Annotated in this window: 96 protein-coding genes, 1 tRNA gene and 1 pseudogene (2 of these 98 only partly in view); 53 read left to right on the top strand and 45 right to left on the bottom strand. The window is 68.2% G+C overall.

Features of this window, described 5'->3' with window-relative positions:
* The 3 genes in view from V4U86_RS07195 to argS are tightly spaced (at most 56 nt apart) and all read right to left on the bottom strand, a layout consistent with a single transcriptional unit that may run on beyond the window.
* Nucleotides 1-144: the start of a homoserine dehydrogenase gene (locus V4U86_RS07195; RefSeq protein WP_395310580.1), read on the bottom strand. It extends 1,179 nt beyond the left edge of the window; 144 of the gene's 1,323 nt are visible here — the first part of the coding sequence; the start codon lies at nt 142-144; its stop codon lies beyond the left edge, outside the window.
* A gap of 22 nt (nt 145-166) precedes the next feature.
* Nucleotides 167-1,501, bottom strand: a complete 1,335-nt coding sequence (lysA, locus tag V4U86_RS07190) for a diaminopimelate decarboxylase (RefSeq protein WP_395311949.1) — start codon at nt 1,499-1,501, stop codon at nt 167-169.
* Between the two features lie 56 nt (nt 1,502-1,557).
* Nucleotides 1,558-3,210 (bottom strand): arginine--tRNA ligase, encoded by a 1,653-nt coding sequence (gene argS, locus V4U86_RS07185; protein ID WP_395310579.1) that lies wholly within the window; start codon nt 3,208-3,210, stop codon nt 1,558-1,560.
* 103 nt (nt 3,211-3,313) lie between these two features.
* On the opposite strand from argS, the gene V4U86_RS07180 reads away from it, so the two are divergent.
* Nucleotides 3,314-3,386: transfer RNA gene (locus V4U86_RS07180), tRNA-Arg, on the top strand.
* 211 nt (nt 3,387-3,597) lie between these two features.
* On the opposite strand, the gene V4U86_RS07175 is transcribed toward V4U86_RS07180, so the two are convergent.
* The 4 genes from V4U86_RS07175 to V4U86_RS07160 form a co-directional block, all read right to left on the bottom strand.
* Entirely contained in the window at nt 3,598-4,584 is a 987-nt protein-coding gene (locus V4U86_RS07175; protein WP_395310578.1) for an SGNH hydrolase domain-containing protein, read from the bottom strand.
* A gap of 24 nt (nt 4,585-4,608) precedes the next feature.
* The gene (locus V4U86_RS07170) at nt 4,609-5,841 is read right to left on the bottom strand and encodes an acyltransferase family protein (RefSeq protein WP_395310577.1); all 1,233 of its coding nucleotides are present in this window, start codon (nt 5,839-5,841) and stop codon (nt 4,609-4,611) included.
* Nucleotides 5,842-5,968: 127 nt separating this feature from the next.
* Nucleotides 5,969-6,601 carry a GIY-YIG nuclease family protein gene (locus tag V4U86_RS07165; protein ID WP_395310576.1) on the bottom strand — a complete coding sequence of 211 codons (633 nt, stop codon included), beginning with the start codon at nt 6,599-6,601 and terminating at the stop codon, nt 5,969-5,971.
* Nucleotides 6,602-6,662: 61 nt separating this feature from the next.
* Nucleotides 6,663-10,844 (bottom strand): Ig-like domain-containing protein, encoded by a 4,182-nt coding sequence (locus V4U86_RS07160; RefSeq protein ID WP_395310575.1) that lies wholly within the window; start codon nt 10,842-10,844, stop codon nt 6,663-6,665.
* A gap of 534 nt (nt 10,845-11,378) precedes the next feature.
* Between V4U86_RS07160 and V4U86_RS07155 the strand changes: the two genes are divergently transcribed.
* Nucleotides 11,379-11,723 (top strand): hypothetical protein, encoded by a 345-nt coding sequence (locus tag V4U86_RS07155; protein ID WP_395310574.1) that lies wholly within the window; start codon nt 11,379-11,381, stop codon nt 11,721-11,723.
* Nucleotides 11,724-12,111: 388 nt separating this feature from the next.
* A complete protein-coding gene (locus tag V4U86_RS07150; RefSeq protein ID WP_395310573.1) occupies nt 12,112-15,243 on the top strand; it encodes a PQQ-dependent sugar dehydrogenase in 3,132 nt (1,043 codons plus the stop codon).
* Here V4U86_RS07150 and V4U86_RS07145 read toward each other — a convergent pair.
* Nucleotides 15,207-16,121 (bottom strand): LLM class flavin-dependent oxidoreductase, encoded by a 915-nt coding sequence (locus V4U86_RS07145; protein WP_395310572.1) that lies wholly within the window; start codon nt 16,119-16,121, stop codon nt 15,207-15,209. The two genes, V4U86_RS07150 and V4U86_RS07145, sit on opposite strands and share 37 nt — an antisense overlap.
* Before the next feature lie 127 nt (nt 16,122-16,248).
* On the opposite strand from V4U86_RS07145, the gene V4U86_RS07140 reads away from it, so the two are divergent.
* From V4U86_RS07140 to V4U86_RS07125, 4 genes are read left to right on the top strand one after another with little or no spacing between them, the layout of a single operon-like run.
* Nucleotides 16,249-17,562, top strand: a complete 1,314-nt coding sequence (locus V4U86_RS07140; protein ID WP_395310571.1) for a sensor histidine kinase — start codon at nt 16,249-16,251, stop codon at nt 17,560-17,562.
* Nucleotides 17,550-18,194: a response regulator transcription factor gene (locus V4U86_RS07135; RefSeq protein ID WP_395310570.1), complete on the top strand. Its 645-nt coding sequence runs from the start codon at nt 17,550-17,552 to the stop codon at nt 18,192-18,194. The genes V4U86_RS07140 and V4U86_RS07135 overlap by 13 nt, the downstream gene beginning before the upstream one ends.
* Before the next feature lie 43 nt (nt 18,195-18,237).
* On the top strand, nt 18,238-19,119 hold the full coding sequence (locus V4U86_RS07130; RefSeq protein ID WP_395310569.1) for a DUF4097 family beta strand repeat-containing protein: 882 nt from the start codon (nt 18,238-18,240) through the stop codon (nt 19,117-19,119).
* Nucleotides 19,120-19,138: 19 nt separating this feature from the next.
* On the top strand, nt 19,139-19,528 hold the full coding sequence (locus V4U86_RS07125) for a VOC family protein (RefSeq protein WP_395310568.1): 390 nt from the start codon (nt 19,139-19,141) through the stop codon (nt 19,526-19,528).
* Between the two features lie 20 nt (nt 19,529-19,548).
* Here the strand turns inward: V4U86_RS07125 and V4U86_RS07120 are convergent, their stop codons facing one another.
* The 4 genes from V4U86_RS07120 to V4U86_RS07105 are packed head-to-tail and all read right to left on the bottom strand — an operon-like array spanning nt 19,549 to nt 21,787.
* Complete coding sequence (locus tag V4U86_RS07120) at nt 19,549-20,025, bottom strand: Rrf2 family transcriptional regulator (protein ID WP_395310567.1); 477 nt, start codon at nt 20,023-20,025, stop codon at nt 19,549-19,551.
* Nucleotides 20,026-20,056: 31 nt separating this feature from the next.
* Nucleotides 20,057-20,728: a pyridoxamine 5'-phosphate oxidase family protein gene (locus V4U86_RS07115; RefSeq protein WP_395311948.1), complete on the bottom strand. Its 672-nt coding sequence runs from the start codon at nt 20,726-20,728 to the stop codon at nt 20,057-20,059.
* 2 nt (nt 20,729-20,730) lie between these two features.
* Nucleotides 20,731-21,159, bottom strand: a complete 429-nt coding sequence (locus tag V4U86_RS07110; RefSeq protein WP_395310566.1) for a nitroreductase family deazaflavin-dependent oxidoreductase — start codon at nt 21,157-21,159, stop codon at nt 20,731-20,733.
* A gap of 31 nt (nt 21,160-21,190) precedes the next feature.
* Nucleotides 21,191-21,787 carry a cysteine hydrolase family protein gene (locus V4U86_RS07105; protein ID WP_395310565.1) on the bottom strand — a complete coding sequence of 199 codons (597 nt, stop codon included), beginning with the start codon at nt 21,785-21,787 and terminating at the stop codon, nt 21,191-21,193.
* A gap of 80 nt (nt 21,788-21,867) precedes the next feature.
* On the opposite strand from V4U86_RS07105, the gene V4U86_RS07100 reads away from it, so the two are divergent.
* Nucleotides 21,868-22,329 (top strand): DinB family protein, encoded by a 462-nt coding sequence (locus tag V4U86_RS07100; protein WP_395310564.1) that lies wholly within the window; start codon nt 21,868-21,870, stop codon nt 22,327-22,329.
* An 11-nt stretch (nt 22,330-22,340) separates the two neighbouring features.
* On the opposite strand, the gene V4U86_RS07095 is transcribed toward V4U86_RS07100, so the two are convergent.
* The 4 genes from V4U86_RS07095 to V4U86_RS07080 form a co-directional block, all read right to left on the bottom strand.
* Nucleotides 22,341-23,075, bottom strand: coding sequence for a 3'(2'),5'-bisphosphate nucleotidase CysQ (locus V4U86_RS07095; RefSeq protein WP_395310563.1), 735 nt, complete (start codon nt 23,073-23,075; stop codon nt 22,341-22,343).
* Nucleotides 23,072-24,922: a sulfate adenylyltransferase subunit CysN gene (gene cysN, locus V4U86_RS07090; RefSeq protein WP_395310562.1), complete on the bottom strand. Its 1,851-nt coding sequence runs from the start codon at nt 24,920-24,922 to the stop codon at nt 23,072-23,074. Before cysN ends, V4U86_RS07095 begins: the two co-directional genes overlap by 4 nt.
* A 2-nt stretch (nt 24,923-24,924) precedes the next feature.
* Nucleotides 24,925-25,854 (bottom strand): sulfate adenylyltransferase subunit CysD, encoded by a 930-nt coding sequence (cysD, locus tag V4U86_RS07085; RefSeq protein ID WP_395310561.1) that lies wholly within the window; start codon nt 25,852-25,854, stop codon nt 24,925-24,927.
* A gap of 95 nt (nt 25,855-25,949) precedes the next feature.
* On the bottom strand, nt 25,950-27,278 hold the full coding sequence (locus tag V4U86_RS07080; RefSeq protein ID WP_395311947.1) for an MFS transporter: 1,329 nt from the start codon (nt 27,276-27,278) through the stop codon (nt 25,950-25,952).
* 234 nt (nt 27,279-27,512) lie between these two features.
* Between V4U86_RS07080 and V4U86_RS07075 the strand changes: the two genes are divergently transcribed.
* The 7 genes from V4U86_RS07075 (at nt 27,513) to V4U86_RS07045 (ending at nt 34,765) form a co-directional block, all read left to right on the top strand.
* Complete coding sequence (locus V4U86_RS07075; protein ID WP_395310560.1) at nt 27,513-28,235, top strand: IclR family transcriptional regulator; 723 nt, start codon at nt 27,513-27,515, stop codon at nt 28,233-28,235.
* A gap of 53 nt (nt 28,236-28,288) precedes the next feature.
* Nucleotides 28,289-29,311 carry a TauD/TfdA dioxygenase family protein gene (locus V4U86_RS07070; RefSeq protein WP_395311946.1) on the top strand — a complete coding sequence of 341 codons (1,023 nt, stop codon included), beginning with the start codon at nt 28,289-28,291 and terminating at the stop codon, nt 29,309-29,311.
* Nucleotides 29,312-29,404: 93 nt separating this feature from the next.
* Complete coding sequence (locus tag V4U86_RS07065) at nt 29,405-30,475, top strand: ABC transporter substrate-binding protein (RefSeq protein ID WP_395310559.1); 1,071 nt, start codon at nt 29,405-29,407, stop codon at nt 30,473-30,475.
* Complete coding sequence (locus V4U86_RS07060) at nt 30,472-31,311, top strand: ABC transporter ATP-binding protein (protein WP_395310558.1); 840 nt, start codon at nt 30,472-30,474, stop codon at nt 31,309-31,311. Before V4U86_RS07065 ends, V4U86_RS07060 begins: the two co-directional genes overlap by 4 nt.
* Nucleotides 31,304-32,158, top strand: coding sequence for an ABC transporter permease (locus V4U86_RS07055; RefSeq protein ID WP_395310557.1), 855 nt, complete (start codon nt 31,304-31,306; stop codon nt 32,156-32,158). The genes V4U86_RS07060 and V4U86_RS07055 overlap by 8 nt, the downstream gene beginning before the upstream one ends.
* Nucleotides 32,159-32,186: 28 nt before the next feature.
* Nucleotides 32,187-33,533: an LLM class flavin-dependent oxidoreductase gene (locus tag V4U86_RS07050; protein WP_395310556.1), complete on the top strand. Its 1,347-nt coding sequence runs from the start codon at nt 32,187-32,189 to the stop codon at nt 33,531-33,533.
* Nucleotides 33,530-34,765 carry an MFS transporter gene (locus V4U86_RS07045; protein WP_395310555.1) on the top strand — a complete coding sequence of 412 codons (1,236 nt, stop codon included), beginning with the start codon at nt 33,530-33,532 and terminating at the stop codon, nt 34,763-34,765. Before V4U86_RS07050 ends, V4U86_RS07045 begins: the two co-directional genes overlap by 4 nt.
* Here the strand turns inward: V4U86_RS07045 and V4U86_RS07040 are convergent.
* The 7 genes from V4U86_RS07040 to V4U86_RS07010 all read right to left on the bottom strand — a co-directional run bounded on the left by V4U86_RS07040 (nt 34,755) and on the right by V4U86_RS07010 (nt 42,966).
* Entirely contained in the window at nt 34,755-35,246 is a 492-nt protein-coding gene (locus V4U86_RS07040) for a beta-class carbonic anhydrase (RefSeq protein WP_395310554.1), read from the bottom strand. The genes V4U86_RS07045 and V4U86_RS07040 overlap by 11 nt on opposite strands.
* A gap of 99 nt (nt 35,247-35,345) precedes the next feature.
* Nucleotides 35,346-37,238 carry an ArnT family glycosyltransferase gene (locus tag V4U86_RS07035; RefSeq protein ID WP_395310553.1) on the bottom strand — a complete coding sequence of 631 codons (1,893 nt, stop codon included), beginning with the start codon at nt 37,236-37,238 and terminating at the stop codon, nt 35,346-35,348.
* A 28-nt stretch (nt 37,239-37,266) separates the two neighbouring features.
* On the bottom strand, nt 37,267-38,487 hold the full coding sequence (locus tag V4U86_RS07030) for a glycosyltransferase (protein WP_395310552.1): 1,221 nt from the start codon (nt 38,485-38,487) through the stop codon (nt 37,267-37,269).
* Between the two features lie 56 nt (nt 38,488-38,543).
* On the bottom strand, nt 38,544-40,391 hold the full coding sequence (locus tag V4U86_RS07025) for a glycosyltransferase family 39 protein (RefSeq protein ID WP_395310551.1): 1,848 nt from the start codon (nt 40,389-40,391) through the stop codon (nt 38,544-38,546).
* A gap of 23 nt (nt 40,392-40,414) precedes the next feature.
* Nucleotides 40,415-41,938, bottom strand: a complete 1,524-nt coding sequence (locus tag V4U86_RS07020; RefSeq protein ID WP_395310550.1) for a sensor histidine kinase — start codon at nt 41,936-41,938, stop codon at nt 40,415-40,417.
* Nucleotides 41,939-41,942: 4 nt separating this feature from the next.
* Nucleotides 41,943-42,647: a response regulator transcription factor gene (locus tag V4U86_RS07015; protein WP_395311945.1), complete on the bottom strand. Its 705-nt coding sequence runs from the start codon at nt 42,645-42,647 to the stop codon at nt 41,943-41,945.
* A 106-nt stretch (nt 42,648-42,753) separates the two neighbouring features.
* Nucleotides 42,754-42,966, bottom strand: a complete 213-nt coding sequence (locus V4U86_RS07010) for a hypothetical protein (RefSeq protein WP_395310549.1) — start codon at nt 42,964-42,966, stop codon at nt 42,754-42,756.
* A gap of 191 nt (nt 42,967-43,157) precedes the next feature.
* On the opposite strand from V4U86_RS07010, the gene V4U86_RS07005 reads away from it, so the two are divergent.
* The 4 genes from V4U86_RS07005 to V4U86_RS06990 are packed head-to-tail and all read left to right on the top strand — an operon-like array spanning nt 43,158 to nt 48,542.
* Complete coding sequence (locus V4U86_RS07005) at nt 43,158-44,135, top strand: ABC transporter permease (RefSeq protein WP_395310548.1); 978 nt, start codon at nt 43,158-43,160, stop codon at nt 44,133-44,135.
* Nucleotides 44,132-45,031: an ABC transporter permease gene (locus V4U86_RS07000; RefSeq protein WP_395310547.1), complete on the top strand. Its 900-nt coding sequence runs from the start codon at nt 44,132-44,134 to the stop codon at nt 45,029-45,031. Before V4U86_RS07005 ends, V4U86_RS07000 begins: the two co-directional genes overlap by 4 nt.
* A complete protein-coding gene (locus V4U86_RS06995; protein WP_395310546.1) occupies nt 45,028-46,863 on the top strand; it encodes a dipeptide ABC transporter ATP-binding protein in 1,836 nt (611 codons plus the stop codon). The genes V4U86_RS07000 and V4U86_RS06995 overlap by 4 nt, the downstream gene beginning before the upstream one ends.
* An 11-nt stretch (nt 46,864-46,874) precedes the next feature.
* Complete coding sequence (locus tag V4U86_RS06990) at nt 46,875-48,542, top strand: ABC transporter family substrate-binding protein (RefSeq protein ID WP_395310545.1); 1,668 nt, start codon at nt 46,875-46,877, stop codon at nt 48,540-48,542.
* Here V4U86_RS06990 and V4U86_RS06985 read toward each other — a convergent pair.
* On the bottom strand, nt 48,529-49,791 hold the full coding sequence (locus V4U86_RS06985; RefSeq protein WP_395310544.1) for an alpha/beta hydrolase: 1,263 nt from the start codon (nt 49,789-49,791) through the stop codon (nt 48,529-48,531). The genes V4U86_RS06990 and V4U86_RS06985 overlap by 14 nt on opposite strands.
* A 102-nt stretch (nt 49,792-49,893) precedes the next feature.
* Between V4U86_RS06985 and V4U86_RS06980 the strand changes: the two genes are divergently transcribed.
* Entirely contained in the window at nt 49,894-51,105 is a 1,212-nt protein-coding gene (locus V4U86_RS06980; RefSeq protein WP_395310543.1) for an acyl-CoA dehydrogenase family protein, read from the top strand.
* 79 nt (nt 51,106-51,184) lie between these two features.
* Complete coding sequence (locus V4U86_RS06975; RefSeq protein WP_395310542.1) at nt 51,185-52,543, top strand: LLM class flavin-dependent oxidoreductase; 1,359 nt, start codon at nt 51,185-51,187, stop codon at nt 52,541-52,543.
* Here the strand turns inward: V4U86_RS06975 and V4U86_RS06970 are convergent.
* A complete protein-coding gene (locus V4U86_RS06970; RefSeq protein ID WP_395310541.1) occupies nt 52,540-55,155 on the bottom strand; it encodes an AAA family ATPase in 2,616 nt (871 codons plus the stop codon). The genes V4U86_RS06975 and V4U86_RS06970 overlap by 4 nt on opposite strands.
* Nucleotides 55,152-56,321, bottom strand: a complete 1,170-nt coding sequence (locus V4U86_RS06965; protein WP_395310540.1) for a metallophosphoesterase family protein — start codon at nt 56,319-56,321, stop codon at nt 55,152-55,154. Before V4U86_RS06965 ends, V4U86_RS06970 begins: the two co-directional genes overlap by 4 nt.
* A 116-nt stretch (nt 56,322-56,437) precedes the next feature.
* On the opposite strand from V4U86_RS06965, the gene V4U86_RS06960 reads away from it, so the two are divergent.
* A complete protein-coding gene (locus V4U86_RS06960) occupies nt 56,438-56,938 on the top strand; it encodes a SixA phosphatase family protein (RefSeq protein WP_395311944.1) in 501 nt (166 codons plus the stop codon).
* 78 nt (nt 56,939-57,016) lie between these two features.
* Here V4U86_RS06960 and V4U86_RS06955 read toward each other — a convergent pair whose 3' ends face one another.
* The gene (locus V4U86_RS06955) at nt 57,017-57,580 is read right to left on the bottom strand and encodes a DUF3558 domain-containing protein (RefSeq protein WP_395311943.1); all 564 of its coding nucleotides are present in this window, start codon (nt 57,578-57,580) and stop codon (nt 57,017-57,019) included.
* Nucleotides 57,580-58,107 (bottom strand): DUF3558 domain-containing protein, encoded by a 528-nt coding sequence (locus V4U86_RS06950; protein ID WP_395311942.1) that lies wholly within the window; start codon nt 58,105-58,107, stop codon nt 57,580-57,582. The genes V4U86_RS06955 and V4U86_RS06950 overlap by 1 nt, the downstream gene beginning before the upstream one ends.
* A 182-nt stretch (nt 58,108-58,289) precedes the next feature.
* Here V4U86_RS06950 and V4U86_RS06945 point away from each other — a divergent pair, with 182 nt between their 5' ends.
* Genes V4U86_RS06945 through V4U86_RS06935 form a run of 3 tightly spaced genes read left to right on the top strand, consistent with a single transcriptional unit; the run spans nt 58,290 to nt 64,176 of the window.
* Complete coding sequence (locus V4U86_RS06945) at nt 58,290-60,014, top strand: ABC transporter ATP-binding protein (protein ID WP_395310539.1); 1,725 nt, start codon at nt 58,290-58,292, stop codon at nt 60,012-60,014.
* A gap of 17 nt (nt 60,015-60,031) precedes the next feature.
* Entirely contained in the window at nt 60,032-61,930 is a 1,899-nt protein-coding gene (locus V4U86_RS06940) for an ABC transporter ATP-binding protein (RefSeq protein ID WP_395311941.1), read from the top strand.
* A 59-nt stretch (nt 61,931-61,989) separates the two neighbouring features.
* A complete protein-coding gene (locus V4U86_RS06935; RefSeq protein WP_395310538.1) occupies nt 61,990-64,176 on the top strand; it encodes a molybdopterin-containing oxidoreductase family protein in 2,187 nt (728 codons plus the stop codon).
* On the opposite strand, the gene V4U86_RS06930 is transcribed toward V4U86_RS06935, so the two are convergent.
* Together V4U86_RS06930 and V4U86_RS06925 are read right to left on the bottom strand one after the other, a co-directional pair.
* A complete protein-coding gene (locus V4U86_RS06930; RefSeq protein ID WP_395311940.1) occupies nt 64,173-64,703 on the bottom strand; it encodes a hypothetical protein in 531 nt (176 codons plus the stop codon). The two genes, V4U86_RS06935 and V4U86_RS06930, sit on opposite strands and share 4 nt — an antisense overlap.
* A 63-nt stretch (nt 64,704-64,766) precedes the next feature.
* Nucleotides 64,767-64,970 carry a hypothetical protein gene (locus tag V4U86_RS06925; RefSeq protein WP_395310537.1) on the bottom strand — a complete coding sequence of 68 codons (204 nt, stop codon included), beginning with the start codon at nt 64,968-64,970 and terminating at the stop codon, nt 64,767-64,769.
* Nucleotides 64,971-65,037: 67 nt separating this feature from the next.
* Between V4U86_RS06925 and V4U86_RS06920 the strand changes: the two genes are divergently transcribed.
* Nucleotides 65,038-65,943 carry an AIM24 family protein gene (locus V4U86_RS06920; protein WP_395310536.1) on the top strand — a complete coding sequence of 302 codons (906 nt, stop codon included), beginning with the start codon at nt 65,038-65,040 and terminating at the stop codon, nt 65,941-65,943.
* Between the two features lie 3 nt (nt 65,944-65,946).
* On the opposite strand, the gene V4U86_RS06915 is transcribed toward V4U86_RS06920, so the two are convergent.
* Nucleotides 65,947-66,579: a DUF305 domain-containing protein gene (locus V4U86_RS06915; protein WP_395310535.1), complete on the bottom strand. Its 633-nt coding sequence runs from the start codon at nt 66,577-66,579 to the stop codon at nt 65,947-65,949.
* Nucleotides 66,580-66,641: 62 nt separating this feature from the next.
* On the opposite strand from V4U86_RS06915, the gene V4U86_RS06910 reads away from it, so the two are divergent.
* Nucleotides 66,642-66,851 carry a heavy-metal-associated domain-containing protein gene (locus tag V4U86_RS06910; RefSeq protein ID WP_395310534.1) on the top strand — a complete coding sequence of 70 codons (210 nt, stop codon included), beginning with the start codon at nt 66,642-66,644 and terminating at the stop codon, nt 66,849-66,851.
* Nucleotides 66,852-66,879: 28 nt separating this feature from the next.
* Nucleotides 66,880-69,147 carry a heavy metal translocating P-type ATPase gene (locus V4U86_RS06905; protein WP_395310533.1) on the top strand — a complete coding sequence of 756 codons (2,268 nt, stop codon included), beginning with the start codon at nt 66,880-66,882 and terminating at the stop codon, nt 69,145-69,147.
* Here V4U86_RS06905 and V4U86_RS06900 read toward each other — a convergent pair.
* Nucleotides 69,104-70,219 carry an adenylate/guanylate cyclase domain-containing protein gene (locus tag V4U86_RS06900; protein ID WP_395310532.1) on the bottom strand — a complete coding sequence of 372 codons (1,116 nt, stop codon included), beginning with the start codon at nt 70,217-70,219 and terminating at the stop codon, nt 69,104-69,106. The genes V4U86_RS06905 and V4U86_RS06900 overlap by 44 nt on opposite strands.
* Nucleotides 70,220-70,256: 37 nt before the next feature.
* Here V4U86_RS06900 and V4U86_RS06895 point away from each other — a divergent pair, with 37 nt between their 5' ends.
* The 3 genes from V4U86_RS06895 (at nt 70,257) to V4U86_RS06885 (ending at nt 71,817) form a co-directional block, all read left to right on the top strand.
* Nucleotides 70,257-70,748 carry a DNA-deoxyinosine glycosylase gene (locus tag V4U86_RS06895; protein ID WP_395310531.1) on the top strand — a complete coding sequence of 164 codons (492 nt, stop codon included), beginning with the start codon at nt 70,257-70,259 and terminating at the stop codon, nt 70,746-70,748.
* Nucleotides 70,749-70,918: 170 nt separating this feature from the next.
* Nucleotides 70,919-71,356, top strand: a complete 438-nt coding sequence (locus V4U86_RS06890; RefSeq protein ID WP_395311939.1) for an HIT family protein — start codon at nt 70,919-70,921, stop codon at nt 71,354-71,356.
* A gap of 5 nt (nt 71,357-71,361) precedes the next feature.
* A complete protein-coding gene (locus V4U86_RS06885; RefSeq protein WP_395310530.1) occupies nt 71,362-71,817 on the top strand; it encodes a nitroreductase family deazaflavin-dependent oxidoreductase in 456 nt (151 codons plus the stop codon).
* Here the strand turns inward: V4U86_RS06885 and V4U86_RS06880 are convergent.
* Both V4U86_RS06880 and V4U86_RS06875 read right to left on the bottom strand, forming a co-directional pair.
* A complete protein-coding gene (locus tag V4U86_RS06880; protein ID WP_395310529.1) occupies nt 71,814-72,866 on the bottom strand; it encodes an LLM class flavin-dependent oxidoreductase in 1,053 nt (350 codons plus the stop codon). The genes V4U86_RS06885 and V4U86_RS06880 overlap by 4 nt on opposite strands.
* A 68-nt stretch (nt 72,867-72,934) precedes the next feature.
* Nucleotides 72,935-73,786, bottom strand: coding sequence for a uracil-DNA glycosylase (locus V4U86_RS06875; protein ID WP_395310528.1), 852 nt, complete (start codon nt 73,784-73,786; stop codon nt 72,935-72,937).
* A 77-nt stretch (nt 73,787-73,863) separates the two neighbouring features.
* Here V4U86_RS06875 and V4U86_RS06870 point away from each other — a divergent pair, with 77 nt between their 5' ends.
* From V4U86_RS06870 to V4U86_RS06860, 3 genes are read left to right on the top strand one after another with little or no spacing between them, the layout of a single operon-like run.
* Nucleotides 73,864-75,087 (top strand): MFS transporter, encoded by a 1,224-nt coding sequence (locus tag V4U86_RS06870; RefSeq protein ID WP_395310527.1) that lies wholly within the window; start codon nt 73,864-73,866, stop codon nt 75,085-75,087.
* A gap of 50 nt (nt 75,088-75,137) precedes the next feature.
* Complete coding sequence (locus V4U86_RS06865; protein WP_395310526.1) at nt 75,138-77,723, top strand: LuxR C-terminal-related transcriptional regulator; 2,586 nt, start codon at nt 75,138-75,140, stop codon at nt 77,721-77,723.
* Between the two features lie 10 nt (nt 77,724-77,733).
* Entirely contained in the window at nt 77,734-79,098 is a 1,365-nt protein-coding gene (locus V4U86_RS06860) for an FAD-binding oxidoreductase (RefSeq protein WP_395310525.1), read from the top strand.
* On the opposite strand, the gene V4U86_RS06855 is transcribed toward V4U86_RS06860, so the two are convergent.
* The 3 genes from V4U86_RS06855 to V4U86_RS06845 are packed head-to-tail and all read right to left on the bottom strand — an operon-like array spanning nt 79,095 to nt 84,885.
* Complete coding sequence (locus V4U86_RS06855) at nt 79,095-80,522, bottom strand: aldehyde dehydrogenase family protein (RefSeq protein ID WP_395310524.1); 1,428 nt, start codon at nt 80,520-80,522, stop codon at nt 79,095-79,097. The two genes, V4U86_RS06860 and V4U86_RS06855, sit on opposite strands and share 4 nt — an antisense overlap.
* A 50-nt stretch (nt 80,523-80,572) precedes the next feature.
* Nucleotides 80,573-82,312 (bottom strand): ABC transporter ATP-binding protein, encoded by a 1,740-nt coding sequence (locus V4U86_RS06850; RefSeq protein ID WP_395310523.1) that lies wholly within the window; start codon nt 82,310-82,312, stop codon nt 80,573-80,575.
* The gene (locus V4U86_RS06845; protein ID WP_395310522.1) at nt 82,309-84,885 is read right to left on the bottom strand and encodes an ABC transporter ATP-binding protein/permease; all 2,577 of its coding nucleotides are present in this window, start codon (nt 84,883-84,885) and stop codon (nt 82,309-82,311) included. The genes V4U86_RS06850 and V4U86_RS06845 overlap by 4 nt, the downstream gene beginning before the upstream one ends.
* Before the next feature lie 184 nt (nt 84,886-85,069).
* On the opposite strand from V4U86_RS06845, the gene V4U86_RS06840 reads away from it, so the two are divergent.
* The 3 genes from V4U86_RS06840 to istB all read left to right on the top strand — a co-directional run bounded on the left by V4U86_RS06840 (nt 85,070) and on the right by istB (nt 88,373).
* Nucleotides 85,070-86,230 (top strand): hypothetical protein, encoded by a 1,161-nt coding sequence (locus V4U86_RS06840; RefSeq protein ID WP_395310521.1) that lies wholly within the window; start codon nt 85,070-85,072, stop codon nt 86,228-86,230.
* 125 nt (nt 86,231-86,355) lie between these two features.
* The gene (istA, locus tag V4U86_RS06835) at nt 86,356-87,588 is read left to right on the top strand and encodes an IS21 family transposase (RefSeq protein ID WP_395311938.1); all 1,233 of its coding nucleotides are present in this window, start codon (nt 86,356-86,358) and stop codon (nt 87,586-87,588) included.
* Nucleotides 87,589-87,590: 2 nt separating this feature from the next.
* Nucleotides 87,591-88,373 carry an IS21-like element helper ATPase IstB gene (gene istB / locus V4U86_RS06830; RefSeq protein ID WP_395307447.1) on the top strand — a complete coding sequence of 261 codons (783 nt, stop codon included), beginning with the start codon at nt 87,591-87,593 and terminating at the stop codon, nt 88,371-88,373.
* Between the two features lie 344 nt (nt 88,374-88,717).
* Here the strand turns inward: istB and V4U86_RS06825 are convergent, their stop codons facing one another.
* Complete coding sequence (locus tag V4U86_RS06825; protein ID WP_395310520.1) at nt 88,718-89,407, bottom strand: GntR family transcriptional regulator; 690 nt, start codon at nt 89,405-89,407, stop codon at nt 88,718-88,720.
* Nucleotides 89,400-90,356, bottom strand: coding sequence for a dihydrodipicolinate synthase family protein (locus V4U86_RS06820; protein ID WP_395310519.1), 957 nt, complete (start codon nt 90,354-90,356; stop codon nt 89,400-89,402). Before V4U86_RS06820 ends, V4U86_RS06825 begins: the two co-directional genes overlap by 8 nt.
* A 300-nt stretch (nt 90,357-90,656) precedes the next feature.
* On the opposite strand from V4U86_RS06820, the gene V4U86_RS06815 reads away from it, so the two are divergent.
* The 5 genes from V4U86_RS06815 (at nt 90,657) to V4U86_RS06795 (ending at nt 95,537) form a co-directional block, all read left to right on the top strand.
* Nucleotides 90,657-91,463 (top strand): amino acid ABC transporter ATP-binding protein, encoded by an 807-nt coding sequence (locus tag V4U86_RS06815; protein WP_395310518.1) that lies wholly within the window; start codon nt 90,657-90,659, stop codon nt 91,461-91,463.
* A gap of 93 nt (nt 91,464-91,556) precedes the next feature.
* A complete protein-coding gene (locus tag V4U86_RS06810; protein ID WP_395310517.1) occupies nt 91,557-91,775 on the top strand; it encodes a 2-hydroxymuconate tautomerase in 219 nt (72 codons plus the stop codon).
* A 5-nt stretch (nt 91,776-91,780) separates the two neighbouring features.
* Nucleotides 91,781-92,806, top strand: a complete 1,026-nt coding sequence (locus V4U86_RS06805; protein WP_395310516.1) for an Ldh family oxidoreductase — start codon at nt 91,781-91,783, stop codon at nt 92,804-92,806.
* The gene (locus tag V4U86_RS06800; RefSeq protein ID WP_395310515.1) at nt 92,803-94,098 is read left to right on the top strand and encodes an iron-containing alcohol dehydrogenase; all 1,296 of its coding nucleotides are present in this window, start codon (nt 92,803-92,805) and stop codon (nt 94,096-94,098) included. Before V4U86_RS06805 ends, V4U86_RS06800 begins: the two co-directional genes overlap by 4 nt.
* A complete protein-coding gene (locus tag V4U86_RS06795) occupies nt 94,095-95,537 on the top strand; it encodes an NAD-dependent succinate-semialdehyde dehydrogenase (RefSeq protein ID WP_395310514.1) in 1,443 nt (480 codons plus the stop codon). The genes V4U86_RS06800 and V4U86_RS06795 overlap by 4 nt, the downstream gene beginning before the upstream one ends.
* A 13-nt stretch (nt 95,538-95,550) precedes the next feature.
* Here V4U86_RS06795 and V4U86_RS06790 read toward each other — a convergent pair whose 3' ends face one another.
* Nucleotides 95,551-96,849 carry a PucR family transcriptional regulator gene (locus V4U86_RS06790; RefSeq protein WP_395310513.1) on the bottom strand — a complete coding sequence of 433 codons (1,299 nt, stop codon included), beginning with the start codon at nt 96,847-96,849 and terminating at the stop codon, nt 95,551-95,553.
* 175 nt (nt 96,850-97,024) lie between these two features.
* Here V4U86_RS06790 and V4U86_RS06785 point away from each other — a divergent pair, with 175 nt between their 5' ends.
* The 5 genes from V4U86_RS06785 to V4U86_RS06765 all read left to right on the top strand — a co-directional run bounded on the left by V4U86_RS06785 (nt 97,025) and on the right by V4U86_RS06765 (nt 102,508).
* Nucleotides 97,025-98,206 (top strand): mandelate racemase/muconate lactonizing enzyme family protein, encoded by a 1,182-nt coding sequence (locus tag V4U86_RS06785; RefSeq protein WP_395310512.1) that lies wholly within the window; start codon nt 97,025-97,027, stop codon nt 98,204-98,206.
* Nucleotides 98,207-98,448: 242 nt separating this feature from the next.
* Nucleotides 98,449-99,213 (top strand): substrate-binding periplasmic protein, encoded by a 765-nt coding sequence (locus V4U86_RS06780; protein WP_395310511.1) that lies wholly within the window; start codon nt 98,449-98,451, stop codon nt 99,211-99,213.
* 4 nt (nt 99,214-99,217) lie between these two features.
* Nucleotides 99,218-99,976, top strand: a complete 759-nt coding sequence (locus V4U86_RS06775) for an amino acid ABC transporter permease (RefSeq protein ID WP_395310510.1) — start codon at nt 99,218-99,220, stop codon at nt 99,974-99,976.
* Between the two features lie 19 nt (nt 99,977-99,995).
* Nucleotides 99,996-100,802: an amino acid ABC transporter ATP-binding protein gene (locus tag V4U86_RS06770; protein ID WP_395310509.1), complete on the top strand. Its 807-nt coding sequence runs from the start codon at nt 99,996-99,998 to the stop codon at nt 100,800-100,802.
* A 32-nt stretch (nt 100,803-100,834) separates the two neighbouring features.
* On the top strand, nt 100,835-102,508 hold the full coding sequence (locus V4U86_RS06765; protein ID WP_395310508.1) for a dihydroxy-acid dehydratase: 1,674 nt from the start codon (nt 100,835-100,837) through the stop codon (nt 102,506-102,508).
* A 234-nt stretch (nt 102,509-102,742) separates the two neighbouring features.
* Here the strand turns inward: V4U86_RS06765 and V4U86_RS06760 are convergent, their stop codons facing one another.
* From V4U86_RS06760 to V4U86_RS06745, 4 genes are all read right to left on the bottom strand, one after another.
* Nucleotides 102,743-104,320, bottom strand: coding sequence for an L-serine ammonia-lyase, iron-sulfur-dependent, subunit alpha (locus V4U86_RS06760; protein WP_395310507.1), 1,578 nt, complete (start codon nt 104,318-104,320; stop codon nt 102,743-102,745).
* A gap of 166 nt (nt 104,321-104,486) precedes the next feature.
* On the bottom strand, nt 104,487-105,695 hold the full coding sequence (locus V4U86_RS06755; RefSeq protein ID WP_395310506.1) for a PucR family transcriptional regulator: 1,209 nt from the start codon (nt 105,693-105,695) through the stop codon (nt 104,487-104,489).
* Between the two features lie 63 nt (nt 105,696-105,758).
* On the bottom strand, nt 105,759-107,462 hold the full coding sequence (locus V4U86_RS06750) for an ABC transporter permease subunit (RefSeq protein WP_395310505.1): 1,704 nt from the start codon (nt 107,460-107,462) through the stop codon (nt 105,759-105,761).
* 141 nt (nt 107,463-107,603) lie between these two features.
* Nucleotides 107,604-108,512, bottom strand: a complete 909-nt coding sequence (locus V4U86_RS06745; protein ID WP_395310504.1) for a LysR family transcriptional regulator — start codon at nt 108,510-108,512, stop codon at nt 107,604-107,606.
* 134 nt (nt 108,513-108,646) lie between these two features.
* Between V4U86_RS06745 and V4U86_RS06740 the strand changes: the two genes are divergently transcribed.
* The 6 genes from V4U86_RS06740 (at nt 108,647) to V4U86_RS06715 (ending at nt 115,189) form a co-directional block, all read left to right on the top strand.
* Nucleotides 108,647-109,882 (top strand): NAD(P)/FAD-dependent oxidoreductase, encoded by a 1,236-nt coding sequence (locus V4U86_RS06740; RefSeq protein WP_395310503.1) that lies wholly within the window; start codon nt 108,647-108,649, stop codon nt 109,880-109,882.
* Nucleotides 109,883-110,063: 181 nt separating this feature from the next.
* A complete protein-coding gene (locus tag V4U86_RS06735; protein ID WP_395310502.1) occupies nt 110,064-111,290 on the top strand; it encodes a cytochrome P450 in 1,227 nt (408 codons plus the stop codon).
* Nucleotides 111,287-111,859 (top strand): TetR/AcrR family transcriptional regulator, encoded by a 573-nt coding sequence (locus V4U86_RS06730; protein ID WP_395310501.1) that lies wholly within the window; start codon nt 111,287-111,289, stop codon nt 111,857-111,859. The genes V4U86_RS06735 and V4U86_RS06730 overlap by 4 nt, the downstream gene beginning before the upstream one ends.
* Before the next feature lie 317 nt (nt 111,860-112,176).
* Nucleotides 112,177-113,532 (top strand): IS256 family transposase, encoded by a 1,356-nt coding sequence (locus tag V4U86_RS06725; protein ID WP_395310500.1) that lies wholly within the window; start codon nt 112,177-112,179, stop codon nt 113,530-113,532.
* 49 nt (nt 113,533-113,581) lie between these two features.
* Nucleotides 113,582-114,211, top strand: a complete 630-nt coding sequence (locus V4U86_RS06720) for a DUF222 domain-containing protein (protein ID WP_395310499.1) — start codon at nt 113,582-113,584, stop codon at nt 114,209-114,211.
* Between the two features lie 12 nt (nt 114,212-114,223).
* Complete coding sequence (locus V4U86_RS06715) at nt 114,224-115,189, top strand: DUF222 domain-containing protein (RefSeq protein ID WP_395310498.1); 966 nt, start codon at nt 114,224-114,226, stop codon at nt 115,187-115,189.
* 17 nt (nt 115,190-115,206) lie between these two features.
* On the opposite strand, the pseudogene V4U86_RS06710 reads toward V4U86_RS06715, so the two are convergent.
* Nucleotides 115,207-115,343, bottom strand: a pseudogene (locus V4U86_RS06710) (universal stress protein); its annotated part runs 187 nt beyond the window's last position; the annotation flags it as partial.

Here is a 115,343-nt window from a genome sequence, read left to right as displayed (position 1 = left end):
GCGAACGCCGATCCCGCGCAGTTCCAGCGGGGCGCCGATGCGCGCCTCGAGGTCCGCGGCGCTCTCCTCGATGATCCGGACCACCTCGGTGCCGACGTTGCCCAGTCCGAGCACCGCCACGCCGATCGATTTCTGGTCTGTCATGCGCGAACCTCCTTCGACATCGTTACTGCCCAACTTCCAAGCTCAACAGGTCCTCGACCGTCTCACGGCGCAGGATCAGCCGCGCGGTTCCGTCCTTCACCGCGACGACCGCCGGGCGGCGCAGCATGTTGTACCGGCTCGACATCGAATAGCAGTACGCGCCGGTGGCGGCGACCGCCAGCAGGTCGCCCGGTCCGAGGTCGTCGGACACCCAGGTGTCTCGGACGATGATGTCGCCACTCTCGCAGTGCTTTCCGACGATGCGGGCCAGGACGGCGGACCCGTCGCTGACCCGGGACACCAGCCGGGCGTCGTACTCGGCGGCGTAGAGAGCCGGCCGGATGTTGTCGCTCATGCCGCCGTCCACGCTGACGTAACGCCGCTGCGCGGTGGGGCTGGTCGCCACGTCTTTGACGGTGCCGACCTCGTAGAGGGTGATGGTGCCCGGTCCGGCGATGGCGCGTCCCGGTTCCACCACCAGCGTCGGCGTGGGCAGCCCGACCGCGGCCGCCTCGTTCTCGACGATGGCCTTGAGTTTGTCGGCCAATTCCTTCATGGGCGGCGGATTGTCCTGCGGCAGATATGAGATGCCGAGGCCGCCGCCGAGATCGAGGATGTTCATCTGCGCGGTCTTCTCGACGCCGAACTCGGACACGACGTCACGCAGCAGGCCGAGCAGGCGACGCGCGGCGATCTCGAAGCCGGACACGTCGAAGATCTGTGAGCCGACATGGCAGTGCAGGCCCACCAGGCGCAGGTTCCGGGTGGCGAACACCCGGCGCACCGCCTCCATGGCGGCACCGCTGGCCAGGGACAGGCCGAACTTCTGGTCTTCATGCGCGGTCGAGATGAACTCGTGGGTGTGCGCCTCGACACCGGGGGTGACGCGCACCAGCACGTCCTGGACAACGCCCGCGGTTCCGGCGACGGCCTCCAGCCGCTCGATCTCGATCTCGGAGTCGACCACGATGTGCCCGACTCCGGCGTCGACCGACGTAGCCAGTTCTTCGACCGATTTGTTGTTGCCGTGCACGGTGATTCGCTCGGCCGGGAAGCCGGCGTGCAGGGCGACGGCCAGCTCACCGCCGGTCGCCACGTCCAGCGACAGACCCTCCTGATGCACCCAGCGGGCGATCTCACTGCACAGGAACGCCTTGGAGGCGTAGTGCACATGCTCGCCACCGCCGAACGCGTCGGCGATCTCGCGGCAACGCCCGCGGAAGTCGTCCTCGTCGATGACGAACAGCGGGGTGCCGAACTGCGCGGCCAGGTCGGCCACCGAAACTCCCGCGACCGACACCACGCCGTCCTGCCCGCGAACCAGATTGCGCGGCCAGACATTCGGGGCCAGCAGCATGATCTCGTCGGCGGTGCGCGGCTGGGCCGGCACCGTACCGACGGAGTGCTGGCCGCTCACATCCGCTCCGGAGCGCTGACACCGAGGATGGCCAGACCGTTGGCGATGACCTGCCGGGTGGCCTGGCACAGCGCCAGCCGGGCCCGGTTCAGGTCGCCGGCCTCTTCGTCGCCCTGCGGGAGCACCCGGCAGGAGTCGTAGAAGCGGTGGTAGTCGCCGGCCAGGTCTTCCAGGTAGCGGCACACCCGGTGCGGTTCGCGTAGCGTGGCAGCGGTTTTCAGGACCCGGCCGAACTCGCCGAGGTTACGGATCAGCGTCGCTTCCCGGTCATGGGTGAGCAGATCCAGGTGCGCGGTGTCCGCGGTCAACCCGAGTTCGGCGGCGTTACGCGCCAGCGCGGACAGCCGGGCGTGCGCGTACTGCACGTAGTACACCGGGTTCTCGTTGGACGCGCTCGCCCACAACCCGAGGTCGATGTCGATCGGGCTGTTCACCGAGGACCGGATCAGCACGTACCGGGCGGCGTCCACGCCGATCGCGTCCACCAGGTCGTCGAGGGTGATGACGGTGCCGGCCCGCTTGCTCATCCGGACCGGCTGCCCGTCGCGGACCAGGTTGACCAGCTGGCCGATCAGCACCTCGACGGTGGCCGGGTCGTCACCGAGGGCCGCCGCGGCGGCCTTGAGCCGGGCGATGTAGCCGTGGTGGTCGGCGCCGAGCATGTAGATGCACAGGTTGAACCCGCGCTCGCGCTTGTCCAGGTAGTAGGCGAGGTCACCGGCGATGTAGGCGGGGTTGCCGTCGCTCTTGATGACCACCCGGTCCTTGTCGTCACCGAAGTCGGTGGTGCGCAGCCAGGTCGCCCCGTCCTTCTCGTAGATGGCGCCGTTGTCGCGCAGTTTCGCGATGGCCTGGTCCACCCGGCCGGAGGTGTGCATCGAGTCTTCGTGGGTGTACACGTCGAAATCGGTGCCGAACTCGTGCAGCGATTCCTTGATGTGGGCGAACATCAGGTCTACGCCGATGGAGCGGAAGGTCTCCTGCTGTTCCTCGGCCGGCAGGCTCAGCGCGTCCGGGGCCTTCTCCAGGATGGCGGTGGCGATGTCGATGATGTAGGCACCGGCGTAGCCGTCCTCGGGGGCCGGCTCGCCCTTGGCCGCGGCGATCAGCGACCGGGCGAACCGGTCGATCTGGGCGCCGTGATCGTTGAAGTAGTACTCCCGGGTGACCGCCGCACCCTGGGTGCTCAGCAGCCGGCCCAGGGCGTCGCCCACGGCGGCCCAGCGGGTCCCGCCGATGTGGATCGGGCCGGTCGGGTTGGCCGACACGAACTCCAGGTTGATGTTCTGGGCGGCCAGATCGGCGGAATGGCCGTACCCGGCGCCGGCCGCGAGCACGTTGGCCACCACGACTCCCTGGGCCGACGCTTCGATGCGCAGGTTGACGAAACCGGGACCGGCGATCTCGGCGGCGGCGATCCCGTCGGCGTCGGCGAGCGCCGCGGCGAGCCAGCCGGCCAGTTCGCGCGGGTTGACCCCCACCTTCTTGCCGAGCTGCAGAGCCACGTTGGTGGCGTAATCGCCGTGCTCGGGGTTGCGCGGGCGTTCGACGGTGATCGTCTCGGGCAGCGCGCTGGTGTCGAGGCTGCGCTCGGCCAGGACCGTGGTGGCGGTGGCTTTGAGCAGGGCAGCCAGATCGGCAGGTGTCACGAGGGATCATCCTATGACGCGCGGTCCTCAGGTCCCGAATCCATTACCGGTTCGATGATGCGTTACGCTGTGCAAGCCCAACGGCGCAGCTTCATCTGATTGCGCCCCCGTAGCTCAGGGGATAGAGCGTCTGCCTCCGGAGCAGAAGGCCGCAGGTTCGATTCCTGCCGGGGGCACTCATCTTCTACCAGCGCAAACGCGCTCCCTTGTCTTTTCGCACTCTGTCGCCGCGTCCGTGCTGCGTCGTTTTCGACGTCACGGTCGCGATCGGACGCCCGGCACAGCCCTCCCGTAGATCTCGGCGTCGAGCCTTCGGCGCCGGGGCCGTCGGTCCCATGGTGACCGACGGCACTCCGGCAGCGCCCCTTTTCCCGGGTTCGGTAGCGGTCAGCGCAGCGCCGGCGCCATCATCTCCTCGATGGATCCCGACAGGTAGCGGGCGTACTCCGCGGTGAGGTGGTACCTGCCGGAGTAGACCAGTCGGTCGGCGATCACGGCCGGGCAGACCTCGGTGCAGAACAACGGGTCGACGTCGACGTAGGTCTGGCCGGTGAGTTCGGCCGCAGCCGACCAGCCCGTCTGGTCGGGCAGTGCCTCGGCGGCCGGTACCGCGCACCGGGTGAGATCGGCGGGATTGTCGGCCACGCACTCGGACGGGCTCTCGGACGGACGCGGAATGTTTCCGAGCAGGAAGGCCTGCGCTCCCTCGGGGAGTTCTCCGATCGTTGTCACCAGGGCGTCGCGCCACACCTGTGGGGTGGTGTCACGACCGGGCCCCTGATTCCCGCCGTCGAAAAACCCGGCCATCACCACGATCTCGGCCTTCTCCTGGCCGATGACCTCCATCCGCCAGTCCTGCCAGTCGTCACACTCGGTGTAGGCACGCTCGAGTTGCCACTGGTAGTAGGTCAGGGCCGCGGGACCGCAGTTGCTCTTCGTCAGGGCGAGGACCCGCCATCCGTTGCGCTGGCCGATCAGGTCGAGGGCTCCGTGCCACATCGACGCGGCAGAGTCCCCGATCAACACCATCGTCCGCTCGCCGGCGGGGTCACCGAGTGTGCACGGGCCGATGTCGTCGAGGCGGGTCTGCGCCAGCTCGGGTTCGCAGCCCTCGATCGACCACTGCTCGGCGTAGTCGCCGCTGGCCGCCAGCAACTCGTCGGGGGTGATGTTTGCCGGCAGATCCTTCAGTTCGGCCCCGGCCTGTACCGCCTTGCGCACCTCGGCTCGGGGCACCGCCGGTGCCGGTGCCGATTTGGACTCCGGAGCCGGAGCGGGAGTCGACGCGTCTGGCACCGCCTGACATCCCGTCACCATCAGCGCAGCGCACGTCACCGCGCCCGCAACGGCCTTGGCGGTCAACCGTATCGCCATTCAACGATCCTTTCCGACTTGCGCTCAGAACAATTGCTGGACAAGGGGAACCGGCAGCGCCCATCGGTAACGCTCGAACGCGGCGACGGCGAAGACCACGGCGATACTCGCCGGGACGATGGCCAGACTCAGCCAGGGACGCTGTGCCAGCGCGCGCGAGCGACGGATCGGGTTCTCGAATGCGTGATACATCACCGCCGCCCCCGCGAAGGTCGCGCCGATCAGCAACACCTGCACCGGCAGCGCCAGATCGGCGCCGATGCGCGCGGCGGTGATGGCGAAGACCGGCCAGTGCACGAGGTAGAGCGAATAGGAGATGTCGCCGGTGTAGACGAAGCCGCGGCTGCCCAGCACGGCCGCCGGACCCGTGTGCTGGGCGCCTATTCCGGCGGCCAGGATCGCCGCGGCACCGAGCACCGGGACGGCGGCCACCCATCCGGGAAAAGGGCTGGTGTCATCGAGGGCAATGACCGACCAGGCGATCGCCGCGACACCGGACCACCCGAGGACGGCGGCCGGCGTGGCCGAGATCCTGGTGACCAGCCAGGGTTGGGCCACGGCCAGCAGGGCGCCGATCGCCAGCTCCCACGCCCGGGTCAGCGGAGAATAGAAGGCCGCTGCCCCGTTGCCGGAGGTCAGCACGATCGAGTACGCGTAGCTCGCCGCCACGATCGCGGTCAGTAGGCCGAACAGCACCGGTCGCAGCGTGGCCCGACCCCTGCTCGCCGTGACGGCGATCGCCGCGATCACCAGCAGCGGCCACACCAGATAGAACTGCTCCTCCACCGCCAGTGACCAATAGTGTTGCAGCGGAGACGGATCCCCACCCAGCCGGGCGTAGTCGGTGCCGGTCGCGAGGAAGTGGAAGTTCGCGAGGAACAGCGACGCGGCCGTCGCGTCCGGAAGCACCCGGGCTCCCCGCAGGAAGTTGGTGAGTTCGAACGTCGCGATGACGGTGAGGGCGATCACCAGCGTGGCGGCGGGGACGATCCGCCGCGCGCGTTGGGCATAGAACTCGAGGAACCAGGCACCGCGGGACTGGGTGGGCTTCCGCAGGAGCATCAGGGTGATCACGTAACCGGAGATCACGAAGAAGACGTCGACCCCGACGAAACCGCCAGAGAAGCCGGGCATGCCGACGTGGTCGAGGATGACCACCAGTACCGCGACCGCCCGCAGGCCTTGGATATCGGCGCGCCGGTGTCCGCGCGAGGGGGCCGGCGGTCGACCGTGCACGGCCCCGACTGCAACCGCCACCAGCCCTGCCTTCGCTCATACCTGTGAACTACCTGTGCAGTCCCATCGCGGAAGCTAGCACGAAGGTTAGGCTAACCTCAATTCGCTGCTGAGGATTTGCTGAGAAGCGCGGTCGCGGCACTTCCGGCTAGGACCATTCCGCGAGCACCCGCAGTTTTCCGGCCTTCACGGCGGCGTCGCGGCGCCGCCGCTTGAGCTCGGCCGCGAACGGGTTGCGCTCATTGTCCTGAAAATTCAGCGGCAACAGCAGTGCCCTGATCAGCTTGGGTTCCAGATACCACGGCTCGGGGTGCTCCACCCAGGACACCGCCGCATTCTCGGCCATCCACCGGTTCAGCACGGCCTCACCACCGGCGAAGGTCTGTCGCTTGCCCGATCCCACCCGCCGCAGCGCGAAGCCCAGCTCCTCGCCCAGCAGGACGCCGAGGGTCTTGCGCAGCGTGGACCCGTCGGCGCTGGCATTGCCCGCACCGAAGTGATAGCGGATGCGTTTACGAAGATCCTGCGGGGCGCGCGGCTTGCCGTCCGCTCGCGGCGGGCCCGGGCAGACTCCCACGTACAGCAGCGTCCAGCCGTCCCGCACCTCGCAGCCCTCGACGTCGATCCCGCCGGGGATCTCCTTGAACCACCACCCGTAGGCGCCTGGCACCGCCGGCACCGGCCCCGGGTCGGCCAACACCTCGTCCCGCGTATACCGCTGAGCGGCAAGGAAATTGGCGACAGCATCGGCAGCGCGCTTCGCGGACATCGACTCAGCCATTGGTCCAGCGTAGTCCCACACCGGGCACCGCAGATGCCACGCGGCTACCCGATGCCTCCCATCACAGCGCGTCGACGCCCGCGTTGATCGCCTGGTTCTCCGCGATCACGGCGGTGATCACGCCGACCACCGGCTTGGGTGTCCAGTCCGGACGGAAGATTCCCATGGTGGCCTCGTGCGGCACCGGGTCGTCGTAGTCGGCCAGGGTGTGGATGAACGCCGGCCCGGCGAAATCCAGGTCACGCCACGCACGGAGAAAATCCCCCACATAGTCGGCCTGGGTGGCCTCACCGCCCTCGGACACCGGCTGCCCGTACTCGGTCGCCCAGATCTTCTTATTGCCGTCACCGTTGTCGACCATCACCGCGTACAGCTGCTGGGCCTGGACGAAGGGCACCCCCGCGCGGCCCTCCCCCGCCGAGAACGGCACCGAGTACATGTAGGGGTGGAAGGCCAGCGCATCGAAGTACCCGCCCGCCCCGGCGGCGTACATCTGGGACAGATAGGTCACCGGGTTGACCGCCGGACCACCCGGGACCTCCGCCACCGCGGCCACCGAGCCGCCGATGACGGTCGCGGTGGGGTCGGCCGCCTTGATCGCGGTGTAGGCGATCTTGAGCAGCGCGGTGTAGGCAGCCGCGTCGGGGGTGGGCGCCCAGAAGCCGTTGTAGTTCGGCTCGTTCCAGATCTCGTAGTCGGCCACCTTGCCCTGGTAGCGGGTCGCCACCGCCGAGACGAAGTCACCGAAGGCCACCAGATCGGCCGGTGCAGCCTTGTACTGGGGCTGTCCGGGCGTCGCCGCCCAGTCCGGTGTGGTGTTGATGGTGGCCAGCACCTTGATGCCGTGGGCGGCGGCGCTGTCGACCATCCGGTCCACCGCCGACCAGTCGAAGGTGTCGTCCTCGGGTTCGGCTCCGGCCCACGGCAACAGGATTCGGATGGTTCCGACGCCGGCCGCCTTCAGCAGGCCGAGTGCGGTGTCGGTGTCGGCCTGGGAGTAGAAGTACATCTGCTGGACGTTGACGGCCACCGTGGTCGCGCGCTGGTCGATCGCCGTGGTCGAGGGTGGCGTGATGGTGACATGCACGGTGGCCGTGGTGATTCCACCGAATCCGTCGGTGATGTCGACCACGAAGCTGTCGGTGTCTTCGCCCTGGCTGACCAGAGCGCGGTAGCGGGCATCCACATCGGGGATGTAGGTGAACTGCCCGTCGGCGCGCACCTTCACCGTTCCGTGGGCGGGGCCGGAGCCCAAGCTGTACGTCAGCGCATCGCCGTCGGCATCGTCGGCGGTCACGACACCGGTCACCGCGCCGAGAGCGCTGGTGCTACCGGTCACCGCGCCGGCACCGTTGGCCGGATCGACGTTCGTCGTCGGGTTCTTGAGGATGGTCAGCTTGATGGTCTTGGTGACCGTGCCGCCGAACCCGTCACTCACGGTGACACTGACGGTTTCGGACTTGGCCGCCGCGCTCGCACCACGCTTGGATGCGGCAGCTCGCGCCGCCGCCGTGGGCGTATAGGTGAACGATCCGTCCGGGTTGACGGTGAACGTGCCCTTGGTCGTCTTGCCGACCGTGTAGTTCAGCGGATCTCCATCGGCGTCGCCGGCATTTATCGCGCCGCCGATCACCCCCGAGCGGTCCTGCGGGGCGCCGATCGTGGGTGTGGCCCAGACCGGCTTGATGTTGGGCGCCCCGATCTTGACGTTGACGACCACCGGTACGACACCGCCGTGCCCGTCGTCGACGGTGATGGTGAAGGTGTCCGTCTTGTCCGAGTAGGTGGCGCCCGCCGCCTTCGCCGCAGCCAGCGCCGCCGCGGTCGGGGTGTAGGTGAATCCGCCGCCGGTGGATACCGAGACGCTGCCCTTCCCCGGGTCCGTCCAGCTGAAAGTCACCTTGTCCCGGTCACCGTCGCCGACCTTGACGGTGCCCTTGACGATCCCGGTGGTGCTGTTCGGGTTCCCGATCGTCGTGCCGACGGTCGGCACCTTGTTCGCGGGATCGATTGCGATGGTGATGGTTTGGGTGAACGTGCCGTAGCGGCCGTCGGAGACCACCACGGTGAAGGAGTCGGTGCTCACCGTCGCGGGTGCGCCGGTCTTGGCGGCCGCGTGCCGGGCTGCGGCGGTGGGTGTGTAGGTGTACGTCCCGTCGGCTTTGAGTACCAGCTTGCCCTTGGTGGGCTTGCCGGTGAGCTGATAGGTCAGTGGGTCGCCGTCGAAGTCGACGACTCCCACGGTGCCCGTCGTCGCGCCGGTCGCCGGATTCGTGACAGCGTAGGAAGGATCGTTGGAGAACGGCGACCGGTTGACCGGGACCAGCGAGAAGAAGTGCACCACACCGGATTCAAGGTCGGTGAAGAGCATCCGGGTGCCGTCCGGGCTGAGCACCATGCCGGTGGTCGGCCCCGACAACCCGTCGAAATCGGCCACGCCGAGCACAGTGGCGTCGCCGATGGCCAGCGCGGCGACGAGCCCCGTGCCGGTGGTGACCATCGCCGCGGAACTGTCCAGGGTGAGTACGATCCCGGTCAGCGCATGCCCGAGGTTCAGTGTGCTGGTGGTCTTCTTCGTGAGGTCGTGGACCGTCAGCCCGCCGCCCGCGTCGACGGCGTAGACCGTCTGCAATACCGAGCTGTACGCCAGGCCGGTCGGCGCGGCGGTCGTCGCCGTCAGAATCGTCGCCACCTTCGCGGTGGAGGAGAACCACGAGAGTTGGCCGCCCGCCGGTGTCGTACCCGCCACGAAGATCCGCTTGCCGTCCGCGCTCACCGCGAGGTGAGTCGGTGTCACGGCCGCGTCCAACCGCACGGTGCCCGCGGTCCTGTTGTTCGATGTGGTGATCTTGGTGACCGTGGCGCCCGTTCCGCTCGCGACGTAGAGGACGCTGCCGCCCGGATTGATGGCGATGGCAGTGGGATTGGCGACGGTGATGGTCGCCTTCTTGGCGCCGGTGACGGCGTCGACGACGGTGACGGTGTCGGTGGTGGAGCTGGACACGTAGAGCCGGGTGCCGTCCCGTTTGACCGCGATGCCGTCGGGTGCGCCACCCACCTCGAACGTGGCGAGGACGGTGTTGTTGACGGTGTCGTACACGGTGACGGTGCCGGCGGCACGATCGGTGATGTAGGCGCGGGTATTGGTGGCGGCGACCGCGCTCGGCTCGGTGAGATCGACGGCGGCGCCGGCGTAGAACGGCGACGGGCTGACCGGCATGTTGACCGCCACGCCGGTGACATTGACCCCGTCGGTCACCCGCAGAGTGATGGCGACGACGTCCTCGCCGGGTGTCGCCCACGCCGCGAACCGCTGCGCGGTGGTGGGCGTGTAGGTCAGCGTGGCGGTTTTGGCGTTGTAGGACAGCGTTCCCGGAACCGGGGTGGCCGGCGGCACCACCGAGACCGCGACCTTCTTGCCCTCCGGATCGGAGGCGATCAACTGACCGACCACGGTGCCGGTGGTGGCGTCCGGCCGGCCCCAGATCACCGTGGCCGACGGCGGCGCGTCCGTCACCGCCGCGGCGACGGTTCGGCTCACGGCGGCAGTTTGGATGGCGGCGGCGGGCTCCACGCCCACCTGCCGACGGGCCGCCGCGAGCAGGGCCCACGCCAACGGCGAGTCACCGGCGCCACCGGGCAGGATGCCCAGCACCGTGGACAACACCGGGCGCAGCGCGCTCCCGATCAGACTGCGGACCACCTGCACCGGGTTCGCGACGACCGGTTTCGCCGGTAGCACCGGGGGCGCGCCGGCGACCGACGGCGGCGTTGCGGTTATGTCCGCACCGACGGTCGCCGCACGTGTGGGTGCGCCCGGTTCGTGGAGGGTTACCCGCGCGAGCGGGGCCTGCTCGGCGGTTCGGGGCGACACCCTGTCCGGGCCCGCGGCACGGGCCTGGCCGCGCGCGAAGCCTTTTCTCTTCCTCGGTTTGGGCCCTGCGTCCTCGTCGCCGGCGGGGTTCGCCGCACCCGTGCGGGGGACGTCGAGAGCGGAGTCGGTGTCGCTGCGGGTTTGCGGATCGATGTCGTTCGGGCCGTCGGGCTCGACGCGCGGCGCCTCGGGTTCGGTGTCGGAGCCGGACGCGCCGGTCGTCTCGCGGTCCGGGGCAGCCGGGGCGGCGCTGGATTGTTCGGGCGACGCTAGGGCCACGCCCGCCGGCACGGTGACCACCGCGCCGATTCCGAGGGCGACGGCCAGCGCACCGACACGACCGACGTAGCCGCCATATGCCAATTGCATCTGCACTCCCGGTTGCCTGCGCGGCGCAGCAGCCCACAGACACCGGACGGGCCTGCGTATCCGCGCCGATAGCAGTTGCTGAGGAGCTTAGCTGTGCCTTTCCTGGACGATCGCTAATTTGCCAAAGTCGCGTCAATTTGCCGACTCGCGGCCACCCCGGCCGAACCTGGGCCGGTAGGCCGGCCGCTGCAGTGTCCAGCCCATGCCCGGTTCAGGCCTGCGGGCCCATCGACGACAGATTCTGCGTGCGCGTACCCGGCCTCGATGCGGCGCCCTCAGCCCGCGGTCGAGATGTACGCATACCGACCGTAGGCACAATCTCCCCGGATGGTTGCGAATTCTGCTGCCGCGCGGCCCTTTCCATACCCTCCACGCAGGGTCCATCGCACCGGGCACCGATGTTCCTGAACGTTGGTGAGCCGTCACCTGTGAGGTGGTTGGGAATCGCCGTCTCAGCGCGCGCCCGGGCACGGTGAGCCATTAGCGTTTTGAGCTATCCGGCCTGACGGGCCGCCTTCCGAAAGGGATGTCGCTATGAGCACGAAGAAGATCACCGCAGTCGGACTCGGATCCTTCGCGGTCGCTGCAGCGTTCATGGGGCTGAGCGGCGCGGTCGCCAACGCAGACATCGAGGAAGTAGCTCCCTCGCCCCAGGTCACCAGCCGGCAGGCGTTGCTGATCGACGACAATGCGTTGCGCGTGGCCGACTACGGACAGGCGCGCGGGCTCGGCGAATCGCGAGCAGGCGACATGGGCGAGGTCACCGCGCAGGGAGAGGTCCGCGACTCCACGAAAGCGATCGTCGGATCGAAGGCCGCACCGTTCAACCTGGAGTCCAACGGATCGTTCGTGTTCGATCCGCCCATCGGCGCCTGGTGACCGAATCGGCGGCCCAGCCCCCGCGACCCATTGGCGAATAACCTCGGATTTGCTTGATAACGCAAATACCTGATGCCCCGGTCCGCTCCGCACAATCCCATACATACGTACTGCACAGCCAGGTTCAGGGTCGGCGATCGCCGGCCCTGAACCGTATGCGATCACGCTCGTCCGCCACCCCGGTCGGCTTCTCCGCGCACGCGCCGCATCGGATTCACACAGGTAGATCCGCTATCCGCATTTAACATCGACGTCACTGGCCGTTCAACGCCGAGGTTGACGTCTTTGGCAATTCCGCTCGAACTAACTCACATGATCCGCCGCCGTCATGCAATATGTGATGCGACACCGGACCAGGGTGTCCGGCCGGACCAGGGGGATTTTTCGGGTGACTTCTCACAATTTCAGCGGTAGCTACACACTGTCCAGCAACTTCTCGACCGCGCGTCCCGCAGCCGGAACCGGCGGGCGTCATCGTCAGCAGAACACCCCCTACTCCCGGCACATCGGCCGCGTCGGGGCGTTGGCCCTCGCGCTCGGCGTCTTCGGCGCGGCCGCGACCAACACCGGCGTTGCATACGCGGACACCTCGGAGTCATCCACCAGCACCTCGTCTCCCGGCGAGGAATCCTCCGGCGGCACCCAGACCGGGACCACGTCGAACACGGACCCCGGCGCGTCGACCGCCGAAGCACCCGGGGGCGCCGGCCCATCTGTCGCCGACGGCGCGGACGTCGACAACGGGCCCGACCTCGACGACGAGGGCGAGGACACTCAGCTCGCCGGCCGCAACGATGACCTCGCCGACGAGGCCGAGGACGAAGAACTCCAGGCAGAACTGCCCGATGAACCGCTGCCCGACACCGCGCCGGTCGAGGAACTTCCGCTCGAAGGACCCACCGAGGAGTTGCCTCCCACCGGCGGCGAGACAGGGGCCCCGCCGGCCGAACCCGGGCCCGCGCCGGAGCCCACCGACAGCACACCCACCGGCGGCAACACCGCGCCCACCGACACCGACAATGCGCCGCAGATCCCGGACGCGGTGATCCCGGTTGGCAACGAGGTCGAGGACGCACCCGAGGCCGCGGCGCTCACCGAGGAGCTCGCCGATCCCGGCATCGGCTCCGCACGTACCGCGTCGGACGCCGGCGGAGAGGCCGCCGCCCTTCTCGCCGCGGCGACCGCCCCCGTCGGCGCCGCCACGTCCAACCCGATCGCCGGGCTGATCGCCCAGATCCCGACCCCCGGCGAAGTGGTCGCGGGCATCAAACGCTTTGTCACCCAATGCGCGTGCGCGCTGGTCAAGGGCGCCATCGATCTGCTCAGCAACTTCGCGCCGTCCAGCAGCCCGGCGCCGGGCGGACCGGCCAGCCCGCTCGACCAGATCGCCGGGTTGGCGGTGTTCGGATGGATCCGGCGGCAGATCAACTACGTGGCCGCGGCCTTCAACCGGACCCCGATCGGGCAGTTCGTGAACCAGATCGGCGCCAACGTGCGGGAGTGGATGGGTAACCTCAACAACTCCCCGTTCGGCCGCCAGCTCTCGGCGGGTGTGGCCGCGTTCCTGGCCGAATGCGAGGGCCGGGTCGCCCTGCCCTCCGAGTTCGACCGCACCACCGTGGTCTCGGGCCTGAACGAGCCCACCGACTTCGAACTGATCATGCACGACGGGGATTCCGATCACGTCCATCAGATCCTGTTCACCGAGAAGTCCGGCGCGATCAAGCTCTACGACACCCACAGCAAGCAGCTGACGACCCTGACCACGCTCGTCGTCCAGACCAGCGGCGGCGAGCGCGGTCTGATCGGCATCGAGGTCGACCCCAACTACTGGAATTCCGACCAGCCCGGCTACCAGAAGATCTACGTCGCCTACACCAACGCCGAGAACTTCGACCAACTGTCGAGCTTCACGTTCGACGGCAGCGCGCTGAGCAACGAGCAGAAGCTGGTGCAATCGACGCTGTCCGCCAACGACTTCCACCACGGCGGCGAGATCGAGTTCGACGTCACGGGCCAGTACATCCTGTGGGCCGTCGGCAACAACACCCGGCCGACCGAGAACTCCCAGGACCTCACCAACATCCACGGCAAGATCCTGCGCCTCAACCGCGACGGGACGGGCGCGGTGGACAACCCGTTCTACGTCGAGGGCGGTGACGAGAACACCAACCGGATCTACGCCTACGGGATGCGCAACCCGTTCCGCTTCGCGGTCGACCCCGACAACGGGGCGATCCTCTCCGGCGACGTCGGCGAGTACACCTGGGAGGAGCTCAACCTGGTCCGGCCGGGCGCCAACTACGGTTGGCCGGTGACCGAAGGTCCGCAGCCCGGAAGCGGATTCGCCGACCCGCTGTACGCCTACCGGCACACCCTGGCCACCAACACCGGCTCGATCACCGCGGTGATGGTGTACGACGACGGCAATCCGGTGGCCGGTCAGAAGAAGGTACTCATCGCGGACTACTCGCTGGGTTGGATCAAGGAGCTGACCTTCGACGACCAATACACCAGCCTGATCGGCGAACGCACCATCGACAGCGGCGCCGGCGCGGTGGTGAAGATGTCCCAGGGACCCAACGGGGAGATCTACCAGCTCAACATCTACCCCGGCACGCTGTCGATGATCACACCGTCGGACGGCAACCGCACCCCGGTGGCCGTGATCAAGGCTTCCTCGACCTCGGGGCCGGGCAACAGCCTGGAGGTGGACTTCGACGGCACCTTCTCCACCGACCCGGACAACGACACCCTGACCTACGCCTGGACCTTCGGCAACGGGCAGACCTCGACCGCCGCCAAGCCGGCGACCGTAACCTTCACCAACACCGGCAATTTCACGACGTACACGGTCTCGCTCACGGTGACCGACGAACTCGGCAAGCAGAGCACCGCCACCCAGCAGATCGTGGTCGGCAGCACACCACCGGCGGCCGATTTCGATGTGCCCGCCGGGCAGGATTGGAAGTACAACGCCGGCGACACGGTGTCCTTCCACGCCACCGGCACCGACCTCGAAGACGGGCCGGGCGGATCGGAGCTACCGGCCGGTGCGTTCTCGTGGACCGTCGAATTCCGGCACGCCGATCACAAGCATCCGTTCATCAACGAGATCACCGGACCCGATCTGTCGTTCACCGTTCCGGTCGACTACGACCAGCTCGCCAACACCTGGTATCGGGTCATCCTCACGGTGACCGACAGCAGCGGCCTGAAAACCGTTGTCACCAAGGACATCAACCCGAACCTGGTGACGCTGACCTTCGGCTCCAACGTCCCGGGTGCCAAGTACACGCTGGACGGTATCCCGCACACCGGTACCCACACCGAACAGGTGGTGGTCGGCGTCGAGCGCACCCTGGGCGCGATGTCCCCGCAGACCATCAACGGTCAGCAGTACGTCTTCGGCAGCTGGTCCAACGGTGAAGGCAGCACCCACGTGATCACCACCCCGGACACGGACGGGACCTACACCGTCAACTACCTGCCGGCACCGGCCCCGGCGGTCCTGGTCTGATCCAGTTCGCCGATCACCTCGGCGACGCGGCGCACCTGCTCGATGTCATCCGATGTCGGGATCAGGTGCACCTCGTCGGTGCCGATGTCCGCGAACCCGCGCAGCACCTGCAGGAGTTCGTCCTGGCTGCCCGACCAGCCCGTGGTGGGCGCGATGGCCTCCACGAACTCGGCCGGGATCCAGTTCATGTAGCGCAGCAGGTGGCGGCGAACCTGATCGCGGGCCGCTTCCGGCTCCCCGATCGCGAACCAGAACGACGTCGCCAGTAGCGGTTTCGGCTTCCCCGCCACCGCCCAGGCGTCACGGGCGACGTCGAAGAGGTCGTTCTGCTTGGACAGGTCGAGGTCCAGCGTGGTGCCGGCCAGTCCGGACGCCCAGCCGGCAGCGCTGCGCACCGTCTTCGGGCCGATGGTGCCGACCAGCAGCTCCGGACCGCCGTGCTGCACCGGCGGCGGCCCGACCGGCAGCACCGCCTCGGTGACCTTCTCCCCGGCCCATACCCGCTTCATCACCGCCACCCGCTCGGCCATGCCGCGCATGGTCTGGGTGGCCGGGTCGGCTCCGACCGCCCGATAGTCCTCGTGCCGGCCGCCGACACCCAGACCGACCGTCAGGCGACCGCCACTCAATAGGTCGCCGGTGGCCAGGCTTTTCGCCAGCGCCACCGGGTCGTGCAGCTGCGGCACCACCACGGTCGTCACCAACCGGACCCGGTCGGTCCAGGCCGCCAGCGCACCCAGCAGGGTCAGCGAGTCCGGGTTGTCGAACGCGACGCGTTCACCCCAGCACAGCGACGAGAACGGCCCGTCATCGATCACCTTCGCCCATGTCCGCAGCGTCCCGGCATCAAGATCCGGTTCCATGACCGGCATTGTCATCCCCACACGCACGTCGGCGATTCTGACATGTGCAGTCGGCGGTGAGCCGCGGAACGGGGGTTATCCCCCAGTCAGCCGGCGGGGAAACGCGGTGTCGCGCGGGCGCGGGAGTCCATAGGTTGGTGTCATGGTCGCAGTCATGTCCAGCCCGACAGCCCCCATCCCGGTCCCGGACCCCGCGCCGGACCGGTCCGCAGAGCGTCATATCGGTGTGGTGCCGACGGCGTCGATGATCGTCGGTGCCGCATTGGCCACGGTGTGGTTCTGGGTGCCGCTGGCCATCCTCGTCATCGGGGTCTCCTCGATTCCCTCGGTCATCGGGTTCCTGCTCGCCGCGGTGGTCTTCGTGTACCTGATGCGCGCCGTCGACCGGGTCGAACGGGTCCGCAGCGAGGCGGTCTTCGGTATGCAGATCCCGGTTCCGTCACGAAAACTATCCGGCTACACCGGGTTCCAGCGTTGGGCTCATCAGCTGTGGCTCGACATCAGTAGCGTGCGGTTCTGGAAGTCGGTGGCCCAGCACTACCTCCGGATGGTCTATGACCTGCTGGCCGGTGGGCTGGCGATGGCGCTGCTGGCGTTCGCATTCCTCGGCCCGGCCGCAGCCCTGGCGGTGCAGCGCAGCGATGACGACGCCGGGCTGCGCTTCCTGTCTCCCCCGCTGGCGTTCGTGCTGGCATTCGTGGCGCTGGTTGCCGCGGTGGCCATCCTCATCTTCGCTCCCGCGCTGGACGCCAGGATCGACCGCTGGCTGCTGACGGCCTCGCCGACGGCCGAGCTGCAACGCGAGGTCAGTGCCTTGTCGCAGGCGCGCGAGGGTGCCGTCTCCTCGGCCCAGACCGAGCGCCACCGCATCGAACGTGATCTGCACGACAGCGTGCAGCCGCGGCTGGTGTCGCTGGCCATGACGATCGGGCTGGCTCAGACCAAGCTGGACACCGATCCCGCGGCCGCGGCCACCCTGATCGCCGAGGCGCACGACGATGCCAAGGCCGCGCTGGCCGAGCTGCGCAACGTGGTCCGCGGCATCGCACCCACCATCCTGTCCGACCGGGGCCTGGACGCCGCGCTCTCGGCGGTGGTGCAGCGTACCGAAACCTCAGGGGTGCCAACCACTCTCGATGTCCACCTGCCGCAGCGCCTGCCCGACGAGGTGGAGGCGTGCGCATACTTCGTGGTCGCCGAGGCGCTGACCAACGTCGCCCGGCATGCCGAGGCCACCCAGGCGGTGGTGACGGTACGCGTCGACGAGGCGAGCGGCACCCTGCACGTGTCGGTCTTCGACGACGGCCGCGGCGGCGCGCAGATCGACACCGGCGAGGATTCCACCGGCCTGCGCGGGCTGGCTGAGCGGGTGCGCGCCGCCCGCGGCACCTTCGAAGTGTCCAGCCCGGCCACCGGCCCCACCATCGTCACGGCGGTGCTGCCATGCGCATCGTGATCGCCGAGGATTCGGCGCTGCTGCGGGCCGGCATCGAACGCATCCTGGCCGACGCCGGTCACGAGATCGTCGCCGGTGTGCCGGATGCGACCGAGTTGTTGCGAATCGTCAACGAACAGCATCCCGACCTCGCCATCCTCGACGTCCGGATGCCGCCCACCTTCACCGACGAAGGTATCCGGGCCGCGGCCCTGCTGCGGTCCCAGAACCCGGACTCGCCGGTGCTGGTGCTCTCCCATTACGTCGAGGAGCGCTACGCGGCCGATCTGATCGCCTCGGATACACGGGGTTTCGGATACCTGCTCAAGGACCGGGTCGCCGATGTGCCGGCCTTCCTGGACGCCGTGCGGGTGGTCGGGTCCGGTGGCACCGTGCTCGACCCGGAAGTCGTCTCCCAGATCCTGGTGCGTTCACGGCGCCGCGCGGCGCTGGACGCGCTGACACCGCGCGAGCAGGACGTGCTGCAGCTGATGGCCGAAGGCAAGACGAACTCGGCGATCGCTGCGGCGCTGCATATTTCGGTGGGTTCGGCGGAAAAGCACATCGCCTCCATCTTCACCAAGCTGGCACTGGCCCCCGATGACAGCGAGAACCGGCGGGTGCTCGCCGTCCTTCGGCACCTCGAATCCTGATGCCACCTCGAATCCTGATCAGCCGATCGCGAAAGGGCACCTCGTGACCACCAACACCACCCTCGCTCCGCCCGCTCCGGCACCGTTGTCCGCGGGCGGGCGCGGACCGCTGCGCGTCCTGCTGGTCATCGCGGCGACCACCGCCATCGCCATCGTCCTGGCGCTGCTGACCGCCGGCGCCGTCGGGCTCAGCGCGCTTCGCCTGGTGACCGACCGGCAGACGCTGCCCGCGACGATGCGATCGCTGACCGTGGACACCGCCGATTCCCCGTTGGCCGTACGCATCATCTCCGACCGCGAGGCCACCGAGCCCCGGGTGGATATCCGCACCGTGGCCTCCGAACGCGGCGACCGGCAGATCCTGACTGTCACCAACGACGCGAACGGCACCCTGCTGCGGGTCGACCCGCGGACCGGATTCCTGCCCTGGGGCGCGCCGGGCGAGGTCACCGTGACACTGCCCCCGGAGCTCGGACGCCAGCTCGGGGTCACAGTGCGCCAGAACGCCGGGTTGCTGCTCAGCGACGCCGACCTCGATCAGCTGACCGCCACCACCACCGACGGAGCGATCATCCTGCGCGGCACGGCGCGTCGAATGGAGGTGCGTGGGCAGAACGGGCACATCCAGTCCCGCGAACCGATCACGGTTGCCGAGTCGTTCAGCGCGGCGTTGGACAACGGCAGTGTCGACATCCGGTTCGCCGGCACCCCGCCGCGGCGGATCGACGCCGCCACCCAGAACGGGGACGTCGACATATCGCTGCCCCCGCCGGGCCCGTATCTGGTGCGGGCGCACACCGACAACGGCCGCGTCCGGGTCGGGGTGCCCGAGACCTCCGACCCGGGCCGTGCGGTCTCGGAGGTGACCGCGCGGGCCGAGAACGGGGAGGTCGCCGTCGTCACGGACCGATCGATGGGCCGCTGAGCGCAGTAGCGTGACCGCTATGGCCATCACCTTCAACCACACCATCGTGGCCGCCAGGGACCGATCCGAGTCGGCCACCTTCTTCACCGAACTGTTCGGCTTGCCCGCGGCGGCCGAGTTCGGGCCGTTCCTGGCGGTCACGCTCAATCACGGTGTCTCACTCGACTTCGCCCAGGCTCCCGACGGCGCCGACATCCACCCGCAGCATTACGCATTTCTGGTGTCCGAGGAGGAGTTCGACGCCATCTACGGCCGGATCCGCGCCGGCGGCCTTGCACACTGGGCCGATCCGCGGGGGCAGCGTCCCGGCGAGATCAATCACCACGACGGCGGCCGCGGCGTGTACTTCCAGGATCCGTCCGGGCACTACCTGGAGATCATCACCCGGCCCTACGGAAGCGGCGCCTGACCGGGCCGGCTCCGCGTCGATCAGGTGGTCCGGTGCCCCCGCGCGGTCTCCTGGCCCAGATAGTCACGGGCCAGCGTCACCACATGATCGGGCAGAGCTCCGGCGGCCACAGCGGCCAGGCTGGTCTCCTCCAGCACCGAGCGCATGCTGGCGCGCAGCGCCCGCCACACATCGGTCAGCGCCGCCGTCGGCCCGGAATAGGGCAGGTCGCCCAGACCGATGTCGCGGACACTGGCCAACGGCCCGTCGATACAGCGCAGCACGTCGGCAATGCTGATATCGGCGGCCGGGCGGGCGAGCTGATAGCCGCCGTCGCGGCCGCGGTGGCTGCGCACCAGACGGTCGGTGCGCAGGTCGGACAGGATGTCGACGAGGAACTGTGCCGGGATGCCCTGAGCCTTGGCCAGGTCATCGGTTTTCACCAGTTCCCCGTCGCCGACGGTGGCGAGTTGGACCATCGCGCGGACGGCGTACTCCGCCTTCGCCGACATCCGCATACCGCGAATTGTGCCATTGGCCCGCTGCGGTTCACCCGAGTGGCGGTGCCGCGTGCCGCAACGGGCCGGTCATGGCCTGCACCGATGCCGGCAGCGGGGTGTCCGGCGGGCAGTCCGGGGCCCGCCGCGGGGCGCCGTAGTGGACGCCGAGCGGAACCACCCCCGCCCAGGCGCCGTCGGCCACATCGGACTCGGGATCCTCGGGCCAGCCGGCACTGACCTTGAGCGACCAGTTCTCGGCGGTGATCGGCAGCCGCAGCACCAGGGTGGCCGCCAGCTCCCGCGCGGTGCTCGGCCTCAGCTCCGCCACCCGGCCGGGGATGAAGCGCTCGGTCAGCACGTCCAGATGGCGGCGCTTCTCCGCGCCGGGGACGGCGGTGAAGCTGCCGAACAGCGTCGCGCTGCGGTAGTGGAACGAGGACTCGAAACCACTGCGCGCCACCACCACCCCGTCCAGGGCAGTGACCGACACCGCGGCCTCGGCTCCGGCGGCCAGCGCCCGCATCCACGGTGAACCGGTGGAGCCGTGGATCACCAGATCGTCGGTGAGGCGGGCGAATCCGGTAGGGAAAGCGACCGGGTGCCCGTCGCGGACCAGCGCCACGGTGGCCAGCGGCGTGCTGTCGAGAAGATCGTCGAGGCCGTCGCGGGCAGTGTGCTGCTTCTCCCGCAGTCGGGTCACCCGGGTCGACGGTCGGTCGATGCTCACACGCGGCGCAGTGCCAGCACCGGGATCACCCGGCTGCCGGCGGCCTTCGTCTCGTACTCGGCGAAACCCGGGTAGCGCCGCGCCTGTTCGGCGTAGATGCGATCGCGTTCCGCACCGGTCACCTCGGTGACCTCGACGTCGTAGGTCTCGGTGCCGCGCTCGATCTGGGCTCGACCGGCCGCGGTCAGGTTGTGGTACCAGGCCGGATTGGTCGGAGCGCCGGCCTTGGAGGCGAATACGTAGATGGTGTCCGAGGTCTGTCCGTCGGGCAGATACATCATCGGCGTGATGTTCTGCTTGCCGGACTTGCGGCCCCGGTGGTGCACGAGCACCATCGGTGCGCCCTCGAAGTTGCCCCCGACCCTGCCCTCGTTGGCACGGAACTCGTCGATGATCTGGGTGTTGAAGTCGTCCTGCTCCCCCATGGCGATCTCCTGTCGATGTGTCGGCTGTCGGTCAGTCCGGGATCGCGGCGGCGTCGGGTGCCACGATGGCGAACAGATCGTTCAATGCGGCCAGGCTGGCCGCCTGCACGGCGGCGGCGGGAACGGTACTGCCGTCCGGGCCGGGCAGCGGCCGGGTCGCGGTCGCCGCGGCCACCACCGTCGGCGCATAGCCCAGGTTGAAGGCGCCGCGGGCGGTGGAGTTGATGCACATGTGCGTCATGAATCCCGCGACCACCAGATTGGACGCACCGACGGCCTTGAGCTTCTCGTCGAGGTCGGTCTGCACGAACGAGTTCGGGTACTGCTTGACGACCACGGGTTCGTCGCCGCGCGGCGCGACGGAGTCGACGATGGCGCCGACCTCGGCGGTGATGTCATACGGCGATCCGACCCCGCCGTTGTGCTGGATGTGGATGATCGGGATGCCCGCGGTGCGGGCCCGATCGAGCAGCGCGGCGGTCTCGTCGAGCGCGGCCTGCACACCCTCGAGTTCCATGACGCCGTAGGTGTAGGTGTTCTGGCAGTCGACGAGAACCAGGGCCGAATCCTTGAGCGAGGGCGGGGCCGAGGGCAGGTTTTCCAGGGTGCGCAGCGTGGGACGGCTCATGGGGCCAGCTTACGGACCGCGGGGTTGCCGGAACAGCAATCCGCGGGACCTGACGCCCCGGCGACGGCCAGACTGGCCGCATGGCCGACACCCCGCCACCGCGCACCGGAGCCAGTGAGTCCGAGACGCTGCGCGGCTTCCTGGACTACCTGCGCACCTCGATCGCGGCGAAGGTCGAGGGCGCTCCCGAGCCGCAGGTGCGCACCGCGATGGTGGCATCGGGCACCAACCTGCTCGGCCTGCTCAACCACGTGACCTTCGTGGAACGCTGGATCTTTCTCGGCGACAAGGTCTCCGACTGGCCGGCGACCTTCACCGCCGATCCCGCCGACGGCGTGGCCGAGGTCGTCGAGCGATACCGGGCCGTGGTGCGCCAGGCGAATGCGGTGCTGGATGGGTGCACCGACCTGGCCGCCCCGCTTCCGCGTAGAGCTGGGCCGAGTGTGCGCTGGGCACTGACCCACATGATCGAGGAGACCGGTCGGCACGCCGGGCACGCGGACATCCTGCGCGAGCTGATCGACGGTGCCACCGGGCGCTGAGCGCGGCCGAACTACTGCGCCGTGGTGACCGCGAGCACCGCGTCCGCCAGCTCCGGGCGGCACACGATCAGATCGGGCAGCGACACGTCGGACTGGTTGTACACCAGCGGTGAACCGTCGATGCGCGAGGTGAACAGTCCGGCCGCCCGGGCCACCGCCACCGGCGCCGCCGAATCCCATTCGTACTGACCGCCCGCGTGCACGTACACATCGGAGATGCCTTGCGCCACCGACGCGACTTTGGCTCCGGCCGAACCCATTTCGACCAGGGTGCCGCCGAGCGCATCGCGGACCGCGAGGGCCACCGCGGGCGGGCGGGTGCGTGACACCACCACACGCGGGGACGCCGGAGCCGCCGACGGGGCCGGCACCGCCGGAGTGGCCAGGGTGACGCCCTGGGCCGGCAGCGCGACCGCACCGGCGACCAGCTCGCCGCGTTCCCACAGGGCCACGTGTACCGCCCAGTCTTCGCGGCCGAGTTCGGAGAACTCCCGGGTACCGTCCAGCGGGTCGACGATCCACACCCGCTCGGCGGTCAGCCGGGCCCTGTCGTCGGCGCCCTCCTCGGAGAGCACCACGTCACCGGGCCGGTGTCGCGCCAGCGCCGCCATCAGGAAGTCGTGGGAACGCTTGTCCCCGGCGGCCTTCCGGTCGGCGGCATCGGCGTCGGCCAGTTCGGTGCGCACCCCGAGCAACAGCTCACCGGCCTCGGTGGCCAGCTGGGCGGCCAGCTCGTGGTCACTCATTCTCTGCTGCTCAACAGGTCGACCACCTGCTGCGCCAACTCGTCCGGCGACTGATCCGGCGTCAACCGCAGATCCGGGTTCTTCGGTCGCTGATAGGGACTGTCGATGCCGGTGAAGTGGGTGATCTCACCGCGGCGCGCCTTGGCGTAGAGGCCCTTGGGATCGCGCCGCTCGCAGTCCTCCAGCGGGGTGTCGCAGAACACCTCGAAGAAGTCGTAACCCTGCTCGGTGTGCACACTGCGGGCCAACGCCCGATGCGATTCCAGCGGGCTGATCGCCGGCACCAGCACGATCTGCCCGGAGTCGGCGAGCAGCGTCGCGATGTGCGCCAGCCGGCGCAGGTTCTCGGCGCGGTCGTCCATCGAGAAGCCCAGGTCGGCATTCAGGCCGTGGCGCAGGTTGTCCCCGTCGAGCACATAAGCCGGCCGGCCGGCGGCCAGCAGCTTCTGCTCGACAAGCATTGCCACCGAGGACTTTCCGGATCCGGACAGCCCGGTGAACCACACCGTGCAGCCCTTGGACAGCCGGTCCGCGGCGGTGACCAGGTTCTGGTGGCGCACCGCGTTGGGACTGGCGGCGCGACCGGCCGCCGGCGCGGTGTCGCGCACCATGCCCGCCGCCACGGTGCCGTTGGTGTCCGGATCGATCAGGATGAACGATCCGGTGGCCGGGTTGCGCGAATACTCGTCGAGCAGCAACGGCACCTGGGTGCGCAGCGTCACGCGCCCGAGTTCGTTGAGCTTCAACGCCGTTGCGCTCTTGTCCCGGTGCAGGGTGTTGACATCGAGGCGGTAGTCCAGCGCCGCCACCCGGGCCCGGGTGGTGCGGGTGGTGTGCTTGATGATGTAGTCCCGCCCGGGTTCCAGCGCCGCACCGTCGGCCATCCAGCACACGGTGGCGTCGAATTCCTGGGTGGCGTCGGGCTGGTTGTTGGGACGGGCGATCATGTCGCCGCGGGAGATGTCGATGTCGTCGGCCAGGCTGATCGAGACCGCCATCGAGGCGAACGCCTCATCGACGGGTCCCGACGGGCCGGCGATCTCGGTGATGCGGCTGGTCTTGCCGGCCGGCAGCACGACGACCTCGTCCCCGGGGCGCATGACGCCGCCGGCGATGGTGCCCGCGTAGCTGCGGTGATCGGCATGTTCGCGGGTCTGCGGCCGGATCACGTACTGCACCGGGAAGCGGACATCGACCAGGTTGCGGTCGCCGGCGACGTACACCTCTTCGAGGTGGTTGAGCAGAGCCGGACCCTCATACCAGGGCGCCACATCGGATTTCGTGACGACGTTGTCGCCGTTGAGCGCCGAGAGCGGGATGGTGGTGACGTCGTGGATGTCCAGGCGCGCGGCGAACTCGTGGAAGTCGTCGCGGATCTTGTTGAACCGCTGCTCATCCCAGTCGACGAGGTCCATCTTGTTGACGGCCAGCACGATGTGCTGGATGCCGAGCAGCGAGGCCAGGAAGGCGTGCCGGCGGGACTGCTCCAGCAGCCCGTGCCGAGCGTCGACCAGCACGATCACCAGCTGCGCGGTCGACGCACCGGTCACCATGTTGCGGGTGTACTGCACATGGCCGGGGGTGTCGGCGATGATGAATTTGCGCTTGGCCGTGGCGAAGTAGCGATAGGCCACGTCGATGGTGATGCCCTGCTCACGCTCGGCGCGCAGGCCATCGGTCACCAGAGCCAGGTCGGTGTAGTCGTTTCCGCGTTCCTTGGAGGTCCGCTCGACGGCGGCCAGCTGATCCTCCATGACGGCCTTGGAGTCGAACAGCAGTCGGCCGATCAGGGTCGACTTTCCGTCGTCGACGGAGCCGGCGGTGGCGATGCGAAGCAAAGTAGCCATGGTCAGAAGTAGCCTTCCCGCTTGCGGTCTTCCATGCCGGCCTCGGAGATCCGGTCGTCGGCGCGGGTCGCACCGCGCTCGGTCAAACGGGACACCGCGGTCTCGGCGATCACCTCGGCCACGGTGCCCGCCCGCGACTCCACGCAACCGGTGCAGGTCACGTCGCCGACGGTGCGGAACCGCACGGTCTTCTCGATGATCGGCTCGTCCTTGCGCGGCTGCAGGTACTTGTGCACCGCCAGCAGCATGCCGTCACGTTCGAACACCTGACGCTGGTGCGCGTAGTAGATGGACGGCAGCTTGATCTTCTCGGCGCCGATATAGGACCAGATGTCGAACTCGGTCCAGTTCGAGATGGGGAACGCCCGGATGTGTTCGCCCTTCTTGTGCCGGCCGTTGTACAGGTTCCACAGCTCGGGACGCTGGGCCTTGGGGTCCCACTGGCCGAACTCGTCACGGAAGCTGAACACTCGCTCCTTGGCCCGGGCCTTCTCCTCGTCGCGGCGCGCACCGCCGAAGGCGGCGTCGAACTTGTTCTCCCGGATGGCGCGCAGCAGCGTGAAGGTCTGCATCGGGTTGCGCGACGGGATGGTCTCGACCACGCGTCCGGCGTCGATGTCGTCCTGAACCTTGGCGACGACAAGCCGTACCCCGCTCTCGGCGACCAACTCGTCGCGCACCTGGAGGACCTCGTCGAAGTTGTGGCCGGTGTCGACGTGCATCACCGGGAACGGCAACCGGCCCGGCGCGAACGCCTTGACGGCCAGGTGCAGCATGACGATCGAGTCCTTGCCGCCGGAGAACAGCAGCACGGGCTTCTCGAACTCGGCGGCCACCTCGCGGATGATGTGGATTGCCTCGGCCTCCAGCGCACGCAGGTGGCTCAGCTCGTAACGGGCGGCGGCCGGATCGAGGTCGGCGGAGGCCGTCATCGCATCTCCATAAAGTTGGTAGATATGACCAGAATTGCAATCATGGTTGGGTATTTAACAGCCGTGGCCCCGTCACGTCAAGCATTCGGCGCAGGTCAGTTGCCCGTCACATGCGCCGCGGCGCGCCGTGGCAACCGGACCGATTCGATGAGCGTCACCGCCAGCAGCGCGCCGAGCACCAGGAACGTCACCGAGTACGACGCGAACTGGCTCACCAGCAGGGCAGCCACTGCGACCCCCAACCCGGCGGCAAGCTCCTGCACCGAGGCATTCAGGGTATTGGCGTGGGTGAGTTCGTCCCCCTCGACATCGGAGAACGCCAGGCTGTTGTAAGCGGTGAACCCGATCGAGCGCAACGCACCGCTGACGTACAGGATGACGCCGATGAGCACCACCGGCATCCCGGGCGCCACCAGCGCCAGCAGGCCGAAGCATGCCACCGAGGCGATGCCGTTGACCACCAGCACGGTGCGGATACCGAAACGGCGCATCAGCGGCGTGGTGGCGGGCTTGATGGTCAGGTTGCCCGCGAACAGCACGGCGACCATCAACCCGGCCCGCAACGGCGTCCAGCCGAACTCCAGCACGAACTTCAGCGGCAGCAGGAACGGCACCGCGGTGATCACCATCCGGTACAACGAACCGGCCGTCACCGTGATGCGCAACGTCCGCACCCGCAGCACCGGCAAGGTGATCAGCGGCGTCGCCGCCCGCAACAGGTGCCACACCGCCAGGCCCAGCAGCACCACCGCGCCCGTACCGCAGGCCGCCACGAGCAGCCAGTCGGTCCCGGTGACCCGGATGCTCTCCAGCGCGATCAACGCCGCGGCGATGCCGCCGCCGAGCAGCAGCATGCCCGGCCAGTCCAGCCGGCGCGTGGAGTCGACGGGACCGCCGCGAACCAGCTTCAGCGCCAATGCGAATCCGATGATGCCCAATGGGATGTTGACGGCGAAGATCCACCGCCAGCTGCCCACCGTCGCGATCGCCCCGCCGAGCACCGGCGCCAGCACCGGCGCCGTCAACGCCGGCCAGGTCAGCAGCGCGATGGCACGCACCAGATCGGATTTGGTGCTGCTCCGCAACACCGCGAGCCGCCCGACCGGAACCATCATCGCCCCGCCGATTCCCTGCGCCACCCGCATCGCCACCAGCATCGGCAGCGAGGTGCTCAGCGCACAGCCCACCGAGGCCAGCGTGAACACCACGATGGCGGCCAGAAACACCCGGCGCACCCCGAACCGGTCGGCCAGCCATCCGGTGGCCGGGATCAGCACGGCCACGGTCACCAGGTAGGCGGAGATGGCGACGTTCACGTCGACCGCGCCGACGCCGAACGAGGAGGCGATCAGCGGGATGGCCGGGGTGATGATCGTGGCGTCGAGGATCTCCATGAACATCGCGCCGGCCACCAGCAGGGCCATGCCCTGCGGGAAGGACGACGGAGTCCGGGGCGCGTGCACGGCAGAAATCTATCCGCAGTCCTGCGGCTTGCGCACATCCAGCGGCGGTGAGCGCCGGTAGATGTGCGCAAATCGCACCGGTACATCGCGGTCGAAGACGCTCGCCCGCTTGGACCATGACTGTGATCGAGGAGATTAAAATCGCCGGTCCCCGAACGGTTGCCAGTCCCGCGACGCGCTCACAGCATCGATGAGATGACGTTTCGTGCTACCGCACCGGCAGGTGAGCCGCCGCCCGGTCCCCAGGTCCTGCACCGGGCGATCGCCATCCTCACCGTCGTCGGCGAATCCGCGGATCAACTCACCCTGACCTCGATCGCCGCCCGCACCGGTCTGCCGCTGAGCACGGTCTACCGCCTCAGTCAGGGGCTGCTTCACGGCGGACTGCTGGAGCGTTCCGACGACGGTGAGCGCTATCGGGTGGGCAGCGGAATGGTCGCGCTGGCGGCACCGGCCCTGCACCGGCTCGACGTGCAAACCCTGGCCCCCCATCTGTATTCGCTGGCCACAGACATCGAGATCACCGCGAATCTGGGACTGCCCGAGGACGATGAGGTGGTCACCGTCTGCTCGGCCCGGCCGGCGCGCAGATTCTGCGGCAATCAGCTGCCGGGTATGCGGCAGCCGCTGTCCGACAGCGCCATGGGGATGGCGATGCTCGCGTTCACCCGTACGCCCGCGGCGGCCGGTCTGGAACGCGTACGCCGGCTCGGCTACGCCGACAGCAGCGGACCGCAGGGCACACAGGTCCGCGCCATCGCGGTACCGATCTTCGGGGGCGACGGCCAGGTGTGGGGCGCGCTCGGCGTTCAGGCCATGCGCCGCAGACTGACCGACGACCTGGTCCGTGACATCGTGCCGCGAATGAGACAGCGCGCCGACCGCATCGGTTCCCGGCCCGACAAAAGCTCACGCTGATCTTCTCTCACATCGTGAAAGCCGTGTTCCCGGTGCGGCTGGTGCTGCCGATCATGGACAGCACCAGCCCACAGCCAGCGAGGAAAGAGAACACGATGAGCATCGCCATCGAAACCGGCAACGTCGAAAAGCACAACGCAGCACCAGAGTTCGCGGCCGCGCCGCTGATCGCACCGGTGGCCGGCCAGATCGGGGCCGACGTCGCCGGCGTCGATCTGCGCCGGCCGCTGACCGCGCAGCAGGTGGCGGACATCCGGGCCGCGCTGCACCGCTTCAAGGTGCTGTTCTTCCACGACCAGCAGATCGGGCACGCCGAACAGATCGCGTTCACCTCCCGGTTCGGTGTGGTGACACCGTCGCATCCCTACGATGACGAAGCGCCCGAGGGCTTTCCGGAGATCCTGGCCGTCGACAGCCGCAAGTACGCCGAACGGTTCGGCAAGGTCAGGTACAGCTACGACAACAAGTGGCACACCGACGTCACCGCGCTGATCAACCCTCCCGCCGCCACCGTGCTGCGCGCCGACCTCGTGCCCGCGCAGGGCGGCGACACCCAGTGGACCAACCTGGCCGCCGCGTACCGCGCACTGCCCGAATCCCTGCAGCGCCTGGCCGACGGGCTGCGCGCCGAACACCGGTTCGGTGGGCGTCATCCGCAGTGGTCACACGACAGCAGCTACGCCCAGAAGACTCGGACGAACCCGATCGTCACCGAACATCCGGTGGTCCGGGTGCATCCCGTGACCGGGGAGCGATCCTTGTTCGTCACACCGGGTTTCACCTCCCGAATCGTCGGGCTCTCACCGTCGCAGAGCGACCGGCTGCTGGACCTGTTCTTCGAGGAGGTCACCAATCCGGCCCATACGGTCCGGTTGCGTTGGCGTCCGGGCACCATCGCGTTCTGGGACAACCGGGCCACCGCGCATCTGGCCCCCACCGATCTGGACGACCTCGAGACCACCCGCGTGCTGTACCGGACCACGCTGGAGGGCGATGTCCCGGTCGGCCCGGACGGGCAGCCGTCGACATCCATCGCGGGCAGTGAGTTCCGCGGTGCAGCCCTCAGCGGGAACTGACGTTCGCCCTTTGCATTCCGGGCGAGGGAAAGGGTTCAGCGCGCACACGCCCGCTGCCAGCATGGGATCCGGCCGAACTCAGGGGGACACAGAATGAGACACAGATCGACCAGAACACTCTTCGCCGCACTGGGCATGGTGCTGGCACTGTGCCTGGCGGCATGTGGTGGCTCCGATCGGGGTGCGCAGACCGCGGACGGCAAGACCGTGCTGCGCTACCAGGGCTGGACCGGGGAGGTCGAATTCCATGAACTGGCCGAGGCACTCGGCTACTACGACAAGGTCGAGCTGGAATGGGTGGGTGACACCACCAGCGGCCCGCAGGACATCCAGTCGGCGGCCACCGGCGAGATCGAGTTCGGATCGGCCTTCAACGGCGCGGTCGTGAAACTGAACGCGGCCGGGGCCGACATCACCTCGGTGCTCAGTTCCTACGGTGCCGACGACGAGGAGTTCACCGGCTATTACGTTCTGCAGGACAGCCCGATCCGATCCGCGCGAGATCTGATCAACAAGAAGGTCGGGATGAACACCCTCGGTGCCCACCACGAGTTCCTGACCCGGGAGTGGTTGGCCAAGGAGGGCCTGACCCCCGACGAGATCAAAACCGTCACGCTGACCGTGGTGCCGCCGGTGAACACCGAACAGGCGTTGCGGGAAGGGCAGATCGACGTCGCCGCGCTCAACGAGATCTACCGGGAGACGGCGCTGGAACGCGGCGGCATCCGGCCACTGTTCACCGACAAGGCCCTCTTCGGCGCCTTCAGCTACGGCACCTATGTGATGCGCAACGATTTCATCGCCGACAACCCGGAGGCCACAGCCGATTTCGTGCAGGGCACCGCGCGCGCCATCCGGTGGACCCAGGTGACCCCGCGGGACGAGGTGCTGGCCAAGTTCCGGGAGATCATCCACGCGCGCAAACGCAACGAGAACACCAAGTCCGTGGACTACTGGCGCAGTCCCGGCGTGCCGGTGGCGGGCGGGGTGATCGCCGACCGGGAGTTGCAGACCTGGATCGACTGGCTGGTCCGCAACGGTGAACTCGACGAAGGCCGACTGACGGCCGGCGATCTCTACACCAACGAGTTCAACCCGTACGCCAACGGGAGCTTCCCCGAGGGCAGCGGGCCGGACGGACAACCCCTGGCGGCGGCGAAATGACACCGAAGCTCAGCTTGCAGCAGGTGACCAAGGAGTTTCCGATCCGCGGTGAGGACACCGTGCTGACCGCGATCGAGGACATCACCATCGACCTGGCCGACGGCGAGTTCCTGGTACTGGTGGGCCCGAGCGGCTGCGGAAAATCCACGCTGCTGGACCTGTTGGGCGGGCTCACCACCCCGACCTCGGGCCAGATCCTGCTCGACGGCCGGCCCATCACCGGCCCGGGCCTGGACCGCGGCATCGTGTTCCAGCAGTATGCGTTGCTGCCCTGGCGTACCGCCCGCAAGAACATCGAATTCGGACTGGAGGCAAAGGGATTACCGGCCGCCGAGCGCCGGGAACGCGCCGAGCACTATCTGGAGCTGGTCGGCCTGCGCAGTTTCGCCGACCGCTACCCGCACGAACTGTCCGGAGGGATGAAGCAGCGGGTGGCGATCGCCCGCAGCCTGGCCTTCGATCCGGAGGTGTTGCTGATGGACGAGCCGTTCGCGGCGCTGGATGCCCAGACCCGGGAGTCGTTGCAGGACGAACTCTTACGCATATGGGAGGCCACCGGCAAGACGATCCTGTTCATCACGCACGGGATCGACGAGGCGATCTACCTCGGGCAGCGGGTGGCGGTGTTGACGTCGCGACCCGGACGGATCAAGAACGTCGTCGACGTCACCATCGACCGCAGCGTCGAGGACGTCCGTTCGGATGCCGGATTCCGGTCGCTACGGCATCACATCTGGACGTTGTTGCACCACGAGGTGGAACGCGCCCGCACCGAAGAACTCGAGGCACCCACCCCGAACAGCGCAGCAGCCGACAGTGAGGTCTCACATGTCTAGCACCGTCATCGCCCCGGTCGCACCGCCCACCCCGGCGTCACCGTCGCCGGCCGCCCCGCCGACCTCCCGCGGGCTCGGCAGCTCGGCCGGAGCACTGGCGTGGCGCCTCTTCAAACCGGCGGCCGCCATCCTGGCATTCCTGGCGGTGTGGGAGATCGCACCGCGAATCGGTCTGGTGGACAAGGTCTTCCTGCCACCGTTCAGCCAGGTCGCTGAGACGTTCGTCCGGCTCGTCGTCAACGGGCAACTCTGGGAACACGTGTCGGCGAGCCTGTCGCGGGCGCTGCTCGGGTTCGTCATTGCGGTGGCGGTGGCGATTCCGCTGGGCATCGCGATCGCCTGGTACCGCCCGGTCGCCGATTTCCTCAACCCCATCCTGGAGCTTTTCCGCAATACCGCCGCGCTGGCGTTGCTGCCGGTCTTCATCCTCATCCTGGGCATCGGGGAAACCTCCAAGGTGGCGCTGGTGGTGTACGCCTCGACCTTCCCGATCCTGCTGAACACCATCTCCGCGGTGCGGACCGTGGACCCGCTGCTGATCAGGTCGGCCCGCTCGCTGGGCCTGTCCCCCATCCGGCTGTTCCAGAAGGTGATCCTGCCCGCCTCGGTGCCGACCATCTTCACCGGTCTGCGGATGGCGGCCGCATCGTCGATCCTGGTGCTCATCGCCGCCGAGATGGTCGGCGCCAAGGCCGGACTGGGCTATCTGATCACCGCCTCACAGCTCAACTTCCAGATCCCGGAGATGTACGCCGGGATCGTCACCATCGCCCTCGTCGGGCTGGCGTTCAACGGTGTGCTGGTGGCGGTGGAGCGACGGCTGTCGCGCTGGCGGATCAACAACTAGCCGGCGCATCCCCAACGATAAGGACAGTATGTCAAAGCAGTTGCATCTCAACGCATTCCTGATGGGAGTCGGGCACCATGAGGCGGCCTGGCGTCATCCCCGCACCGACTCCCGCAATGTGCTGAGCGTGACCCATTTCCAGGAGTTGGGCCGCATCGCCGAACGCGGCAAGCTCGACTCGGTATTCTTCGCCGACGGTCTGGCGGTCGGGCCGCGCGTCAAGCACAACACCCAGGCCGTCTTCGAGCCGATCACCCTGCTGACCGCGATCGCGTCGGCGACCGAGCGCATCGGTCTGATCGCCACCGCCTCGACCGGTTATCACTCGCCGTACACGCTCACCCGCAGCTTCGCCTCGCTAGATCACATCAGTGGTGGGCGGGCCGGTTGGAACATCGTCACCTCGGCCGGCGCGGACGAGGCGGCCAACTTCGGGCTGGACGACATCCCCGATCACGCCGGACGGTACCGACGCGCAGCGGAATTCGTCGACGTCGCCACCGCCCTGTGGGACAGCTGGGATGACGACGCGATCGTGCTGGACCCGCAGACCGGGGTGTTCGCCGACCCGGACAAGGTGCACAGCATCGATCATGACGGCGCGCTGTTCCGGGTGAAGGGACCGCTGAACTCTCCGCGCTCGGCGCAGGGCCGACCGCTGCTGGTGCAGGCCGGATCATCGGAGAGCGGAAAGGACTTCGCCGCCCGGTACGCCGAGGCCATCTTCACCGCGCAACGCACGGTCGACGACGGTGTGGCGTTCTACCGGGACGTGAAGGCGCGTGCCGTCGCGTACGGCCGCAGCGCCGACGAGATCAAGATCCTGCCCGGCATCGTGCCCTACATCGGCCCCACCGAGCAGGCGGCCGCGGAGCTGGAACAGCAGTTCACCGACCTGATCTCCCCGGAGTACTCGCTGCGCCAGCTGTCGAGCATGCTCGGCGTCGACCTGACCGCGCACGCGCTGGACGCTCCGTTGCCGCCCCTGCCGCCGATCGAGCAGATCGAGGGCAACAAGAGCCGGTTCCAGTTGGTCAAGGAGCTTGCCGAGCAGGAGGCGCTGACCGTCCGGCAGCTGATCGCCAAACTGGGCGGTGGACGCGGGCACCGCACCTTCGCGGGCACCCCCGAACAGGTGGCCGACAATCTGCAGGAATGGTTCGAGGCCGGAGCCGCGGACGGCTTCAACGTGATGCCGCCGTATCTGCCGGGCGGGTTGGAGGACTTCGTCGAGCAGGTGGTGCCGATCCTGCAGCGGCGGGGACTGTTTCGCACCGAGTACCGCGGCAGCACCCTGCGTGAGCACTACGGTCTGCGCCGCCCGCCGAGCCGGTTCGCACCGGCCGGCCGGCACGCCGCCGAAACGAGCGCATGACCTCCGGGGCCGCGCTGCGCCCCTTTGTCAACACAGTCTTCGTCCCTTCGGCGATTTTCGGCGTGGGGCAGGGCGCGGGGATCCCGGTGGTGGCGCTGCTGGCCCGCGAACTCGGCGCGTCGGTGGGCGTGGCGGGGCTGATCGTCGCCTTCGTCGGCCTCGGATCGGTCCTGGGCGATCTGCCGGCCGGTCGGTTGGTGGCCCGGTTCGGAGAACGCCGGGCCATCATCGTGGGCTCGGCGATCGGCGCCGCGGGGGTGGCGCTGTCGGCGGCGGCGTGGACCCCCGCGGTGCTGGCGGTGGGCGCGACGCTGACCGGGTTGTCCACCGCCGTGTGGGGTCTGGCCCGGCAGAGCTATCTCGCCGAGGCCGCGCCGGTGCACATGCGGGCCAGGGCGATGGCCACGTTCGCGTTGATGTGGCGGCTGGGGATGTTGGTCGGCCCGTTCGTCGGGGCCGGTGCGATCCTGGTGATGGGGTTGCGCGGAGGGCTCGCCGTGCAGTGCGCCGCTGTCCTGCTGTCCGGTTGTCTGCTGGCCCGGGTGCCTGATCCGAGACGGCCCCCGGATGCCCCGGCCGGCGGGGTGTCCGTCGTCGCCGTCCTGCGGGGGCACCGGAACCTGTTGGCCACCTTGGGAACCGGCTCGCTGCTGATGGGCGCGGCCCGCGCCGGACGCGATGCCGCACTACCGCTGTGGGCCGACCACATCGGGCTCGCTGCGGCTGCGGTGTCCCTGGTGTACGGCATCGGCGCCGCGTTCGACCTGGCGTGTTCCTATCCGGCCGGGCAGTTGATGGACCGCTACGGCCGACGGGCACTGGCGGTGCCCTCGCTGCTGGTGATCGCCGCGTCGTTCTTCGCGCTGCCGTTCAGCCATTCGTTCTTCTCGATCGCCGTGGTGGCCGCCGTCATGGGGATCGGGAACGGACTGGGCAACGGCGTCATCATGACCTTGGGCGCCGACGTCGCCCCCGCCGCGACCCGGGCCGAATTCCTGGCCGCGTGGCGGCTCGCCCACGACACCGGAATGTTCCTCGGCCCGCTGTCCCTCGGCGCCGCGGCGGTGGCGGCTCCACTCGGTTTCGGGCTCGCCGGACTGGGCGTGATCGCGCTGACCGGGGCGGCGATGATGTGGCGCCATATCCCGCGCTACGTGCCCTGGCCCCCGGTGATTTGCGCACATTCACCGGCGGTGAGCGCCGGTGAATGTGCGCAAATCGCTAGGGAGTGACCTCGTTGAGCTTCCCGGTCGCGACGTCGAAGACGAAACCGCGCAGCGACTCGTGCTTGGTGACGAACGGGCTGGCCTCGATGCGGCGTAACGACTGCCGCACATCCTCTTCCAGATCCGGGAACGATTCGGCCGCCCACTGCGGTTTCAGTCCGGTCTCGTCCTGGATGGCGCGCTTGAACTCGTCGTCGGTGAAGGTCAACATGCCGCAGTCGGTGTGGTGGATCAGGATGATCTCCTTGGTGCCCAGCAGCCGTTGACTGATCGCCAACGAGCGGATCTCGTCGTCGGTGACGACACCGCCGGCGTTGCGGATGACGTGCGCCTCCCCGTCGCCGAGACCGAGGATTCGGTACACGTCGAGGCGGGCGTCCATACAGGCCACGACGGCGACGTGCTTGCTCGGCGGCAGCGGCAGCGGCCCGGTGAAGGTCTGCGCGTACACCTCATTATTGGCCAGGTACTGATCGGTGACAGACATAGGCGGCAGAGTAGGCCCAGCCGACCCCGTCGTCAGCCCTTCCGCGCGACCGGACGCAAACTCTCCCATGTCGAGGGCGAGTTCGCGTCCGCACGCGGGTCAGGAGGTGAGGTCGTAGACGACCGCACCACCGACCTCCCGCTTGGTGAAGTTCTGCTTCACCCATTCGGTGATCTGCGTGCCGGCGTCGTCGCCTTGCCGCCCGGGCGGGCCGAAGCGCTCCCCCGCGATGAAGTAGCGCACATCCCCGTCGGCCACGTACTGCTGGAACTGCTGCAGCGTCGGCGCGTTGTCCCCTCCGGAGAATCCGCCGATAGCCATGACCGGTTCCCCACTGTCGAGCTGCAGGTCTCCGGCCATCATCGATCCGACCGTCGCTGCAGCCCAACGGTTCTCGACACCGCTCAGCAATTCGGAAAGGGCAGCCCGATCCACGCGCGGTCCGCCCGGCCCGCCGGGCCCACCCGGCCTCGGCCCGAAGTCACGCTGGCCGGCCGGCCCCGACATCGCCATCGGTCCGCCGCTGGCGCCGTCGGCCACGGTCGCCACCGCCCAGGCTGCGCTGCCCCCGGCGCCGGCCAGCAGCGCGAAGGCCAGCACGACGGAGGCCGTTCGACCCTGCCGGTGCGCACCGAACAACAAGGCCACCGCGGCCGCCACCGTGACGGCCAACACCGTCCAGCGCAGGACCGGCCACCAGTCCGGGGCGCGCGACAGCAGGACGAATGCCCACCCACCAGAGGCGGCGACCATCACCGCCGACACCAGACGGGCCGCCGGCTGCTCCCGCTGCCGCCACAGTTGGGCACCCGAAATCCCGACCAGGGCAGCGGTCGCCGGTGCGATCGCCACCGTGTAGTACGGGTGGATGATGCCGTCCATGAAGCTGAACACCACCCCGGTGACCAGCAGCCAGCCACCCCACATCAACGCCGAGGCGCGCAGCATGTCGGTGCGCGCCGCACGCCGGGTCAGCCACAGCACCGCCGTCAACCCGATCAGCGCCGCCGGCAGTAGCCAGGATGCCTCGGCGCCCATCGACTGACCGAACAGCCGCCCGATACCGGGGTCGCCGCCGAAGAACAGGTTGGCCCCACCGCCGGGACCGCCCGGACCGTGCGGTGGGCCACCAACCGGACCAACACCGGGCCCACCGGTTTCGCCCTGTCCGATGATCCGATCGATCCCGTTGTAGCCGAACGCCAACTGCAACAAGCTGTTGTCGGTCGACCCACCGATATAGGGCCGCGCATCCGCCGGCCACAGGCCGACCAGCGCGATGTACCACCCCGCCGACAGCACTGCCGCCGTCGCCGCGACGGCCAGCGAACCGAGCCGCTTCCACAATGAGGTCGGTGCGGCAATCAGGAAGACCAGCCCGAAGGCGGGCAGCACCAGGAAGGCCTGCAGCATCTTGGTCAGGAACGCGAACCCGACCGCACACCCGGCCAGTGCCATCCACCGCGTTCCGCCCCGCTCGGTGGCACGCAGCGTGCAGTACCCCGCCACCACCAGCAGTAACACCAGCAGCGCGTCGGGATTGTTGTAACGGAACATCGATGCTGCGGCCGGGGTGATCGCCAGCGCCGCACCGGCCACCAGACCGGCACCCGGCCCGCTGTATCGTCGCACGGCGAAGTAGAGCACCGCGACCGCCGCCACGCCCATCAGCGCCTGGGGCAGCAACATGGTGAACTCGTTGAAACCGAACAACCTGCCGGACAACGCCATTGCCCACAGCGCTGCGGGCGGCTTGTCCACCGTGATGGCGTTGCCGGCGTCGAAGGACCCGAACAGCCAGGCCTTCCAGTCCTGGGTGCCGGCCTGCGCGGCGGCCGCGTAGTAGCTGTTGGCCCAACCCGCGGAGCCCAGGCCCCACAGGTAGAGCACGGCGGTTCCGGTCAACAACGCCAGCAGTCCCGGACGTTCCCAACGCCGCCGTGGCGCACTCGGCGCCGCACCGGTGGACAGTGTGTCGGCGGTCAAAGTCATGGCAATCCTTTGCGAAAGTAGCGGTGTCTCAGCGGGCAGGATGAAAAACCCAGCCGCGCAACAAGATGAAACGGACAGCGGTGGCCACCAGGTTCGCGATCACCAGCACCGTGGTCTCGATGGCCTGGCCGGGTTCATCGGATACGGCGTGCAAACCGGCCAGTGACCCGCTGGTGATGGCCAATGCGATGGCGAACACGAGCAACCCCTCGAAGTGGTGCCGGGCCACACCGCCGGCACCACGCACACCGAAAGTGAACCGCCGGTTGGCGGCGGTGTTGCCGACAGCGGTGATCAGCAGTGCCGCGAGATTGGCGAGTTGAGCTCCCAGCAGTCCGTGCAACGTGAGGAACAGCGCCAGGTAGGCCGCGGTGGACAGCACGCCGACCGTGGCGAACCGCACACCCTGGCGCAGCAACGAATTGGGGGCGGCAGACCGTCGTGAACCGAGCTGTGCGGCAATGGTATTGATCGGGATGGACCCGCCGGCGAAACCGCGGAGCAGCCGCCCGATGCCCAGCAGATCGGCCTTGGCGGTCGCGACGATGTCGACACGGCTGTCCGGGTCGTCGACCCAGTCCACCGGCACCTCGTGGATCCGCAGCCCGCTGCGCTCGGCGAGCACCAGCAGTTCGGTGTCGAAGAACCATCCGGTATCGGCCACATACGGCAGCAGCTCGCGCGCGACGTCGGAGCGGATCGCCTTGAATCCGCACTGCGCGTCCGAGAAGCGGGCATGCAAGGTGGATTTCAGGATGAGGTTGTAGCATCGCGAGATGAACTCCCGCTTCGCGCCCCGCACCACCCGGGAACTCTGATTCAGCCGGGTGCCGATCGCCAGGTCGGAATGCCCGGAGATCAGCGAGGCGAGCAGTGGTGCCAGAGCGGCCAGGTCGGTGGACAGGTCGACATCCATATATGCGAGCACCGGGGCGTCCGAGGCACTCCACACCGCGTGCAGAGCACGGCCCCGGCCCTTCTCCTCCAACCGCACCACGCGGACCTCGGCCAGTTCGGCGGCCAGCTCCGCGGCGATGCGCGGGGTGTCGTCGGTACTGGCATTGTCGGCAATGGTGATTCGCACCGCGAAGGTGAAACTCTCCTGCAGGTGCCGGTGCAGCCGGCGCACCGAGTTCTCCAGGGCGGCCTGCTCGTTGAATACCGGGACCACGATGTCGACCACCGGAGTGTCGGTGGCACGGGCGAGCAGGACGGCATTGGGGCGTGCTGCGAAGACGGTGTCGGCCATGTCTGCCATCGTCATGCGGCTGCGTGTGACACCCGTTGGTCCAACCTGTGTGCCGGCTATGAGTCGGTGAGGTCATAGACGACGGTGTCGGCGACCGTGCGGGAGGGGAACCGGCCCCGCACCCAGTCCGCGATGTCGATTGCATCCCGGCTACCGCCGTGATCGGCGCGCTGACCTGCCATGATCGGCGTTTCGATGAAGTAGTGGATACGGCCGGCGGTGACCCACTGCTGGAACTGCTCCAGGGTGGGGGCCGGGTCGGTGCCGTTGAATCCGCCCACCGCCATCACCGGCACGTCCGCGGACAGCTGATAGCCGGCCGCATTGTTGGACCCCACCACCGCCGCCGCCCAGGTGTACCGCTCGGCCCCGTCGACCAGCAGGGCGGTGAGCGCTGGGGCGGGCCGGGGCGCGTCCAGCAGGCCGCCCGCGGGCGGCCGCCCGTCCCCCGGCGGACGGATGCCCGGCGGTGGCCCACCCGGGCCCGCCCCATGGTGGGCCCCGAACGGTGGGCCGTGCCGGGCCGGCCCCGAGGTCGGGATGGCCCCGCTGTGCGGCGCCGCGACGGTCGCCACCGTGTAGGCGGCCGGTCCGGCCAGCGCACTCACCGTCGCGATCGTCACCGCGACCACCGCCGGTGCGCGCACCGCGATCAGTACCGCGCCGGCCACCCCCGCCGCTGCGATGACCCAGCGCAGCCACGGCAGCCAATCGGGTGCCCGGGCCAGCAGCACGACCGACAGCGCCGCCGTCACCACCACGACACCCGCCAACACAAGCGCACACCGCCGGTCGGCGCGGTTGCGCCACAACAACTCCGAACCGATACCGACACACGCTGCGATGGCCGGGGCCAGGGCCACCGTGTAGTAGCTGTGCACGATGCCGTTGGCGTAACTGAAGACCACGGCGGTCACCAGCAGCCATCCGGTCCACATGATCAGCGCCGTCCGTGCCGGATCGGTGCGCGGTCGCTGCCGGGTCAGCACGAGACCGGCGGCCGCGCAGATCATCGCCGCCGGCAGCAGCCAGCCGATCTCACCGCCCATACCGGCCCCGAACAGCCGGTCCCAGCCGACGTCGAAGTTCAGATTGCCCAGCCCGCCGGCCTGCGCGCCGGTCAGCCTGCTGACGCCGTTGTAGCCCAGCGCCAGCTCGATGATGCTGTTGTGTTGGGAGCCACCGATATACGGCCGCGCCGATGCGGGCCACAGCTCTACCAGCAGCAGATACCAGCCCGCGGAGGCCACCAACGCCGCGGTGGCACCGGCCAGCCGCAGCAGCCGGGTCCGCACCGAACCGGCCGCGCAGCACAGATACGCCGCCGCGAACGCCGGCAGGACCAGCAGTGCCTGCACCATCTTGGCCAGGAAGGCGAAACCGGACAGGACGCCGACGGCGATCAACCACCCCCGTGCGGCGTCGGGGGCACAGGCACGCTGAAGGCAGTAGGCCGCCGCAACCAGCAACAGGACCAACAGGGCATCGGGATTGTTGAACCGGAACATCAAGGCCGCCACCGGCGTCAGCGCGAGCACGGTACCGGCCAGCAATCCGGCCGCCGGACCGCACGCCCGCCGGACCGCGGCGTACAGCAGCGCCACCGCGGCCACCCCCATCAGCGCCTGCGGCACCAGGACCGTCCACGGGTTGAAGCCGAACACCCGCGCCGAGACGCCCATCACCCATAGCGCGGCCGGGGTCTTGTCGACGGTGATCGCGTTGGCCGGATCGCTGGAGCCGAACAGCAGCGCGGTCCAGTCCTGGCTGCCGGCCTGCACCGCAGCCGAATAGAAGCTGTTGGCCCACCCGTCGGCCGAAAGATTCCACAGGTACGCCGCGGCCGTCGCCACCAACAGCGCAGCCAGCGCACGACGTTCACCGGACGTCCGAACAGCACTCATTTCCGCGATTGTGACCGGCCGAGCTAGCCGACCGATGGGTCCACGCTGTGCGCCGGCTGTGACGCGGGCAGGGTGAGGACGAAGCGGGTATCGCCGGGCGCACTGTGTAATTCGATGGATCCGCCGTGCGCCTTGACCACCGCGGCGACGATGGCCAGCCCGAGACCGGTACTGCCGCCGCGACGCGACCGCGACGAGTCACCCCGGGCGAAGCGCTCGAAAACCTCGGGCTGCAAGGCCTCCGGGATGCCCGGTCCGTCATCGGACACGGTCAGCACCGCTTCGCCATTGTCGGCAACCGCGACGGAGGTGGTGACGGTGGTGCCGGGCGCGGTATGCACCCGGGCATTGGTGAGCAGATTGGTCAGCACCTGGTGCAGCCGCGCCTGATCGCCGGTGACAAGTACCGGGTCGTCGGGCAGTTCCAGCATCCACTCGTGGTCGGGTCCGGCGGCGTGCGCGTCACCGACGGCGTCGAGCACCACCCGGGCCAGGTCGACGGGAGTGCGTTCCAGCGGGCGGCCCTCGTCCAGGCGAGCCAGCAGCAGCATGTCCTCGACCAGCGCGGTGAGCCGCTGGGTCTCGGATTCGACCCGCCCGATCGCGTGCGCCACGTCATCGGGTAGTTGAGCCCGATTACGTTGGGCCAGTTCGGTGTAGCCGCGGATTGCGGCCAGCGGGGTCCGCAGCTCGTGACTGGCGTCGGAGACGAACTGGCGCACCCGTGTCTCGCTGGCGTGCCGGGCCGAGAGTGCCGCGGCGATGCGGTCCAGCATCCGGTTGAGTGCCGAGCTGAGCTGGCCGACCTCGGTGTTCGCCGCGGCCGGGTCGACCGGCACGATCGACGTCGGTAGCCGCACCTCACCCTTCTCCAGGTCGAGGTGGGCGACGTCCCTGGCGGCCGCGGAAAGCCTTGCCAGCGGGGCCAATTGGCGCCTGATGGTCCAGGCTCCGATGATGGCCGCCGCGATCAGTGCGACCGCGGCGATCACGCAGAACATCAGCAGAACCGACAGCAGGATGTCGTCGACGAAGGTGGTGGGCAGCCCGACGACGACGGTCTGGGCGCCGCGGGTGGCCGGACGTGCCACCACCCGGTAGCTGCCCAGCCCGTCGAGCTCGATGCTCGTCGGGGTGCGGGTCGGAGGCAGTTCGGCCAACTGCGCCGCCGCGGCGGAACCGATCTCGGCGGTCTCACCCTCGGCGGTGATGACGCCGGCATCGACGGCCCCGTCCCGCCGGATGACCGCGCCCACCGTGTGGACCTCCTGGCCGGGTGCGTTGAGGAACCCGGGTCCGGGACCCTGCTCCGGGTCGAACGGGAAACGCATCGGCATGCCGGGTGGCGGCGGCAGGTGCATCGGCGGCGGCCGTTCCCACATGACGACCGAGCGCCGGGCGGCGGCCAGCAGCTGGGAATCCAGCTGGTGCATCAGAAACCGCTGCAACGCGAACTCGGTGGCGACACCGATGGACACACAGACGAACGCGAGCAGGGCGACCTGGGTGATCAACAGCCGGGTGCGCAGCGACCAGGAGCGCGGCATGGGATCAGCGCGGCGCACGCAGGACGTAGCCGGCGCCACGCAGGGTGTGGATCATCGGTTCGCGCCCGTTGTCGATCTTCTTGCGCAGATACGACACGTACAGTTCGACGATGTTGGACCGGCCGCCGAAATCGTAGCTCCAGACCCGGTCCAGGATCTGGGCCTTGCTCAGCACCCGCTTGGCGTTGCGCATCATGAACCGCAGCAATTCGAACTCGGTGGCAGTCAGCGAAATCGGGTCGCCGCCTCGGGTCACCTCGTGACTGTCCTCGTCGAGGACGAGGTCACCCACCACGATCTGTGCGTCACTCGCATCGTGGGCCACCCCGGTGCGCCGCAGCAGTGCGCGCAGCCGCAGCACCACTTCTTCGATGCTGAAGGGTTTGGTCACGTAGTCATCGCCGCCCGCGGTGAGCCCGGCTATCCGGTCCTCCACCGAGTCCTTCGCGGTGAGCAGCAGCAGTGGCAGTCCGGGCTGGAGTTCCCGCAGCCGGCGCAGCACGTCGAGTCCGCTCATGTCCGGCAGCATCACGTCGAGCACCACCACGTCGGGCGGGTTGTCCCGGGCCAACTCGATGGCAGTGGCACCGTCACCGGCGGTCGCGATGTCCCATCCCTCATAGCGCAGCGCCATGGATACCAGTTCAGCCAGCACCGGCTCGTCGTCGACGACGAGAACGTGGATGGGTTTACCGTCGGCCCGGTGCATCACGGCACGCGCCGGGGCCTCCTGCGCGTTGACTGTCACCCCTTCATTATCGGCGCGCCGATAGGCACACCCTGTGCCGTTCCTGTGAGCCCGCTATGAGATGTTGCTACTCGCCCGAGTCAGCAGACTCCCCTTCGGTCGTGGTGGTCGTGGTCACCGGGGCCGGGGAGGTCGGCGAGTACGTCTCCGAGGGCAGCGTCGGCTCCGGCAGGGCAGGATCGGCAACCGCCGTGCTGTTGGCGACCGTCAGTCCGGCCATGCCCACAACGGCACCGACGCCCGCGCTGGCAAAAATCAGCTTCAGTTTGTTCGATGTCATGCCTGAGCGGTTACCCCCGGTGTCGGGCGCGAAACCTGCGCGCGGTAGATCACACGGCGATCACCGCTGCCTCGGCCGCGCTGCGGACCTGGGCTGACAGCCCTCCGGCACGCCGCTGGCCGGCACAAACGCGGCTAAGCTGGGTTGATCTCATACCCTGTCCGAATGCAGCCCCGCAGCGGATCGACCGGATGACCCGCTTCCTCGCGCGCCGGCTGCTCAACTATGTGATCCTGCTGGCCCTGGCATCGTTTCTGACGTTCACCCTGACGTCGCTGACCTTCTCGCCGCTGGACAGTCTGCAGGAGCGCAACCCGCGCCCGCCGCAGGCCGTGATCGAGGCCAAGGCCGCCGAACTGAGTCTCGACAAGCCGATCCCGGTGCGCTACGCGGACTGGGCGTCCGACGCGGTCCGCGGCGATTTCGGTACCACCGTCACCGGTCAGCCGGTCAGCGACGAACTGTGGCGGCGGATCGGGGTGAGCCTGCGGCTGGTGCTCATCGGCTCGGTCGTCGGCACCCTCATCGGCGTGGTGGTCGGCGCGTGGGGTGCGGTGCGCCAGTACCGGCTGTCCGACCGGACCATCACGCTGGCCGCACTGCTGATCATCAGCGCCCCCACCTTCGTGATCGCCAACCTGTTGATCCTTGGCGCATTGAAGGTGAACTCGATCCTCGGGATCCAGCTGTTCGAGTACACCGGGGAAACCTCCGCCGACGCCGTCGGCGGCTGGTGGAACCAGTTCGTCGACCGTGTGCAGCACCTGGTGCTGCCGACGTTCACCCTGGCGCTGACCGCGATCGCCGGGTTCAGTCGCTACCAGCGCAACGCGATGCTCGACGTGCTGGGCCAGGACTTCATCCGCACCGCCCGCGCGAAGGGCCTGACCCGGCGCCAGGCGCTGTTCAGACACGGCCTGCGCACCGCGCTGATCCCGATGGCCACCCTGTTCGCCTACAGCGTCGGCGGGTTGTTCACCGGCGCGGTGTTCGTGGAGAAGATCTTCGGCTGGCACGGCATGGGTGAGTGGGTGGTGCAGGGCATCACCACCCAGGACACCAACATCGTCGTGGCCATCACGGTCTTCACCGGTGTGACGATCCTGCTGGCCGGGCTGCTGTCCGACGTCATCTACGCCGCGCTGGATCCCCGGGTGCGTGTCTCGTGACCGATACCGAATACCAGTTCGTCTCGCGGCGTTCCCTGGTGCTGCGCCGGTTCCTGCGCAACCGGCCTGCGGTCGTGTCGGTGGCCCTGCTGGCGCTGCTGTTCGCGGCGGCCTGGGTGTTGCCGCCGCTGCTGCCCTACTCGCACACCGATCTGGACTACTACGCACTGCAACAACCACCCAGCACGCAACACTGGTTCGGCACCAACTCGATCGGCCAGGACCTGCTGGCCCAAATTCTGCGCGGCATGCAGAAATCCCTGCTGATCGGTGTCTGCGTCGCGTTCATCTCGACCGTCATCGCCGCCACCGTCGGCGCGGTGGCCGGCTACTTCGGCGGCTGGCGGGACCGCACGCTGATGTGGACCGTGGACCTGCTGCTGGTGGTACCCAGCTTCCTGCTCATCGCCATCGTCACCCCACGCACCCGCGAGTCCGGCAGCATCCTGTGGCTGATCCTGCTGCTCGCGGCGTTCAGCTGGATGATCAGCTCGCGCATCGTGCGGGGTATGACCATGAGCCTGCGGGAACGCGAATTCGTCGCCGCGGCAAGGTACATGGGGGTCTCCAACCGCCGGATCATCATCCGTCACATCGTGCCCAACGTGGCTTCCATCCTGATCATCGACACCGCGCTGAACGTCGGGATGGCCATCCTGGCCGAGACCGGGCTGAGCTTCCTCGGTTTCGGGGTGCAGCCCCCGGACGTGTCGCTGGGTACCTTGATCGCCGACGGCACCCGGTCGTTGACGACATTCCCCTGGGTGTTCCTGTTCCCCGCCGGAGTGCTGGTGTTGATCGTGTTGTGCGCCAACCTCATCGGCGACGGGCTCCGCGACGCACTGGACCCGGCGGCACGCCCCGGTCGGCGCCTGCCCCGGCGGGGTCGCTCATGACCCTGCTGGAGGTCCGCGATCTGCGGGTCGCATTCCCGACCGACACCGAGACCGTCGCCGCGGTACGCGGATTGAACTATCACGTGGACTCCGGCGAGGTCGTCGCCCTGGTCGGCGAGTCGGGCGCCGGTAAGTCCGCCGGCGCGATGGCCGTCGTCGGGCTGCTTCCCGAGTTCGCCGACGTCTCCGGCTCGGTGCGCCTGCAGGGCGACGAACTGATCGGGCTGCCGGACGCCCAGATGTCGCGGATCCGCGGCGCCCGGATCGGCACCGTCTTCCAGGACCCGATGTCGGCACTGACCCCGGTCTACACGGTCGGCGACCAGATCGCCGAAGCCATCCGGATCCACCACCCCGACGTCGGGGCCCGGGCGGCCCGCACCCGCGCCGTCGAACTGCTCGAACTCGTCGGGATCCGGCAGCCCGAGCAGCGCTCCCGCGCGTTCCCGCACGAACTGTCCGGTGGGGAGCGGCAACGTGTGGTCATCGCCATCGCCATCGCCAACGATCCGGATCTGCTGATCTGCGATGAGCCGACGACCGCGCTGGACGTGACCGTGCAGGCCCAGATCCTCGACGTGCTGCGCACCGCACGCGATGTCACCGGTGCCGGCGTGCTGATCATCACCCACGACCTCGGGGTGGTCGCCGAGTTCGCCGACCGCGCGTTGGTGATGTACGCCGGCCGCGCGGTCGAGACGGCGCCGGTCGCCGAGTTGTACCGCAACCGCCGGATGCCGTACACCGCAGGGCTGCTCGGCTCGGTACCCCGCCTCGACGCGCCGCGCGGCGAACGGCTGGTGCCCATCCCCGGAGCGCCCCCGTCGCTGGCGGCCCTGCCGCCGGGCTGCCCGTTCGCACCGCGCTGCCCGCTGGCGATCGACGCCTGCCGCGCCGCCGAACCGGAACTGCTCACCGTGCGGCCGCGCCACCAGGTTGCCTGCATCCGACACGATCAGGTCGACGGGCGCAGCGCCGCCGACATCTACGGCGTCCCGACCGCGCCGGCCGCCGAACCCGCCGGGGCCACGGGCGACGTGGTCCTTCGGGTGCGCGACCTCGCCAAGACCTACACCCTCACCAAGGGTATGGTGTTCCGCCGGCGCGTCGGTGAGGTTCGCGCGGTCGACGGGGTCAGCTTCGACCTGGAGCAGGGCCGCACCCTCGGCATCGTCGGCGAGTCCGGCTCGGGCAAGTCCACGACGCTGCACCAGATTCTGGACCTGAGCACACCTCAGGCGGGGAAGATCGAGGTCCTCGGCACCGATGTCGCGACCCTGGACCGTCGGGGCCGCCGGGCGCTGCGCGGCGACCTGCAGGTGGTCTTCCAGGACCCGGTCGCATCCCTGGATCCGCGCCTACCGGTGTTCGACGTGCTCGCCGAGCCGCTGCGCGCCAACGGGTTCGACAAAACCGCCACCAGCGACCGGGTCGCCGAACTGCTCGGCCTGGTCGGGTTGCGCCGCGAGGACGCCGGCCGCTATCCGGCGGAGTTCTCCGGTGGGCAGAAGCAGCGGATCGGCATCGCGCGGGCACTGGCGCTGCGGCCGAAGATCCTGGCCCTCGACGAACCGGTGTCGGCGCTGGACGTATCGATCCAGGCCGGGATCATCAACCTTCTGCTCGATCTACAGGAACATCTCGGGCTGTCCTATCTGTTCGTCTCCCATGACCTGTCGGTGGTGCGGCACCTGGCCCACCGGGTGGTGGTGATGCACAAGGGCAAGGTGGTCGAGCAGGGCGACAACGAGCAGGTGTTCGGCGCGCCCCGGCATGAGTACACCCGCGGACTGCTGTCCGCGGTCCCCCGCCACCGGCCCGAAGCCGGTTAGAGTCTGAGCGCATGAGTGCGATATCGCGTCTGCTCGCGGTGGGTGCAGCGGTGGCGCTGACCCTGACCGGTTGTTCCAGCCCGGATACCTCGATCCCCTCGGCCGGGGGTAATGCCGAGATCGGAGCGACCGCCGATATCAACCCGCAGGATCCGACCACGCTGCAGCAGGGCGGGAATCTGCGGCTCCCGCTGACCGGTTTCCCACCCAACTTCAACTACCTGCACGTCGACGGCAACCTCGGTGAACTGGGCCGGATGTTGCGCGCCACCCTGCCGCGCGCCTTCGTCATCAAGCCCGACGGCACGATGACGGTCAACAGCGACTACTTCACCAGCGTCGAACTCACCAGCACCGACCCGCAGATCGTCACGTACACGATCAACCCGAAGGCGGTGTGGTCGGACGGGTCGCCGGTCACCTGGGAGGACATGGCCGCCCAGATCAACGCGACCAGCGGCAAGGACAAGCGGTTCCTGTTCGCCTCCCCGAACGGCAGCGAACGCGTCGCCTCGGTCACCAAGGGTGTCGACGACCGGCAGGCCGTGATCACCTTCGACAAGCACTACGCGGACTGGCGCGGCATGTTCGCCGGTAACTCGATGCTGGCCCCGAAAGCGGTGACATCGGATCCCGAAGCGTTCAACAAGGGATTCCTCAACGGACCCTCGGTCTCGGCCGGCCCGTTCCAGATCACCACCGTGGACCGCGCCGCACAGCGAATCATCTTGACCCGCAACCCGAAATGGTGGGGCACACCGCCCCTGCTGGAGTCGATCACCTACACCGTGCTCGACGACGCCGCAGTGATCCCGGCGCTGCAGAACAATGCGCTGGACGCCGCCGCACCGACCACCCTCGACGAGCTGGAGATAGCCCGCCGCACCCCCGGCGTCACCATCCGCCGTGCACCGGCGCCGAACTGGAGTCATTTCACCTTCAACGGGGCACCGGGCTCACTGCTGGCCGACCCGGCCCTGCGCATTGCGATCGCCAAGGGCCTGGACCGGCAGACCATCGCCTCGGTGTCCCAGCGCGGGCTCACCGACAACCCGACCGCGCTGAACAACCACATCTTCCTGGCCGGCCAGGAGGGCTACCAGAACAACGGGATCGACTTCGATCCCGACGCGGCGGCCCGCGAGCTGGACGCCTTGGGGTGGACACTCAACGGCCAGTTCCGCGCCAAAGACGGCAGGCAACTCAAGCTCCGCCAGGTCTTCTACGACGGCGCGAGCACCCGCACCGTCGCCCAGATCGCGCAGAACCAGCTGGCCCAGATCGGGGTCAACCTGGAGCTGGTCCCGGCTCCCGGCGGGGCCCTGTTCCCCGACTACATCACCGTCGGCAACTTCGACATCGCCCAATTCGCCTTCGGCGGAGACGCATTCCCGCTGGGCAGCCTCACCCAGATCTATGCGTCGGGGGGCGAGAGCAACTTCGGCAAGATCGGCAGCCCGGAGATCGACGCCAAGATCGAGGAGACGCTGGCCGAGCTCGACCAGGCCAAGACGCGCGAGCTCGCCAACGAGCTGGACAAGATGATCTGGGCCGCGGGGCACAGCCTGACGCTGATCCAGGCCCCCGGCAACATGGCCGTGCGCAACACCCTGGCGAACTACGGTCCGTCCGGCATCGGCGATATCAACTACTCGACGATCGGCTTCATGAAACCCTGATCCGGGAGACGATCCGCGGTACCGCCGCGGGCAGCGTCGACTCGATGGCGGCAGCGGCGGTGATCGCCGTGATCGCTGCCCGCACAAGCGGGTTGACGGGCAGCCGGTCGAGTTCGGCACCCCGCGCGGCCAGGGTGTCCAGCAACCCGACGCGCAGCGCCCCGATGACCTCCAGTGCGGCCCGCTCCCGGGTGTCCAGCACGCTGTGACCGGCAGAGGGCAGCGTCACCAGGATGGCGCCCGGGATCAGGTCAACCACCTGCTTCGCGACCGCAGGCGGGGTGGTGAGATCCCGGCCGCCGGACAGCACCGCGGTGGGCCAGCCGAATCCGGGCATCTCGGCGACCAGGTCGAACGGCTCCCTCTCGAATTCCTCTGACGGATCGTGGATATCGCGCATCACCACCGACGGGTCCAGCGGTAGTCCGTCCGGCTCACCGGCGAAGTTGAGCTCGCGGAAGGCGATTCGCGACACCAGGTCGTCCTCGTGCCGGTAGGGGGCCTTGCGCAGGCCGATCCGCAGCGCCCTGCTCAGGCCCTCCCACAGCAGCGTCCGCCCGCGCAGCAGCAGCTCGAGCTGGCGGTCGAGCAAACGCGTGCCGCCGTACTCGTAGACCAGGCTGGCGACCTGGGCCGAGCCGTCGAGTCGCATACCCTCGTCGGCCAGCTTGCGCACCTTCAACGCCAGGTCCGGGGTTTGCTCGTCGGCCGCCTCGGTGCCGTCCCAGAGCAGCCCACGGATGGCCGTGCGCATCTCGTCGATGTCCCCAGCCGAAAGCACCGGGGAGTCCAGCACCATCCCCGCGACCCGGCCGGGATGGCGTACCCCGACCCCCGCGGCGATATAGGAGCCGTAGGAGCTGCCGTAGATGTGCGCGGTCTGCACACCGGCGTCGTCGAGCACCGCCGCGATGTCGTCGACCACCTGTTTCACGGTGATCGCCCCGGGCGGCAGGTCCGCGCCGTCATCGTCGTGCCGGGACAGCCCGACGCCCCGGTGCTCGACCATGATGACGTCGTAACCGGCCGCGGCCGCGTGCCGGCGGAAAGCCCGGTAGGGCGCCACCGAGGCGAGCCCGGGGCCGCCCGGGATGACCACCACCGGATGCGCCGATTTCCGGCCGACCCGCACGTAGTACAGGTCGAACATCTGGTCACCGCCACGGGTCACCGGCCGGCGGACGGGGCGTACGCCGGGCAGGGCAGCCAGTTTGTCGTGCGCCCGGCGACGTTTGGCGGACATGGTCATCACCGCTCATTGTGCCCCCCGCGCCGGGCCGCGGCACCAGCAGTTCGGCTTAGGTTCGCGGTGATCGCAAGCAGTGCGCCCAGCGGACTCCCGTCAGTAGAAATGGTCGACATGACCACCGTCGAGAACACACACCGAATCCTGCCCGGGTCACCCGAATGGAAGGATCTCCTGCGCACCATCGGATCTGGATCCAAAGATCGAGACCTCAACGACGAGAACCCCTTTGACCAGGTCGCCGCGCTCAAACGGGCCGGTTTCGGCACCCTGCGACTACCCGCCGAGTTCGGTGGCGCAGGACTGACTGTGCCGCAGCTGTTTTCCGCGGTGATCGATGTCGCCCAGGCCGATCCCATCGTCGCGCACATCTTCCGCGCACACTTCTGGTTCGTCGAAGAGCGGCTGCGCACACGCTCACACAAGTGGCTCGACCTGGTGGCCGACGGCAAGATCTTCGGCAACGCTTTCAGCGAGAAGGGCTCGGCAGCCGTCGGTAGCCTGGTGTTCAACACCCGGCTGCTGCCCAGCCCGAACGGGGGGTTCCGGCTGGACGGCGAGAAGTTCTACAGCACCGGCACACTGTTCTCCGACTACCTGACCACCACCGCGACCACCGACCACGACTCGGTGGCCACCGTGGTGGTGCCGGCCGACCGGGCCGGGGTGAAGATCATCGACGACTGGGACGGGTTCGGGCAGCGGCGTACCGGCACCGGGACCACCACCTTCACCAGCGTGGCGGTGGCCCCGGACGAGGTGCTCAGCGACAGCCCGTACGACGCCGACCCGGTCCCCACGGTCCAGTACGCCTCGCTACAGCTCTACATCCACGCGGTGGTGGCCGGTGTCCTGGCCAACGTGGTGGACGACGGCGTCGACCTGCTGCGCTCGCGGGAACGCAGCTTCAGCCACGCTCTGGCCGAGCGGCCGACCGACGACCCCCTGCTGCAGCGTCAGCTCGGTGAACTGGCATCGGTGGCCTACATCGCCCGCACCGCGGTGCTCGATGCCGCGGAGGCCATCGCCGCGGCCACCGACTCCGAGGTCGACGGCGTGCCGGATGCCGACCTGGCGGCCCAGGCGCAGTTGAAGGTGGCCAAGGTCAAGGTGCACCTCGACGACGTGGCACCGATCGCGGCGACCAGGCTGCTGGAACTCGGCGGGGCCAGCGCGTCCAGCCGGCAACGCAACCTGGACCGGCACTGGCGCAACATCCGCACCATCACGTTGCACAACCCGGTCGGCCTCAAGGCGCGGGTTATCGGACAGAACCTGCTCCACGGCACCCCCATCCCGGCGAACGCCTACTTCTGACCCTCCCTCACCTCGATTTGCGCACATCTACCGGCGCCCACCGCTGCTAGATGTGCGTAAATCGCTGAGAAAGGCCCACATGACGACCAAGCAACTACACCTCGGCGGCTTCCAGATCGCCTCCCAGGTCACCCACAGCCACGCCGCGTGGCGGCACCCGGGTAGCGACACCGACTTCACCAGCCCGGAGTACTACCACCGCATCGGGCGCATCCTGGAACGCGGCAAGTTCGACTTCGTGTTCTTCGCCGACCTGCTGGCCGCACCGGCCCAGTACGGCCGCGACATCACCGAACCGCTGCGCCGCGGCACGCAGGCCACCGCGACGCTGGACCCGTCCATCGTCGCGGCCAGCATCGGCGCGGTCACCACCAAGCTGGGCGTGGCGATCACCAAATCCGCGACCTATTTCCATCCCTACGAGCTGGCCCGCATCTTCGCCAGCCTGGACCACATCACCCGCGGCCGGGTGGCCTGGAACATCGTCACCTCGCTGACCGCCAGTGAGGCGCAGAACTTCGGCCAGGACAGCCATCTGGATCACGAGTTCCGCTACGAGCGGGCCGAGGAATTCGTGCGGACGGCGCTGGAACTGTGGTCGTCATGGGATCCGGACGCGCTGGTGGTCGACAAGGACAGCGGCGTGTTCGCCGACCCGGACAAGATCCGCCGGGTTGAGCACGACGGGAAGTTCTTCCGCACCCGCGGACCCCTGAACGTGCCGCGCTCACCGCAGGGCCGTCCGGTGCTGATCCAGGCCGGGTCCTCGAACACCGGGCGTGACTTCGCCGCGCGCTGGGCCGAGGCGATCTTCGAGATCGACCCGACCCCGGAGGGCCGGCGTGCCTACTACGACGACATCAAGTCGCGGGCAAGCAATTTCGGCCGGAACCCGGACAGCGTGCTGATCTTCCCGGCGTTCATCCCGTTCATCGGCGAGACGGAATCGATCGCCCGCGAGAAGCAGGCGTTCCACAATGAGCTGGCCGACCCGATCTCCGGGTTGATCACCTTGAGCGTGCACACCGACCACGACTTCTCCCAGTACGACCTGGACGCCCCGGTCGAGGACGTGCAGGTGACCGGCACCCAGGGCCTGTTCGACACGGCGCGACGGGTGGCGAACCGGGACAACCTGACGCTGCGCGACATCGGCAAGTGGTATGCCCAGGGTGTGCTGCTGCCGCAGTACGTGGGCACCGCCGCACAGGTGGCCGATCAGATCGAGGAGTCGTTCACCGCGGGCGAGGCCGACGGGTTCATGGTGTCGGCGGCCCAAAGCCCGGGCACCTTCAACGATTTCGTCGACTACGTGGTCCCCGAGCTGCAGCGGCGCGGCCTGTTCCGCACCGAGTACACCGGTGACACGCTGCGGGACCATCTCGGCCTCAGCGCCCTGCCCGCCGGTTCGGAGCAGATCGCCGAAGCGGTCGCCTAAGCGGTCAGCTCGATGAGCTGGGCCTCACCGATCCCGGCGTAGCGGTCCGGGCTGCAGGTCAGCACGATGACCTGACCGTCCCCGCCGACGGTGTCGAACACCGCGGACATCCGGGTCAGCCGGTCCGGGTCGGTGAAGCCCAGCGCATCGTCGATGACGACGGGCACAGTGTCCTCCCGAGCCACCAGCGATGCGCACGCCAGCCGCGCGACGATGCCGATCTGTTCCTTGGCCCCACCGGACAGCGATTCGTAGCCCACCGTGCGGCCGTCGAGGGTGCGGCTGCGGATGGTCAGATCGGTGTCGATGTCGACCTCGAAGTCGGCGCCGAACACGATGCGCCCCAACCGTTCGATCTCCCCGCGGAACGGGGCCACGTAGCGCGCCCGGGCGGTGTCGCGGTGCCGCAGCACCACCTCACGCAGTGTCTGCGCCGCGCGGGCGCGGCGCTGCACGCGCAGGTACTCCCCGTGCGCGTGCTCGCGTTCGGTGAGGGCGGTGTCGAGGGCACCCTTGCGGCCCTGGGTGCCGTAGAGCTTGAGGGTGGCCGACAGTTCGGTCAGCGTGGTGGCGGCGGCCTCGCGTTCGGCCAGCAGGGACTGCGCGGCGCGGGCAGCCGCGGCGAGTTCCGCGGCGACCGCGTCCGGGTGGGCGGCGGCCAATTCGGCGTCCAGGCGGGCGAGTTCGGCCGCGGCCCGGGTGGACCGCTCGGCCTCGGCCTCGGCCGCCACGCTCAGCGCATCATCGGCGACGGTGCGGCGTTCGGCGGCCAGCCGCTCGGTGGCGGTGTGCAGTTCGGCCTGGGCGGCGCCCAGCTTCTCCCGCAGCACGCCCGCGGCAACCGCCGCCTCGTTGCACGTCGTGACCGCCGCCGCGGCCAGGGCACGCTGGGCGTCGGCGTGTTGTACCGCCGAGCGGTGTGCCGTCCGGGCGGTCTCCAGCGTGGCGCGGGCAGCATCGGTGTCACCGTCGACATCTGCTTGTCCGACAGTCAATTCCGCGTGCCGGGCCTGCAGCTGACCGAGGCTTTCCTCACCGGCCAGCGCGCCGATGGTGGCCTGCCACCGCCCCTGTTCCGAACGCAGTTCCCGACGCCGGGCGTCCAGATCGCGGGCCTGCTCGACGGTTTGCACCCCGGCCCGGCGTAGGGCCTCGGCCGCAATGTCCTGGGCGGCGACGAGTTTGGCATGGGTGTCCAGCGCATCGGCTCCCGGAACCACCCGGGCCCGCAGCAGGCCGGGCAGTTCGATCTCGGTCGGGGCCCCGGCACTGCGCGACCAGCCCTGGCCGGCGGCGAGGGTGACGTCGTCGTCCCCGACGCGCAGTGTCATATCGGCCAGCGCGACGAGTTCGATGTGCGCAGAGGCGAGTTCGGCCTGATCCGCGGCTCGTTCGACGGCCCGGGCGGCGTTCTCGATCTCGCGCATCAGGGCATCGGTCATGGTGTTGCCGACCAGTTCGCGCTCCACCTTGGCGAGCTCGGCGGTGGCCGCCTCGAGCTTGTCGATCCGGACCGCGAGCCGGGCTGCCTCGTCGCGGGCGACCAGCGCGGCCAGCGTGGTGCGGGCCTCCTCCACCGCGACCGCGGCGACCTCGGCGGCGGTACGCGCCTGGTCGGCGGCCGCCTCCGCGGCGTCCACGGTCTGCCGGGCGGCGGCATGGGCCTGCGCGGACTCGGCCGCGACAGCGATCAGTTCGGCTGCGGACGTGGATCTTTCGTCGATCTCGGCACGCAGCCGGCGCCGCTCGTTGACCGCCGTGACCGACGCGGAGTGCGTCGCGGCGGCGGCCTCGGCCACCACCCGGGCGGTGTCGCGCTGCTGGGTCAGCTGCGCAACGGCCTCGGAGGCCTGCTGCGCGGCGGCCAGTCGGTCCCGCGCGGATTCGACCCGGGTGGCGGATTCGGCGAGCTCGGCGGTCAGGGTGGCGTGCCGGGCCACCGCCTGCTCCACCTCGGCGACCGCCTCGGTGGCGGTCTTGACCTGGGCCTCGGCGGCCTTGAGTCGGGTCCCGGCCGCCGCCCACTCCCCGGTGGGACGACCGGTCGGGGTGAAGTACTTCAGGTACTCGCACTCGATCCGGTCGACCAGCAGCGGATCGCAGTCCCCGGCGGCGTCGTCGGCGCCGTCACCGGCCGCGACGTCGAGCGCCCGCGACAACGCGTCGCACCCGGACAGGTCCACCGGTGAGGTGGCCGAGGCCTGCAGCACCCGCTGTGCCTCCCACAGCGCGGTGTCCATCGTCTCGGACAGCATGGCCTGCACCCGGTCGTGTGCCTCGTCCCCGGTGAGCTGCTCACGCTTGGGCTCGGTGATGGTCAGCGCCGTCTCGGCGCGCTTGTGGAAGCGCTTGCGGTACACGAAACGATAAGGGCCGGTGGAGATCTCGGCCAGCACCTCGGCGCCCACGTCGGCGTGGGTGGGCTTGACCGCCTTGACCTCTTTCTTGGTGGACCGGTCCTTGATGGTCAGCAGCAGATCCAGCGCCTCGATCATGGAGGACTTGCCGATCTCATTGGCGCCGCTGATCACCACGACCCCGCGCTCGGGGAATTCGATGTCGCGGTGGGCGACCCCGCGGTAGTTGGTGAGGACCAACCGGTGCAGTATCACGCGACGTTCCCTTCCAGTGCGCCACCGGACAGGCGCAGCAGCAGTGCCAGCGCAGACCGGGCATCCTCGGCTTCGGCACCGTCGGCGCGCGCGGAGGCCACCAGTTCGGCGACCGCTCCCGCGGCGAACCCGCCGATCGGGAGATCGTCGAATTCACCGTCGGCGGGCAGCACCACGATGTCGGAATGCCGCTCCCACAACCGGAGCGAGGCGAACACCCGGGCGTACCGGTCCAGGCACACGTCCAGCTTGGCCTTGTCGGTGACGGTCAGCGAACCGGTCAGCACCAACCGCACGACGGTGCATTCCTTGTCCGGCAGCTGGTCCAGGTTGACGTCGAGGCCGGCGATGTCGCGGTCGTCGTTCACATCGTGGCGCAGGGTCAGGAAGCGCCACCGCCCGACCCGGCGGGCGGACACCTGCACCGGATGCGCGGCATCCTGTTCGTCGATGTCGACGACCAGCACATGCCCGGGATCGGTTTCGATGTCGTCGTAGTTGGTCACCTCCGGCGCACCCGAGTACCACACCCGGCCGGTGTCCCCCACCTCGGTGCGGGAATGCTTGTCGCCCAAGGCGACATAGTGCACCGCACCCCGGTCGAGGGTGGCCTCCAACCCGGACAGCCGGATCAGGGAGGGCTTGCCCGGATCCGGGTCGAGGATGTCGACGCCGCCGTGCGCGACCAGGACGCGCACCGTGCCGTCGGCGGGCAGGTCTGCGGTGACCGCGGCCGCCAGGTCGGTGGTCGGCGACTTGGAACGCCATGGCGCGGCGACGATTTCCGCCCCGGGCCGCACCTCGAAGATGCCATCGGCGTCGAGCACGGTGACGTTGTCCGGGCATTCGTCGAGGAACAGCGTGCTGGTGTACACCGACCCCGCATCGAGCTGATCATGGTTGCCGGGCAGCAGGTACACCGGAACCCCGATGGCGCGGATGGCTTCCAGCGCCAGGCTCACCTCGCGCGGAGCCAGCTGGTTGTCCTCGAAGACATCACCGGCGACGACGACGAATTCGGCACCCACCTCCTCGGCCAGCGCACCCAGGCCGGAGACGGCCTCGCGGCGGGCCGCCGAGTAGCGCGACTGCGCCTCACCGCCACCGGTGCCGAGGAAGTGCCGGGTCATCCCGAGCTGCCAGTCGGCGGTATGCAGAAAGCGCATCTGCGCACTCCCTTCCGGATCGGTGATCATTAGCTCGGGGCGAGTTGCGATCGTTGTTCTGGGAGTCTAGGTCCGGTGTCCGACAAGTCCGGGGACGTGCCCCGGCATGGCCTAGCCTGATTGAGATGAGAACCCTTGTGCTGCTGCGGCACGCCAAATCCGACTACCCGGGCGGGGTCGCCGACCACGACCGCCCGCTCGCGGCGCGCGGTGTCCGCGAGGCCGGTCTCGCCGGCGACTGGTTGCGTGCAGAGCTGCCCGCCATCGACGCGGTGTTGTGCTCCACGGCCACCCGGACCCGGCAGACGCTGGAGCGCACCGGGATCGGGGCGCCGGTGAGTTTCGTCGACCGGATCTATGACGCCACCCCGGGCATCGTGCTGGCCGAGATCAACGCCGTCGCCGACGATGTGCAGACGCTACTGGTGATCGGGCACGAGCCGGTGATGTCCGGGCTGGCGCTCGCGCTGGCCGACGACAGCAGTGAGCCCGGAGCGGTGGCCGGGATCGAGTCGAAGTACCCGACCTCGGCGCTGGCGGTGCTGCGGGTGCCGGGATCGTGGGCCGAGCTCGAGTTGGGCGGCGCACGGCTCACCGAGTTCCACGTGCCGCGCTGACCCACGGCCGAGATCGACGCTTTCGCGGCCTCAGGTGCCGTCCGGACGCAGCAGCGTCGATCTCGCCGAGCGCAGGATCTAAGAGTTGGTGGCCAGCGTCAGTTCCATCAGCTTGATCGCCATCGCGCAGGCGTCGATACCGGGCGCCTGCGGGTTCACCCACCAGCCGACGACACCGCTGGCGTCGCTGGCCACCCCGCACGCGCCGTTGGCGGCCGGGTTCTTCATCACGATCGATTGCACACCGGCGACCCGGCGCTCCTCGATCGGGAACTTCATCGCCTCGGCGACGGTGCGCTCGTTGTCCAGGCTGCCCAGCTCGAACCAGAACCGGGTGATGTCGACCAGCCCGGACGGGTTGGCGGCCTGCCAGCGGCACACCGCGCCGACGAAGGTGCTCTGGATGTCCAGCGGGTCCGCCCCGACCGTCTCGGCCAGGATGTCCTCGGTGAGGACGTCGCATTCCTTGAGCAGGTTCGGGTAGGTCTTCTCCGAGTCGTTGTTGCGCGGCCCGGCGCTGCCGGAGCCCGCCTTGGCCGCCGTCCCGTCCACCGAACGCGAGCAGCCCACGCCGAGCACCATGGTCAGCGCCGCCAGCAGCGCGACCACCACGGTCAGCGGACGTTTCACGGCGCGGCCCATCATTTGGCGTTCACAATCGATTGGCGGGTCAGTTCCTTGGCGACTTCGCAGGCGTCCGGGTACGGCTTCTGGGCGAAGCTGACCGACCATTCGATGAAGTCGTCGTCGAACTGGATGCCGATCTCGCACAGGCTGGGGCCGAGCACCAGGTCCTCGCCGATCGCGATGAACCCGTCGTGGCCCTCGACGTTGATGTCCTCGACGCTGGCGCGGGACAGTTCCTCGGTCTTGCGTTCCCGCCCGATCGGGCTGCCGCGGAAGTGGGTGAACGAGAAGTGCGGGCCGACGATCCCGCCGCCGGCCAGCCACTGGCAGCCCACCGAGGTGCGCGCCGTGTTCACCAGCCCGACGACCTCGGTCAACTGCGAGACGGTCTGGTCACTGATACCGCCGCATTCCGGGAACACCGGGCCGTGCTGGGCCTCGGGTGCCGACTCGACGGTCGGGGGCACCGACGGGGTACTCGGGCTCTCGGAATCGGAGCAGGCCGCCACCACGGGAAGCACCGCAACGGCGGTCACCAGCATCTTCGCCGCACGACTGAGCCGGCCGTGGGCGCTGGCAGGGCCGCTTCTGGGAATCACGACATGCACTGTAGCCGCCACCCGCTGAGGAACCGCTGAATTACGGATTGACCTGCAATTTCGTGTCCCGGCCCGGCATCGTGGCCTACAGCTGCGCCGACAGGCCGGTGTGCGACAGTAGCCAGATGCTGCTCGCCCTGCTGCGCCGATACGTGCAGCCGTACCGCGGGCTGCTCGCCGTCGTCGCCACCCTCCAGGTGGTCAGCACGCTGGCATCGCTGTACCTGCCGACCGTCAACGCCGCGATCATCGACGAGGGCGTCGCGGTCGGCGACACCGCACGGATCGTGCACCTGGGCCTGGTGATGCTGGCCGTGACGGCGCTGCAGGTGGTGTGCGCCGTCGGCGCGGTGTTCTTCGGGTCCCGGGCCAGCATGGGGTTCGGCCGGGATCTGCGGTCGGCGATCTTCACCCGGGTGCTCGGCTTCTCCGCCGTGGAGACGGCCCGATTCGGCGCGCCGACCCTGTTGACCCGCACCACCAACGATGTCCAGCAGATCCAGTTGCTGGTGCAGATGACGGCCACCATGCTGATCACCGCGCCGATCATGGGCATCGGCGGTATCGCCATGGCCATCCACCAAGACGCCGGGTTGTCCTGGCTGCTGCTGGTCAGCGTGCCGATCCTGGCGCTGGCCAACTGGTGGCTGGTGTCGCGGCTGATGCCGATCTTCCGGACCATGCAGCGCGTCATCGACAACATCAACCGGGTGATGCGCGAACAGCTCGCCGGGATCCGGGTGGTGCGCGCGTTCGCCCGCGAGCCGCTGGAGCACGCCCGGTTCGAGGAGGCCAACCGGGCGCTGACCGACACCGCCCTGACCGCGGGCCGCTGGCAGGCGCTGATGCTGCCGGTCACCACGCTGGTGATCAACGTCTCCAGCGTCGCGCTGATCTGGTTCGGCGGGCAGCGCATCGACGCCGGGCAGATGCAGGTGGGGTCGCTGATCGCCTTCCTGGCGTATTTCATGCAGATCCTGATGGCGGTGCTGCTGGCCACCTTCCTGGTGGTGCTGCTGCCCCGCGCGTCCGCGTGCGCCGAGCGGATCACCGAGGTGCTGGGCACCGAGCCGGAGATCACCGCGCCGCCGGACCCGGTCGCGCTCGCCGGCGTCACCGGGCAGGTGCGCCTGGACGGCGCCACCTTCAGTTACCCGGGCGCCGACCGTGCGGTGGTACAGGAGGTGTCGCTGCACGCCCGGCCCGGCACCGTCACCGCGATCGTGGGCAGCACCGGTTCGGGCAAGTCCACGCTGCTGGCGCTGATCAGCAGGCTCTATGACGTCACCGGCGGTGCCGTCCGGCTCGACGGTCTGGACGTGCGCTCCTTCGACCCGGAAGATCTGTGGGCGGCAATCGGATTGGTGCCCCAGCGGGGGTATCTGTTCTCCGGGACCGTCGCCGACAATCTGCGGTACGGCAAGGCGACGGCCACCGAAGAGGAGATGTGGGACGCGCTGCGGGTGGCCGCCGCCGACGATTTCGTGCGCGCGCACCCGGACGGCCTGCAGATGCGTGTCGCCCAGGGCGGGATCAACTTCTCCGGTGGTCAGCGTCAGCGGCTGGCCATCGCCCGTGCGGTGGTCCGCAGGCCGGCGGTCTACCTGTTCGACGATGCCTTCTCGGCATTGGACGTGCGCACCGACGCCCGGGTCCGGGCCGCGCTGCTGGAGGTCTCGGCGCAGGCCACGGTGATCATCGTGTCGCAGCGGATCGCGACGGTGGCGCAGGCCGATCAGGTGATCGTGCTGGAGGACGGCCGGGTGGTCGGCGCGGGCACCCACGAATCGTTGCGCACGGACTGCCCTACCTATATCGAGTTCGTGGACTCCCAGTCGGTGAACGCGTGACGCGCCCGATCCGCGGCATGGCCGAACCGCCCAAGGCCCGGTCCCGCGATTTCAAGGGCTCGGCCATCCGACTGCTGAAAAGGCTGGCCCCGCAACGCAGGCTGACCGCGCTGGTGATCGCGCTGGCCATCGGCGGGATAGCGATCGGGGTGATCGGTCCGCGGATCCTCGGCCACGCCACCGATCTGCTGTTCAACGGCGTCATCGGGCGTGAGCTGCCGGCCGGGCTGACCAAGGAGCAGGCCATCGAAGCCGCCCGGGCCCGCGGCGACAGTACGTTCGCCGATCTGCTCTCCGGCATGAACGTGACACCCGGCCGAGGCGTCGACTTCACCGCCGTCGCGCACACACTGCTGCTGGCGCTGGGCCTGTATCTGATTGCCGCACTGCTGGTCTGGATGCAGGCCCGCATCCTCAACGTGGTGGTGCAGCGCACGATGGCCGCCATACGCACGGAGATCGAGCACAAGGTGCACCGCCTGCCGCTGTCCTACGTCGACGGCCGACAGCGCGGCGAACTGCTCAGCCGGGTCACCAACGATGTCGACAACGTGCAGTCCTCCCTGGCCATGACGATCAGCCAGCTGCTCACCTCGCTGCTGACGGTGGTGGCGGTGCTGGTCATGATGGTGACGATCTCGCCGCTGCTGACGCTGATCACCGTGGTGACGGTGCCGGCTTCGCTGCTGGCCACCCGGGCCATCGCCCGCCGTTCCCAGAAGCTGTTCGTCGCGCAGTGGACCAACACCGGGCGGCTCAATGCGCACATCGAGGAGACCTACAGCGGTTTCACCGTGGTGAAGACCTACGGGCACCGGGCGGCCGCGGTCGAGAAGTTCGACGAGTTGAACGGGGAGGTGTGCCGGGCCAGCCTGGGTGCGCAGTTCCTGTCCGGGCTGGTGTCCCCGGCCACCACGTTCATCGGCAATCTGAGTTACGTCGCCGTCGCGGTGGTCGGCGGCATCCAGGTCGCCACCGGGCAGATCACGCTGGGCAGCATCCAGGCCTTCATCCAGTACGTCCGCCAGTTCAATCAGCCGCTGACCCAGGTCGCGTCGATGTACAACTCGCTGCAGTCCGGGATCGCCAGCGCCGAACGCATTTTCGACCTGCTCGATGCACCCGAGGAATCCGGGGCACCGGATGCGCCGACGGCCCGGTCCACGGCGGCGGGCCGGGTGGCGTTCGAGCACGTGTCGTTCTCCTACCGGCCCGGCACCCCGGTGATCGAGGATCTGTCCCTGATCGCCGAACCCGGTGCCACGGTGGCCATCGTCGGGCCCACCGGCGCGGGCAAGACCACACTGGTCAACCTGCTGATGCGGTTCTACGACCTCGACGCCGGGCGGATCACGATCGACGGCGTCGACATCGCGACCATGCCGCGCCAGGCTCTGCGCGCCCGGATCGGGATGGTGCTGCAGGACACCTGGTTGTTCGGCGGCACCATCTACGACAACATCGCCTACGGCCGGCCCGATGCCACCGCCGAGGAGGTCCACGAGGCGGCCCGGACCGCGCACGTGGAACGGTTCGTGCAGACCCTGCCCGAGGGCTATCACACCCGGGTCGGCGACGACGGCGGCGCGATCAGCGCCGGTGAGAAACAGTTGATCACCATCGCCCGGGCGGTGCTGGCGCAGCCGCAGCTGCTGATCCTGGACGAGGCGACCAGTTCGGTGGACACCCGCACCGAACTGCTGATCCAGCAGGCGATGGCCGAATTACGGCGGGACAGGACCAGTTTCATCATCGCGCACCGGTTGTCCACCATCCGCGACGCCGATCAGATCCTGGTGATGGAGGCCGGGCGCATCGTGGAGCGGGGTACGCACGCCGAACTGCTGGCCCGGCACGGCGAGTACTGGTCCATGGCGGTCGGGGCGAGCGAAGCGACGGGGAACAGACCCGCCTGAGCACTCTGCTCATTCGCAATCGGCGGACAAGCACCGGACCGGCTGCGCAGTATGCAGATATGGCCGGGCCCGAATCCGTGACGACGGTGCACACCTTCTGCCGGTACTGCCTGGCCACCTGCGGTGTGGAGGTCACCGTCGAGGACAACCGGGTCCGCAAGATCGCCGCCGACAAGCGCAACCCGCACAGCCGGCACGACTTCTGCGCGAAGGGCCGCACCGCCGCGGAGGTGGTCGAGCACCCCCGCCGCATCCTGGCGCCGATGCGCCGCGTCGGCGACGGTTACGTCGAAGCCGACTGGTCGGAGGCATTGCGCGACATCGCCGACCGGATGAACGCACTGATCGACTCGGACGGCCCGGAGGCCGTCGGCGCCTATTACGGCAACCCGGCCGGGTACTCGTCGTCGAACCTCGTCTTCATGAACGGCTGGCTGGACGCGGTCGGCACGCACAACCGCTACGCCGTCGGCTCTGTCGACCAGAACGCGGTGCACGTGGTGGCCCAGGCGATGTACGGATCGCCGCTGATGGTGCCGGTCTCCGATATCGACGACTGCGATTTCTTCCTGCTGGTCGGTGCGAATCCCGCTGTCAGTGCCTGGAATTGGCTGGAATCTGCGCCGGGCGGGTGGCGTCGCGCACTGGAGCGGCAGCGCGGCGGCGCCCGGATCGTGGTGGTCGACCCGGTGCGCACCGAATCCGCCGACAGGGCCGATGTCCACCTCGCGGTGCGCCCGGGCCAGGACTGGGCGCTGCTGCTGGCCATGGTGAAGGTCATCCTGGACGCGGGCCTGCAGCACCGCGACTGCACCGAGTTGGCCACCGGCGCACCCGACCTCCGCGCCCTGGTGGCGGCGGCCGAGCTGACCGATCTGGCCGCCCGCGCCGATATCCCCAGGGACCAGATCGAGTGCGTGGCCCGTGATTTCGCCACCGCCCGGACGGGCATGGTGATCACCCGGACCGGCGTGTCGCTGCAGGAAGCGGGAACCGTCGCCGAATGGCTGGGCCATGTGCTCAACGTGATCACCGGCCGGATGGACCGGCCCGGCGGCCGGCGGTTCGAGCCCGGCTACGTCGATACGCTGCGCCTCGCCGGTCTGGCGCAGGCACCGCCACACCGCAGCCGGGTCGCCGGGCGCGAGATGGTGGCCGGTGCGCACGCGCTGGCCGAGCTGCCCGACGAGATCACCACACCCGGTCCCGGCCGGCTCCGGGCGCTGGTGATCAATTCCGGCAACCCGGTGATCGCCGGACCCGACGGCGCCCGGCTCGATGCGGCGCTGCAGCAGTTGGATCTGTTGGTGGCCATCGATTTCGTGCAGCGGGAGAGTCACCGCCACGCGGATTGGCTGCTGCCCGCGGTGCACTGGCTGGAGCGCGAGGATCTCCTGGCGTTCACCAGCGGCATGCACGACGAGCCGTTCGTCCAGTTCGGCGCCCGGGCGGTGGCCCCGCCGGCGCAGGCCCGCGAGGAGTGGCGGATCTTCGTCGACCTGGCGCTGGCCATGAAGCGCCCGCTGTTCGGCGCCCGCGGCCTGAACGGCTTCATCCGGGCCAGCCGCCGGGTCGCGGCGTGGTCGGGACGAGAAGGACTGTCGTTCAATCCGCGCTGGATCGACCGGCTGATGATCGCGACATCGCGGAAGGTCAACGGCCGCAGGCTGAGATGGCGGGATCTGCGGGACAATCCGCACGGTCTGGTGCTCGGCCCGCGCGAGTACGGACACTTCCGCGACGCATTGCGCACCCCGGACAAGCTGGTGGCCCTCGCCCCGCCGGAGTTCCTGACGCGGACCCGCGAACTACTGGCCGCGCCCGCCCCCGCCGGGCACAGCGCGGAATTCCCATTCCTGCTGGGCAACCGGCGCAACCGCCATGCCATGAACTCCTGGCTCAACGAGTTGCCCGGGTTGCACCCGGCGGGCAAGCGCAACGTCGTGTTCATCCACCCCGCGGATGCCGCCATGCTGGGCATCGAGGACGGCGAGCAGGTCCGGGTGCGCTCGGCGGTGGGTACGGTAGGGCTCACCGCGGCATTGTCGGACCGGCCCCGCCGCGGATTGGTGGTCATCGAACACGGCTGGGGCTCAAGGGTTTTCGATCCGCGGTCCGGTGCGCCGCCGCAGGTCTACGGCGTCAACCGCAATCTGCTGGTCGATGCCGCTGCACTGGATCCGCTCTCGCAGACCTCGGCGCTGGGCGGCTGCCGCGTCCGCGTCGAGCGAATCGCCGAGCCCTAGAGGTCGGGACCCTCCGCGCGAACGTCATCGACCGCGGTCATCGCCTCCCGCAGCCGGGCCAGCCAATCCTCGGTGTGCTGCCCGACCAACTTGACCGACCAGGCCAGCGCGTCCGACCGGGACCGGGCCACACCGGCGTCGACGAGGGTGTCCAGCACCTGGCGTTCCGGCTGTTTGAGTCTGGTCATCACCGGCACGGCGATGTGGGTGAACAAGGTGCGTTCCTCACCGGCCTGCACACCCCAGGACACCTTGCGACCGAACCGGTCCTGGGCCTCGTCGGCGATGCGCATCCGCTCGCCGCGGGTCTCTTCACGGAACTTCGCGACCCGCCCGGATGCCCGGGCCGCACTCTCCTGCTCGCCGGCCTCGGGCAACTGCCCGATGACCGTGATTTCTTCGCGGTCGACCACGACGGTCGGATCACCGGTGAACCAGGCGTCGGGCAGGCGCCCGGCGAACCAGTCGGCGATATCGGAGGCGGCGTCGTCGGTACCGCGCCGCGCATGATGATGGCGTTTCGTGATTACATGATTACACCGTTACAACCGCCGGTGGGGGCGTTCACGCACGGCGAAACCTCCGGCGAGCTACCTCCGGCGGAGCAGCGCCAGACCACCGGCCAGCACGAGTGCGACCAGCAGTAATCCCGCCCATCCGGGCCCGGCCAGCCACCACACCGCGGCGAGGGCGATGATCCCCGGGGAGGCCAGGAACAACACCATGCCCGGATGCTGTTTGAGCACGTCAAGTGCGCTCTTCGCGCGCACGCGGTCGATTTCGTCTGCAGCCATACGGCCAGGATGCCAGCCTATGGTGGTGCTGTACGGGATGAATCGGCGGCGAAATTGAGGAGCGCACGTGAGTGGTCAATGGTTGCGGGATCCCGAGGGTCGCTACGAGTACCGCTGGCACGATGGTCAGAACTGGACCGATCAGGTGTCCCATCAGGGCCAGATCGGCCGGGCACCGCTGGGCGGCGCACCGCAGCCGGCTGAACCGCAACACCCCGGCGGACACGGCTACGACGCACAGGGCTACGGCGCACCGCAGCCTGAGGTCCGTCAGCCCGCCCCGGCACAGCCGGCGGGTGACGGGTTCGCCGGTATCACCGGCGACCTCATCGACGGCCGGTTCAGCGAGAAGGAATCTGCCGCGATCGCCAACCAGAACGAGAAGCTGCTACGGGTACGCCTCGGCGAACCGTTCATGGCCCGACAGGGCTCGATGGTCGCCTATCAGGGCAACGTGGAATTCGCCTTCGAAGGTGGTGGCGCGGGCCGATTCCTGAAGAAGGCCTTCACCGGCGAAGGGCTGCCGTTGATGCGTTGCCAGGGCCAGGGCGATGTCTTCCTGGCCGATCAGGCCAACTACGTCCATCTGTTGCACCTGACCGATTCCGGACTGTCCATCAGCGGCAAGAACGTGCTCGCGTTCTCGACGAGCCTGGACTGGAACATCGAGCGGGTCCGGGGCGGCAGCATCGCCACCGGCGGATTGTTCAACACCACGCTGCGCGGCAGCGGCTGGGTCGCGCTGACCACCGACGGTCCGCCGGTGGTCCTGAATGCCGCCGAGGCGCCGACCTACGCCGACACCAATGCGGTGGTGGCGTGGTCGGCGAACCTCCAGACCCAGCTCAAGACCAGCTTCAAGGCCGGCGCCCTGATCGGTCGCGGGTCCGGCGAGGCGCTGCAGGTCGCCTTCCACGGTCACGGCTTCGTGATCGTGCAACCCTCCGAAGGGGTCACGATCCCGGTCCAGTAGCCGCTACAGCGACCCCAGGATCTGTTTCATCTCGTCGATCTCCCGCTGCTGGCTGTCGATGATCGCGCGGGCCATGGTGATCGCAGGTTCGTGCTGACCGCCGTCGATCTCGTTCTGCGCCATGGTGATCGCGCCCTCGTGGTGGCCGATCATCTGGTTCAGGAAGAGCTTGGCGGCCTCGGTGCCCGACGCCGACCGCAGCTTCTCGATATCCGCGGGCGCCACCATGCCTTCCATCGAGCCGTGGTCCATCGCCGGCATGGGCGGGTTGCCCCAATCATTCAGCCAGCCCTGCATCTGCTCGATCTCGGGAGCCTGCGCGGCCTTGATCTCCTCGGCGAGTTCGCGAACGCGCGGGTCGACATCCTGCTTGGCCAACAGGATGTCCGACATCTCCACGGCCTGGCTGTGGTGCGGAATCATGTGCTGGGCGAACATGACGTCCTCGCCATTGTGCGCGCCCTCCGCAGCGCCGCCGGCCGGGCCCGGACTGGCCCCGGTACCGCTGTGTTGACTGGTTCCGTGGTCATGCTCGGTGTGCCCGTCGTCGCCGGTCTGAGCGGACTGGTCGGAACAGCCTGCCGCGATCAGGGCGGCGGCCGCCGCTGTCGCGACCATGATGGCCGGTTTGCGCATTGTGTCTCTCCTCGCACCACATAGACATTTACCCATACCCCCTACCGGTATACCATGGGGACATGAGCATCGTTCTCAAGGTCCAAGGTATGAGTTGCGGACACTGCGTGTCGACGATCACCACCGTGGTCTCCCCGTTGCCCGGTGTCAGCGCGGTCGACGTCGACCTGGCCGCCGGGCAGGTCACGGTGGACGGCACCCCCGACAGCGCGGCCGTCATCGCGGCGATCGAAGACGCCGGTTATGACGTGAGTCCCGCGGTGTCGGCCTGAGTAAGCCCAAACAAACGGGAGGCAAGCCATGAGCACCCTCACCCTCGATGTCGGCGGGATGACCTGCGCGTCCTGCGCGGCACGGATCGAGAAGCGACTCAATCGCATCGACGGCGTGCAGGCCAGCGTGAACTTCGCCACCGAACAGGCCCGCGTCGACTTCCCCGACACCGTCTCCCCCGACGAGCTGGTCGCTGCGGTCGAGGCCACCGGGTACACCGCGGCGCTGCCCGCCGAGACCGGGTCCGACGCGGCCGCTGAATCCGCCGACACCGAAGGCAATGAACCCGACGAGTCCGCGCCGTGGCGCCAACGTCTGCTGATCTCGGCGGCACTGGCCATCCCGGTCGTGCTGCTGTCCATGATCCCGGCACTGCAGTTCAACAACTGGCAGTGGCTGGCGTTCACGCTGGCCTCCCCGGTGGTGGTGTGGGGCGCCTGGCCGTTCCACCGCGCCGCCTGGACCAACCTGCGGCACGGCGCGGCGACGATGGACACCCTGATTTCGGTCGGTGTGATCGCGGCGTACGCCTGGTCGGTGTGGGCGCTGTTCTTCACCCACGCCGGCATGCCCGGCATGAAGATGCCCTTCGAGCTGATCTCGACCAGCTCCGAACCCCATCTGTATCTGGAGGTGGCGGCGGCCGTCACCACCTTCCTGCTCGCCGGCCGGTACTTCGAGTCGCGCGCCAAACGGCAGTCCGGCGCCGCGCTCAAAGCACTGCTGCACATGGGAGCCAAGGACGTCGCGGTACTGCGCAACGGCACCGAAACACGTGTTGCGATAAGTCAACTCGCCATCGGGGACGTCTTCGTGGTGCGCCCGGGCGAGAAGATCGCCACCGACGGCGTCGTCATCGCCGGCACCTCGGCCGTGGACACCTCGATGCTCACCGGGGAACCGGTGCCCGTCGAGGTCGGCGAGGGAGACGCCGTCGTCGGTGCGACGGTGAACGTGGGCGGCCGACTGCAGGTGCGGGCCACCCACATCGGCGCCGACACCCAGCTGGCCCAGATGGCCCGGCTGGTCACCGAGGCGCAGAGCGGCAAGGCCGAGGTGCAGCGCCTCGCCGACCGGGTATCGGCGGTGTTCGTGCCGATCGTGATGGCGCTGTCGGTGCTGACCCTGCTGGGCTGGCTGTTCTTCGGAGACGGTTCGGTCGCCGCGGCGTTCACCGCCGCCGTCGCCGTCCTGATCATCGCCTGCCCGTGTGCCCTCGGACTGGCCACCCCGACCGCGCTGCTGGTGGGCACCGGCCGCGGAGCCCAGTTGGGCATCTTGATCAAGGGCCCGCAGATGCTGGAATCCACCCGGCGGATCGACACCGTGGTGCTGGACAAGACCGGAACGGTGACCACCGGCCGGATGTCGGTGGTCGACGTGCACCTGGCCTCCGGCGAATCCCGCGGAGACATCGTCCGGCTGGTCGGCGCGCTGGAGCACGGCTCCGAGCACCCGATCGCCCGCGCGGTCGCCGGTTACGCCGCCGAACACGGATCACTGCCGGAGGTCACCGACTTCCGCAATCACGGCGGCCTCGGCGTCGCCGGTGTGGTCGAGGGCCACGCGGTGGCCGCCGGCCGGGTCGCCTGGCTGCGTGAGGACTGGTCGCTGACACCGCCGGAGGAACTCCTCGCGGCCGCCGATGCGGCTGCCGCACAAGGACATACGCCAATCTGGTTCGCGTCCGACGGTCAGATCCGCGCCGTCGTGGTGGTGGCCGACACCATCAAGGACACTGCCGCCGAAGCCATTTCGGGTTTCCGAGCACTCGGCCTCACTCCGGTGCTGCTGACCGGGGACAACCGCCGGGCCGCCGAGGCGGTGGCCGCCCAACTCGGGATCGAACGGGTGGTCGCCGATGTGTTGCCGGCCGGCAAGGTCGACGAGATCAAACGATTGCAGGCCGACGGCCGGGTGGTCGCGATGGTCGGTGACGGCGTCAACGATGCCGCGGCCCTCGCCCAGGCCGACCTGGGGCTGGCCATGGGCACCGGCACCGACGTCGCGATCGAGGCCTCCGATCTGACATTGGTGCGCGGCGATCTGCGGGCGGCGGTCGACGCCATCCGGCTGTCCCGCGCGACGCTGGGCACCATCAAGGGCAACCTGTTCTGGGCGTTCGCCTACAACGTCGCGGCGCTGCCGCTGGCCGCGGTCGGGCTGCTCAACCCGCTGATCGCCGGGGCCGCGATGGCCTTCAGCTCGGTGTTCGTGGTGACGAACAGCCTTCGGCTGCGGCGGTTCTCGTCTACCGCGTCCGGCGTGCCCGGAACAGTTTCACATCGTCCTTGATGCCCTTGAGTCGTTTGGCTCCGGCGAAGGACCATTCGATACCGGCGTCCTCGCCGACCTCCGCGCGTACCTCCTCGGTGACCAGCACCGCACCGGGGCGGGCCGCGCCGGTCACCCGGCTGGCCAGATTGACCGGACTGCCGAACCAGTCGCCGGCCCGGCTGACGGCCATCCCGGATGCCAGGCCCACCCGCAGCCGGGGGAAATCCTCGTCGGCGGCCGCCGCGTCCAGCAAGGACAGCGTCGCGGCCAGCAGCGGTCCGGGCTCGGGGCTGACCAGCATCACCGCATCGCCGATCGATTTGATGAACCGGACCGGCGGGGCCACCACCTCGTGGGTGAGCCCGACGAGGCGATTGGCCAGCCCCTCCAACTCCTCGGGCGGCACCGCCTCCCCCAGCCGGGTGAAACCCACCAGGTCGGCGAACGCCACACTGACATGGCGGGCGCCCGGCAACGGCCGGCCCTCGGCGCGCTCCCCCGCGGTGACCGCCTCGGTCTCCATGGTGCGCCGAAGCTCGAGGCGCAGCATGTCCTCGATCATCGGCCCGAGGAGCGGATTCACTTGTTGCAGAAGCGCTTCGGAGGAAGCAGCCACCTCCAGCTCGGTGACACCGGGCGCCATCACCGCCGACATCGAGGTGAACCGCATCGCCTCGGCGGTCTTGGCCAGCCCATCGGCCAGCGCACGCACCACCATCACCAGATTGTCCTCGTCGATGCCCATCTCGACGAACTGCTGTGCATACCCCGCGATCTCACCATCGGTTCGGAGATGGGCCGGCGCGTCGGGATCGTCGACCCTGGGCAGCCCGAGCACCCGCTGAAGCCGCTGCAGCAGAGCCAGGTCGATTCCGGTGCTCGCGGCTATCTGTCGCGCCGAGACGTACTCGCCGTCGTCACCGAGGACGCGTCGCGACGCCAGCAGCACCGGCGCGTAGGACTCCCGGATCTGCTCGACGGTCACACCGTGCGCGAGCAGCCACGGGATGAGTTCGGCGCGCTCGGCTCTGGCCTTGCCTTCGAGCCCGTCGAGCAGCCCGGATGACTCGATGTCGAAGTCCGCACCCACCGGGCCAACCTATACCGGGCCGGGGCATCATCGAGGTGTGACCGACCTGTTGCGGGGGCTGCCGCCGCTCACCGGGCCGACACCGCGCACCCTGATCCTGGGCAATATGCCCAGCGTGCTGTCGCTGGCGTCGGGGCAGTACTACGGCAACCCGCGCAATGCGTTCTGGCGGATCGTCGCCGACATCCTGGAATTCGACTCGCAGGCGCCCTACCCGGACCGGGTCGCCGCACTCACCGCACCCGACCTCGCGGTCTGGGATGTGCTGGCGGCCTGCCGCCGCGCCGGCAGTCTGGATTCCGCGGTCGAACGGGACAGCATGGTGGCAAACGATTTCCGCACCTTCCTCACCGAGCACCCGCAGATCGCTCTGGTGGTGTTCAACGGTGCCGCCGCCGAGGCGAACTACCGGCGGCTCGTCCGGGACGCGCCCCCGATCACCAGCGTCCGGGTGCCATCGACGAGTCCCGCGCAGACAATGGCCTACGCCGACAAACTCGCACACTGGCGGACGGCACTGGGCGGTTAGGCCAGCCCGTCCACCACGTCCTTGGCCGCACACAGGCCGAGCCCGGTGCGCGTTCCAGCGCGGCCACCCGGCGTTCCAGCTCCTGTACGCGGCGGCGCAGATCCGCGTCGCCGCCACCGAACAGTCCCATGGCGGAACTGCGGACCACCCACAGCGGCTACCGTGGCCTGATGTCCTGCGTGTTCTGCGCGATCACCGCCGGTGACGCCCCCGCCATCCGCGTCTACGAGGACGAGGATCTGCTGGCGATCCTCGACATCCGGCCGTTCACCCGCGGCCACACCCTGGTGTTCCCCAAGCAGCACACGGTCGATCTGACCGACACCCCACCGGAAACGGTGGCCGCGATGGCTGCCCTGGGGCAGCGCATCGCGCGGGCCGCCCGGATCTCGGGCCTGCACGCCGACGGCAACAACATCGCCATCAACGACGGCAAGGCGGCCTTTCAGAGCGTGTTCCACATCCATCTGCACGTGGTGCCCCGGCACCGCGGCGACAAACTGTCCTTCGCCAAGGGCATGCTGGTGCGCCGGGACGCCGACCGTGAGGAATCCGGACGGCTACTCCGTGCGGCACTGGCGCAACTCGACGAAGCCACGCAGGATTGAACGGCATGAGCATGCCTCCGTGGGAAAAGTACATCGGACTGCCGTTGTTGCTGCTGCACGACAAGGTCTACAAGGCGACCGACGGGCGGATCGGACACACCATTCCGTTCGGTCCGTCGGCGCTGATCCTGCACACCGTCGGCGCCAAGACCGGGCTGGCCCGGGCGAACTCGCTGACCTACGCCCGCGACGGGGAGAACTACCTGGTGGTGGCCTCCAAGGGCGGGGAGCCGAAGGCGCCGGGCTGGTACCACAACCTGAAGAAGAACCCGCAGGTGGAGATCAACGTCGGCCCCAAACGGATCCCGGTCACCGCCCGGGCGGTCTTCCCCGACGACCCGGATTTCCCGCGGCTGTGGAAGCTGGTGAACAACATGCGCGGCAACAAGGACCGCTACATCGGCTACCAGAAGCGCACCACCCGGCCCATCCCGGTCGTGGTGCTCACCCCGAACCGCTAGAGCAGTTCCTTGGCCAGCAGTTCCAGCGTCTGGTCCCGGCCGGGGGCGGTGCGCGCGTCGGTGCCGCGGAACGCCGAGGCGACCGGCGAGACCATCACCTCGTCGACGTCGAATTGTGCTGCCACCGAACGGATCTGATCGGCGGCCTCGGCCGGGTCGCCGACCACGGTGCGGGCCAGGCCGGAGTCCACGATGAGCTGTTCCTGCGCGGAGAGGTCGGCGGCCTCGGCGTCCTCGACGAGGTCGAGCGGACCCAGCGGGCGCCCGGTCCGCAACCGGGCCATCATCTGCAGGTTCGGCAGCAGCAGCCGCAGTGCTTCCTCCCGGGTGGCCGCGACCGAGGCGTTGATGGTCATGAAGGTGACCGGTTCGGCGGTGAGCTCACTGGGCCGGAACTCGGCGCGGTAGGTGGCCAGCGCCTCGGCGGTGCCCTGCCCGGAGAAGTGGTTGGCGAACACGTACGGCAGTCCCTTGGCGGCGGCCAGATGCGCGGAGTACATCGAGGAGCCCAGCAGCCACAACCGGGGCTCCCCGACCGCGGCGGGGGTGGCCTTGAGGACGTAGTCCTGCTGGGCCAGCATGCCGCGGGACAGGCCGACCCGCGCCCCGCCCGCACTCATCAGCGCGGCGACATGATCCAGGTACTCGGGGAAGCGCTCGATGTCCTCATCGTTGTGGGCACGGGCCCCGCGCAGCGCCATCGAGGTCACCGGGTCCGAGCCGGGTGCACGGCCGATGCCGAGGTCGACACGGCCGGGAGCGGCGGCCTCCAGCAGCGCGAACTGTTCGGCGACGGCCAGCGGCGCGTGGTTGGGCAGCATCACCCCTCCCGAACCCAGGCGCACCCGGTCGGTCTGGGCGGCCAGGTAGGCCAGCAGCACCGGCGGGCTGGTGGCGGCCACCGACGCCATGTTGTGGTGTTCGGCCACCCAATAGCGGGTGTAGCCGAGCCGGTCGGCGGTCTGGGCGAGCCGCACCGTGGCCGCCAGCGCATCCGAGGTGGACTGGTCGGTACGGACCGGGACAAGGTCGAGGACAGAAAGACGCATTGACCGAACAACGCCGGCACCGGCGCGTTCGTTCCCTCGACCCACGATTTGCGCACACATGGCGGCGCTCACCGCCGGTGGATGTGCGCAAATCCCGCGGCGGTGGTGAAGACGTCATCGAGCATCGCCGGGGTGAGCCGACCGGTGAACATGTTCTGCTGGCTGGGGTGATAGCAGCCCAGCAGGGTCGGCCCCGGGTCCAGCCGGTATTGCATGGCGTGCCCGAACACCGGTTTGGGCTGCCCGACGAGCCGGTCGGCCACCATGCCCAGCACCACCTGCCAGGCGAACCCGCCGAGCGCCACGATCACCCGTACGTGCGGGGACATCAGCCGCCATTCGGCCTGCAACCAGGGTGCGCAGGTGGCCCGCTCGGCAGGTGTCGGCTTGTTCGCGGGCGGCGCGCAACGGACCGGCGCGACGATGCGAACCCCCTTGGCGCGCAACCCGTCCGCGGCGTCCACGCTCAGCGGCGAGTTGACCAGCCCGGCCCGGTGCAGGGCGGCGAACAGCTGATCGCCGGACCGGTCGCCGGTGAACACCCGCCCGGTCCGGTTGGCCCCGTGCGCGGCCGGCGCCAACCCGACGATCAGCACCTTCGGCCGCCGCGCGCCCCAGCCCGCGATCGGCCGCCCCCAGTACGGTTCGGCGGCGAAGGCCCGCCGCTTGGTGACGGCGACCTCTTCCCGCCAGTCGACCAGCCGTGGACAGGCCCGGCACACGCTGACCTCGGCGTCCAGTTCGGCGACGGTGTCCAGTCGGCTCGCCAGCGCCGCCACCGCGTCGGCGTCGCCGGCCACCGGGGTGTCCGGCGCGGCGGGGTCCCCCGGCCATCCCGTGCCCGGCGGCACCGGCGATCCGAACAGCCGCCCGGTCCGGGGATGCGGCAGGAGAACGGCGTCTCGCGGTTCTGGGTCCACCGAGTCCATCCTGCCGGGTCGTTCGAAATTCGCTGGCCGAGTGGCGGAATCCGCTGTTAGATTCGCCGCGATACCCCATGAACACACGCAGCCGCGGGCCGGCGTTCCTGATTCTGTTCGCCGCGCTGATGGCCGGTGCGGGCAACGGCATCTCGATGATCGCGTTCCCCTGGCTGGTGCTGCAGCGCAACGGTTCCGCCGTGGAAGCCTCCGTGGTCGCGATGGCCGGCACGCTGCCGCTGCTGTTTTCCACGGTGATCGCCGGTGCCGCGGTGGACTACATCGGCCGGCGCCGGGTCTCGATGATCTCCGACCTGCTCTCGGCGCTGTCGGTGGCCGCCGTCCCGGTGACCGCACTGGCCTTCGGCGCCGACGCCGTCAACGTCGCGGTGCTGGCCACTCTGGCCGCGTTCGGGGCGGCCTTCGACCCGGCCGGGATGACCGCCCGCGAGACGATGCTGCCCGAAGCCGCCAAACGGGCCGGCTGGACGCTCGATCACGCCAACAGCGTGTACGAGGCGGTGTTCAACCTGGCCTACATCGTCGGCCCGGGCATCGGCGGCGTGCTGATCGCAACCCTCGGCGGTGTCCAGACCATGTGGGTGACCGCGGCCGCGTTCGGTTGCTCCATCGCCGCGATCTCGGTGCTGCGGCTCGAAGGCGTCGGGAAACCCGACCGCAGTGAGCTCCCGGACCGGGTGTGGGCCGGGGTGGTGGAGGGCCTGAGGTTCGTGTGGAACCTCAAGGTGCTGCGCACGCTGGCGATCATCGACCTCGCCGTCACGGGTCTGTACATGCCGATGGAGGCCGTGCTGTTCCCGAAGTACTTCACCGACCGCGACGAGCCTGCCCAGCTGGGGTGGGTACTGATGGCCCTGTCGGTCGGCGGGCTGATCGGGGCGCTGGGATACGCGGTGATCGCGAGATTCGTCCGGCGCCGGACCACCATGCTGGTCGCCGTCATCACCCTGGGCGCCGCGATGACGGTCATCGCGTTCCTGCCCCCGCTGCCGGTGATCCTGTCCCTGTCGGCGGTGGTCGGACTCGTCTACGGGCCCATCCAGCCGATCTACAACTACGTCATGCAGACCAACGCGCCGCAGCACCTGCGCGGACGGGTGGTCGGGGTGATGGGCTCGCTGGCGTATGCGGCCGGCCCGCTGGGCCTGCTGCTGGCCGGGCCGCTCGCCGATTCGGCGGGGCTGCAGACCACCTTCCTGGCGCTGGCGGTCCCGATGCTGCTGCTCGGACTCCTGGCCATCGGCCTGCCGTCACTGCGCGATCTCGACCGTGATCGGTAGAACTGGGCATTTGGCCTGCGCGCCCTCGCCCGCGCTCCTACCCTTTTGACGTGCGTGTGAGTTGGCCGCTCGTGGGGAGGGCGGCGGAGGTCCACACCCTGCGGGCCGCGGTGTCGGCCCCGGGGCTGAGCGGGATCGTGGTGTCCGGGGTGGCAGGCGTGGGCAAGAGCCGCGTCGTGCGGGAGGCCCTGGCCGGGGCGAACCCGCACTGGATCGTCGGGACGACAGCGGCGCGGGGTCTGCCGCTGGGCGCGTTCGCCGCCTGGGCCGACCATCTCGACGGTGACCGCCTGCAGCTGGTGCGCGGGGTGATCGACGCGATCACCGCCACGCCCACCGGTGGTCCGGCGTTCCTCGTCGTCGACGATGCCCAACTGCTGGATGACCTGTCGGCCTTCGTCCTGCATCAGGTGGTGCAGCGCCGGGTGGCCCGAGTGGTGCTCACTGTGCGCGACGGCGACCCCGTCCCCGACAGCGTCCGCGAAATCTGGAAGGACCACACCTTCGACCGGCTGGATCTGCGGCCGCTGCGCGAGCCGGAATGCGCCGAGCTGCTCACCGCGGCGCTGCAGGGCCCCGTGGACGCCGAGGCCGTCCGCCGGCTCTGGCAGCTGACCCGCGGCAACGCCCTGTACCTGCGCAACATCGTCGAGCAGGAATTGACCGACGGCCGGTTGCAGCAGCACGACGGAACCTGGCACTGGGTGGGTCAGCCCGTGCTGCCGACCGGCCTGGTGGAACTCATCGACTCGCGGTTCGGTGACCTGACCCCCGCGGTCGGCGATGTGGTCGACGCGCTCGCCGTCGCCGAACCGCTGGAACTGTCGATCCTGCAGCGGATCACCTCCATCGAGGCCGTCGAGGAGGCGAACGTCCGCGGTCTGATCGCCCTGGAGGAGACCGGCAGCGGGGTGCAGGGCCGGGTCTCACATCCGCTCTACGGGGAGATGCGCCGTACCCGGACCCCGGTGGCCAGGTTGCGCAGGCTGCGCGGCCGGATCGCCACCGAACTGTCCGCACTGCCCAACGCCGACGACCTGCGGGTGGCGGTGCGGCGCGCGTCGTTGAGCATCGACTCGGATCTGACGCCGGACCCGGCGCTGCTGGTACGGGCGGCCCAGGGTGCCACCCGGCTGGCCGATCTGGCGCTGGCCGAGCGGTTGGCCACCGCCGCCGAGGCGGCCGGCGCGGGCCCGGAGGCCACCTACCTGCGCGCGCACGCACTGTCCTGGTCGTTCCGCGGCCAAGAGGCCGAGACCGTGCTGGCCGAGTTCGACACCACCGGGCTCAGCGACACCGAACGCGCCCGGTTCGCGCATCTGCGCGCGAGCAACCTGCTGTGGGTGCTGAGCCTGCCCGCCGACGCGAAGGCCCACATCGACGAGGTGTCCGCCGGGTTGGGGCCCGAGGGGCAGCACTGGCTCAACGCGTTCCTGACGGTGTACTGGTTCGCCATGGACCAGCCCATCGAAGCCGATGCCTCCGCGAAACTTCTTTCGTTGCAGGATCTTCCGGAGTTCGTCGGGTCCGAAGCAGCCTGGGCGCTGGCCACCGTCGCCGCCGAGGCCGGACGCACCGGCAAGGCCCTGGAGCTGACCGCGATCGGGTACCGCACCTCGACTCACGCGTTCGACACCCCGCACATCCGGTTCAACCTGGCCGACACCGAGGTGACCGCATGCATCCTGGCCGGCCGGCTCGGCGATGCCGCCCGGATCGTCGACCGGGTCCGACTGGAGGCCGCCGAGCTCCCCGGGGCCGCCCAGTGGCTGGGCACCGCGATCGCCGCCCGACTGGCAGTGGCCCAGGGCCGAGTCGATTCCGCGGCAACACTTTTCGATCAGATAGCGGCACCGATGGCCGATCATGCCAACGGCTGGGGTTTCCGCTACAACGTGGCGAAGGCCACCGCCGCCGCCATGCGCGGTAGCGCCGCCGACGCGGCCGAGATCCTGGACAAGCTGGACGCGGCCAAGCGCCCGTTCCGGCCGCTGGACCACGAACGCTGCCTGGCCCGGGCCTGGGTATCGGCTGCCGAGGGCGCGGTCGGCGAGGCCATCGGCATCCTGACCGAGACGGCCGCGAAGACGGCGGCCGACGGGCAGTTCGCCGCCGAGGTGCTGTGCCGGCAGATCGCCACGCAGCTCGGCGACCGCACGCAGGCGGACCGGTTGAGCGAGTTGGCCGGCCTGGTCGAAGGTCCCCGGGCCGGCTTGGCCGCCCGGTTCGCGGCCGCGATGCGGGATCACGATGCACACGAATTGAGCACTCTGGCAGATGCATTCGAGTCCATCGGCGATTACGTCGCCGCCATGGACGCCTCCGCACACGCCGCCATCGTGTATCGGCAGCAGGACCGGCGCGGGTCGGCGCTGACCTGTTCCACCCGCGCGGACGCGCTGGCCGCCGAGTGCGGCGTGATGACCCCGGCCGTGGAGCAGGCCAGCGAGCGTATCCCGCTGACCCCGCGTGAGCGCGAGGTGGTGGCCCTGATCGATTCGCCGAACCGGACCATCGCCGAACGGCTGAATTTGTCCACCCGGACGGTGGAGGGCCACATCTACCGGGCCATGGGTAAGACCGGCACCACCAGCCGGGAGGAACTGGCCAAACTGTTCAAGAGGCGTCGACCCTAGACTGGCGGCCGTGAGTTCCGCGCTGGATGACCTGTTGGCCGCACTACCCGAGGGCACGGTCGTCACCGATCCCGACATCGTGGCGTCCTACCGGCAGGACCGTGCCGCCGACCCCGCTGCGGGGACCGCGCTGGCGGTGGTCCGTCCGCAACGCACCGACGAGGTGCAGACCGTGATGCGCTGGGCCACGGCCAACCGCGTCGCGGTCATCCCGCGCGGTGCCGGCACCGGCCTGTCCGGCGGGGCGACGGCGCTCGACGGTGCGGTGGTGCTGTCCACCGAGCGGATGCGCGATATCACCGTGGACCCGGCCACCCGGACCGCCGTCGCGCAGCCCGGTCTGCTCAACGCCGAGGTGAAGAAGGCCGTCGCCGAGTACGGGTTGTGGTACCCGCCGGACCCGTCCTCGTTCGAGATCTGCAGCATCGGCGGCAACATCGCCACCAACGCCGGCGGGCTGTGCTGCGTCAAGTACGGGGTGACCACCGACTACGTGCTCGGCCTGCAGGTGGTGCTGGCCGACGGCACCGCCGTGCGGCTCGGCGGTCCGCGACTCAAAGACGTTGCGGGACTGAGCCTGACGAAGCTCTTCGTGGGCAGTGAAGGCACCCTCGGGGTGATCACCGAGGTGACGCTGCGACTGCTGCCGCCCCAGCACACCCCGTGCACGGTGGTGGCCACCTTCGATGCGGTGCAGGCCGCCGCCGATGCGGTGGTGACCATCACCAACAAGATCCGGCCCTCGATGCTGGAGTTCATGGACGCCGCGGCGATCAACGCCGTCGAGGACAAGCTGAAGATGGGCCTGGACCGCAGCGCCGCGGCGATGATGGTCGCGGCCTCGGACGACCGCGGGCCGGCCGGCGCCGAGGACGCCGAGTTCATGGCCCGGGTGTTCACCGAAGCCGGTGCCACCGAGGTGTTCTCGACCGCCGACCCGGCCGAGGGCGAGGCGTTCGTGGCGGCCCGGCGCTATGCCATCCCGGCGGTGGAGGCCAAAGGGTCGCTGCTGCTGGAGGACGTCGGTGTGCCGCTTCCGGCGCTGTCCGCGCTCGTCGCGGGCATCGAGAAGATCGCCGCGAGCCACGACCTGCTGATCTCGGTGATCGCGCACGCCGGGGACGGCAACACCCACCCGTTGATCGTGTTCGACCCCGCCGACGCCGATATGGCCCGCCGGGCCGAGGTGGCGTTCGGCGAGATCATGGACCTGGCGGTGGCTCTGGGCGGCACGATCACCGGTGAGCACGGGGTGGGCAGGCTGAAGAAGCCTTGGCTGGCAGGCTATCTGGGCCCCGAGGCGATGGAGTTGAACCGCCGGATCAAGACCGCGCTCGATCCGGACGGCATTCTCAACCCCGGGGCCGGGTTCTAGCTCGCCGGCGCGTAGCCGAGGGCGGCCTTCACCTCGAGGTACTCGTGGAAGCCGAAATCGCCCCATTCCCGGCCGTTCCCACTGGTCTTGTAGCCGCCGAACGGCGCGTTGATGTCGAACGCGTGGTTGATCGCGACCGACCCGGCGCGGATCCGACGGGCCACCGCACGGGCCCGCTCGATATCGGCGGACCAGACGTAACCGGCCAGACCGTATTCGGTGTCGTTGGCGATCTCGACGGCGTCGTCGAGGTCCTCGTAGCCCAGGATGCACAGCACCGGCCCGAAAATCTCCTCGCGGGCGATCACCATGTCGTTGGAGACGTTGGCGAACACCGTCGGCTTGACGTAGTAGCCGGTGTCCAGCCCGTCCGGCCGGCCGGTGCCGCCCACCACGAGGTCGGCGCCGGCGTCGATTCCGGCCTGGATGAGGCGTTGGATCTTGTCGTATTGCACCTTCGAGGCGACCGGCCCGATGGCCTTCTCGTCGGACAGGTCGCCGACCCGGACCGAGGCGCCGATCTGTTCGGCGATCGCGATCGCCTCCTCCATCCGGGAGTTGGGGACCAGCATCCGTGACGGGGCGTTACAGCTCTGCCCGCTGTTGAGCATCATGGTGCTGACGCCGGCCGCGACGCCCTGGGCGAAGGCCTCGTCATCGAGGATGATGTTGGGGCTCTTTCCGCCGAGTTCCTGGCTGACCCGCTTGACGGTGGGCGCCGCGTTGCGAGCCACCTCGATACCGGCGCGGGTGGAACCGGTGAAGGACACCATGTCGATGCCCGGGTGACTGGAGATCGCCGAGCCGACGCCCGGACCGTCACCGAAGATCATGTTGTACACGCCGGCCGGAACGCCGGCGGCGTCGATGATCTCGGAGAAGATCTGGCCCGAATACGGCGCCACCTCCGACGGCTTGAGCACCATGGTGCAACCCGCCGCCAGCGCCGGGTAGACCTTGGCCGCGATCTGGTTCAGCGGCCAGTTCCACGGGGTGATGAGCCCGCAGACGCCGATCGGCTCCTTGATCACCCGGGTGGAACCCCGGTCGGTTTCGAATTCGAAGTTCTTCAGCGCCTCGATCGCGGCCGCCAGGTGGCCGATGCCCAGGTTGACCTGCGGCCCGCCGGCGAGTCCCGGCGGGGCACCCATCTCTTCACCGACCGCGTCGGCCAGGTCACTCATCCGCTTCTGGTACTCGGCGAGGATCGCGCCCAGCACGGCGAGGCGGTCCTCCCGGGTGGTGCTCGACCAGCTCGGGAAGGCACGCTGCGCGGCCTGCACCGCGAGGTCGACGTCGGCCGCCGAGCCGAGGGCGATCCGTCCGGACACCTGCTCGGTGCGGGGGTTGTCGACGTCCAGGGTGGCCGGAGCCACCGGGTCGACCCATTTACCGTCGATGAAGAACTGGAGGTATTCACGCATGCTGACAACCTTGCTAGGTCGACACGGTTTTCGGACCCGTTCGCCGGGAATCAGGCGGTGATCTGCCAGTCCGCCGCCGCGTGCTGCTGGCTCCAGAACTCCCGGAACCGGTGCGCCGCGCCGTCCTCGGCGAGCAGCTCGGGAATGGTGCCGTCCTCGACGATGCGGCCGCCGTCGACGAACAGCACCCGGTCGGCGTGCCGGATGCTGGCCAGCCGGTGCGCCACGATGACCCGGGTGCGCGGGCGCAGATCGGCGGTCAGCGCGTCGACGACGGCCGCCTCGTTCTCGGTGTCCAGGGCGCTGGTGGCCTCGTCGACCAGGAGCACCGGCGCCGGTTTCACCAGGGCTCGGGCGATGCTGACGCGCTGACGCTCACCGCCGGACAGCGCCGAACCGGCCTCCCCGACCGAGGTCTGCTCCCCGTCGGGCAGCCGGCCGGTCAGCTCGTCCACCCGGGCCAGCCGGGTGGCGCCGGCCAGGGTGTCCGCATCGGCAGCCGGGTCGCCGACGAGGATGTTGTCGCGCAGCGACCCGTCGAACAGATAGGGGTGCTGGAACACCACGCTGACCGCGGCGCGGCGGGCCTCCGGGTCCAGGGTGGCCAGATCGACGTCGTCGAACAGCACCCGGCCCCGGTCGGGTTCGTGCAGTCCGGCGATCAGGCCGAGGATGGTGCTCTTCCCGGATCCGGACGGTCCGACGATGGCGGTGGTGCTGCCCGGTTCCAGGGTGAAGCTGACCCCGTCGAGCACCGGGTCTTCGCCGTAGCCGAAGGTGACGTCCTGGAACGTGATCCGCGGTGCGACCGCGGGATCCGGCAGCGTCGACGCCCCGGCCGAGCGGGTGGGCGCGTCGAGCACCTGCTGGATGCGGGCCAGCGTCGCGCGGGTGGACTCCAGTGCCCCGGAGAGGTCGCTGAGCACCGAGAAGGGCTCCAGGTAACGGGCGATCACCACGATCAGCGCAATCGCTTCCGGCACGGCGAGTTCCCCACGCACGGTGAGCAGCGTGGTGGCGCCCGCCGAGACGATCAGGGCTAGCTGGCTGGCCAGGCTGAACAGCAGCTGCCCGGGGATCTGCATGGTCAGCAGCCGCAGACCGGCTCCGTGCTGGGCCGCCAGCGCGCTGCCCACCAGGCTGCGGGCCGGTTCCACCCGGCGCGCCGCGCGCAGCGCCTGTTGGGTCCGGGCGAATTCGATGATGCGCTCGGTGAAGGCGCTGTTGGCCTCTCCCGCCCGCTGGTCGGCGGTGCGGCTCAGCCGACCGGACAACCACAGCGCGCCCAGCAGCACCGCCACCCCGGCGAACGCCGCGAGCCCGAGCGGAACCGACACCACCAGCAACGCCGCCGCGATCGCCGCGGGCAGCAGCACCGCACCGATCAGCGGGGTCAACAGATTGACCACCAGGCCGACGATCTCGGGACCGGTCGCGGCGATGGCCTGCCGGGTGGTCGCGGTGTTCTCGTGGGTCAGCCAGTCCAGCTGGATGTTCGGCAGCCGGTCGGCCATATCGTGCTGGGTTCTGTCGAGCACCGCGAAACCGATGTCGAAACCCAGCCGCGCGGTGCTGGTGTCGGCCACCCACCCCAGCACGGTCAGCGCGGTCAGCCAGCCGAGCCAGGGCCAGGCGTCGGCCGGGGTGTCGCTGAACAGCGCCGCGACCAGCGGCACCAGCAGCACGACGCCGACGGCACGCAGCAGCACCGAGGTGACGGTGAGCGCGGTGTAGAGCCAGACCCGGCCGCGCCGGTCGTCGGGGATGAGGGCCAGCAGTGTGCGGATCATCGGAGCGCCTCCTGTTCCGGCTGCGCCGCCCCGGACTGCCAGAGCGCTCGGTAACGGCCGTCGGCGGCCAGCAGTTCGTCGTGGGTACCGATCTCGGCGATCTCGCCGTCGTCGAGCACCACGATCTGGTCGGCGTGGGTGATGGTGTGCAGCCGGTGCGCGATGACGAGCACGGTGCGGTCCCGGGTCAGCCGGTTCAGCGCCTGCTGCACAAGGTATTCGGACTCCGGGTCGGCGAAGGCGGTGGCCTCGTCGAGGATCAGCACCGGGGTGTCGGCGAGGATGGCCCGGGCGATGGTCAGACGTTGCCGCTCACCGCCGGACAGTCCGGAGCCGGCACCGAGCACGGTGTCGTAGCCGTCGGGCAGGCGCTGGATACGCTCGTGGATCTGGGCGTCGGTGGCCGCGGCGGTGACGGCCGCCGCGTCGGCGTCCGGGCGGGCGAGCGCGATGTTCTCCGCGGCGGTGCCGTGCACCAGCTGGGTCTCCTGCAGCACGAAGCCGATGCGGCGGTACAGCTCGTCGGCGGTCAGCGCGCGGATGTCCGCACCGCCGACGGTGATCGCGCCCTGCTGCACATCGTGGAAGCGGGCCAGCAGCGCGGCCAGTGTGGACTTGCCCGAGCCGGACGGGCCGACCAGCGCGGTGACCGTGCCCGGGCGCAGCGTGAGGTCGATGTTCTTGATGACCGGGACCTCGGGGCGGTAGCCGAAGGTGACGCCGGAGAAGACCACGGTGCCGTCCCCGGTCGCGGGCCGGTCCTGGTCGCGCACGGTCAACTCGGGTTCGTCGAGCGCGCTCTGCACCCGCCGGGCGGCCAACATGCCGCCCTGGATACCGGCGACGCCGTAGCCGATGCCCAGCAGCCGCGCGCCGAAGGTGGTGCCCAGCAACAGGAACGGCAGCAGGTCCACCGGATCCATCCGGCCGCCGACGACCAGCGGGGTACCTACGATCAGGATCAACCACAGGAAAGTGGTCGGCCTGGTCACCAGATCCATCAGGGTCTTCTTGCCGACGAACGGGCGCTGCCAGTCGACCAGGAAGCCGATGTACTCGTCGAGCCGGTTACGGAAGCTGGACGAGGCGGCCCCGCCGAAGATCCGCACCACCGGTTGGCCTTCGAGGTAGGCGCCGGCCTCACCGTTCATCCGCTCCGCCCAGCGCGGGGCGGCGACCATCTTGGCGCCGGACTGGATGGACATCACCGTCATCAGCACCAGATAGGCCAGGACCGGCCCGAACAGGGCCAGCGCGATCCGCCAGTCGACGATGAACAGGTACACCAGCACCGCGACCGGGGCGATGACCGCGGCCACCGCGTCCGGGATGGCGTGGGTGATCAGGTAGTGCAGGGACAGGGTGTCGTCCTGGACGAGTTGCTTTATCGAGCCCGATCCGCGAGCGGTGAACCAGCCCAACGGAAGTCGGGACATCTTGGTCAGTAGTCGGCTGCGCAGGTCGCGGGCGAAGTGCGCGTCGATGCGGTGCAGCCACAGCGCCAGCGCGGCGGTCAGGAAGGTGCCGGTGCCCAGCAGCGCGACGGCGGCGATCCCGAGGTCCCACAGCCGGTCGGCCCCGGCACCGATGAGCAGCAGCCGGGCCAGCTCGACCAGCAGCACGAACGGGGCCAGCTCGATCAGGGTGATCAGCGCCTGCAGCACACCGGAGATGATGAGTTTGCGCTTCAGTGGCGCCAGCAGCCGGCCGGCGGCCTGGGCGCGCCAGGTACCCGACGCGGCGGCAGCGGGTTTCGCGGCCGGGGCCTCGGGCTGGGGTTTGGGCGCCGGCTTGGGCTTGGGTGGCTCGCTCTTCTCGTCGCCGCGCTTGCTGCCCATGGCGCGGCCCTCGGTCCAGTAGGCCTGGGCGTGGATCTCCTGTTTGGGGAAACCGAACTCGTCGCGCAGCCGGGTGCGCAGGTTCTTCAGCGCACCGGCCTCCGGGCCGGCCCAGGCGTACCAGTTGGACCAGTCCCGGGTTTCGATGGCGGCGGCCAGGGATCCGTCGTCCACGCGGGGCACCCGGTGCACGCGCAGTCGAGGGTGCTCGGCGAGCGGGAGCAGTACGTCGTCCTCGGAGTGCTGTTCGAGGTAGACCTCGATCGGGATGTCATGCGGGACGGCCCCGATGATGCTGTTGATGGCGGGCTGCGAGGCGCCGTCACCGATCAGCAGGTAACCGGCGGGGCGGTCCTCGGGCGCCTCGGGGACCGAGAAGCCCCGCGATCCCATCACCATGACGGCGATGGTGGCGCCGGGCTGCACGCCGGCCGCCCAGGTGGACGCCGGGCCGGCGGGCTCGTGCAGCAGGAAGTCGACGGCGAAGTGCCCGGTCTCGGGATCGGCCTCGGACAGCGTGTAGGCGCGCTGGAACTCGGTGTCGCTGCCGGCCGGGTCGGGGAACCAGAACCGCAGCCAGGAGGTCGGGTCGGTGTTGGAATCCTCGAACACCGTCGGTGAGACCATCCGGATGCGCAGGCAGTGCGGGGCCAACCGCTCGGTTCCCAGCACGGTGACCTGGTGGTCGCGTGCCCCGAAACCGCGCATCATCACGCCCTGGAGTCCGCGTGCCATCGGCGTTCCCCCTTTTCTGTCCAGCAGATGCTTCGACGTCCTGGGCAAGGCTAGCCTTACTTGCCTTCAAGGTGGGCGGTCAGGTGATCGATGGACAGACACCGGGGCCCTCCCGCCGATAAGCTGCCCGTGCCGAAGATCGCTCGCGCAGGCGGGGAGTTCGCCCCGCAGAGGGATGACGCCGATGGCTGGGAAGAGGCACGACGCCGGATACGCCCGGTCGCTGGCGCTCCGAGTCTGGGTCATTGCGGTCCTGTCCGCCGCCATGGCGCTGGCCGGTGCCGGCGTGGCGTATGCCGACGGTCCCGCGGACGGCGGTACGACGAGCACGTCGGCTCAAGAATCCTCACCTTCGCCGGAGTCGGGCAGCCCGCCCGACGACGAGCGGGATACTCCCGCTGCACTGCCCCGGGCCGGCGCACGGTTGTCGGACCCGATCTCGGTCCGCGGTTCCCGGGTGCGCGCCACCGAACGCGACGAAGCGCCACCGCTTCGCCGGCCCGGCCTGCGCACGGTCTCCGCCCAGGATGCCGCGGATCTCGCCGAAGCCGAGATCGAAGCCGAGGTTGCACCCCCGGCTCCGACGGACGCGGTGTCCACGCCGTACGGTGAGATCGGTAAGTGGATGTTGAAGGCGGGCGACCAGATCGCGAACTGGGGCGGCAAGCGCTACCAGGGCAAGACGCTGCTGGAGTCGGTCAACGTCATCATCGTCGACCCGCATTCGACGACGTCCGCGCAGGCGGCCCGCAACGTCAACAACGCGATGCTGCGGTCCGGGTTCCCGGCGCAGTACCTGCACAGCTTCGGTTTCCGGGGCCGCATCGACGGCACGGCCTACGGGCAGAAACCCACCGGTCCGCTGCTGGCCTACTCCAACAACTTCTTCCTGTTCCCCAACGATCACGGCCGGCTGTTCGGGCCCGCGCCGGCACAGACCGACGCGGGATTCGTGTGGACCGGTTCGTTCAGCACCGAGAAGGTCGGCTTCTCCGGGCTGCTGCCCGGGCACGTCTACGTGTCGTCCAATCACGCCCGCGACGCACTGGTGCAGCAACTGGTCGCCAGCGGACAGGCGACCTACGGCGGGCTGGTGCCGCTGGAGAACGCGTACAACACCGATGCCGTGACCACCGGCGATCACGACGGCTTCGCCGTGGTGCTGGTGCTGACCGGCAACGCCCCGCTGGTGCGCCGGGAAGCGGTGCTCGGGGAGCTGCCGCGCTCGGCAACCGAGACGGGCGATCAGCGGTGCCTCGTCGGCACCGGCGCCGCGGTGCAGCAGCCGCACGGGCCGGGGGCGCTGACGGTGTGTGGTGCGGCCCGCCCAGCTCTTGCGCTCTAACTCCGTCAACTCGGATCAAGGCTGCACTCGGGTGCACACAGGAGCTTGTTGACGACGGTTGAAAATCCGGCCAGTCGCGACGGTTGAAAAGTAGGCCACCCAATCAGATTGGATGGGTGATCTCCTTGGAAGACTGGGCCTTGATCCGGCACCTTCACCGCAGCGAAGGGTTGTCGCAGCGGGCTATCGCACGAGAGCTGAGCATCGCGCGAGACACGGTGGCCAGCGCGTTGGCCAGTGATGGTCCGCCGAAGTACGAGCGGGCGGCAGGTCCGTCGGCGATCACCGAGGTGGAGCCGCGGCTTCGGGCGTTGTTGTCGGTTTATCCCCGGATGCCGGCGACGGTGCTCGCCGAGCGGGTCGGCTGGACCGGCTCGATCTCCTGGTTCCGGGAGCGGGTCCGGGCGATCCGTCCGGAGTATCTGCCTGCTGATCCGGTCGATCGCCTCGAGCATCCGCCGGGTCGGGTGATCCAGTGCGACCTGTGGTTCCCGGCACCGAGGATTGCGGTCGGGTTCGGTCAGGAGGCGATGCTGCCGGTGCTGGTGATGGTGGCCGCGTTCTCGCGGTTCGTCGCCGCGGTGATGCTGCCCTCGCGCCAAACCATGGACCTCGTGGCCGGGATGTGGCAGCTGCTCTCGCAGAACTTCACCACGGTGCCCCACGAGTTGTGGTGGGACAACGAAGCCGGGATCGGCCGTCGCGGCCGATTGAGCGAACCCGTGACGGCCTTGGTGGGCACGCTGGGGTCGCGACTGGTGCAGATGAAGCCTAACGACCCCGAATCCAAAGGAATGGTGGAGCGAGTCAACCGGTATCTGGAGACCTCGTTTCTGCCCGGTCGCAGCTTCAGCTCACCGCACGACTTCAATGATCAGCTCGGGCAGTGGCTTCCGCTTGCCAACAACCGACGGGTGCGGGTGTTGGATGGTCGTCCGGTCGACTTCCTCGATATCGATCGCGCGCACATGCTGGCGCTACCACCGGTGCCGCCGACCGTCGAGACGGTGACCTCGGTGCGGCTGGGACGCGACTACTACGTGCGGGTGGCCGGCAATGACTACTCCGTGGACCCCCATGCGATCGGCCAACTCGTCGAGGTGAGCACCACCCTGAGCCGTGTGACGGTGACCCGGTCAGGGCGCCTGCTGGCGGCTCACGACCGCTGCTGGGCGGCGCGACAAACCCTCACCGATCCCACCCACGTGCAGGCTGCCGCGGTGCTGCGCCACCAGTTCCAGGCCGGCCCGCCTCCGGCGGCAGGTGATCAGCTGGTGCGCGACCTGGCTGACTACGACCGGGCGTTCGGCGTCGACTTCACGACGGGCACAGTCACTTCCGATGGTGAGGTGGCATAAGCATGGCCGAGGATCCGATGAAGGCCGTCCTGCACTACGCCCAGGCTCTCAAGGCGCCGCGCATCCGCGACTCGGCTGCCCGGCTGGCCGAGCAAGCCCGCGACGCGGGCTGGACCCACGAGGAATACCTCGCCGCGGTCCTGTCACGGGAGGTCGCGGCCCGGGAAGCCTCCGGCGCGGCGACGCGTATCCGATCCGCCGGTTTCCCGACTCGCAAATCGTTGGAGGACTTCAACTTCGATCACCAGCCGGCGCTGAACCGGGACATGATCGCCCACCTGGGCACCGGCGCGTTCCTGGCCAAGGCCTCCAACGTCGTTCTCCTCGGGCCGCCCGGAACTGGCAAGACCCACCTCGCGATCGGATTAGCGGTCAAAGCTGCCCAGACCGGGCACCGCATCGCGTTCGCCACCGCGGTGGATTGGGTGGCCCGACTCAAAGCCGCCCACAACGCCGGGCGGCTCCCTGCCGAGCTGGTCAAGCTGCGGCGCATCGGTCTGCTCGTCGTCGACGAGGTCGGCTACATCCCCTTCGAGCAGGACGCGGCGAACCTGTTCTTCCAACTCGTCTCCAGCCGCTACGAGCACGCCTCACTGATCCTGACCTCGAACCTGCCCTTCGCCCGCTGGGGCGACGTGTTTGGAGACCAAGTGGTGGCCGCGGCGATGATCGACCGCATCGTGCACCACGCCGACGTCCTGACCCTCAAAGGCTCCAGCTATCGGCTCAAAGACACCGGAATCGACACCTTGCCCTCCGCCAGAGCCGACAACACGGCACAATAACCACGACCACGTGGCCTACTTTTCACCGTCGCTTCTGGCCTACTTTTCGACCGTCGTCAACAGAGCTACACCGAGCGGTTGCTAGGACGCAAATGAACAGATCATCAGTAAGCGAGAAGTATCCGGTTCGGGCAGAAACGGTGTTTCCCAGTCAACCGGGCTGGTTGCCGCCGCCGACCTATACAGATGCCAGCGGCTTCACGCCGGAGAACTTCAACTAGACGTAGGTCATGCAGATGTCCGGCGAGTTGGTTCCGATTCGTACCGGGCATTGCGCAAGGCCAATGGCGGTTCGAATCATGCGACGAGAAGTCATAGCCAACCAGGTAAGTCCGAAGGCCACCTCAGCTGTCTCGCCAGACCGTCTCGAGGATGCGGTCGCGAGCCTTCTCGATGTGGGTGCGCATGGCGGCATCCGCGCCGTGCGCATCGCGACGAGCGATCGCCTCAATGAGAATCTTGTGTTCGGCATTCGCTTCGTCGACCACAACGGCATCGCGACGCAGCCGAAATATGTGCAGATGCGAATGCAATCTCGACAGTGTGTCACGCACAATTGGATTACCCCCAGCCTCGGCCACGAGGGCGTGAATGTGCGCGTCGGCTTCGGCGTAGCTGCGTGCGTCCTGCGGCGAGACACCATCACCTGACGCCATTGCCTGCACCGCCTCTGCGATCTGCGCAATTTGCTCATCTGTCGCAGTAGAGGCTGCGGACCTGGCGGCGAACGGTTCAAGGAGAAGCCGCACCTCGAGCAATGCATCAAGTTGGGGTCGAGTCAGAAGCCCGGTAGCCCGAAAACCTTTGAGGTGCGCGCTTGTCACCAAACCCTCACTCTCCAGTCGGCCCAGGGCTTGACGGATGGGGGTTTGAGACACCCCCATCCGGCGCGCCAACGAGTCGACCGAGAGTCGCTCGCCGGGTTCGATGTTGAGCATCATCAGATCCGAGAGAATTCGCTCATAGACATCACCGCTGAGGGCTTGTCCACCAAGCTGTTCCTTGATGGATGAATCAGGGGAGAAGTTATTCACCCGAATGGCTTCCGTCGCCGATTGTGGGCACAAGCCAACCGTGCGGCTCCGACTCGACGAGGCCAATCTGTTCCAGGCGTCCCGCCAAGGTGGCCACTTGGTCGGAATCCAACGCACACACAGGTGGGCGCGTCGGCCCCAGGTCGCGGCCCATGATGGCGGCAGCGGCCTTCACTCGCGCGGGGTAATTCGCACGCAGCAGTAGCCAGAGTTCGGAAGCCTTGTGTTGTAGGGGAAGAGCCGCCGCGATATCACCGCGAACGACTGCGGCGGAAAGCTCGGATACCAGCCGCGGCGCCACGACGCCCAACGCAGAGAAAGAACCAGCCCCACCGACAGACGCCATCGCGAGAGGATATTCAACACCGGCCAAGACGGAGAAGTCGGAACGGATGGAACTCGCAACTCGGCACATCTCCGTGAGGACCTGAAGGTCGAAGTCACCCGATTTGACCGCGGCTACCCCGGAAACCGAATCGAGCAGGTCGGCGAAAGAGTCGATCGACAGGTCTCCCGGGTAAAGATACGGGATGACTTGCAGATCAACGCTATTGGCGATGGTAGTCAGATGCGCCACCAACGCCGACCCTGTTGGCCGCCAGTAGTAGGGAGAGGCGACGATAACTGCGGCCGCGCCGGCCTCCTGAGCCAATTCAGCGAGCCGTACCGCTTCCAACGTTGATGACGAGCTCACGTTTGCGATGACGGGGACACGCCCTTCGGCCGTCTCCAGCGTGGCACTCACAAGCGCGACCCGCTCCGCGTCGGTGAGACTCGGGGATTCGCCGATGTGTAGCGCAGGAGCCAAGGCGGGCACTCCCGTTCGAATCAGAAAATCCACCTGCTCCGCGTACCGCACATGGTTCACACTGGCCAAGTTGCTGGTGAACGGGGTCATCGGCGCAGCAATGACACCGTGCCATGTTCCTTCGACACCGAAAAGTCCCACTTAAGCACTCCCGTTTCGGACGATTGATCGATCAAATCCTATCGGATATCCCCTGAATCTAACGCCTAGCCTCCTTTAACTACACCACCGCCGCGCGGCGAGTTGTGAATCCGATCGGTTTTGAGCCCTCAATCCTTGCGGATGTGGGCACTCGCGGCTTATGGTTCCACTGAGACGCCGCGCGGCACCTGATTACTCCTAAGAGCGCACCTGTTCGCGGCACCCACGCCGTCCCAACAGACAGCGACACGTTCACCGCGCGAGAGCGCAACGTTGAAGCTAGCGAAGGAGCGTCCCAACATGCCCGCCCCGCACGTGTCGACTGGCCCGCCAGCCGACGAACCATCTCTGCCGGCCATCCGAGTGCGCAACCTGACCAAATCCTTTGGCGAGCTCAAAGTACTTCGCGGCGTGGATCTTGATGTTGCGCCGGGTCAAGTGGTGAGCATTCTCGGCAAGAGTGGCAGCGGTAAGAGCACGTTGCTGCGCTGCTTGAATCTGTTGGAGACCCCGAGCGGCGGCCAGATCGACGTGCACGGCACCACCATCTTTCGCGAAAATGTCCTGAAGCGCCGTCGTGACATGGCCAAGTTTCGCCGCGAGGTCGGCATGCTGTTTCAAAGCTTCAATGTTTTCCCACACCTGACGGTGGCGGAGAACGTTGCCATGCCGATGATCCAAGGTGGTGGCGTTCCTCAGCGCGAGGCCTACACCCGTACGCTGGAACTGCTCGAGGAAGTCGGCCTACGCGACAAGGCTCTTTCTTTGCCCAAGACACTTTCCGGCGGTCAACAGCAGCGGGTTGCTCTCGCCCGTGCGCTGGGAAGCCGACCGGAGATTCTGTTGTTCGACGAGCCGACTTCAGCGTTGGATCCGGAATCCACCCAGGATGTTCTGCGCATGATCAAGCGAATCAGCCAGACCGGTATGACGATGGTGATCGTCACCCATGAACTCCAATTCGCCGAAGACGTCTCCGACGCCATGATTTTCATGCACGAAGGCGTCATCGTCGAACAAGGTCCACCCCGTGATGTTGTCGAGAAGTGCACCCACGACGCCGCCAAGACGTTCTTCAAGGAGCACCTTCGCCGCTCGGCGAACTGAGCAAGATTCCTCTCGTCTGGCCGACACACCCATCGGTCCGAGGCTCCGTCACCACCTCATCGTTTTGAACAGCGAAGCACAGAAGGGTATTTCATGCCGCTCGTCGAGATCGATATGTTTCGCGGTCGTACCGCTGAACAGAAGCAGCACCTGGTCAGCCGAGTCACCGCGGCGGTTTCCGACTCGTTGGGCGTACCGCCAGACTTGGTGACCATCCATCTGAACGAACGCTCCCCGGCCACGGTGGCGGTGGGTGGGGTGCTGGGGGCCGAATCCGGTCACGACACTTCCGACAACTCAGCGGCGCGGTGAGAACGGTGACCACCTCCCTACTCACCGTCAGCGTCCAGGATGCCTGGCAGACAACGGTGAACGCACTGCGTGAAGTCGGCGTCCCGGATGCGCACGCCGGACTGCAGGCAGATCTGCTGGTCGACGCGGAAGCACGCGGGCTGCCCTCGCACGGCCTCCTGCGTCTGCCCCGGGTGATTGAACGGATCCGCAACGGGGTCACCGACCCGGTGACCACCGGTGATCTGCAGTGGCGTGGCTCCGCCCTGGCCTCGGTGGACGGGCGCAATGGACTGGGACCAGTGGTCGGTTGGCATGCCCTACAGGCGATTTCACAACGGTGCAGAAGCGGCAGCGGTATCGCTGCAGCTGCCGTGCACGCTACCAACCACCTGGGGATGCTGGCTTGGTATGCCCGTAGAGTTGCCGCCGACGGGCTCACCTGCGTTGTTCTGACCACCAGCGAGGCGCTGATGCACCCCTACGGTGGCCGAAAGGCCATGGTCGGCTCCAATCCCATCGCCATCGGGGTTCCCGCCGACCCGAGGCCACTGGTTTTCGACATGGCCACCTCGTCGGTGTCGATGGGCAAGATCCACGATCATGCCCTGCGCGGTGCACCACTGCAGCCGGGATGGGCCCTTGATGAACACGGGGAACCCACCACCGACGCGCAGTCGGCCATACGAGGCGCCATCGCCCCGTTCGGCGGCCCCAAGGGCTACGGCCTAGGCCTGGCGTTCGAGGTCCTGGTCACGGCCTTGACGGGTGCCGCCCTGGGCACCAGCGTCGCGGGCACGCTGGATTCGATCCATCCCGCCAACAAAGGTGACGTCTTCATCGTCGCCGAGGCCCACCACAGCCGCGAGATCTCGCACTACCTCGACGAGGTGCGGTCCTCGCCGCCGGCCGAACCCGCCGCGCCGGTCCGGATACCCGGAGATCAGTCCGACATCCGCCGCGCAGCCGCCGAAACCGGCGGCCTTCACCTACCCGTGGACCTCTGGCGCCAGATCACCTCGCTCGCTCACGAACAGAAAGGCAGCCGATGAGCTCCCTCGCGACCGATCCTGCGCGGATCCGGGACGAAATCCCCAGTGAAGCAGCAATATTCGGAGTGCTACGCCTCCCCCGCACCGTCCTCTTCGGCGCCGGCCAACGCCGATCGGTGGGTGAGATCGCCGCCGGTCTCGGTTCGAACATCCTGGTGTGCACCGACGCTCGGTTGGGCGGCTCCGCTGAGTTGGCCGAACTGACCGCCGATCTCGATGCCGCCGGTGTCGCCGTCCACGTCTTCGACCGCACCGAACCCGAACTGCCGGTCGCCGGCATCATGGACTGCCTGGCCGAGATCGCCCACCGGCCCGTCGACGCCGTGCTCGCCCTCGGCGGTGGCAGCTGCATCGACATGGGCAAAGTCGTGGCTCTGCTGTTGGCACACGGCGGCACACCCGCGGACTTCTACGGCGAGAACAACGTACCGGGTCCCACGGTTCCGGTCATCGCGATCCCCACCACTGCCGGAACCGGTTCGGAGGTGACACCGGTGGCGGTGGTCTCCGACCCGGAACGGGCCATGAAGGTCGGTATTTCCAGTCCATACCTGGTGCCACACGCGGCTGTCTGTGATCCGGAGCTGACCTACACCTGCCCCGCATCCCTGACGGCCGCGTCCGGAATAGATGCCGTGGTGCACATGGTGGAGTCCTTCACCGCTATCAAACGCCCTGCCACCGCGGATCTGAGCACCACGCGGGTCTTTGTCGGGAAGTCGTTGTTCAGCGACCAGGCGGCACGCGAAGGGTTGACCCTGATGGGTCGTAGCCTGCTGACCGCCCAGCGTCAGCCCGGCAACGCCACCGCCCGCAGTGACGTCATGATGGGCTCACTGCTCGGCGGGATCGCGATGGCCACCGGCGGCACGTCGGCGGCCCACGCGCTGCAGTACCCCATCGGGTCCGCCACCCACACCCCGCACGGCTACGGGGTTGGCGCGCTGCTGCCCTACGTCACCCGGTTCAACCTGCCCGCGCGCGTGCCGGAATTCGCCACCATCGCCCAGGCGCTCGGCGTCGCGACGGGGACCGATCCGTGGCGGGACGCGGTGACGGCGATCGAGCGACTCGACGCCCTGGTCGACGGACTCGCCGTTCCCTCCATCGCCGAACTTGGGGTAAAGAAAGCCGACCTGGCGTGGATCGCCGAACAGGGTCTGCAGGCTCGCCGACTGGTCGACAACAACCCCGTCCCACTCGATGTCACGGCCATGCTCTCCATCGTCACCCGAGCGTTCCAGGGTGACCGAACCATCCCCGATCCCCCCTCATCAGGAGACCTACGTTGACCACCTCAGTCACCCGCCGCAACGACCTCTTCATCGGCGGGGTCTGGACCCCGGGCCACCGCGACCGTATCGAGGTCATCAATCCGTCCGACGGCACCGTCATCACCACCGTGGCGGACGCCTCCCCTGAGGACGGGACCGCAGCCGTCGATGCCGCCACCGCGGCATTGCCTCAGTGGGCCGCCACCTCACCGCGGCAGCGGGCCGAAATCCTGCGCCGCGCCTACGAATTGATGACCGAGCACGCCGAACAACTGGCCTATTTGATCTCGCTGGAGAACGGTAAGTCTCTCGCCGATGCCCGTGGTGAAGTGAGCTACGCCGCAGAGTTCTTCCGGTGGTACTCGGAGGAAGCCGTGCGGTTGCTCGGCGAGATTTCCCTGGCGCCCTCGGGTGCGAACCGGATCATGGTGCAGCACCAACCCATCGGCGTGTGTCTCCTCGTGACGCCGTGGAACTTCCCGGCCGCGATGGCCACCCGCAAGCTGGCCCCGGCCCTGGCCGCCGGCTGTACGGCCGTTCTGAAACCCGCCACTACCACCCCGTTGACCGCCTACGCGGTCGCAGACCTGATGACACAGGCCGGTGTTCCCGACGGTGTGGTCAACGTCGTCACCACCAGCGACAACGCCGAGGTGACAGCTACGATGATGCGCCATCCAAAGGTGCGCAAATTGTCGTTCACCGGCTCCACGGAGGTAGGCCGATTACTGCTGCGTGAGGCTTCCCAGCGGGTGCTCAAATGCGCGATGGAGCTCGGCGGCAACGCACCGTTCATCGTGTTGCCCGACGCCGATGTCGACAAGGCACTCGACGGTGTGATGGTGGCCAAGATGCGCAACGGCGGGCAGGCATGCACCGCCGCCAACCGCATATACGTGCACCGGTCCCTGCACGACGTCTTCGCATCCAGGTTGGCGCAACGGTTCGCGGGTCTCCAGGTGGGCCCCGGGACCGACGAGAGCACACAGTGCGGGCCGCTGGTCGACGAACGCAGCGTCGCGAAGGTCCGCGAACTGGTTACCGACGCACAGCATCTCGGCGCCGAGGTATTGACCGGCGGGGCAGCACCGGAGCGGCCCGGTTACTACTTTCCCCCGACCGTGCTGGCCAACGTACGGCCGGACTCCAGGCTGGCCAGCGAGGAGATCTTCGGCCCGGTGGCGGCACTCATCCCCTTCGACGACGTCGAGGACGTCATCTCTGCGGCCAACGACACCGAGTACGGCCTGAGCGCCTACGTCTACAGCGGTGACCTGGCCAAGGGCCTGCAGGTGGCGGAACGGCTGGAAAGCGGCATGGTGGCGGTCAACCGTGGGTTGGTCTCCGATCCGGCCGCCCCGTTCGGGGGTGTCAAGCAATCCGGCCTCGGCCGCGAGGGCGGCCACCACGGCATGCTCGAGTTCACCGAAACCAAGTACATCGCCGTGGATTGGTGAGCTATCCCGGGTGTCAGTGCGACGCCACGCGATAAGACTCCACCACCCGGGCCAGCTTGATTCCCAGATGAAGGTTCAGTCGGTCGCCTCCGTCGCTGAAACTGACGGAGGCGATCTTCTCTATCCGGGCCAGCCGGTGATATAGCGACGACCGGTGGATGTAGAGCTTGTCGGCTGCACGCCGAGAATCACAGGCGCAATCCAGGTAAACCTCTGCTGTGTGCAGCAGATCGGTGGGGTCGCTCTGGGCCTGCAACCGGTGCACGGCCTCCGGGATCATCCGGTCGCTGAGGTCTCCCGCCGGCAGGCTCATGAGCGTCGCGTATACGCCCAATTCGTCCCACGTGGCCACCCGTGACGCCGTCGGAAGCAGACCGCAGGCCTGTGCAGCAAGAGTGGCCTGTTGGTAGCTGCTGTGGCTGTCGGAGATGCGGGTCACCTGACCGCCTATTCCGACCGTACACACCAGGGAATCCGTCGTTGCGTCAATGGCATCGAGCAAGCGCATGGCCAACTGGGTGGGCCGCGGGCTGTCCGGCCCCAGACCGGCGAGCAGCACCGCGACCTGACGCCCACGGACCATGAATAGGGTGCTGCCCCGCGGTTCGGCGCGCAGACAGCGGTCGATGGCGCCATACAGGCTCTCCCGGTCCAACCCCTGGGTGGTGCTCAGTCGCGCGACAAGTACTGCGGCCTCACCCGGCGTGGTGACGAGCATGTCGTCGACTGTCTCGTACGCAGCCTGGACCCGAGCCATCTCGTCATCGGAGAACAGATCACGCAACACCGCCTCGTACTGGTTCTGACGACGCTCGCGCATCACCAGACGCCGGTACAGCACCAGCCCGGCTTCGACCGCGGCCTCTTCTGCCAGCTTGATCTCGTTGTCGCCGAGACTTTGTGTCCTGTCCACGAGCGCCAGTTGTCCCAGCCTCACCCCGTGATGGCGGATCGGCACGATGAGGCGGGGAAACAATCCGATTTCGTCGACCCCGGGAATCCATGTGGCCTCGGTGAACTCGGTGATCCGTAGCCGCAGGAAGTGGTCCCGCGCCCGCAATAGGGCGGTGATCTGATCGGGGTCGAACCGTTCGGGGGGCCGTTCGTCCAGTCCTCGGTTCAAGACCGCCCACACCCGGATCGGGTCTTCATCACCGAAGTGGGCGCTGACGGCAAGAAAGTTGAAGTTGGGATCGTCGATGGCCACGGACCGGCCCAGCCGGACCGACCAGGCGTCCACCAGGTCCTGGAGCTCGTCATTGGAACCTGTAGCAGCACGGGTCGTGGACGCGGTTTCGGACGAGCTCGGCATCGGCCGATAGTAGTGCCTGGCGTCACGGTCCGCAGCGTGAATCGTCATCAACTGTTCGCATAGAAACGCCCAGATGTGCACATCCGTGAGGATGCTTTACCCCTCCGCCCACATGCAGGCTTTACCACCAAGAGCCACGAGCTTGAACAGTTGAAGTCTGAGAGGTATCCCACTGATGAAGATCTCGGCCATCAAGGCCACCCCAATCAACATTCCCATCACCCCCGGCTACGAATGGTGCGTCGGAAACAACTTCGGTTTCCACCGGACGATCATCGAGGTGGTCACCGACGAGGGGCTCGTGGGCCTGGGCGAGGCGCCGTCGTCGTCGCATGCCGCCTTGATCGACAAGGTGTTGGCGCCGGCACTCGTCGGTACGGACCCCTTCGACCTGACGCACGCCGAGCAGTCGTCATTCCCCGAATGGCGTTCGGCGCTGAACTTCATGGACGGCGGCCTGGCCCAGGCCTTCGGTGGCGTCGAACTCGCCCTCTGGGACATCAAGGCCAAGGCCCTCGGCGTGCCCCTGTACCAGTTGCTCGGCGGTGCGGTCCGACGCGATATCGAGTTCACCGAGTTCTTCACCTACCGAATCGATCTCGACGGAGACCAGAGCCAAACCTCCATCGAGGCCATCGTCGATCACTGCATCGCACAGAAAGAACAGCACGGCTCCACTTATTTCGAGGGGAAGGTCGCCCTGCGGTCCGTGCGCGAGGACATCGCGCTGCTCTCGGCACTCCGCGACGGGCTGGGCCCAGACGTGCAGATCCGCATCGACGCCAACTACGGCTGGACGCTCGCCACGGCACGGTCGCTGGTCCGCGACCTCGAGGCGCTGCGCATCGCGGGCATCGAGGATCCGGTCTTCGGGTTCGAGAACATGGCCCGCCTGCGTGAGCACACCTACATTCCGTTCTCTACCCACGAGATCGACCTGCCGCGGGCCGTGGCGGCGGGAGCTCCCGACGCGTTCGTCGCCAACGTCGCCAGGCTCGGCGGTATCCGCGAGACCATTCGATTCGCCAATGCCTGTGACGTCATGGGCCGGGACTTCTGGGCCTACTCCGGCGACACAGGTGTTATGACCGCGGCCTATCTGCACCTGGGTGCCGCACTGCCCAACATGCGCGGCCCACATCAGACACTGGGTCGCTGGCAGCCGTTCGACGTGGTCGCCGAGGACATCATCGTGCCGCGCAACAACGTGATTCGAGTTCCGGAGGGCGCCGGTTTGGGCGTCACCCTTGTTCCCGACGCCCTCGAGCACCTGCACCGGCTGTTCCTGGACGAGGGACCCAGTGTGTCGATCAGCCGTGGCAACAACGGGCTGTACAACCGGCTCCCCCGGTTCTGATTCATCACAAGATCTTGAACGCAGCTATGAGGCTGCGTTTTCAACACATCATTCGTCGACGGAGTCGACGTCTCATCTCAGGAGGAAGAATGCTCAAGTTGGGCAACTGTACCGGCCGTGGGTTTGTCTCGGTGGTGGCTGGTGTGGTGTTGGTGTTGGGGTTGTCGGGGTGTGGGTCTGATTCTGATGCCGGCGAGAGCGGCGCGGATCAGGTTGTGCAGGTGGCGATTTCGCCTGCTCTGATGCCCTATGTCGCTGAAGAGAACGGCGAGCTGGTCGGTCTGGACGGGGAACTGTTCGCCAAGGCCGCCGACGAGCTGGGCCTGGAGGTCGAGGTCTCCACCGTGCAGTTCTCGGCGTTGCTGGCCGGGGTGCAGAGCGGCCGATTCGACGTCGGACTGGGTAACGTGGCATGGCGTCCCGACCGCGCCGCGGCCGGCGTGTTCACCGATCCGCCGTACTACTCCCCGATCGTGATGGCAGTGGCCCCGGGTCAGTCGTTCACCGACGTGGCCAGCCTGGAGGGCCACACCGTGGGGTCCTTGAGCGGCGACATCTTCGGCCCGGCGCTGCGCAGCATCCCGGGCACCGAGGTGCGGGCCTTCCCCGACATCAACGCCGCACTGGCCGATGTGATCGCCGGCCGCGTCGACGCCGCCGTCCTGGATCCGCTGACGGTGTCCTACTTCAAACAGCAGCGCCCGGATTCCGATTTCACCGTGCAGGCCATGGTGGTGCCCACCCTGGAACAGGTCGAGGCCAACCCCGCGTTGGAAGGGCTTCGGCCGTTCATGACCGGCTGGTACTCCAGCCAGGACAGCACCGAACTGTCTGAACAGCTGACCGAGAAGATCCGCGGCTACTACACCGACGGCACCCTCAACGACCTGGTCACCAAATGGGGCGCCGACCCAAAGACCACCTTGACCCCGGATCCGCAGTTCGCCGCTGAGCGGATAGCAGTGGACCGACCGCAGGGCTGGACCCCTCCGACCTTCGAGGAGTAGATCGATGACACTGGCTGATGGTCTGTTCGCCGTTCCTTGGTCGACCTATCGCGAACCGTTGATCGAATCGGCAATCGTGACAATGCAACTCACCGTGGTGGGATTCACCCTGGCCTGCCTGGGCGGCATGGTGCTCGCCCTGCTGCGGCGCTCCCGCATCCGGATACTGCGCGCCCTGGCCGCCACCTACACCGAGGTGGTCAAGAACATTCCCCTGGTCACCACCATTTTCATCGTCTACTTCGGACTGGCCTCCATCGGCGTCAAATTCGACACCTTCACTGCCGGAGTCATCAGCTTGACGGTGTTCTACTCGGCCTACCTGTCCGAGATCTTCCGCGGCGGCCTCCAGGGCGTGCCACACGGCCAGAGCGAAGCCTCCTCGGCACTGGGCCTGACACCGGCCACCACCTTCTGGAAAGTGGTGGCTCCTCAAGCAGTTCGACTGGCCCTGCCGGGCAGCACCACCATGCTTGTCGACCTCCTCAAAGGCACCTCACTGCTGGTCACCATCGGCGGCGCCGAACTGATGACCGAAGGGTCCCTGATCGTCTCCGACACCTTCCAGGCCCTGGAGGTCTACCTGGTGATCGGCCTGATCTACCTGGCGATGTGCTGGCCGTTGTCTCAGCTGGCCCTGTGGCTAGAACGCACCCTGGACCGCGGCACCCCCCTGTCCCCACGACGACGCCGCGTCCAACGACTGGTCACCGAACTCGAGGCCACCGTCCCCCACCGCAGCGCCGCGGTCACCACCACCTGACCCCCCGAGGACCACCCCCATGACCACCACCATGAACACCATTGAGACACCGCGAGAACATTATTCGACTACCGCGATCCGAGTCCGCAAGCTGACCAAGACCTTCGGCGACAACCACGTGTTGCGCGGCGTCGACCTGGACATCACCAAAGCTCAGGTCGTCACGATCCTCGGTAAGAGCGGCAGCGGCAAGAGCACCCTGCTTCGCTGCCTCAACCTGCTCGAGGCACCCACAAGCGGGCTCATCGAGGTGCACGGCAACCCCATCTTCGACAACGGCACCCTCAAACGCCGGCGCGATATGGCCAAGTACCGACGCGAAATGGGCATGCTGTTCCAGAACTTCAACATCTTCCCGCACCTGACGGTAGCCGAAAACGTCGCCATGCCCATGATCAGCGGCGGCCATGTCCCCGAGAAGCAGGCATACACCCGAACTCTGGAACTGCTCGACGAGGTAGGGCTCCGGGATAAAGCACTGGCACTGCCGAAAACCCTCTCCGGCGGGCAACAACAACGCGTCGCCATCGCTCGCGCACTCGGCAGCCAACCTGACATCCTGCTCTTCGACGAACCCACCTCAGCCCTGGACCCCGAGTCGACCAATGATGTCCTGCGCATGATCAAACGCATCAGCCACACCGGCATGACCATGGTCATCGTCACCCACGAACTCCAGTTCGCCGAGGACATCTCCGATGTCGTGATCTTCATGGCCGACGGCGTCATCGCCGAACAGGGACCCCCGCACCACACCATGCGCAACCCCCAACACCCTGCAGCACAAGCATTCTTCAAAGAGCACCGCGCCCGGGCAAGCCGGTAAACATCCGAAAGTACTGGAGAAAGACAGAATTCATGCGAAGTGACCTCGTTGTCGGTAGCACCAAATGGGTGGTGCAGCGTGCACAGTGGGGGGCGATGGGTATCTCGCCCGACGAGTACCACAAACCCAAGATCGCGGTGGTGAACTCGTCCTCACAGCTGTCGTCGTGCTTCTCGCACATCGACCAGCTCGCCATTGACGTGGCCGATGCAGTCCGGGAGGCCGGCGGGTTGCCGTTCGAGATACGTACCTGTGCACCAAGCGATTTCATGACCGCCATGGGACATCAGGGGCGCTATCTGCTGCCATCCCGGGACCTGATGGTCAATGACATCGAGGTGGCCGTGGAAGGCGGCATGCTCGACGGCATGATCTGCCTGAGCAGCTGCGACAAGACCGCGCCCGCCCACATGATGGCCGCGGGCCGGATAAACGTTCCGACCATCCTGGTGATCGGCGGCTATCAGGCCGGCGGCCACTGCGCAGGCAAGAAGGTCAACATCATCGACGCATTCGAGGCGTCGGGGGCGTACGCGGCCAACAAGATCAGTCTCGACGAACTGCGAGAGTTGGCCGACAACTCGATCACCACCCCCGGTGTGTGCGCCGGGCTGGGAACGGCGAACACCATGCACTCGCTGGCAGAGGTGATGGGGATGACGCTGCCCTTCGCCGCGCCTGTCCTGGCAGGCAGTGAGCGGATGCGGGAGAACGCCCGCGCCGCGGGTCGCCGCATCGTCGAACTAATCCGAGAGGACCTCAAGCCCCGTGACATCCTCACCGAGGCCGCGCTGACCAACGCCGTCATCGTCGACCTGGCGATCAGCGGTTCGGTCAACTCACCGCGTCACCTGCAGGCCATCGCCACCGAGGCCGGACTGGACATCGACATCTTCGCGCTCATCGAGGAGCTGTCGCCGAAAACGCCGATGATCGCCGCGATCCAGCCGAACGGCAGTCACGAGATCGACGATTTCGAGCGGGCCGGTGGGGTGCAGGCAGTGTTGGCGCGACTGGCCGACAGGCTCGACCTCGACCACGTGGGGGTTTCGGGACAGTCGACCCGGGAGCTGATTGAACAGTTCGAGCCCATCGACGCCGACGTGGTGCGCAGTATCGATCAGGCCTACTCCCCGGAGTCGGGCCTGACCCTGGTCCGCGGGTCTCTGGCCCCCCTTGGCGCGGTGGTGAAGGTTGGGGCGTTTGGCGACGCCGAACTCTGTTTCACCGGACCGGCCAAGGTCTTCGACTCCGGTGAGGATGCCCAGGCCAGTCTCGCCGTCGGCGGCATCGTGGCCGGCGACGTGGTGGTGCTGCGCGGCGGCGGCCCGAAAGGCGGCCCCGGCACGGTGATGTCCGCCAGCTTCGTCGCCGCACTATTCGGGGCCGGGCTGGGCGGAGTGGTCGCCGTGGTGACCGATGGTGAACTCTCCGGCCTGAACCACGGCATCGCCGTCGGCGGAGTGATGCCCGAGGCGGCTGAGGGGGGTCCCATTGCCCTGGTGGAGACCGGGGACCAGGTGGAGATCGACCTGGTTGGCCGCCGGCTCGAACTGGCGGTGTCGGACTCCGAACTCGCCGCCCGCCGGGAGCGTCTGGACCAGCTCGCCCCGACTGAGGGTACCTATCAGCGCGGCTGGCTCGCCTTCTACCGCACCCTGGTGACGCCGTTGCGGGAGGGAGCCGTGCTGCAGGCCAAGCCCTGACCTGCCCCGAACCGTCGAGCGGACCCGCCACGGGTCCGCTCGACGGTTTTCTCGCCGGTGGCGTCCTGGGCTCCACGATCGAGACCCGCCGCGGCTATCACCTCGAGGGCTTCGAACTCCGTCGACACCCCTTTCAGGACCCAACACGAGAACCTCGATCTCCCCTGGGAGATCGAGGTTCTCGTGTTCGGCGGTTCGCAAGAGACGGGGCTGATCACTCCCCCGCCCGGGTGATCACGTCTTGGGAGCGCTCAGCTGGAGCGTGATGCGCTGGGCCGTCGGCGTCCCGCACAGGCCTGCGCAGCTGCTGCCCTTCATGGACGGCGGGAAATCCTTGCCCAGTTGCACAGCGGCTTCGAAGGATTCGTCAAAGGGGATCACCGGGTCGAAACCGGTCACCGCCATCAGCGCCGAGGTGGTCGCGGTCCCGACCCCGTTTGCGTTGCGCTGGATACACGGTGCCTGGACCAGTCCCCCGACGGGATCACAGACGATGCCCATGTTGCACTGCATCGCGATGGCCGCGGCATTGAACGCCTGCGCCGGGAGCCCGTCGAGCAGCTCGGTCAGCGCAGCCGCCGACATGGCCGCGGCGCACCCGACCTCCACCTGGCAACCCAGATCGGTGCCGTTGAAGGTATTCCCGAAGCGGGTCATCAGGATTCCGAGGAGCCCTGCGGCCATCAGAGGCTTGACCAGATCCGCATCGCTGACCTGGTACTGATCTGCGTAACCGACCAGCGTCGCCGGCAGAATACCTGTCGCCCCACCCGTCGGAGCGCAGACGATCACCTTGCCGGTGTTGCTGTGTTCCATGACCGCTTGAGCGTAGGCCATACCGAGAGTCAGGAAGCCGAGATCCATCCGGTTCCTGGCGGTCTCCAGGAACGTCGAGGCGTGCCTGCCGACCACCCCGTCGATGGGATCGTCGGTCTCGAGACCGAGTTGCACGGCTGACCGCATCAGCGACAACAGCTTGAGTGCATAAGCTTCCACCTCTTCGCGGCTGCGACCCGAGACGTGTTGTTCATAGCGGATGGCGGCTTCACCGAGAGACACGCCGTGCTCGGCGCAGTAGGCCGATGTGCCGACCATGTTGTCGAACAACGACTCGTTGACTGCCGCAACCGGATACACCGCCTCGAGGTAGCGGACCGCCGCCTGGGGATCGTGCTCGCGGACCAGGCCCTCGAGCTGCCCGCGTAAAGCGGATGAGAATCCGTGCGGCGCCCGCACCTGGACCACCGACCCGTCTGCCTCGGCGACAACGCTGAGGGACCCGATCATCCCCAGCGCCGTGGTCAGGTCGGCCCGGGCACCCGAGGACAGTTCCTTAAGCAGCACAAGCGCTTCCGGATACAGGCCGTTGACGCTGATGCTCTGGCCGTCGATCCGGTGGATACGTATGTCACCGCCGCCCACGGAGTCGGCGAGGATGGTGACCTCGCGGCCCACATCGTCGAAGATCCGGAACCGGGCAGCCTCGATACAGGGTGAGAAGACATCGGGGACAATGGCGAAGCTGACAGGAAACGCACTTTCGTGGATCTGCCGCGACGGATCCTGCAGGACGTCGCGGTCATAGAGGTGCCCGTTCAACCCGTCGGTGAACGCGACATCGCTCTTCATCCCACGGTAGGTCGCCGGGAACGCCCCCGATTGGGAGAACTCGATCACCACCCGGCTGGGCTGCCCACCGAAGATCTGGCGGCACGCGTATCCGATACGGTTGGTGCCTGCGGTGTTCGAACTCGACGGGCCGTATGTCACCGGCCCCAGGGCGTGGTTGAAGATAGATCCCAAGGACTGCACGAGGTGGTCTCCTTTCAGGTACAGCCGGGACGTCACCGGCTGCGCGCGCGTGCGTTACTGACCGCACGCCGGCCGATTCGGGGCTGTCGATTCGGCTTCCCACCAGGATGTCAGTTCCCACCGGCCTTCTCTTCCGACCGCCGTAGGATCTTTCCGGCACGGACCTTCAGCGCCCGTAGGAGGATCGCGCATTCGCCGAGACCACCGGATCCGCGGCCAGCAGGTGCGCGGCCACCATCAGGTGCGCCAGCGTCCGGTTCCGCCCGTCCGCGAGGTCCAGGCCGGTCTGCTCGGAGATCCGGTTGATCCGGTAGTACAGCGTGGTCCGATGGATGGACAGTTCGCGTGACGTCATCGCGGTGTCGCCGCCGTTCTCCAGGAAGACCCGCAGCGTGGTAAACGCCGCCGGATCCGCGAGCAGCGTACGCAGAGCCTGGAGACCGGGTACCCGGATGGAATCGATGATGCGGATCAGGTCGGTCAGCGCGCCTAGGTCCGCCGCCGGCAGGATCGGTACCCCCGGGAACAGCGCCTCGCCGAGCACCGATGCCAGCACCGCTTCGGCGAAGGCGTCCCGGATGTCGTCGACGTGGCCCACCCTGCTCAGTCCGACGGTGCCCGCCGATGGCGCATACGCCGATACCAGATTGGAAAAGCGTTCCAGCCCAGCAGGATCAGCGTCACCTGCCGCCATCGGCCCCAGTACCACCGCACCGGACACACCGCGGGCCTCGATGGGCGTACCCACGACCGCATTGCTGTGCGCGCCGTTGAGGTAGGCCGTGAAGGCTTGTGCCAGCCCGACCGCGATACGGGCCGTGGTCTCGCCCTGGCCGCGGCGTGCGGCCACCGCAACCTGACAGAGGTCACCGCGGGCCTGCCGATGCCGGTCCAGCAGGCCCGTGACCGCCTCGTCGGACTCGATCGCACGCTCGAGCACTTCCTTGCGCGGCGCCCGGGACAATTCCCTGACCTGTCGCCGCCGTTGCAGCGATACCGCGAGTTGACGGCACACCGCGATGATCCGGTTGTCCGGCACCGTCAAGCCGTCGTCGAATACCCAGAGCAGACCCACACACTCCTTCTCGGACCTGACCGGATAGCACACCCGGCTGCGGAAACTCTCGGCAGCCAGGGCCGGAATACGCACCGGCACCGTGGAATTCAGTAGGTCGAACGCTGCGAGGTGCTGCTTGACGCCCTCGCTTGTCGACCTGCTGAGCAGTATGTGGCGCCGGTAGTCATCCTCGTCGCCGTGGTGGCGGCTGGTGGTGATGAGCGTGCCGTCGGGTTCGTCCAGGGAGACCGACCGCCCCAGCCATTCGCTGAGCTCATCGAGGAGCCCCTGGACGTCCTGGTACAGCGGTTCTGTCACCGGAACTCCCGGAGGTGCTTGCCGGCGCGGCGCCTGGTGGTCATGGGGGTGGTCCTCGGGGGGTCAGGTGGTGGTGACCGCGGCGCTGCGGTGGGGGACGGTGGCCTCGAGTTCGGTGACCAGTCGTTGGACGCGGCGTCGTCGTGGGGACAGGGGGGTGCCGCGGTCCAGGGTGCGTTCTAGCCACAGGGCCAGCTGAGACAACGGCCAGCACATCGCCAGGTAGATCAGGCCGATCACCAGGTAGACCTCCAGGGCCTGGAAGGTGTCGGAGACGATCAGGGACCCTTCGGTCATCAGTTCGGCGCCGCCGATGGTGACCAGCAGTGAGGTGCCTTTGAGGAGGTCGACAAGCATGGTGGTGCTGCCCGGCAGGGCCAGTCGAACTGCTTGAGGAGCCACCACTTTCCAGAAGGTGGTGGCCGGTGTCAGGCCCAGTGCCGAGGAGGCTTCGCTCTGGCCGTGTGGCACGCCCTGGAGGCCGCCGCGGAAGATCTCGGACAGGTAGGCCGAGTAGAACACCGTCAAGCTGATGACTCCGGCAGTGAAGGTGTCGAATTTGACGCCGATGGAGGCCAGTCCGAAGTAGACGATGAAAATGGTGGTGACCAGGGGAATGTTCTTGACCACCTCGGTGTAGGTGGCGGCCAGGGCGCGCAGTATCCGGATGCGGGAGCGCCGCAGCAGGGCGAGCACCATGCCGCCCAGGCAGGCCAGGGTGAATCCCACCACGGTGAGTTGCATTGTCACGATTGCCGATTCGATCAACGCTTCGCGATAGGTCGACCAAGGAACGGCGAACAGACCACCGGCCTCGGCCGCGGCCCGGCCGGCCGTCGGCTGATCGGTGGAACCGCCGCCTTGTCGGTAGGTCGGAGGAACCCAATCCTGCGGTCGGTCCACCGCTATCCGCTCAGCGGCGAACTGCGGATCCGGGGTCAAAATGGTCTTCGGGTCGGCGCCCCATTTGGTGACCAGGTCGTTGAGGGTGCCGTCGGTGTAGTAGCCGCGGATCTTCTCGGTCAGCTGTTCAGACAGTTCGGTGCTGTCCTGGCTGGAGTACCAGCCGGTCATGAACGGCCGAAGCCCTTCCAACGCGGGGTTGGCCTCGACCTGTTCCAGGGTGGGCACCACCATGGCCTGCACGGTGAAATCGGAATCCGGGCGCTGCTGTTTGAAGTAGGACACCGTCAGCGGATCCAGGACGGCGGCGTCGACGCGGCCGGCGATCACATCGGCCAGTGCGGCGTTGATGTCGGGGAAGGCCCGCACCTCGGTGCCCGGGATGCTGCGCAGCGCCGGGCCGAAGATGTCGCCGCTCAAGGACCCCACGGTGTGGCCCTCCAGGCTGGCCACGTCGGTGAACGACTGACCCGGGGCCACTGCCATCACGATCGGAGAGTAGTACGGCGGATCGGTGAACACGCCGGCCGCGGCGCGGTCGGGACGCCATGCCACGTTACCCAGTCCGACGTCGAATCGGCCGCTCTGCACCCCGGCCAGCAACGCCGAGAACTGCACGGTGGAGACCTCGACCTCCAGGCCCAGCTCGTCGGCGGCCTTGGCGAACAGTTCCCCGTCCAGACCGACCAGCTCGCCGTTCTCTTCAGCGACATAGGGCATCAGAGCAGGCGAAATCGCCACCTGCACAACCTGATCCGCGCCGCTCTCGCCGGCATCAGAATCAGACCCACACCCCGACAACCCCAACACCAACACCACACCAGCCACCACCGAGACAAACCCACGGGACCGCCAGTCGAACATCAACACTCCTCGGTGGCCGGGCCGCGGCGGCGAGGCACACCGCCCGGCGAGCCGACATAGTGGCGCCACTGTTTCACCACTGCGGCCTCGTCGTCACCGTCACACTATGCAACCGAGCAGCCGCCCGCACCTGAACGGACGTCACAGCGGCGTCCCGGCCACCTCCGCCGGGCCGGACCGGGACGCGAAGCCGTAGATCTCGTCGAAATACAAGCACGGGCCGACCGCACTCTGCGCGACGAAGATCGTGGTCTCCAGAACAGGGTCGACGATGTTCAGGTACACCACACCCGGGAAAGCCACCCGGGACAGCGGCCCGGGAACGATGGCCACCGTAAAGTCGCTGCTGGCCATGCCCAGCTGCACGAGATAGTCCGACCCCTCGAAGGCCACGTCGGGATTGAACCCGGCGTCCCGGCACACCGAGATCACCGAGTCGACATACTCCGGCGCCATTTCCCGCGCGGCCAGCGAGATCCGGGCCTGCGCCAGGTCCCGGACCCGCAGCTCGCGCTGGTGCGCCCACCGGCCGTGCGCACTCACCGCCGCCACCAGCGGTTCCCGGCGGACCGCCTTCGCGTGCAGACCCGATGACGGTCGAAACCCCCTGGTGAACCCCACGTCGGCCCTGCCGGCCAGCACGTCGGCCTCGACCGCCGCGATGTCTTTGCACGTGACATCGACGGTGATGGACGGATGCGCGCTCCGAAGCCGGGTCACCACATCCGGCACCACCTCGAGGAACGCGGTGGGCATCGCGGTGATCCGAACCGGCGGGGTGATGGTTCCACGGGCTGCGGAGTCCGCCAGTGCCCTGAACTGTCGGGTGCCCGCGAGAACTCGACGGGCTTCATCCGCCAGCAACCGGCCCGCCGGCGTCAGGCTGACCCTCCGCGATGTACGGATGAAAAGCGATGTGCCCAGTTCTTTCTCGAGCAATTTGATCGCGCGGCTCAGCGGCGGTTGCGAGATGTGCAGCTGCTCGGCGGCGCGCGTGAAACTCAGCGCATCCGCCACGGTCACGAAATATTCAAGCTGCCTGAAGTCCACAGCGAATGATACCCAATCGGTCTGGGTACCAGACCATCATTGTATTTGACGCATCGTTGGGCGTGGAGTTCGATTGAACTCCGGTCCGCTCCACCAAGCAGAGGGTTACCACAATGACGCAGCAACCAGCGACCGTGGTCGTGATCGGCTCGGGCGTGATGGGTTTGGCGGCGGCCTATCATCTGAATCAGCGCGGGGTGGGGGTCCATCTCATCGACGCCGACCAACCCGGCCGCGGTGCGTCATGGGGCAGCGGGGGCTGGATCAGTCCCGTGCTCAGCGGGCCGACCCCGGCACCGGGCGTACCGCGGATGGGGATCACCGACACCTTCCAGTCCGGCGCTGCGGTGTCGTTGCGCCCCGACCGGTCTCCCTCACTGTTGCCGTGGATGGCGCGCTTCGCACTGCACTGCACGCGACGTGCACACGCCCGCGGCACCAGTCGCCTGGCCGCGCTGTCGGAGCACATGCTCGGCGCGTTCGACGAGCTGGACCGGGCAGGCATCGACATCGCGCTACATCGGGCGGGCAACCTCCGAGTGTGCCTGTCACCGGAGGCCGCCCGTCGCGAGCTGGCGGCTCTGGCGCCGATGAGAGCATACGGTTTCGACGTTCCCGCCACCATCCTCTCGACGGACGAGTTGCACGAGCTCGAGCCCACCCTGTCCGGCCAAGCGCAGGCCGGTTTCCTGCTGCCGTCCGAAACACACGTCGAGCCAGGCGCGTTCACCGCGGCACTGACCGATCATCTACGTGCGCGCGGCGTCACCCTAACCACCGGCGACGCGGTCGAGAGCCTGGTGGTTCGCGACGGGGCCGTGCGCGAAGTCCGCACCACCCGGGGAACCTTCACCGCCGACGCCGTTCTGATCACTGCGGGGCTCGGTTCCAGAACGCTCTTGCGCACCGTGGGTGTCACCATCCCATTGCGGGGCGGCAAGGGTTACAGCTTTTTCATCGAAACGCCACAGGCTCCCCGCCACCCGATGTACCTCTCAACCTCCAAAGTCGGTGTCACACCGATGCCGAACGGATTCAGAGTGGTCGGCGGCCTGGAGTTCGGCACCGAGGACCGGACAATCGACCGGCGCATGATCGGCGCTATGACGGCCACCGCCCGTCGCTACCTGAAGTGGCCGCCGGGTTCAGCGCCCACCCAAGTGTGGGCCGGGCTGCGTCCTATGACACCGGATGGCCTGCCGATCATGGACAGGATCCCCGACCTGCGTAACGGATTCGTCTCGACCGGGCACGGCATGCTGGGCGTTGGTTATTCGATGACGTGCGGCGCACTGATGGCGGACTTCATCGTGAAGTCGCGAAAAGAGGCGGTATTGGATGGCTTTTCCCTCACCCGATTCTCTTGGTAATTCGTCGGGCGCGGTCGCGCCCGAGTAGCGGTGACGACCTACCTAATTTCTGCCGGATACCAAATTTCGCCAACGTTTTTCTGAGGCCCAAGCGGAACAGAACCGTCGGAGCTCGGATATCCCTGATTTCATTTCGAGGGCCACTGTTGACACCTAGCCCGCACTGTCGTATTCATGAGACATGACGACACAGATGTCTCATGCCGCGTGGCCGGTATTCGAGCTGGGCAGCGCGGAGACCTGGCCCGACCCCTTCCCCATGTACCGCGCGCTGCGCGACCTCGACCCGGTGCACCACGTCGAGGCCGGCGATTATTACGTGATGTCGCGGCACGCCGACATCTGGGCGGCCGCCCGCGACCATCAGACGTTCTCCTCGGCCGAGGGGCTGACCGTCAACTACGGCGAGCTGGAGATGATCGGCTTGGCCGACAACCCGCCGATGGTCATGCAGGATCCCCCGGTGCACACCGAGTTTCGCAAACTGGTGTCGCGCGGCTTCACGCCGCGGCAGGTGGAGTCCGTCGAACCGAAGGTCCGCGAGTTCGTGGTCGAGAGAATCGAACGGATTCGCGCCAACGGCGGCGGCGACATCGTGACGGAGTTGTTCAAGCCGCTGCCGTCCATGGTGGTGGCGCACTATCTCGGCGTGCCCGAGCAAGATCGCGACCAGTTCGACGGGTGGACCGACGCGATCGTGGCCGCCAACACCGCCGAGGGCGGGATCGGCGGTGCGCTGGGGACCGTCGGCGATGCACTCGGCGGGATGATGTCCTACTTCACCGCACTGATCGAACGCCGCCGCGTCGAGCCGGCAGACGACACGGTGAGCCATCTGGTGGCGGCCGGAGTCGGCGCCGACGGCGACATCGCCGGAGTGCTGTCCATACTGGCGTTCACCTTCACCATGGTGACCGGCGGCAACGACACCAGCACCGGAATGCTCGGCGGCACAGTGCAACTGCTGCACCGCAACCCCGACCAGCGCCGAATGCTGGTCGACGATCCAGGGCTGATCCCGGACGCGGTCGACGAGTTCCTCCGGCTCACCTCACCGGTACAGGGACTGTGCCGCACCGCCACCCGCGATGTCACGGTGGCCGACGCTGTCATCCCGGAGGGCCGCCGGGTGCTGCTGCTGTACGGTTCCGGCAACCGCGACGAGCGCCAGTACGGACCGGATGCCGCGGAACTCGACGTCACCCGCCGGCCGCGCAACATCCTCACCTTCAGCCACGGTGCGCATCACTGCCTGGGCGCCGCGGCAGCCCGGATGCAGTCCCGGGTGGCCCTGGAGGAATTGCTCACCCGGATACCGAATTTCGAGATCGACGAGGACGGCATCGTCTGGGCCGCCGGCAGCTATGTGCGCCGCCCGCTGTCGGTGCCGTTCACGGTCCTGGGATGAGCGACTGGTTGGCCGAGCGGCGCACCGAGGCCGCCGCCGAACGCATCCTGGACGCGGCCGCCGACCTGTTCACCCGGAGGGAGGCCGCTTCCGTCGGGATGAACGACATCGCCTCTACCGCAGGGTGTTCCCGGGCGACGCTGTACCGCTACTTCGAGAACCGTGACGTCCTGTACACCGCGTACGTACACCGGGAGACCCATCGGCTCTTCGCCGAGATCGGCACCCAATTGGCCGACGTCGACGACCCGGGTCGCCGCGTCGTCGAGGGGGCGCTGGCCGCCCTGCACAAGGTCCGCGAAAACCCTGCCCTGGCATCATGGTTCGCCAGCACTGCACGTCCGATCGGCGGTGAGATGGCCGAACGATCGGAGGTCATCGCGACGCTGGCGCAGGCGTTCCTGGCCTCGATGGGCGATGGGTCCGAGCTGGAGCTACGGGCGCGCTGGCTGGTGCGGGTGCTGATCTCGCTGCTGCAATTCCCCGGTCGTGACGACGCCGAGGAACGCCTCATGCTGGAGATGTTCGTGGCGCCGCACGTCGCGCCCCGGGTTCAGGCCGCCCAGTAGGCGCGCGCCTTCATCGAGCGCGGCGGGATCTTGTAGTCCTCGCGCAGCACCCGGGCGATCTCACGGGTGGCCCGGTTGTCGCACGACCAGCCGGGAAGGAGCATTGAGAGTGCCCACCAAGTAGCGACTTTCGTGCGGCGTTGTGGTCTCAGGATTTTCTTTGGCCTCGTGTGTCTCTGGTGTCACATTCTGCCGGTTCCCGTCGGTGGGTCGAACTATTGTTCGAATCATGAAGTCGGATGCGGTGGCTAGTCGGGAGGCGGTGCGGGCGTGTCAGATGGTCTGTGTAAGTCCTGTTGAGGGAAGGATTGCAGGACGTGACGACAGGCAAGGACGTGGATTCATCGCTGGTTGAGGCGGGTTCCACGGTGGAGATGGCCGAGGCGCTTCGGGCCTCGGGTGCAGTCGATGATCTGCTGGCTCAGGTCGATACCGGCGAGGTCGCGCTGACCGGCGAAGGCGGGCTGTTGCCGGGGCTGATCAAGCTAGCCCTTGAACGCGGGCTGGCTACCGAGCTGACCGATCACCTGGGCTATGAGAAGGGCGATCCGATCGGACGGGCCCTTCCCAATGCCCGCAACGGCAGCTCACCGAAGACGGTGCAGTCCGAGGCCGGCCCGGTGCCCTTGGACGTGCCACGAGACCGTGACGGCTCGTTCACCCCGACGCTGGTCCCTAAGGGAGCCCGGCGTATCGGCGGGCTCGATGACATGATCATTTCGCTGTATGCCGGTGGAATGACATTGCGTGACATCCAATTTCACTTGGCATCCACGATCGGCACCGAGGTGTCTCACGAGACGATCTCCAAGATCGTCGATGAGATCTCCGATGAGGTGCTCACCTGGCAGCGCCAGCCGTTGGAGCCGCTGTATCCGGTGATTTATCTCGACGCGATGATCGTGAAGGTCAAAGACGGCGGCCATACCCGTAACAAGGCCGCTCACATCGCCGTGGGCGTCGATATGGACGGGGTCAAGCATGTCCTGGGCATCTGGGTCCAGCCCAACGAGGGAGCGTCGTTCTGGGCGTCGGTGTGCTCGGATCTGGCCAATCGCGGCATCAAGGACGTGCTCATCGTGTGCTGCGACGGACTGACCGGGTTCCCCGAAGCGATCGCGGCCACCTGGTCACAAGCAGCCGTGCAGACCTGTGTCGTGCACCTGATCCGCAACGCGCTGCGGTTCGTGTCCTACAGCGACCGAAAGGCCGTCGCCGCAGCCCTCAAGCCGGTCTATACCGCGCCCAGTGCTGATGCCGCGCGCGTTGAGCTCAAGACGTTCACCGCCTCGGAGCTAGGTAAGAAGAACCCCACGGTGACAAAGGCTTTCGAACGAGCCTGGGAACAGTTCATCCCGTTCTTGGCGTTCCCGCCGGAGTTGCGGCGGGTAATCTATACGACCAACTCGATCGAGTCGTTGAATTACCAGATGCGCAAGGTGATCAAGAACCGCGGCCAGTTCCCCAACGACGCCTCAGTGGTGAAACTGCTCTGGCTGGCGATCTGCAACATCGAGGACAAACGCGCCGCTGAGCGGGCCAAGGAGCGTAGCCAGAAACTCTGCCGAACCGCGCCCGGGCGGCTCGTGGAAGGACAGGTGGTCACCAACTGGAAAAAGGCACTCGAACAACTCAGCCTGGTCTACCCAGACCGCATCGAACGCTATCTGTAGAACAACAACCGATATACGAAGTATCAGACAGGCGACTTACACAGAAAACTTGACACGCTCGGCGGTGCAGCACGCCCTGTCCGATCACACCGCGTCGGTCAAGGCCTTGCTGGACGCCGATTTCACCGTGTTCGACACCACGGTGTTGTTGGCCATCCAGTCCGAACGCGAACGCCGCGCCCGTGCTGAGGCGGTGATCGATCACCGGTTGCAGGCCGCGCTGATGGACCGGACCACCGCCCATGAGATCGGCGGGAAATCCTGGATCGATGTGCTGGCCACCCGGATGCGGATCAGCCGCAGCGAGGCCGGGCGCCGGGTCCGGGCCGCCGAGCTGCTCGGGCCGCGGCACGCCCTCAACGGTGACGTGCTCGCCCCGGTGCTGCCGGCGTGCGCGGCCGCGCTGGCCGAAGGCAGCATCCACACCGGGCACATCGCGGTGGTGCGGGCCATGCTCAAATCGGTCTCGGGGCGGCTCAGTGGTACCGAGTTGGCGGAGTTGGAGGCCAGCCTGGTCGCCGCGGCCAAAACCACCACCCCCGAAACCCTGCAGGAGGCCGCCACCCGGGTGCTCTACAAGCTCACCCAGGACGGCGGGGGCCCGGATGTGGCCCGGCACAAGCGCGGGATCACCCTGGGCGCCCAGGACGCCGACGGGCTGGTCCGCATCACCGGCTAGGTCGATGCGGAGTTGGCCGCCTACCTGGGCACCGCACAAGAAGTCTGGGGCCGGCCCGGGGTCAACAACCCCGACGATCCCGACTCCCCGGCCAACCCCAGCCCCAACCCGCTCGACCAGGACGAAGCGGACGACGGAGTAGAGGGGTCTGCGCCCGAGGGTGAGCCCGTGGACGACGGCGTCGCGGACGCGGACGGCGGTGCGCCAGGACAGGATTGCCCCACGGACGCCGTCGGTGACCTCGACGACCTCGACGACCTCGACGACCTCGACGGTGAACAGGATCCGACGGCACCGCGCCCGGACGAAGAGCCCGATCCCGGCCGCCCCGCCGAGTTCGGGGCGCTGGCCGATCTGGCCACCGGCGATACCCGCACCCGCGCCCAACGCCACCACGACGCCCTCAAAGCCATCCTGCGCGATGCCCTGATGGCCAAAAACCTCGGCCAACACAACGGCATCCCCGTCACCGTGGTCGTCTCCACCACCCTGGCCGAATTGGAGGCCGGCGCCGGGATCGCGGTCACCGGCACCGGCACCCTGATGCCCATGCCCGACCTGATCCGGCTGGCCGAACACGCCTACCACTACCTGGTGGTCTACCGAAAACACACCGCCGAACCCCTCTACCTCGGCCGCACCCGACGCCTGGCCACCAAAGCCCAACGCCTCCTGCTCTACAACCGCGACCGCGGCTGCACCCGCCCCGGCTGCACCCAAGCCGCCTGCCACTGCCAGGCACACCACGCCCAGCCCAGCTGGAACAACGGCGGACACACCGACGCCCCCACCCTGGCCCTGGGCTGCGGACCCGACAACCGAATCGCCGAACTGGGCTGGACCACCCACATCGACACCGAAACCGGCCGCACCCACTGGCACCCACCCCCACTCATGGACACCGGCGCCGACACCCTCAACCACCACTTCCACCCCGAAGAACTCCTCCCACCAGAGGAGCACGACGACGGCAACTGATGGCAGTCAGGCTCCGAAGGCTTCGACGCCAGAACGGGTTTCGAGCATTCCAGGATCACCTTCTGCGCGTCGCTGCCGAGCAGAAGCTTGCCGACCGGGTTCCGGTGCCGGACGCCGATCGCCAGCAACTGCGCCGCCGGGCTGTCCATGGCCG

This window comes from Mycobacterium sp. AMU20-3851, from assembly GCF_043974665.1.
In the GTDB taxonomy this organism is placed as follows: Bacteria; Actinomycetota; Actinomycetes; order Mycobacteriales; family Mycobacteriaceae; genus Mycobacterium.
This window is presented reverse-complemented; position numbering and strand designations above follow the sequence as displayed.

Coding starts and splice junctions, on each gene's coding strand:
- lysA (WP_395311949.1), bottom strand. CDS start 1,501: ATGCTGCTGGCCCCGAATGTCTGGCCGCGCAATCTGGTTCGCGGGCAG.
- V4U86_RS07175 (WP_395310578.1), bottom strand. CDS start 4,584: ATGGCGATACGGTTGACCGCCAAGGCCGTTGCGGGCGCGGTGACGTGC.
- V4U86_RS07165 (WP_395310576.1), bottom strand. CDS start 6,601: ATGGCTGAGTCGATGTCCGCGAAGCGCGCTGCCGATGCTGTCGCCAAT.
- V4U86_RS07160 (WP_395310575.1), bottom strand. CDS start 10,844: ATGCAATTGGCATATGGCGGCTACGTCGGTCGTGTCGGTGCGCTGGCC.
- V4U86_RS07155 (WP_395310574.1), top strand. CDS start 11,379: ATGAGCACGAAGAAGATCACCGCAGTCGGACTCGGATCCTTCGCGGTC.
- V4U86_RS07145 (WP_395310572.1), bottom strand. CDS start 16,121: ATGACAATGCCGGTCATGGAACCGGATCTTGATGCCGGGACGCTGCGG.
- V4U86_RS07140 (WP_395310571.1), top strand. CDS start 16,249: ATGGTCGCAGTCATGTCCAGCCCGACAGCCCCCATCCCGGTCCCGGAC.
- V4U86_RS07135 (WP_395310570.1), top strand. CDS start 17,550: ATGCGCATCGTGATCGCCGAGGATTCGGCGCTGCTGCGGGCCGGCATC.
- V4U86_RS07125 (WP_395310568.1), top strand. CDS start 19,139: ATGGCCATCACCTTCAACCACACCATCGTGGCCGCCAGGGACCGATCC.
- V4U86_RS07120 (WP_395310567.1), bottom strand. CDS start 20,025: ATGCGGATGTCGGCGAAGGCGGAGTACGCCGTCCGCGCGATGGTCCAA.
- V4U86_RS07110 (WP_395310566.1), bottom strand. CDS start 21,159: ATGGGGGAGCAGGACGACTTCAACACCCAGATCATCGACGAGTTCCGT.
- V4U86_RS07105 (WP_395310565.1), bottom strand. CDS start 21,787: ATGAGCCGTCCCACGCTGCGCACCCTGGAAAACCTGCCCTCGGCCCCG.
- V4U86_RS07100 (WP_395310564.1), top strand. CDS start 21,868: ATGGCCGACACCCCGCCACCGCGCACCGGAGCCAGTGAGTCCGAGACG.
- V4U86_RS07095 (WP_395310563.1), bottom strand. CDS start 23,075: ATGAGTGACCACGAGCTGGCCGCCCAGCTGGCCACCGAGGCCGGTGAG.
- cysN (WP_395310562.1), bottom strand. CDS start 24,922: ATGGCTACTTTGCTTCGCATCGCCACCGCCGGCTCCGTCGACGACGGA.
- cysD (WP_395310561.1), bottom strand. CDS start 25,854: ATGACGGCCTCCGCCGACCTCGATCCGGCCGCCGCCCGTTACGAGCTG.
- V4U86_RS07080 (WP_395311947.1), bottom strand. CDS start 27,278: ATGGCCCTGCTGGTGGCCGGCGCGATGTTCATGGAGATCCTCGACGCC.
- V4U86_RS07075 (WP_395310560.1), top strand. CDS start 27,513: ATGACGTTTCGTGCTACCGCACCGGCAGGTGAGCCGCCGCCCGGTCCC.
- V4U86_RS07070 (WP_395311946.1), top strand. CDS start 28,289: ATGGACAGCACCAGCCCACAGCCAGCGAGGAAAGAGAACACGATGAGC.
- V4U86_RS07065 (WP_395310559.1), top strand. CDS start 29,405: ATGAGACACAGATCGACCAGAACACTCTTCGCCGCACTGGGCATGGTG.
- V4U86_RS07060 (WP_395310558.1), top strand. CDS start 30,472: ATGACACCGAAGCTCAGCTTGCAGCAGGTGACCAAGGAGTTTCCGATC.
- V4U86_RS07055 (WP_395310557.1), top strand. CDS start 31,304: ATGTCTAGCACCGTCATCGCCCCGGTCGCACCGCCCACCCCGGCGTCA.
- V4U86_RS07050 (WP_395310556.1), top strand. CDS start 32,187: ATGTCAAAGCAGTTGCATCTCAACGCATTCCTGATGGGAGTCGGGCAC.
- V4U86_RS07045 (WP_395310555.1), top strand. CDS start 33,530: ATGACCTCCGGGGCCGCGCTGCGCCCCTTTGTCAACACAGTCTTCGTC.
- V4U86_RS07040 (WP_395310554.1), bottom strand. CDS start 35,246: ATGTCTGTCACCGATCAGTACCTGGCCAATAATGAGGTGTACGCGCAG.
- V4U86_RS07035 (WP_395310553.1), bottom strand. CDS start 37,238: ATGACTTTGACCGCCGACACACTGTCCACCGGTGCGGCGCCGAGTGCG.
- V4U86_RS07030 (WP_395310552.1), bottom strand. CDS start 38,487: ATGGCCGACACCGTCTTCGCAGCACGCCCCAATGCCGTCCTGCTCGCC.
- V4U86_RS07025 (WP_395310551.1), bottom strand. CDS start 40,391: ATGAGTGCTGTTCGGACGTCCGGTGAACGTCGTGCGCTGGCTGCGCTG.
- V4U86_RS07020 (WP_395310550.1), bottom strand. CDS start 41,938: ATGCCGCGCTCCTGGTCGCTGCGCACCCGGCTGTTGATCACCCAGGTC.
- V4U86_RS07015 (WP_395311945.1), bottom strand. CDS start 42,647: ATGCACCGGGCCGACGGTAAACCCATCCACGTTCTCGTCGTCGACGAC.
- V4U86_RS07010 (WP_395310549.1), bottom strand. CDS start 42,966: ATGACATCGAACAAACTGAAGCTGATTTTTGCCAGCGCGGGCGTCGGT.
- V4U86_RS07005 (WP_395310548.1), top strand. CDS start 43,158: ATGACCCGCTTCCTCGCGCGCCGGCTGCTCAACTATGTGATCCTGCTG.
- V4U86_RS06995 (WP_395310546.1), top strand. CDS start 45,028: ATGACCCTGCTGGAGGTCCGCGATCTGCGGGTCGCATTCCCGACCGAC.
- V4U86_RS06990 (WP_395310545.1), top strand. CDS start 46,875: ATGAGTGCGATATCGCGTCTGCTCGCGGTGGGTGCAGCGGTGGCGCTG.
- V4U86_RS06985 (WP_395310544.1), bottom strand. CDS start 49,791: ATGACCATGTCCGCCAAACGTCGCCGGGCGCACGACAAACTGGCTGCC.
- V4U86_RS06980 (WP_395310543.1), top strand. CDS start 49,894: ATGGTCGACATGACCACCGTCGAGAACACACACCGAATCCTGCCCGGG.
- V4U86_RS06975 (WP_395310542.1), top strand. CDS start 51,185: ATGACGACCAAGCAACTACACCTCGGCGGCTTCCAGATCGCCTCCCAG.
- V4U86_RS06965 (WP_395310540.1), bottom strand. CDS start 56,321: ATGCGCTTTCTGCATACCGCCGACTGGCAGCTCGGGATGACCCGGCAC.
- V4U86_RS06955 (WP_395311943.1), bottom strand. CDS start 57,580: ATGGGCCGCGCCGTGAAACGTCCGCTGACCGTGGTGGTCGCGCTGCTG.
- V4U86_RS06950 (WP_395311942.1), bottom strand. CDS start 58,107: ATGCTGGTGACCGCCGTTGCGGTGCTTCCCGTGGTGGCGGCCTGCTCC.
- V4U86_RS06945 (WP_395310539.1), top strand. CDS start 58,290: ATGCTGCTCGCCCTGCTGCGCCGATACGTGCAGCCGTACCGCGGGCTG.
- V4U86_RS06940 (WP_395311941.1), top strand. CDS start 60,032: ATGGCCGAACCGCCCAAGGCCCGGTCCCGCGATTTCAAGGGCTCGGCC.
- V4U86_RS06935 (WP_395310538.1), top strand. CDS start 61,990: ATGGCCGGGCCCGAATCCGTGACGACGGTGCACACCTTCTGCCGGTAC.
- V4U86_RS06925 (WP_395310537.1), bottom strand. CDS start 64,970: ATGGCTGCAGACGAAATCGACCGCGTGCGCGCGAAGAGCGCACTTGAC.
- V4U86_RS06915 (WP_395310535.1), bottom strand. CDS start 66,579: ATGCGCAAACCGGCCATCATGGTCGCGACAGCGGCGGCCGCCGCCCTG.
- V4U86_RS06910 (WP_395310534.1), top strand. CDS start 66,642: ATGAGCATCGTTCTCAAGGTCCAAGGTATGAGTTGCGGACACTGCGTG.
- V4U86_RS06905 (WP_395310533.1), top strand. CDS start 66,880: ATGAGCACCCTCACCCTCGATGTCGGCGGGATGACCTGCGCGTCCTGC.
- V4U86_RS06890 (WP_395311939.1), top strand. CDS start 70,919: ATGTCCTGCGTGTTCTGCGCGATCACCGCCGGTGACGCCCCCGCCATC.
- V4U86_RS06885 (WP_395310530.1), top strand. CDS start 71,362: ATGAGCATGCCTCCGTGGGAAAAGTACATCGGACTGCCGTTGTTGCTG.
- V4U86_RS06880 (WP_395310529.1), bottom strand. CDS start 72,866: ATGCGTCTTTCTGTCCTCGACCTTGTCCCGGTCCGTACCGACCAGTCC.
- V4U86_RS06870 (WP_395310527.1), top strand. CDS start 73,864: ATGAACACACGCAGCCGCGGGCCGGCGTTCCTGATTCTGTTCGCCGCG.
- V4U86_RS06855 (WP_395310524.1), bottom strand. CDS start 80,522: ATGCGTGAATACCTCCAGTTCTTCATCGACGGTAAATGGGTCGACCCG.
- V4U86_RS06850 (WP_395310523.1), bottom strand. CDS start 82,312: ATGATCCGCACACTGCTGGCCCTCATCCCCGACGACCGGCGCGGCCGG.
- V4U86_RS06845 (WP_395310522.1), bottom strand. CDS start 84,885: ATGGCACGCGGACTCCAGGGCGTGATGATGCGCGGTTTCGGGGCACGC.
- V4U86_RS06840 (WP_395310521.1), top strand. CDS start 85,070: ATGGCTGGGAAGAGGCACGACGCCGGATACGCCCGGTCGCTGGCGCTC.
- istB (WP_395307447.1), top strand. CDS start 87,591: ATGGCCGAGGATCCGATGAAGGCCGTCCTGCACTACGCCCAGGCTCTC.
- V4U86_RS06815 (WP_395310518.1), top strand. CDS start 90,657: ATGCCCGCCCCGCACGTGTCGACTGGCCCGCCAGCCGACGAACCATCT.
- V4U86_RS06810 (WP_395310517.1), top strand. CDS start 91,557: ATGCCGCTCGTCGAGATCGATATGTTTCGCGGTCGTACCGCTGAACAG.
- V4U86_RS06800 (WP_395310515.1), top strand. CDS start 92,803: ATGAGCTCCCTCGCGACCGATCCTGCGCGGATCCGGGACGAAATCCCC.
- V4U86_RS06790 (WP_395310513.1), bottom strand. CDS start 96,849: ATGCCGAGCTCGTCCGAAACCGCGTCCACGACCCGTGCTGCTACAGGT.
- V4U86_RS06785 (WP_395310512.1), top strand. CDS start 97,025: ATGAAGATCTCGGCCATCAAGGCCACCCCAATCAACATTCCCATCACC.
- V4U86_RS06780 (WP_395310511.1), top strand. CDS start 98,449: ATGCCCTATGTCGCTGAAGAGAACGGCGAGCTGGTCGGTCTGGACGGG.
- V4U86_RS06775 (WP_395310510.1), top strand. CDS start 99,218: ATGACACTGGCTGATGGTCTGTTCGCCGTTCCTTGGTCGACCTATCGC.
- V4U86_RS06770 (WP_395310509.1), top strand. CDS start 99,996: ATGACCACCACCATGAACACCATTGAGACACCGCGAGAACATTATTCG.
- V4U86_RS06765 (WP_395310508.1), top strand. CDS start 100,835: ATGCGAAGTGACCTCGTTGTCGGTAGCACCAAATGGGTGGTGCAGCGT.
- V4U86_RS06750 (WP_395310505.1), bottom strand. CDS start 107,462: ATGTTCGACTGGCGGTCCCGTGGGTTTGTCTCGGTGGTGGCTGGTGTG.
- V4U86_RS06735 (WP_395310502.1), top strand. CDS start 110,064: ATGACGACACAGATGTCTCATGCCGCGTGGCCGGTATTCGAGCTGGGC.
- V4U86_RS06730 (WP_395310501.1), top strand. CDS start 111,287: ATGAGCGACTGGTTGGCCGAGCGGCGCACCGAGGCCGCCGCCGAACGC.